Below are 114,894 nucleotides of genomic sequence, written 5' to 3' on the forward strand. Positions count from 1 at the left end.
TCCTTCTGGTGGCCGAAGACCTTGACGATCGAGTGGCCGGAGAAGGTCTCCTCGACGCGGGCGTTCAGCACGCCGGTCGTCTTCCACTGCTGGACGAACAGCTTCTGCGAGCGGCGCGCGACGAGCACCGTGATGAGGATCGTGAGCGGGATCGTGACGAGGGCGATCACCGCGAGCAGGGGCGAGATGATGAACATCATCGTCAGCACGCCGACCACCGTGAGCAGCGAGATGACCACCTGCGAGAGGGTCTGCTGCATCGTCTGACCGATGTTGTCGACGTCGTTCGTGACGCGGCTCAGCAGCTCGCCGCGCTGCACGCGGTCGAAGTACGAGAGCGGCAGGCGCTGCACCTTGTCTTCGACCTGCAGCCGCAGGCGATGCATCGACCGCTGCACCACGCCGTTGAGGATCCGGGCCTGCAGCCATCCGAAGATGCTCGAGAACACGTACACCGCCAGCACGAGCGCCAGGATCCGCGCGAGCTGCTCGAAGTCGACGCCGGCGCCGGGGACGAAGTCCATCGCGGCGATCATGTTCGCCTGGTCCTGGTTGCCTGAGGCGGCAAGCTGATCGACGACCTGCTGCTGGGTCATCCCTGCGGGGACCTGCAGCGAGATGAAGCCGGCGAACACCACATTCGTGCCTTCGCCGAGCAGCTTCGGGCCGATCACCGAGAGCGTCACCGAAAGGATGCTGAACACGAGCACGACGACGAGCTGCGGCATTTCGGAGCGCAGGGTGCCGAGCAGCCGCTTCGCGCTGGGGCCGAAGTTGTTCGCCTTCGCCGCCGGCGCGCCGGCACCGCCGAAGGGGCCGCCGCGGGGGCCGGCCGGAGCCGGGCGCGAGTTCTGGGTGCCGCTCATGCCGCCGCCTCCGCTGCGAGCTGGGATTCGACGATCTCGCGGTACGTCTGACACGTCTCCACGAGGTCGTCGTGCAGGCCGATCCCTACGACGCGTCCGTGATCGAGGACGACGATCTGATCGGCGTGCTGGATCGTCGACACGCGCTGCGCGACGACGAGCCTCGTCGCATCCGGCAGGTGGGTGTCGAGCGCACGCCGGAGCTCGGCATCCGTCCGCAGGTCCAGTGCCGAGAACGAGTCGTCGAAGATGTACGCCTCCGGCCGCTTCACGAGGGCGCGCGCGATCGCGAGCCGCTGCCGCTGGCCGCCCGAGACGTTCGTGCCGCCCTGGGCGATCTGCGCCTCGAGCCCATCGGGCATCGCGCGGACGAAGTCGGCGGCCTGCGCCAGTTCGAGCGCCTCCCACAGCTGTTCGTCGGTGGCGTCGTGATCGCCGTAGCGCAGGTTCGACGCGATCGTGCCCGAGAACAGGAACGCGCGCTGCGGGACCAGCCCGACGCGCGTCCACAGCTCGTCGGGGTCGTAGTCGCGCACGTCGACGCCGTCGACGCGGACGCTCCCCGCCGTCACGTCGAACAGGCGCGGCACGAGGCTGATGAGCGTCGTCTTGCCGGAGCCCGTGGACCCGATGACAGCGGTCGTCGTCCCAGGCTCGATCGTGAAGGTGAGGTCGTGCAGCACCGCGTCCTCGGCGCCGGGGTACGCGAAGTCGACGTGGTCGAACTCGATCCGTCCTTCGGGAGCGGGAGCGGATGCCGCGACCGCGGGCGCCGCCACCGAGGGGTCGGTCTCGAGCACCTCTCCGATGCGGTTCGCGCAGACCGCGGCGCGCGGGATCATGACGAACATGAACGTGGCCATCATGACGCCCATGAGGATCTGCATCAGGTAGGTGAGGAAGGCGAACAGCGTGCCGATCTGCACGCCGTTGTTCTGCACCTGGAAGGCACCGAACCAGATGACCGCGACGCTCGACAGGTTCATGACGAGCATGACGGCCGGGAACATCAGCGCCATGAGGTTGCCCGCGCGCAGCCCCGTCTCCTTCACGTCATCGCTGGCGCGTTCGAACCGCGCACGCTCCTCCCGCTCGCGCACGAACGCCCGCACCACGCGGATGCCGGTGAGCTGCTCGCGCATGATCTGGTTCACGCGATCGATGCGCTTCTGCATCTGCGTGAACGCCGGCACCATGCGCCACACGATCAGCCCCACGATGATGAGCAGCACCGGGATCGCGACCGCCATCAGCCACGACAGGCCGACGTCCTGACTGATCGCCATGATCACGCCGCCGATCGCCAGCATCGGGGCCGAGATCATCAGCGTCGCCGAGACCTGCACCAGCATCTGCACCTGCTGCACGTCGTTGGTGTTGCGGGTGATCAGCGACGGCGCCCCGAACTGCCCCACCTCTCGCTGCGAGAACGCGACCACGCGGTGGAAGAGGTCGCCGCGCAGATCGCGACCCATCCCCATGGCCAGCCGCGAGCCGAAATACACCGCGATGATCGCGCACACCACCTGTACGAGGCTGACGATCAGCATGAATCCGCCGGTCGACCAGATGTACGGGATGTCGCCGGTCACGACGCCGTTGTCGATGATGTCGGCGTTGAGCGTCGGCAGCCACAGCGATGCGATCGACTGCGCCAGCTGGAAGACGACGACGGCCACGATGAGGGGCCACGCCGGCTTGAGGTAGCGCACCAGGAGCTTTCCGAGCACGACGGTCCTTTCGGCGCGCGGAACACGTCCGCTCCCGCGGACCGCGCACGAGAAGTGACGCTACGCCTGCGTCCGCTGCGGCGACAAGCCGTGGCGTACGCCGTGGGCGAACTCGTTCCGGCCGCCCGCGCGGGTGCTGTCAGGCCGCAGTTTCGGGCGGCGGGAAGAGCCCGTCGATGGTGGCGAGATCATCCTCCGACGGGGTCCACGCCGACGCCGCCGCCGCGTTGGCACGGACCTGCTCGGGGGTCGTCGCGCCGGCGATGACGCTCGACAGCGCGGGGTGCGACAGCAGCCATCCGAAGGTCGCCTCGAGCATCGTGATGTCACGGTCGTCGCAGAACGCCTGGAAGGCCTCGAGCGCGTCCCACGGCGCGTCGTCGTAGATGTGACGGCGCTGTCGGATGATGCGCGTGTCGGCGGGTGCGGCATCCCGTGTGAACTTGCCGGACAGCAGCCCGTTGTGCAGCGGGAAGTACGGGAAGAAGCCGAGGTGGTAGCGCTCGACCGCCCGCAGCACGTTCCGCTCGGCGTCGCGGGAGAGGAGGCTGTACTGGTTCTGCGACGAGACGAACGGCACGCCGTGGCGCATGAGCGCCGTGAAGTGCGCCTCGGCGATCTGCCATCCCGAGAAGTTGGAGTGGCCGATGTAGCGCACCTTCCCCTCGCGAACCAGGTCGGCCAGCGCGTCGAGGGTCTCTTCGAGAGGGGTGTCGTTGTCGGGCACGTGCAGCTGGTAGAGGTCGATCCAGTCGGTCTGCAGCCGCGTGAGGGATGCCTCGACCGCACGCCGCACGTATGACCGCGAGCCCTTCGCACCCGAAGGCGGGTAGCCCATGTCGCGACCGGGGTGTCCGAACTTCGTGGCGAGCGTGACCTGATCGCGGCGACCGCGCAGCGCCTCCCCCATGAGCGTCTCGGACTGGCCGGGCTCGCCGCCGTACATGTCGGCCGTGTCGAGGAACGTCACGCCCGCATCGATGGCCGCGTCCAGCACCGCACGAGTGCCCTCGAGCGTCTCGGTGCGCGTGCCCTCACGACCGAAGTTGTTGCAGCCGAGTCCGACGGCGGAGACGAGGAGGCCGGAGGCGCCCACGCGGCGCAGGGGAACAGTCGAGGTCATGCCTCCACGTTATCCCCGCTCACGACGCGTCTCGCCACAGCCCCTGCGCGCGGCCATCTGCCGGGTGGCGACGAGGCCGATGCTCCGACCCTCTCAACGCGACAGCCCCTCGCCGGGTGGGCGAGGGGCTGTTGCGGAACGCTACGGCTTCGGAGCCTCCGGCGCAGGAGGCTCAGAGGTCGGCGGCTCGGCCGCGGGCGGTGCCTCAGGCGCGGCCGGCGGCGTCACGGGCGGCTGCGTCGCGGCCGGCGGCTCAGCCGGCGCGGCGGGCGGCGGCACGGGCGACGCCGGAGCAGCAGGCGGCGGGGTGTAGCCGGCGGGCGGCGCGGGGGGCGCGCTGTAGCCTGCGGGCGGCGCGGGCGGCGGCGTGTAGCCGGCCGGAGGCTGGTAGCCCGCCGGGGCGCCGTAACCCGGCGCAGTGGCGGGGTTGGCCGGGTAGCCGCCTGCCGGCACCTGAGGCGGGACGCCCGACCAGACCGTCTTGTCGGCGAGGAAGTTGCCCGCCCACGGCGCGGCCGGGATCGCGGTGTTCCAGCGCGAGCGGTCGAAAGCGTTGATGCCGAGCCAGACGATCGCGAGGAAGAAGTAGAGGATCAGCCAGACGGCCTCCTTCTGCAGCTTCAGACCCACCCGCCAGGCGGCCATCAGCGTGTACAGGAATGCGGCGATGCCGATGAGCGAGCCGAGCACGGGGACCCAGCCGAGCACGATGCCGCCGCCCCACAGCACCAGCAGCCACCACGGGTTGAGGTCGCCGAGCTTCACGAAGATCAGGGTGTTGTACACCGGCACCCATGCGCGCCAGCGGCCCTGCACACCGGCCTTGTCGAAGATCTTCATCAGGAACCACGACGCGATGATGTAGCCGGCGATGGCGAAGAGGAAGAGGAGTGGTGCGAGGACGAGCCAGGCGATCAGGGCCCCTGCCCCGCTGCCGTCGTTGTAGTCCATGGTGGAGCGACCTCCGAGAGAGTCGATTCGTGAACGCGTCGGGAGACGCCCGCGGAGCCCCTGCTCCGCTCGACACATGCTAGCGACGCTCACAGCTTCCTGTCAGCATTGACGTCATATCGGGGGATGGCCCCCTCGGGTCCCCGGTGGATAGCCTGGGCACCACCAGATCGAAGGGCACCATGACAGACCAGAATCCTTCCGTCCCCACTCCCCCGCCGCTGCCCCCGCAGTCGGCCGCAGAGGCGGCGCGCACCGCGGACCCCGACGACACCGGTGTCCCCACCGTCCGAGGCGACGCGGGCGACGTCGGCAAGGGATTCTTCACCGCCCTGTTCGACCTGTCGTTCCGCACGTTCATCACGCGGCGCCTGGCGAGCGTGTTCTACCTGGTGGGGCTCATCGCGATCGGCATCGGATTCATCGTCTACTTCGTGGGCGGGATCATGAGCGCCATCTCGGTCATGTGGTTCAACGTCGGCGCCGGCATCACCGGACTCATCGCGACGATCATCGTCGTGCCGGTGCTCACCTTCCTCGCGATCGTCCTGCTGAGGTTCATCATCGAGGCCGTCGTGGCCCTCATCGCGATCGCCGAGAACACCGAGCGCACGGCCCAGCACACGCGCCGCTGAGGACACTTCGACGAGCTCAGTGACCGGTCCCCGAGCCTGTCGAAGGGCACCACCGGTCCCTGAGCCTGTCGAAGGGCACCATCGGTCCCTGAGCCTGTCGAACGGCACCACCGCTCCCTGAGCCTGTCGAACGGCACCACCGGTCCCTGAGCCTGCCGAACGGCACCACCGGTCCCTGAGCCTGCCGAACGGCACCACCGGTCCCTGAGCCTGTCGAAGGGCACCACCGGGCCGGGAAGCGCGGGGAGAGTCAGGCGAACAGCTCGAGCTCGCCGCCTGGGGTCTCGCGCACACGCACGCCGGCAGCATCCGCCCACCGCACGAAAGCCGCCGCCGATGCGATGCGCGGACGGTCCTCGGCAAGGCGGCGCACGAGCGCGCCCTTGGCGTGCTTGTTGAAGTGGTTGAGCGCGCGGACGGCTCCGTCCGACCCTTCGCTGACGACGCGCACGTAGCGCGAGGCGGTGCCGGCGGGGACGGGTCCGAGCGCCGTGTACGCCTCCGAGCGCAGGTCGAGCACGAAGCGGGGGGCGAGATCGGCGAGTGCCGCAGTGACACCGGCCGCCCACAGCCGCCGCAGGGGCACAGTCCCGGGCAGAGAGGTGGCGGCCCCGAGCCGATAGGCCGGAATGGCGTCCAGCGCGCCTACCGGGCCGAACGGCGCCGAATGCACGAGCACGTGGGCGCCCAGCCACCGGCGACCGGCGGAGGGGACGGATGCCGCATCCAGCGCGTCGTACAGCACACCGGTGTACCGGTCGATCGCCGGCATCGTCGGGGCCGTGCGCAACTGCGCGTTCACCACGATCTCGCCGCGCTGGGTCGGCCCCAGCTTGAGCACGCGCGCCGCCTCGTCCGCGTCGGCGGCCAGGCCGACGAGCGCCTCGATCACGGCTTCGCGCTGAAGCAGCAGCTGAGGGAGCGCGAGGGATGCCGGCTGCAGCGGTGGTCCGGAACCGCCTGCCCTCTTGGTCTCGGACGGCGGCAGAAGGATGAGCATCTTATGATTCCCTGTCGATGAGCGGGCGCCTCTCGACGAGCTCAGGCACCGCCGGCGATACGAGACGCCCCGAGCCGTCGAACGGCTCGGGGCGTCTCGTCACGTGCGGGGCGTTCAGGCGATCAGCGCGGCGTTTCCTGCGACGATCGTGAGGTCGTCGCCCTCCATCGACAGGAAGCCGTCCTGAGCGTTGGCGATGATCTTGGTCCCCGAGGTCTCGGTGATGCGCACCTGACCCTCGGCGAGGATCGCGAGCACCGGCTCGTGACCGCTCATGAAGCCGATCTCGCCCTCGACGGTCTTGGCGACGACGAGCGACGCCTCACCCGACCAGACCTCCGCGTCTGCGGAGACCAGGCTCACCTTGAGCGGCATGTCAGCCGTTCTCCTTCTGGATGCGCGCCCACTGCTCTTCGACGTCGGAGATGCCGCCGACGTTGAAGAACGCCTGCTCGGCGACGTGGTCGAACTCGCCCTTGACGATGGCGTCGAACGACTCGATGGTCTCCTTGATCGGGACCGTCGAACCCTCGACACCGGTGAACTTCTTCGCCATGTACGTGTTCTGCGAGAGGAACTGCTGGATGCGGCGGGCTCGAGAGACGACGATCTTGTCCTCTTCGGACAGCTCGTCGACACCGAGGATCGCGATGATCTCCTGCAGCTCCTTGTTCTTCTGGAGGATCTGCTTGACGGCGGTGGCCACGCGGTAGTGGTCCTCGCCGATGTAGCGGGGGTCCAGGATGCGGCTGGTCGAGGTCAGCGGGTCGATGGCCGGGTACAGACCCTTCGACGCGATCTCGCGGGAGAGCTCGGTCGTGGCATCGAGGTGAGCGAACGTGGTCGCCGGCGCCGGGTCGGTGTAGTCGTCGGCGGGGACATAGATCGCCTGCAGCGAGGTGATCGAGTGACCGCGCGTCGAGGTGATGCGCTCCTGCAGCACACCCATCTCGTCGGCGAGGTTCGGCTGGTAGCCCACTGCGGAAGGCATGCGGCCGAGCAGCGTCGAGACCTCGGAACCGGCCTGCGTGAAGCGGAAGATGTTGTCGATGAAGAGCAGCACGTCCTGCTTCTGCACGTCGCGGAAGTACTCCGCCATCGTGAGCGCCGAGAGGGCCACGCGCAGACGCGTCCCCGGCGGCTCGTCCATCTGTCCGAAGACGAGGGCGGTCTTGTCGAAGACGCCCGCCTCCTCCATCTCGGCGATGAGGTCGTTGCCCTCACGGGTGCGCTCGCCGACACCGGCGAACACCGACACGCCGCCGTGGTCCTGCGCGACGCGCTGGATCATCTCCTGGATGAGGACGGTCTTGCCGACGCCGGCGCCGCCGAAGAGGCCGATCTTTCCACCCTGCACGTACGGGGTGAGCAGGTCGATGCTCTTGATGCCGGTCTCGAACATCTCGGTCTTCGACTCGAGCTGGTCGAACGCGGGAGCCTTGCGGTGGATGCCCCACCGCTCGGTGATCTCGATGGTCTCGCCCGGCTCGCCGTTCAGCACGTCGCCCGTGACGTTGAAGACCTTGCCCTTGGTGACGTCGCCGACCGGAACCGTGATCGGGCCCCCGGTGTCGCGCACCTCCTGGCCGCGGACCATGCCGTCGGTCGGCTTCAGCGAGATGGCACGGACGAGGTCGTCGCCGAGGTGCTGCGCGACCTCGAGAGTGATCTCGGTGCGCTCGTCGCCGATCGCGATCGTCGTCTTCAGCGCGTTGTAGATGTCGGGGATCGAGTCGTGCGGGAACTCGATGTCGACGACGGGGCCGGTGACGCGGGCGACGCGCCCGACGACCACCGTCTCGGTCTTGTCAGCGGTGAGGCTCATGGCTTCTTCTCTTTCGTGTGGTCTGATGTCGCAGCAGTGGCTACTTGCCCGAGGAAAGGGCGTCCGCGCCGCCGACGATCTCGGCGATCTGCTGCGTGATCTCTGCCTGGCGCGCATTGTTGCGCAGGCGCGTGTAGTCGGTGATGAGCTTGTCGGCGTTGTCGCTGGCCGACTTCATCGCCTTCTGCGTCGCGGCGTGCTTGGCCGCCGACGACTGCAGGAGGGCGTTGAAGACCCGGCTCTGGATGTAGACGGGCAGCAGCGCATCGAGCACGGTCTCGGCGTCCGGCTCGAACTCATAGAGCGGGTACACCTGCGCCGACGACTGCTCCTCGGCCTCGACGACCTCCAGCGGAAGCAGGCGCACCGTCTCGGGCGACTGCGTCATCATGCTGACGAAGCGGTTGTAGACGAGGTGGATCTCGTCGACGCCGTTCTCGTCGCCGCCGCGGTCGTACGCGTCCAGCAGGGTGGCGGCGATCTCCTCGGCCGTCGTGAAGTGCGGCGTGTCGGTGTCACCCGTCCACTCGGCCGCGGCCTCCATTCGACGGAACTGGAAGAACCCGACAGCCTTGCGGCCGACGAGGTAGAACACCGGTTCCTTGCCCTGGCGGCGGATCAGCTCGGCCAGTTCGAGGCCCTCGCGGAGGATCTGCGAGTTGAAGGCACCCGCCAGACCGCGGTCGGAGGAGAAGATCACGACCGCGGAGCGGCGGATCGTCTCACGTTCGACGGTCAAGGGGTGGTCGACGTTGGAGTGCGTCGCCACCGCGGAGACGGCGCGCGTCACAGCACGCGCGAAGGGCGACGACGCGCGCACGCGCGCCATCGCCTTCTGGATGCGCGAAGCCGCGATGAGTTCCATCGCCTTCGTGATCTTCTTGGTCGTCTGAGCAGTGCTGATCTTCTGCTTGTAGACCCGGAGTTGTGCGCCCATTGTCCTAGTCCGGTGCCGCCTTAGCGGCGGCCCTTGACGATCTTCTCCTGGTTGACATCCTCGGCCTCGGCAGCCGCGACCTCTTCGTGGCCCGGCTTGCCGATCGCCTGGCCCTTGCCGGCCTGGAACTCGAGGATGAAGTCGTCGGTCCGCTTCGTCAGCTCGGCGACGGTGTCGTCGTCGAGGACGTTCGTGTCGCGCAGGGTGTCGAGGATGCTCGTGTTGCGGCGGAGGTAGTCCAGCAGCTCGCGCTCGAACGACAGGACGTCCTCGACCTCGATCGAGTCCAGCTTGCCGTTGGTGCCGGCCCAGATCGAGACGACCTGCTCCTCCACGGGGTACGGCGAGTACTGCGGCTGCTTGAGCAGCTCGGTCAGACGCGCGCCGCGGGCGAGCTGGCGACGGGATGCCGCATCCAGATCGCTCGCGAACATCGCGAACGCCTCGAGCGAGCGGTACTGGGCCAGCTCGAGCTTGAGCGTTCCCGAGACCTTCTTGATGGACTTGACCTGGGCATCGCCGCCGACGCGCGACACCGAGATGCCCACGTCGACCGCGGGACGCTGGTTGGCGTTGAACAGGTCGGACTGCAGGAAGATCTGGCCGTCGGTGATCGAGATCACGTTGGTCGGGATGTACGCCGACACGTCGTTGGCCTTGGTCTCGATGATCGGCAGGCCGGTCATCGATCCCGCGCCCAGCTCGTCGGACAGCTTCGCGCAGCGCTCCAGCAGACGGGAGTGCAGGTAGAAGACGTCACCCGGGTAGGCCTCACGGCCCGGCGGGCGGCGCAGGAGCAGCGAGACCGCGCGGTACGCCTCGGCCTGCTTGGTCAGGTCATCGAAGATGATGAGGACGTGCTTGCCCTCGTACATCCAGTGCTGCCCGATCGCGGAGCCGGTGTACGGCGCGAGGTACTTGAAGCCGGCCGGGTCGGAAGCGGGGGCCGCGACGATGGTCGTGTACTCCATCGCACCGGCGTCCTCGAGCGCGCCCTTCACGGCCGCGATCGTCGAGCCCTTCTGGCCGATGGCGACATAGATGCAGCGCACCTGCTTGTCGACGTCGCCCGACTCCCAGTTCGCCTTCTGGTTGATGATCGTGTCGATCGCGATGGCGGTCTTGCCGGTCTGGCGGTCGCCGATGATGAGCTGGCGCTGGCCACGGCCGACCGGGATCATCGCGTCGATCGCCTTGATGCCGGTCTGCAGCGGCTCGTGCACGCTCTTGCGCTGCATGACGCCCGGCGCCTGCAGTTCGAGGGCGCGACGGCCGGTGGTGGCGACCTCGCCGAGGCCGTCGATCGGGTTGCCGAGCGGGTCGACGACGCGGCCCAGGTAGCCCTCGCCGACGGCGACCGAGAGCACCTCGCCGGTGCGCGTCACCTGCTGGCCGGCTTCGACACCGGAGAACTCGCCGAGGACGACGACACCGATCTCGTGCTCATCGAGGTTCAGTGCGAGGCCGCTCGTGCCGTCGCCGAACGTCACGAGCTCGTTCGCCATGACACCGGGCAGGCCCTCGACGTGGGCGATGCCGTCTGCGGCGTCGACGACGGTGCCGACCTCGGTGGCCGCAGCCCCGGTGGGCTCGTAGGCGGCGACGAAGTCCTTCAGCGCGTCACGGATGACGTCGGGGCTGATAGAGAGATCTGCCATTGTTTTCCTTCGTTCATGGGGCCTCGGCCCCGAAAGCTCCGCGCGGTTCCTGTCTCGGCTCCGCGTGGGAAGTCTGTGTCAGCCGGCGAGCCGCTGACGGAGGTCGGCCAGTCGCGCCGACACGCTCGCGTCGATGACGTCGTCCGCGATCTGCACGCGCAGGCCGCCGACGACCGTCGGGTCGACGATGGTGTTCAGTGACACCGGCGTCCCGTAGCGCTTGGACAGGGCGGCGGTGAGCCGCTCGCTCTGCACCGCGTTCAGGGGCGCTGCGGCCACGACCGTCGCGACGGCCCGGTTGCGCTGGTCGGCGACGATGTCGGTCGCGCGCGTCAGCAGCTGGCGGATGCGTCGCTCGCGCGGCTGCTGGACGAGGGATGCCGCGATCAGCGTCGCCCCCGCGCTCGCGCGCCCCTTGAGCAGCGTCTCGACAAGCGCGCCCTTCGCGGCGGAGTCGCCCAGCCGACGCCCGAGCGCGAGCTCGAGCTCGGGGTTCTCTGCCACCGTGCGCGTCAGGGCGAACAGCTCGGCCTCGACATCGGCGCCCGCGTCGGCGACCGCCGCTGCGCGCACCGCGAGCTCCTCGATGCCATCGACGAGATCGTCGGCCGATGACCAGCGCTGCTCGACGGCGGTCGTCAGCAGCGACGCCGTCGTGGGCTTCACGGCCCTGCCGAACACATCGGCGACGACCTGACGACGGGCCTCGGCCGGCGCAGCCGAGTCGGCGAGCGCGCCGCTCAGCTGCGACGAGTCGCCCACGGCGCGCGCGACGGCGAACAGCTCGCCGGCGACGTCGAGGTCGACGCCCGACGCGGCGCGCAGCGCCGCCGTCGTCGCCGCGAGGGCCTGAGTGGACGCGCTGCCCATTACGCCTTCGCCCCTTCGGACTCTTCGAGCTCCGCGAGGAAGCGGTCGACGACGGCCTGAGCCTTCTTGTCGTCGGACAGCGTCTCACCGATCACACCGCCCGCGAGGTCGAGGGCGAGCGAGCCCACCTCGCTGCGCAGCGACACGAGCGCGGTCTGGCGCTCGGCCTCGATCTGGGAGTGTGCGGTCGTCGTCAGACGAGTGGCCTCCGCGGCAGCGGTCTCCCGCGCCTCGGCGACGATCTTCTTGCCGTCCTCACGGGCGGCATCGCGGATCTCACCGGCCTCCTGGCGAGCCTCGGCGAGCTGCGCGGTGTACTCCTCGAGCGCCGCCTCGGCTTTGCGCTGGGCCTCGTCGGCCTTCGCGATGTTGCCTTCGATCGCTGCGGAGCGCTCGTCGAGCAGCTTCTTCATCCGGGGAAGGGCGACCTTCCAGAAGATGACGAGGATGACGATGAAGCACACCGACGACCAGATGATGTCGTACCAGGCGGGAAGCAGAGGGTTGTGCGCTTCGGCACCCTCTTCCGCGGCGTACGTGACAAGAGCGTTCAGCATCCTGTCTCCTTAAGACTGGTTATCGGGATCAGAAGCCGAAGATGAAGCCGGTCGCGATGCCGATGAAGGCGAGCGCCTCGGTGAAGGCGATACCGATCCACATGAGAACCTGCAGCCGGCCGGCGAGCTCGGGCTGACGAGCCACGCCCTCGATCGTCTTGCCGACGACGATGCCCACGCCGATGGCCGGGCCGATGGCGGCGAGGCCGTATCCGACGGTCGCGATCGAGCCGGAGACCTCTGCGAGAACCGTAGTTGCGTCCACGGGGGTGTTTCCTTTCGGTTGTGGGCGGCCTTCCGGCCGTCCCGTATCAGTGCTCTTCGGCGACCGCGAGCTGGATGTAGACCGCGGTGAGAAGGGCGAAGACGTACGCCTGGAGGACGGCCACCAGGATTTCGAACAGGGTGAAGACGAAGCCGAATGCGAGGCTGCCCGCGCCGAGCACCGTCCACCAGCCCCCCATGTCGATGATGAAGAACTGCGTCGCAGCGAAGAAGAGCACCAGGAGGAGGTGACCGACCATCATGTTCATCAGGAGTCGCAGCGTCAGCGTGATGGGCCGGATGATGAACGTCGAGATCAGCTCGATCGGCGTCACGATGATGTAGATCGGCCACGGCACGCCGGATGGGAAGAGCGAGTTCTTGAAGAAGTTCTTCGGGCTCTTCTTGATGCCGGCATAGATGAACGTGACGTAGCTCACGATCGCGAGCGTCAGCGGCACCGCGATGATGCTCGTTCCGGCGATGTTCAGGAACGGGATGATGCCCGTGATGTTCATGAACAGGATCATGAAGAACATCGTCGTGAGGATCGGAAGGAAGCGCTGGGCGTCCTTCTTGCCGAGCAGGTCTTCGCCGATGTTGACGCGGACGAAGTCCAGGCCCATCTCGACGAGACTCTGGAACCGGCCGGGGACCACGCGCATGCGGCGGGTGCCGAGCCAGAAGATCACCACGACGGCGATCGTTGCAAGGAACTGGATCAGGTGGATCCGAGTGATCGGAACGCCTGCCAGGTTGAAGAGGATCTCCGGGAAGAACTCATCAATCGAGGGGCCGTGGAACTCGGGCGGAGCGTCCGCGGCAATGGGGGCGATCAGGGTCGCAGCATGAGTAAACAGCGCTGGCTCCAGCTTCGGGGCACCGGTGTAAAACCGTTGCGACGATGGTCGATGAGCGTCACTCCGCAAGTCCTCGCAGAGCGAGTGGGCGGGCGCTCGTTCAGCCTATCAAACTTGTGAGGTCGCTGAATCCGCGCCGGCGCGGATCAGCGGGTCTCGGTGTGACCGTCGGTCCGATCCCCGGCATCGGGGTCGGTCGGCAGTTCCACATCGCTCACGTTCGGCACGCGCATCCGCAGCATCACCACGACGTCGATCGCGAGCGAGGCGAGCACGCTCGCGACGAGCGCGACGAAGAAGACGGCGGGCTCGATCCAGGGCTGCCCGCGCAGGATGAAGAGGATGGCGATGAACACCACGAACTTCAGGATCCAGCCGCCCATCACGATCCCGAAGAAGATCGGCACGTAGAGCTCATTGCCGTACCACCGGTTGGCGATCAGGATGCTCGCGCCGGTGATGCCGAGGAAGACCGCGGCGACGAGCACGCCCGCGAGCGCGCTCCAGAGCCCGGTCGTCCCGGCGACGAGGAAGCCCACGACGGCGCCGACGACCGCGAGCACCGCCGTCACCGTCCCGGACCACACCAGGACGGTGCGAAGGATCGGGGTGCTGGATACGGGACTGGAGCTCATCGGGCGTCCTCCGGTGCGGGCGCAGGATCAGGCTGCGGCCGGGGCGATGCCGGCGCGACGGTCGCGCGGGCGGCCGTCGCGCGGGCGGCGCGGCGGTACGAGGGCATGAAGGTGACGACGAGGCAGGCGGCGATGCCGACCACGCCGTAGAGCACGCCGAAGAGGTAGTCGCCCGGCCACTCCAGCGTGGTGCCGATGTACATCAGCAGCACGGAAAGGCTCACGAGCGCGGTCCATGCGTAGAAGATGAGGACGGCGTCGCGGTCGGTGTGCCCCATGTCGAGCATGCGGTGATGCAGATGCTTGCGATCGGGCGAGAACGGGGACTTGCCCCGGCTCATCCGCCGCACGACGGCCAGCCCGAAGTCCAGCAGCGGCAGCAGCACCACCACCACCGGCAGCAGGATGGGGATGAACGCACCGAGCAGCTGCGACCGGCCGAAGGCGTCGTTGTCGGCGATCATCGCGGGGTCGAAGTTGCCGGTGATCGAGATCGCCGAGCACGCCATCAGCAGCCCCAGCATGAGCGCGCCGGAGTCGCCCATGAACAGTCGCGCCGGGCTCCAGTTGAGCGGCAGGAAGCCGATGCACGCGCCGATGAGCACCGCCGCGATGAGGGACGACAGCGTGAAGTAGGTGCTCGAGCCGATGTCGCGGAAGACCATGTAGGAGTACGCGAAGAACACCACGTTGGCGATCAGGCACACGCCCGCGACGAGGCCGTCGAGCCCGTCGATGAAGTTCACCGCGTTCATCACGACGACGATCGAGAACACCGTGAGCGTGAAGCTCGCCCAGCTGGAGAAGATCGTCATGCCGCCGAGCGGCAGCGTGTAGATCTGCAGCTGGCCGAACCACGCGATGACCCCGGCGGCGAGGAACTGCGCGCCGAGCTTGATCATCCAGTCGAGGTCCCAGACGTCGTCGAGCACACCGACGACCACGATGAGCGCCGTCGCTCCCAGCAGGGCGTACATCTGCTGGGGATGCGCCCACACGATGGCGAAGTACGGATGCTGCGACGACATCGCGAACGCCGCCAGCACGCCCAGGAACATCGCGATGCCGCCGAGGCGGGGGGTCGGCGTCTTGTGGACATCCCGCTCGCGGATGCCGGGATACAGCTTGTACCGGAGGCTGACGCGCCACACCGCCCACGACAGGACGAAAGTGATCGCCGCCGTGAGGAGGATCGTGAAGACGTACTGCTTCACGAGCGGCCCGGCTCCGGCGCCTCGGGCGCGGGGGCCGGTTCGGGTGCGGCATCCGTCCCCCCGCCGTCACCGATCGCGTGCGAGGTCGCAGAGACGCCGGACTCGGCGGGCTCTGCCCCCGGCTCGGGAGCGGATGAGGACTCGGGATCGGGCGACGCCCCGGAGTCCGCGGAGGCGTCGGCTTCGGAGCCCGGGTCGGGCTCGAGCAGGTCTCCGAGCACGTCGCGCAGCTGCGCGCGGCTCACCGCACCCTCCCGGAGCACCCGCACCTTCGGCTCCGTGCCGCCGATGAGGCTCGTCGCGTCGATGATCGTCGACGGGACGCCTGTCTTGGAGGGCCCGTCGCCGAGGTACACGGCGACGCTGTCCTTCAGCATCCCCTGCGCATCCTCCGCGGTGATGCCGGCGGGCTGTCCGGTGAGGTTCGCGCTCGACACGGCGAGCGGGCCGGTCTCCTCCAGGAGCTCGAGCGCGATGCGGTGAGCGGGCATGCGCACCGCCACCGTGCCGCGCGTCTCACCGAGGTCCCACGAGAGCGACGGCTGAGCAGGCAGCACGATGGTGAGACCGCCCGGCCAGAACTCCTCGATGAGACGCTCGATCGGTTCGGGAACCTCGGCGACGAGCGCACGCAGCGTCGTGACCCCGGCGACCAGCACGGGTGGCGGCGACTGACGCCCGCGCCCCTTGGCCGCGAGCAGGCGTGCGACGGCCTGGTGGTCGAAGGCGTCGGCGGCCACGCCGTAGACGGTGTCGGTGGGCAGGACGACGAGCTCGCCCCGGGCGATGGCCTGGCGGGCCTGGCGCATGCCGGTGAGCAGCTGCGCCTCGTCACGGCAGTCGAAGATGGGGGACATGTCGCCCGACAGTCTAATTGCGCGTGCCGCGCGAACGTTGCGAGACGGGAAGGGGTCAGGGATGCAGCGCGGTCGTGGCGCGGTCGCGCATCGTGAGGTCGGGGTGCGTCGCCGCCGCGCGCCAGCCGTCGGCCGCGAGGATCCGGCGGATCGCCTCTCCCTGCCACTCACCGTGCTCGATCACGATGGTGCCGCCGGGATGCGCCAGGCGCAGGCCGACCCGGCTCAGCACGCGGACGACGTCGAGGCCGTCCTCTCCCCCGTAGAGCGCAGCCGGAGGGTCGAACAGCCGCACCTCCGGATCCCGCGGGATCGCGGCATCCGGAACATACGGCGGGTTGGATGCCACCACCGACACGGTCCCGTCGAGCTCGGGGAATGCGCGGGCGAGGTCGATGAACGCGAGGGTCGCGTTGTCGGCGCCCACATGCGCGAAGTTCTCCTTCGTCCAGACGTAGGCGTCGACCGAGTTCTCGGCGGCGAACACCCGCGCGTGCGGCACCTCGGTCGCCATCGCGAGGGCGATCGCGCCGCTGCCGGTGCCGAGATCCACGGCAATGGGAGAAGCGGATGCCGCGGCTCGGAGTGCGTCGATCGCCAGCTGCGCGACCATCTCCGTCTCCGGGCGCGGCACGAAGACGCCGGGCCCCACGCGCAGCTCGAGGTGGCGGAAGGGTGCGGTCCCGGTGATGTGCTGGAGCGGCTCGCGCGTGGCTCGACGCGCGACCAGCTCGTCGAGCCGGCGCTCATCCGCCTCGGCGATCAGGTCGCCGCGGAAGGCGGCGGCCTGCACTCCCCCGCGGCCGGCGTCGAGGACGAAGCCGGCCAGCAGCTCGGCGTCGACGGCGGGATCGGTGATGCCGGCGGCCGCCAGGCGCGCGGCCGCGCGACTGAGCGCGTCGGAGAGGGATGCGGGATCGTCGGGAGAAGCCATGACCGCATCCACTTTAGGCCCGGCTTCCGGTGCTCCCGGTCTGCCGGACGCTCTCGCCGCGGACGTGGGACGCGTGCCCGCCTGCCGGCCGGCGCGCAAGGGTACCCGGGCACGACCAGGCTTTCGTCACAGAAGGACTCACACGAAAACCCGCCCCCTAGGCTGTTGCTCGACCAGCCGTGAACCCGCGAAAGGCCCCGACATGACCGGCATCCATCCCGATATCACCTCCGCCTTCGGCAATACGCCGCTCGTGCGCCTGAACCGCGTCGCCGAGGGTGTCGGCGGGAACGTGCTGGCGAAGCTCGAGTTCTACAACCCCGCCTCCAGCGTGAAGGACCGTCTCGGCATCGCCATCGTCGACGCCGCCGAGGCATCCGGTCAGCTGCAGCCGGGCGGCACCATCGTCGAGGCCACCAGCGGCAACACCGGCATCGCGCTCGCGATGGTCGGCGCTGCCCGCGGCTACCGCGTCGTGCTGGCGATGCCCTCCTCGATGTCGATCGAGCGCCGCCTGCTCCTGAAGGGCTACGGAGCCGAGCTCGTGCTCACCGACCCCGCCGGCGGCATGAAGGGCGCGGTCGCCAAGGCCGAGGAGCTCGTCGCCGAGATCCCGGGCGCGGTGCTCGCGCGTCAGTTCGAGAACGAGGCGAACCCCGAGATCCACCGCAAGACCACCGCCGAGGAGATCCTCCGCGACACCGACGGCCAGGTCGACTACTTCGTCGCCGGCATCGGCACGGGCGGCACGATCACCGGTGTCGGGCAGGTGCTCAAGGAGCGCGTGCCGGGCGCCAAGGTCATCGCCGTCGAGCCGGCCGATTCCCCGCTTCTCACCAAGGGCACCCCCGGGCCGCACAAGATCCAGGGCATCGGGCCGAACTTCGTGCCCGAGATCCTCGACCAGAGCGTGATCGACGAGGTCATCGACGTCGAGTTCCCCGACGCCATCTCCACCGCGCGCGCGGTCGGCGAGAAGGACGGCATCCTCGTCGGCATCTCGTCGGGCGCCGCCATCTGGGCCGCCCTGCAGGTCGCCGCCCGTCCCGAGGCGGAGGGCAAGAACATCGTCGTCATCATCCCGTCGTTCGGCGAGCGCTACTTGTCGACCGCGCTGTTCGAGGATCTGCGCGAGGATTGAATCTGACGACGGCGCGCCGGTCCCCCGACCCGTTCGGGCGCCGGCGCGCCGTCGCCGTCTTCCCGCGCCGCCCGAACCGAGGAGCACCACGTGCCCGGCATCCATCCCGACATCACCACCGCATTCGGAGAGACCCCGCTGGTGCGCCTCAACGCGCTCACCGAGGGTCTCGGCGCGGAGGTGCTCGCCAAGCTGGAGTTCTACAACCCCGGATCGTCGGTCAAGGACCGCCTCGGCTACGCCCTCGTGGAGGCCGCCGAGGCGGCCGGCGAGCTGCAGCCCGGCGGCACGATCGTCGAGTCCACGAGCGGCAACACCGGCATCGCGCTCGCTCTCATCGGTGCGGCGCGCGGCTACAAGGTCATCCTCACGATGCCCGCCTCCATGTCGAAGGAGCGCCGGACTCTTCTGAAGGCCTTCGGCGCGGAGCTCGTCCTCACCGACCCGTACAAGGGCATGACCGAGGCCGTCGACGCCGCCAAGCGCATCGTCGACGAGACGCCGGGAGCGATCCTCGCCCGCCAGTTCGAGCATGAGGCGAACGCCGCAATCCACCGCCAGACCACGGCCGAGGAGATCTGGCGCGACACGGACGGCCGCGTCGACTGGTTCGTCGCGGGCTCGGGCACGGGAGGCACCATCACCGGCGTCGGTCAGGTGCTCAAGGAGCGCAATCCCGCCGCGAAGGTCGTCCTCGTCGAGCCGAAGGACTCCCCCGTGCTCACGGAGGGCCGCGCCGGCGGCCACCGCATCCAGGGCATCGGCCCGAACTTCGTGCCGGACGTGCTCGACCGCTCCGTCGTCGACGAGATCTTCGACGTCGAGTTCGACGACGCGATCCGCGTCGCCCGTGAGCTCGCCACCCGCGAAGGCATCCTCGCCGGGATGTCGGCGGGCGCCGCCGTCTGGGCGGCACTGCAGATCGCGGCGCGCCCGGAGGCGGCCGGTCAGCGCATCGTCGTGATCGTGCCCGACTCGGGAGAGCGCTACCTCTCGACCGCCCTGTATGCGCACCTGCGCGACCCCGAGGAGGAGTCGAAATGACCGACGAGCGCATCGGATTCTTCGCGCGCGTGCGCGAAGACGTCGCGGCGGCGAAGCTGCGCGACCCCGCGGCGCGCGGCGGCCTCGAGATCGCCGTGCTGTACCCGGGCCTGCACGCCATCTGGGCCCACCGCGTGTGGCACGCGCTCTGGACGCGCGACGTGCGGTTCATCGCGCGCGCCGGGTCGCAGGTCACGCGCTGGCTCACCGGCATCGAGATCCACCCCGGCGCCACCATCGGCCGCCGCTTCTTCATCGACCACGGCATGGGCGTCGTGATCGGCGAGACCGCCGAGGTCGGCGACGACGTCATGCTCTATCACGGCGTCACCCTCGGCGGGCGCCAGCGCGAGGGCGGCAAGCGGCACCCCACGATCGAGGACGGGGTCGCGGTCGGCGCCGGCGCGAAGATCCTCGGGCCGATCACGATCGGCGCGGGATCGGTGGTCGGCGCCAACGCCGTCGTCACGAAGGACGCACCCGCCGACTCCGTGCTTGTCGGTGTGCCCGCCAAGCCGCGCGCGCGCCGCAGCGGCGACGACACGCGCGCCCTGCTGACGACGCCCGAATACCACATCTGACCGATCCTGCGGAGAACGGATGCCGCGGCCCGCGGTCCTCACGCAGCAGTGTCGTCACGCAGCAGTGTCTTCACACAGCTGTGTCGTCACGCAGCTGTGTCGTCACGCAGCTGTGTCGTCACGCAGCTGTGTCGTCACGCAGCAGTGTCGCGACCCAGCCGTGCCTTCAGGCGGCTGTGCGCCGGTGGATCGCCGCGGCGGCGGTGCGTGAGGGTGCATCGAGCTTGCGGAGGATCGCCGTGACGTGCACCGAGACGGTCTTGGCGCTGATGTAGAGGCGCTCCGCGATCTGGCCGTTGCTCAGCCCCTCGGCGACGAGCTCGAGCACCTGCTCCTCGCGGGCGGTGAGCACTGAGCGCGACGCGTCACCCGTGAGTCCGGCATCCGTCATCACGTGCTGGGCGCGGGTGGCGAGGCCGTCGGCGCCGAGCTGATCCGCGTAGGCGGCGGCCGCCGCCAGGACGTCGCGCGCGGCCGTGCGGTCGCCGGCGGCAACGAGCTCCTCGCCGTGCCGCACCCGCGCGTACGCGCGGATGTAGGCGGGCCCGACGGCGTCGACCGCGGATTCCCAGGAGCGCTCGCCGAGCTCCGCCGCGAAGACCGCCGTCCACAGCGGCGCCACGGGCCAGTCCGCGAAGGACGCCAGCACCGCGCGGTACGGCTCGATGTCGGCATCGTCGCCGCGCGCACGGAGCATCGCGACCGCACGGGCCGCCACAGCCGTCAGCGGCAGGGCGAGCACGCCGCCGGCGGGCGTCTCCCACGCCGCTCGCGCATGCGACAGCGCCGCGTGCGCATCGCCGCGGGCGAGCGCCAGCTCCCCCAGGTCGTAGGCCATGCCGAACCGGGTCTGGAATTCGTAGGCGCCGAACATGTCGAGTTCGCGGCGCGCGGCATCCAGAGCCGCCTCTGCGCCGTCGATGTGCCCACGCCAGATCGCCAGGCACACCAGCCGCTCGCGCAGGAATGCCGAGTACAGGCCGGGCTCGATCATCGGGAGCAGGCCGCCCAGCTCTTCGGCCTCGCGCAGCCGGCCGGAGTAGATGTGCGCCTCGATCATGTTGGCCTCGATCATCACGAGCGGGCCGAGATCCGCGACGTGGGTGCGGCCGTACTCGTGCCCCTCGCGGGCGATCGCGATCGCTTCGTCATACCGGCCGACCAGCATCAGCCCGTTGGAGTAGTTGATGTAGTAGCGCATCATCGCGCGGACGAAGCCGCCCGCCTGGGCGCGCGCCTGGGCGAACAGCGCAAGGCCGCTCGCGTCGCCGGCCGTCGTGCGGCAGGTGGCCGCGATCAGCAGCGCCTGCACCATGATCTCCGCGGCGAAGCGGTCCCCGGCGGCCGCTCCGGATTCCGCCGTGGCGGCCGCCCGCGCCGCGACCTCGGCGCCGAAGCCGTGACGCCCGTTGAGCATGTGCACACGCGCCGAATCGAGGAGCAGTCCCGCCCGCTGCACGTCGTGGCGCTGATCGTCTCCCAGGATCGCCAGCGCCTGCTCGATGCTCTCGACGCCGTGCGATACGCCGGCCTGGAACTCGATGGCGGCGAGTTCGCCGAGCATCGCGGCACGTCCGACCACGTCCTCTTCCGGCCAGAGGGCGACCGCCTCCCGTGCGAAGGCGAGCGCACGGTCGTTCCGGTTCGCCGACAGGAGCGCGGCCGCCGTGAGCCGCAGCACCTCGACGCGCGACATCCCGCTGACCGCCTCCGGATCGGCCACGGCGCTCCACAGCTCCATGGCCCGCTCCCCCGCCTCTGCTGCCGTGGACCATGCAGATGCCGCGCTCGCGGCGCGCTGCGCCGCCACAGCCGCCGACAGCGCCCGATCGGGGACGTGCGCGGCCAGCCAGTGGTGTGCGATGTCGGCAAGGACCCGGGCGGTGGGCTCCGCTGCCTCCAGCGCCGTCGCGTACGCGGTATGCAGGCGCGTGCGCTCAGTGGGAAGGAGTTCGGCGTACACCGCCTCCTGCATGAGGGCGTGGCGGAACGCGTACGCGTCGCCCCGCACGACGACGACCTGCGCGTCGACGGCACAGCGGACCGCGGATTCCAGCTCCGACTCGTCGCCCCCGAAGACCGCCCGAAGCACGGGGTCGGGCACCTCCACCCCGCCGGTGGCGAGTACCCGCGTGAAACGCCGGGCCTCGGCATCCAATCGCTCGTAGCGCAGCAGCAGCACATCACGCAGCGATACCGGCAGTCGCTCGTTCGAGAAGCTCGCCAGCTCCTCGACATAGAACGGGATGCCCTCGCTGCGCGCCGCGATGTCGTGCAGCACGTCGGCGGCGAGCGTGTCGCCGTGCACCGCCGTGGCGAGCGCGCCGACCTCGGCGGGGCTGAGACGCGCGAGCGGGCGATGCGTGAGCAGCCGGGCGCGGTCGAGTTCAGCCAGCACGGGGCGCAGCGGATGCCGCCGGCCGACGTCGTCGGTGCGATACGTCAGCAGCACGAACAGCGGAAGTGCGGCAGCGCGCCGTACCAGCCGGGCAGCGATCTCGCACGTCGTGCTGTCGGACCAGTGCAGATCTTCGATGACGACGACCAGGCGGTGGGTGCGCGAGAGCTCCGAGAACAGCTCGACGACGACATCCGCGAGCCGCTCGGCATCGCCGGCGGTCTCGGCCAGCGAGGGAACGAGCACACCGAGTGCGTCGCCGGCCGGCCCGGCCGCCTCGCGCACGGCATCCGCTCCGAGCGCATCGACGAGATCACGCAGCAGATCGGTGACGGCAGTGAGGGGCGCCGGACCCGAACCCGAGTCGACGGACGCGCCGCGCACGACGATGACCCCGTCGTCGAGCGACTCCGTGAAGTCGCGCAGAAGACGCGTCTTGCCCATGCCGGCATCACCCGACACGACGACGGCTCGCCCGCGCTCATCCACGGCGGCCATCTCGGCGCGCAGCGCATCGAGATCCGCTTGGCGACCGACGAGGGGAACGCGGCCGATCTGCATACCGCCCATCATCCCATCAGCCTGGTGCCTCAGGAGGCCGCCGGGGATCGGGAGGAATCCCTATTTTGGTCGTCAGCTGCGGCGGTCCTGCACCTTGTTCTTGATGAACAGGGGAGGCAACAGCCACGTCGCGAGCGCCGTCACCAGCCAGACGATGAGCGTCCCGATGATCCACGCCACGGGGCCGTTGATGCCGATGCCGGCTGCCGGGATCAGCACCGCGATGAGAAGTGCGACGAAGGTAGAGAGCAGGCCGATGCCGCCGATGAGCGCGTTGGCATGGCGCCGCGTGATCTTGAACAACCAGGGCGCCAGGATGCTCTGCAGCACCGCGAAGATCACGACCGCGAGGACGATGCCCCACCAGTCGTCCCAGTGGAGGGTGAAGCCCGGCAGGATCAGGTCGGCGACGATGAGGCCGAGCGCCGCCGACACGAGGAAGATCAGGGCGCGGATGAGGAACGTGAGCACGCCCTCACCCTAGCGCCGCGGCATCCCTCCCCCGCAGCATCCCTCCCCCTCGGGTTCCGCCCGCTCAACCGTGTGTTCATCTCCGTCGAATGACGTTGCGACAGGGCGTAGCGTGCGCAATTGACGGAGATGAAGCAGGGCTTCTTGAGGTGAGGTGGAGAGGGCGGGCTCAGCGGTGCTGGGAGAGGGCGGCGCGGACGCGACGCACGGCCTCGCCCGGCGCCCGGTCGATGTGATGGCTGGTGAGCCGCACGATGCGCCATCCCAGCGCGGCGAGTGCTTCGTACTTGTCGATGTCGCGCTCGAGCTGCGCACGGGTCAGGTGTCCGTCGCCCTCGTACTCGATGCCCACTCGTCGGTCGGGGTAGGCGGCGTCGAGGCAGCCGACGAAGCCCAGCGGGCCGAAGACGTCGTGGTCGAGCACGGGCTCGGGAAGCCCGCCGTCGACGAGAACGAGGCGCAAGCGCGACTCCTGCCGGCTCGACGCTCCGGTGCGAGCCCGCTCGAGCGCTGCACGAAGCAGCGGCGCCCCGCGGCGCCGGCCGGCGGCGAGTGCGAACGCGAGGTCTTCTCGAGAGGCGAACGGCGCACGCTCGGGAGGCCGGAAGCCGCCCGGGTGGCGCGGCACGCGGATGAGCGCATCCGCCACCGCGACGAGGTCGTAGAGTCCGAGCGTGCCTCCGAGCGATGCCCAGGTCGTGCCCGGATCCGTCACGGGGATGCCGTGCCGCGTCACCACGCGAGCCATACGCGGAAGCACCTGCACACCACGGATGCCGGCGCGAAGCGGAGCCGTCCGGGGATGGTGGACCGCGACATGCAACCTGTCGTGGATGCCCATCGGAAGGGGCGCCTCCCAGAGATGGGCCGCGGTAGGGCCGGTGAAGAAGGCGCCCGCGGGAAGGAGCGGAAGGTACGCGGCGATCCTTCGCTCGAGGTCGTGGCGTTCGCGCACCCACGGAGGTTCGTCGTCCGCGACGCCGAACCGCTCGCGCCGGACCCTCCCGCCGTGGAAGATCCGCTCGAGGTCGGGCGCGTCCAGGCGCGCGCGGCGGACCCCCGCACGCCGCGCCTCCCCCACGCGGAACGAGAGTCCCATCTCCTGCGGAAGGGCGTGGCGCGGCATCCCCTCACTCTCGCGCACATCCGCGCGGCCCGATCGGCGTTCTCCACAGCCCCTCTCGTCGCTGTCTTGCCCCCTGCCCTGCGTTCACCCAGGACCGGCGCGTAGGTTCGCGCGGGGCGGGGCCTCCCGGCACACCGGGGTTCGTCTCCGTCGAATGCCGCGGTGGAGGCGCCGCTGGCAGCGTTCGACGGAGATGAACCGCCGCGCCGGCGAACGGAGGAGAACACAGAGGGCGGCGCGCGTCAGGCGTCGCCGCCGGGGCGGCGCGGGTCAGGCGCCGCCGGGGCGGCGCGGCGCGGGTCAGGCGTCGCCGCCGAGGGCGGCGAGGCGCGCCTCCTCGTCGGCGGCGATCGCCGACTCGATGATCGGCTCGAGGGCGCCGTCCATGACCTGGTCGAGGTTGTACGCCTTGTAGCCGGTGCGGTGGTCGGCGATGCGGTTCTCGGGGAAGTTGTACGTGCGGATGCGCTCGGACCGGTCCATGCCGCGGATCTGCGAGCGACGGGCATCGGACGCCGCCGCGTCGAGCTCCTCCTGCTGCTTGGCGAGCAGGCGTGCGCGCAGCACGCGCATGCCGGCCTCGCGGTTCTGCAGCTGCGACTTCTCGTTCTGCATCGACACGACGATCCCGCTCGGCACGTGGGTGATGCGCACCGCCGAGTCGGTCGTGTTGACCGACTGACCGCCCGGACCCGACGAGCGGAACACGTCGATCTTTAGGTCGTTCGGGTCGATGTGGATCTCTTCGGGCTCGTCGACCTCGGGGAACACCAGCACCCCGGTGGTCGACGTGTGGATCCGCCCCTGCGACTCGGTCGCCGGCACCCGCTGCACGCGATGCACACCGCCCTCGTACTTCAGGTGCGCCCAGACGCCCTGAGCGGGATCGGACGAGGAGCCCTTGATCGCGACCTGGACGTCCTTGTAGCCGCCGAGGTCGGACTCGTTGCGCTCGAGGAGCTCGGTCTTCCAGCCCTTCGACGCGGCGTACTGCAGGTACATGCGCAGCAGATCGGCGGCGAACAGCGCCGACTCGGCGCCGCCCTCACCCTGCTTGATCTCCATGATCACGTCGCGCGCGTCATCGGGGTCGCGCGGGATCAGCAGGCGGCGGAGCCGCTCCTGCGTCTCGCCGAGGCGCGCCTCCATGGCGGGCACCTCTTCGGCGAACGCCTCGTCGTCACGGGCGAGCTCGCGGGCGGCATCCAGATCATCGGATGCCGCCAGCCAGTCCTCGTGCGCCTTCACGATGCGCGACAGCTCGGCGTAGCGCCGGTTGACGCGCTTGGCGCGCGCGGCATCGGCGTGCACCGCGGGGTCGGAGAGCTCCTCCTGCACCGCGCGGTGCTCGTCGATCAGCGCCCGGACGGAATCGAACATCGCGGGTTCGACCATCGGGGATCAGCGGATGCTGTTGTCGTCCGCGTGGCTGCGTCCGCCGCTGTGACCGGTGGTGGGAGCCGGGATCGACTTCTGCATCTGCACGAGGAACTCGACGTTCGACGACGTCTCCTTCAGCTTGCCGAGCACGACCTCGAGCGCCTGCTGCGGGTCGAGACCCGCCAGCGCGCGACGCAGCTTCCAGGTGATCTTGACCTCGTCGGGCGAGAGCAGCATCTCCTCGCGGCGGGTGCTCGACGCGTTGACGTCGACCGCCGGGAAGATGCGCTTGTCGGCGAGCTGGCGCGACAGGCGCAGCTCGCTGTTGCCGGTGCCCTTGAACTCCTCGAAGATCACGTCGTCCATCTTGGAGCCGGTCTCGACAAGCGCGGTCGCGAGGATCGTGAGCGATCCGCCGTTCTCGATGTTGCGTGCGGCGCCGAAGAAGCGCTTGGGCGGATACAGTGCCGACGCGTCGACGCCACCGGTGAGCACACGGCCCGAGGTGGGCGCCGAGATGTTGTACGCACGGCCCAAACGCGTGATCGAGTCCAGCAGCACGACGACATCGCGACCCAGCTCCACCAGGCGCTTCGCGCGCTCGATGGCGAGCTCGGCGACGGTGGTGTGGTCCTCGGCCGGACGGTCGAAGGTCGACGCGATGACCTCGCCCTTGACCGTGCGCTGCATGTCGGTGACCTCTTCGGGCCGCTCGTCGACCAGCACGACCATGAGGTGGACCTCGGGGTTGTTGGTCGAGATCGCGTTGGCGATCTGCTGCAGCACGATCGTCTTGCCCGCCTTGGGCGGCGCGACGATGAGACCGCGCTGACCCTTGCCGATCGGCGCGACGAGGTCGATGATGCGCTGCGTCAGCTTCTCGGGGCCGGTCTCGAGGCGCAGACGCTCCTGCGGGTACAGCGGCGTCAGCTTGCCGAACTCCACCCGGGTCGCGGCGTCGTCGACCGACAGACCGTTGACCGCGTCGACCTTGACGAGCGCGTTGTACTTCTGGCGACTGGACTGCTCGCCCTCGCGCGGCTGCTTGATCGCACCCACGACGGCGTCGCCCTTGCGCAGGTTGTACTTCTTGACCTGGCCGAGGGAGACGTAGACGTCGCTCGGGCCGGGCAGGTAGCCGGAGGTGCGGACGAACGCGTAGTTGTCGAGCACGTCGAGGATGCCGGCGATCGGGATGAGGACGTCGTCCTCGCCGATCTCGGTGTCGAACTCGTCACCGGTCGCCTGCGTGCCGCGGCGCTTGTTGCGCTGGCGGCCACGCCCGTTGCCCTGCGACTGCTGGTCGTCCTCGAGGGCCTCGCCCTTGGACTCGGTCGCCGGCTGCGCGTTGTGGTTCTGACCACCCTGGGCGTTCTGCGACTGAGCGCCCTGACCGCCCTGGTTCTGGGCGTTCTGGTTCTGACCACCCTGGGCGTTCTGGTTCTGACCACCCTGGGTGTTGCGGTTGCGGCTGCGGCTCCGGCTGCGGCTGCGTCCACGACCTGACGCCTCGGCGCCGTCGTTCTCGCCCTCGCCGGACTGCTCGGCAGGCTGCTCGACGCCATCGGTCGACTCGGCGGCGGGTGCCTCCTCGGCGGTCGCGGCCTCTGTACCCTCCGCAGACCGCGCCTGCGCGCTGCCGCGACCCTGGCGACGCCGCGGGCCGGCAGCCGCAGGGGCTGCCTCGGTGTCGGTCGGCGCGACATCGGCTGCGGCGTCCGCCTGCGCGACCTCCGCCTGTGCGACGTCGGCCTGTGCCGCCTCGGCGGGTGCCGCCTCGACCGGAGCCTCCGCGGGAGCCTCGACAGGCTCGGCCGGGGGGACATCCGAGCTCTTGGCACGGCGCGGCGCGCGCTTGCGCGGCGCCTTCGCGGGGGCCTCGGCCACCGCTTCCGCCACGACCTCGGCGGCCACGGCGTCGGCGACAGCCGCTTCAGCGACAGCCTCTTCCGCGACCGCGTCGGCGACGATCGCCTCGGCGACGGCCTCTTCGGCCACGGCCTCGGCGGCCTCGGCGGCGCCCGGATCGCCGGCATCCTCGGCGACGATCGCCTCGGCGACAGCCTCTTCGGCGACCGCTTCGGCGGCGACCGCCTCGACGACCGCCTCGTCGGCGACGGCATCAGCCACGATGGCTTCGGCCACAGCCTCTTCGACGACGGCCTCGATCACGGCGTCGTCTGCCACGGCCTCGGCCGGGGCTTCGATGGTCTCGGCGTTCTCGACAGCCTCGGGCGCTTCCGCGCGCTCGTCGGCCGGAACGTCGGCATGGACCTCGGAGATGGACTCCACGAGTTCTCCCTTGTGAAAAACGAACGATTGTGCACGATCGCACAGCACTGCGGGTGGCGTCTGCCCGTCTCGATCAGTTGTCACGCCTGTCGAAACACCCGCCGACGGGGTGAGGGACCGCGAGGGTGCTCAGCGGACGTCGGCAGGTCAGAATGCCGTGCGGTGGTTTCGCAGATTTGCGACGGAGGCCAGATTCACGTATTACGTGGAACCCTCCGCGTACTCCCTCACTGTACCACCCTTGAAGTCGACGGCGAGCATGAGCGCCTCCCAGGGAGTGTCGGTCACGGCGGCCGCGAGAGCCGCCGCCTCGAGGCGCCGCCCCGGGCCGTCGGCGAGGACGAGCACGCTCGGCCCCGCCCCTGACACGACCGCCGCGAAGCCCTGCGCGCGCAGCGCCCGCACGAGACCGTCGGTCTCGGGCATGGCGCTCGCACGGTAGTTCTGGTGCAGCTTGTCCTCGGTGGCCGCCTGCAGCAGCTCGGGGCTCTGAGTGAGGGCCGCGATGAGCAGCGCCGAACGAGAGACGTTGAAGACGGCGTCCTCGCGCGGCACCTGTGTGGGCTGCAGGCTGCGCGCGAGCTTGGTCGACATCGTGAACTCGGGCACGAGCACGAGGGGCGACACTCCGCGGTGGACCAGCAGCTTCTTGTGCTGGGGTCCGCCGTCGTCGACCCAGGCGATCGTGAGACCGCCGAACAGCGCGGGCGCGACATTGTCGGGGTGGCCCTCGAGCTCGGTCGCCAGTCGCAGCAGAGCATCGGGACCGAGCTCCACATCGCCCTCGAGCAGGCCCCTGGCCGCCAGCAGGCCCGAGACCACCGCGGCACCCGAGGAGCCGAGTCCGCGCCCGTGCGGGATGACGTTGCGGGCGACGAGGCGGAGCCCCGGCATCCGTCGCCCGGCGGATTCGTACGCGTAGGCGATCGCCCGCACCACCAGGTGCGACGCGTCGCGCGGCACGTCAGCGGCGCCCGCCCCCTCGACCTCGATCTCGAGCTGCCCCTCGGGCAGCGCGGTCACGTCGAGCTCGTCGTAGAGGCTGAGCGCCAGGCCGAGCGTGTCGAAGCCCGGTCCGAGGTTCGCGCTCGTCGCCGGAACCCGCACCACGACCCGGCGCCCAGCGAGGGCACTCGAGCCGGACGCGGGCACGACGGCTGCGGTCACGCCCGCGGTCCCTGGGCTTCGGCAGGCTGGGCGGCGGGCGCCAGTTCGAGGACGGATGCCACTTCCGACGTCGTGGCGTCGACCACGGTGGGCTCGACCTCCGAGCCGTCCGCGTTGCGCAGCGCCCAGTGCGGGTCCTTGAGACCGTGGCCGGTGACCGTCAGCACGACGCGAGCGCCCTGCGGCACGACGCCGGCCTCGACGCGGTCGAGGAGCCCTGCGACGCTGATCGCCGACGCCGGCTCGACGAAGATGCCGACCTCGCCTGCGAGGAGCTTCTGCGCGGCGAGGATGCGGTCGTCGTCGATGGCGCCGAAGTAGCCGTCGGTCGCGGCGCGCGCCTCGAGGGCGAGGTCCCAGGATGCGGGATTGCCGATGCGGATGGCGCTGGCCACCGTCTCGGGGTTGCGCACGACCTCGCCGCGCACGAGCGGCGCCGAGCCCTCGGCCTGGAAGCCGAACATGCGGGGAATTCGTGTCGAGACGCCGGCGTCGGCCTCTTCGCGGTAGCCGCGCGTGTAGGCGGTGTAGTTGCCCGCGTTCCCGACGGGGATGAAGTGGAAGTCGGGCGCGTCGCCCAGCTGCTCGACGACCTCGTAGGCGGCGGTCTTCTGGCCGTCGATCCGGTCGGGATTGACCGAGTTGACCAGGTGCACCGGGTAGTTGTCGGCGAGCTCGCGTGCGATCTCGAGGCAGTCGTCGAAGTTGCCGCGGATCTGGATCAGACGGCCGTTGTGGGCGACGGCCTGGCTGAGCTTGCCCATGGCGATCTTGCCTTCAGGGACGAGCACTGCCGCCGTGATGCCGGCGTGCGCGGCGTAGGCCGCGGCCGAGGCCGACGTGTTGCCGGTCGACGCGCAGATGACGGCCCTGGCGCCGTGATCGATCGCGCGCGAGACGGCGACCGTCATGCCGCGGTCCTTGAACGAGCCCGTCGGGTTCATGCCCTCGAACTTCACCCACACGTCGGTGCCGGTGCGACGCGACAGCGCCGGGGCGGGCAGCAGCGGCGTGCCGCCCTCTCCCAGCGTGACCACGGTCGAGGTGTCCGTCACGCCGAGGCGATCTGCGTATTCGCGGAGGACTCCGCGCCAAACATGTGCCATGTCAGTCTCCTTCAGACCCGTCAGTTGCCTTCGACCCGCAGAACCGAGACGACGCGTTCCACCACGCCGCTGGCGGCCAGTCGGTCCACCGTCTCGCTGAGGTCCTGCTCCAACGCCTTGTGCGTGCCGATCACCAGTCGGGCCACGCCGCCCTCGCCCTCGCCCGACTCCACGACCGTCTGCTCGACGGTGGCGATCGAGACGCGCCCGTCGCTGAGGATGCCGGCGACCGTCGCGAGCACTCCCGGCTGGTCGTCGACCTCGAGCGTGATCTGGTAGCGCGTGGTGACACGGCCGACGGGCACGATGGGGAGATTCGCGAGCGTGGACTCGCCGACGCCCACCCCGCCCGCGATGTGACGGCGCGCCGCCGACACCACATCGCCGAGGACGGCCGATGCGGTCTGCACGCCGCCGGCGCCCGCGCCGTAGAACATCAGGTTGCCGGCGGCCTCGGCCTGCACGAACACCGCGTTGTTGGCGCCGTGCACGCTGGCGAGCGGGTGCGCGCGGTCGATGAGCGCGGGATAGACCCGCACCGAGATGGATTCTCCGGATGCCTCGGTGAGGCGCTCGCAGACGGCGAGCAGCTTGATGACATACCCGGCGTGGCGCGCGGCATCCATCATGGAGGAGTCGATGGCGGTGATGCCTTCGCGGTGCACCGCCTCGAGCGGGACCGTGGTGTGGAAGGCGAGGCTCGCGAGGATCGCAGCCTTCTGAGCGGCGTCGTAGCCTTCGACGTCGGCCGTCGGGTCGGACTCGGCGTACCCGAGGCGCTGCGCGTCGGCGAGCACGTCGGAGAACTCGGCGCCCTCCGTGTCCATGCGGTCGAGGATGTAGTTCGTCGTGCCGTTGACGATGCCCATGATGCGCTGGACGCGATCGCCCGCGAGCGAGTCGCGGAGCGGGCGGATGATCGGGATCGCGCCGGCGGCTGCCGCCTCGTAGTAGACCTCGGCGCCGACCTGGTCGGCCGCGTCGAAGATCTCGGGACCGTGCGTGGCCAGGAGCGCCTTGTTGGCGGTGACGACGTCGGCACCCGAGTTGATCGCGTGCAGCAGGTAGCTGCGCGCCGGCTCGATGCCGCCCATGAGCTCGATGACGATGTCGGAGCCGACGATCAGCGAGTCCGCGTCGGTCGTGAACAGCTCGGACGGCAGATCGACGTCGCGCTTGGCGTCGACGTCGCGCACCGCGATGCCGACCAGCTCGAGCCGCGCTCCTGCCCGGTCGGCGAGCTCGTCGGCGTGCTGGCGCAGCAGCGCGGCGACCTGCGAGCCGACGGCTCCGGCCCCCAGCAGCGCGACGCGGAGTCGGCGGTAGTCGGTCATGCGGTCCCTTCCATCGGTGCGTCCTGAAGAGGACGCCCAGCATCGAACACGGTCGCGGCGAGGCCGGCATCGCGGGCGAGCAGATCGTCGATCGTCTCGCCGCGCACGATGACGCGCGCCTCTCCCCCGCGCAGCGCCACGATGGGCGGGCGCGGGACGTAGTTGTAGTTGTTCGCGAGCGAGAAGCAGTAGGCGCCGGTCGCGGGCACGGCGAGCAGATCGCCGGGTGACACATCGCCGGGGAGGTACTCCGCGTCGACCACGATGTCGCCCGACTCGCAGTGCTTTCCGACGACGCGCACGAGGGCGGGATCGGCGTCGCTCGCGCGCGATGCGATGCGCGCCGAGAACTGGGCGCCGTACAGGGCCGGGCGGGCGTTGTCGCTCATGCCGCCGTCGACGCTGACGTACAGGCGCGTCAGGCCGTCGCCGCTGACGTCGCCGCCGAGGGCGACCGGCTTGGTCGTGCCCACCTCGTACAGGGTCACGCCCGCGCGGCCGACGATCGCCCTGCCCGGCTCGAACGCGAGGTTCGGAACCGGGATGCCGCGCACCTCGCACTGCTGCGCCACCGCCTCGGCGATGCCGAACGCGAGCTCCTCGATCGGCGTGGGGTCGTCGACCGACGTGTAGGCGATGCCGAAGCCGCCGCCGAGGTTGAGCACCGGCAGCTCGCCGCCCTGGCGCAGCTCGGCGTGCAGCTCGACGAGGCGCGCGGCGGACTCCTCGAAGCCGGCGGTGCCGAAGATCTGCGAGCCGATGTGACAGTGCAGGCCCACGAGCTGGAGACCGTCCAGCTCGCGGATGCGGGCGGCGGCGGCGGCGGCATCCGTCAGCGTGAAGCCGAATTTCTGGTCTTCGTGGGCCGTCGCGAGGAAGTCGTGCGTCTCGGCGTGCACGCCGCTGTTGACCCGCAGCAGCACCGCCTGCGACGCACCTCGGCGCTGGACGATGGCACCCAGCCGCTCGATCTCGATGAGGCTGTCGATGACGATGGACCCGACGCCCGCCTCGACGGCGCGCTCGAGCTCGGGCACCGACTTGTTGTTGCCGTGGAAGCCGAGTCGGGCAGGGTCGGCTCCCGCCGCCAGCGCGAGCGCCAGCTCACCGCCGGTGCAGACGTCGACGGCGAGCCCCTCGTCGGTCACCCATCGCACCACCTCGGCGGTCAGGAGCGCCTTGCCGGCGTAGTAGACGCGGGCCTGTGCGCCGTGCAGCGCGGCCGCGGCACGGAAGGCGTCCAGCGCGCGCCGCGCGGTCGCGCGCACCTCGTCTTCGTCGATGACGTAGAGCGGCGTGCCGAAGCGCTCGCGAAGCGCCGTCGCGGTGATCCCGCCGAGCTCGAGGACACCGGCCGCGTCACGGGTGGCCGCCGCCGGCCACACCGCGGGGGCGAGGGCGTTGGCGTCGTCGGGACGCTCCAGCCATGCGGGAACGACGGAGCGGGTATGCGGGTCGGCGGACACGGTGGACCAATCGGTGGGAGCTTCGACGCGTGGCCGTCCGGGGATGGTGGTACGGCTCTGCCTGCTGGAGGGGTCACGCTCTGGCGGTGACACGGGTCTCCGGCGGTGCTAGAAGTCTAGGGCACACGACTCCGGCCCCTCGTGTCGTGTGACGCCGTGCGGCCGCTCAGGCGCAGGTGCCGTTCTCCTGCAGCGCGGGATCGGTGGCGATCGAGCCGTCGACGTCGAAATCGGCCACCAGGAGGTCGCCGTCCACCTCGACGCCCGTGAGCACCACGCCGGCCGGGAGGTACTGCGCGATGCACACGTTCCAGTCGCGCAACACGGTGTCGGCGAGCCTGCCGAACTGGTCGCGCAGCGCGTCGGCGGTCACCTCCGAGCCGCCGAGCTGCAGCGACGCGGGCGAGAGCACGACCTGTCCGTCGGCCGCGGTCGGTGTGAGGGCGACTCCGATGGGGATCGCGACGCCGAACAGCTGGAGGTCCAGCGACATGGTGACGTTGGGAGCTGCCAGCCCGACGGTGTCGGCGGGGAAGCCCTCGACGGTCGACAGCAGCGTCTGCAGCTGCGACTCGTCGAGCGACACGGTCGCCGTGGCGCCGCTCATCTCGCCGTCGCCCCGCACCGCCACATCGTGAGCCGTCACCGTGACGTCGCCGGTGACGCCACCGAAGGTGACGTCGTCGGACGCGATCGTGAGGTCGTCGATGCTGCCGCCGATGAGTTGAGGGATCACCGCTCCGGCGACATCGACGTCGATCTGCTGATCGGCCGGCAGCGACAGCTGCGTGCGCACCTGGTCGCGCACCACGCCCGTCACGATCTGACGCGCGATCGCCTCCGCCGCGAACCAGGCGGCGACCGCCAGCACGGCGACGATCGCGAAGGCCACGATCCACGGCCACACGCGGCGCCGGGGAGCCGGCTCGGCGGCGGGCACCATTCCGTCGGGAAGGGGTTCCGTCGCCTGCGTGTCGCCGTGAGACATGTCTACATCCGTTCCGGTGCGGTGACACCGAGCAGGTCGAGCCCGTTGCGCAGAACCTGTCCCGTGGCGTCGTTGAGCCACAGACGCGTGCGATGGACGGGCTCCACGGGCTCGTCGCCCAGGGGGATCACGCGGCAGTTGTCGTACCAGCGGTGATACAGCCCGGCGAGCTCCTCGAGATAGCGGGCGACCCGGTGCGGCTCGCGCACCTCGGCCGCGAACCCCACGATGCGCGGGAACTCCTGCAGCGCGCCGAGGAGCGCCGACTCGGTCTCGTGCGTGAGCAGCTCGGGTGCGAACTGCGAGCGATCGACTCCGGACGCCGCGGCGTGGCGTCCGACGTTGTGGGTGCGCGCATGCGCGTACTGCACGTAGAAGACCGGGTTGTCGTTCGTGCGCTTGCGGAGGATCTCGGGATCCAGGGTCAGCGGCGAGTCGGCGGGGTAGCGCGCGAGCGAGTACCGCAGCGCATCGGTGCCGATCCAGTCGCGAAGGTCGTCGAGCTCGATGATGTTGCCCGCGCGCTTGGAGAGGCGCGCCCCGTTGACCGACACGAGCTGGCCGATGAGCACCTCGATGTCCTTCTCGGGATCATCGCCTGCCGCGCCGGCGAGCGCCTTCAGACGGTGGACGTAGCCGTGGTGATCGGCGCCGAGCAGGTAGATCTTGTGCGCGAAGCCGCGGTCGCCTTTGCTGAGGTAGTAGGCCGCGTCCGCGGCGAAGTAGGTGTACTCGCCGTTGGAGCGGCGGATGACCCGGTCCTTGTCGTCGCCGAAGTCGGTGGTGCGGACCCACACGGCGCCGTCCTCGTCGAAGACGTGGCCCTGCTCGCGCAGACGGTCCACCGCCTCGTCCACGAGGCTGGGCTCGCCACCCGGTCCCTTCGCATGCAGCGTGCGCTCGCTGAAGAAGACGTCGAAGTGGACGTTGAACTTCTCCAGCGACGCCTGCAGGTCGCCGAGCTGCAGCTCGTACGCGCGGTCGCGCGCCACCGCCGCCTGTTCGTCGGCCGGGAGAGACAGCAGGTCGGGCACCGCGGAGAGGACGCGCTGCGCCAGGTCGTCGATGTAGGAACCCGGGTAGCCGCCCTCGGGGGTCGGCTCACCCTTCGCGGCCGCCAGAACGGAGCGGCCGAACCGGTCCATCTGCGCACCGGCGTCGTTGACGTAGAACTCCCGGACGAGGGTGGCGCCGCTGGCCAGCAGCAGGCGCGCCAGGGAGTCGCCGAGCGCCGCCCACCGGGTGTGGCCGATGTGCATCGGCCCGGTCGGGTTGGCGCTGACGAACTCGAGGTTGATCGTGTTCCCGCGCTGCGACTCGTTGGTGCCGAACGCCGCGCCGGCATCGACGATGGTCTTCGCGAGCACACCGGCGGCCGCGGCATCCAGCCGGATGTTGATGAAGCCGGGACCCGCGACCTCTACACCGGCGACGCCGTCGACCGCGGCCAGGCCGGCAGCGATGTCGGCGGCGAACTCGCGCGGGTCGGCACCGACGGTCTTCGCCAGCTTGAGTGCCGCATTGGAGGACCAGTCGCCGTGGTCACGGTTCTTGGGCCGCTCGAGCGGCAGGTCGGCAGGGGTGAGCCCCTCGGCCGCACCGGGTCGTCGGGCCTCGGCGAGCGGGGCGACGACGGCGAGCAGGGCGACGGAGAGGGCTTCGGGATTCATAACCGCACCAGTCTATTCGCCGGGTCCCGAACGTTCTGTCGCGAGCGTCCGGCGCGCGTCAGCCGGCGACTCGCTCACGCCGTGCGGGGCGTCAGGAGATCTGCACCAGCGCGCCGAAGTCGTCGAGAGCCGGATCGGTCCAGACGCCCTCTCCGATCGCGGCCGGCGAGCCGGCCACGGCCGGCTGATCGGCCGGGAGGGCTGCCAGTCCATCGAGGGGCGCCGCATCGGGGACCGCCCATGCGTCGACATGCAGGCGCGTCAGCCCGACGTAGCCGCCGTGGTAGCTGAGGAAGGCGCAGTCCGCGGCATCCCGTCCCGTCGCGATGCGCACCAGCGACCGCCGGTTCGACAGCCGCGTGGCGTCGATCACATACCAGGCGCCGTCCAGGTATGCCTCGGCGACGGCGTGGAAGTCCATGGGGCGCAATCCGGGCGCGTAGCAGGCGGCGTAGCGCGCCGGCATGTCCATCGCTCGCAGCAGGGCGATCACGACGTGCGCGTAATCGCGGCACACGCCCTGCCCTGTCATGAGGGTGGTCACGGCACTGTCGGTGCCCTGGCTGAGGCCGGGGGTGTACGTCGTGCTCGTCGAGACGAACTCCGACACCGCCGCGATGAGGTCGTGGCCGGAGAGTCCCTTGAACTGCCGGCGGGCCTGCTGGAACACCTCGTCGGACTGCGCGTAGCGGCTCGGGCGGAGGTAGGTGATGGCCTCGAGGTCGCTCGTGCGGCTCGTCGACGCCTGGCCGTCGACGGTCGCTTCGTAGCGGATCTCGAGGCGACCGGGCTCGCCCGTGAGGCGGTGCAGCCTGCTCCCGGACTGGTCGACGATCTCGGTCGGCGTGTACACGCGATCGCCCTGGGTGAACGTCAGCTGCTCGTTCGAGATCGGCACTGCCTGGGCGGCCGCGATCTGGAAGATGAGGTCGACGGATGCCCCCAGTTCGAGGTCCATCTCAGCGGTCACGACGCGTTGCACCGAAGTATCCTCGCACGCCGGGAAGGCTGTCCGGCACGGAGTTCCACAGGCTCGGCGACGGGCGGCCGACCATGGTGCGGAACCTCAGGATCCGCCCCAGGGATTCCCCTGTTCACGGCGCGTGTTCGGTGTTCCCCGAACGATGACTTACCCTCTTCTCATGCACGCGCCCGGCCGCACTCGCGCACGGCGGCTGTGGCTCCCCCTGCTGGGCGCTGCGCTGGCCGTCGCTGCGGTGTGCGCGGTAGCGGTCCTGCGACCCTGGGGCGCGCCCGAGCCGGTGGCCCCGGTGGCTGTGGCGGAAGGGGATGCCGCGGTCGCGGCATCCGCTCCGCCCGCCCCTCTCGTGCTCGAAGACGACGCGCGCGTGCTCGTGTTCGGCGACTCGTGGGTCTACGGGTCGGCGGCGACAGTGCCGACCCTCGGCTTCGCATACCTGCTCGCCGACGAGCTCGGCGTCGAGACCGTCGTGAACGGCGTGCGCGGCAGCGGGTACCTGAAGCCCGGCCTCGACGGTCCGGCCTACGGCGAGCGCATCGCCGCCCTCGACCCGGCGCTCGACCCCGACCTCATCATCGTCGAAGGCTCGATCAACGACCGCAAGCTGTACCCGACCGGTTACCGGGATGCCGTGACCGCCGCGTGGGACGCGCTCGAGGCCCGCTACCCCGAGGCCACGATCGTCGTCCTGGGCCCCTCGCCGCAGGTGCTGCCGGTCGAGAGCGCGACGCGCGCCATCGATGCCGAGCTCAGCGAGCTCGCCGCCGGACGCGGCTGGTGGTACATCTCGCCCATCGCCGAGGACTGGATCACCACGGCCAACTACCTCGACGTCATCGACACCGGCCCGATCGGGCGGGACCACCCGTCGACGGACGGCCATGCGTACCTCGCCGGGCGCGTCGCGGACGCGATCGAGCGCATGGAGCAGCAGGCCGCGGTCGTGGCCGACGCCCCGCACGACGAGGAGACCGTCGCGCCGTGACCGGCGGGTCCGCGGCGTCGCCGCCGGATAAACGAAGAATCCCAGGCGAACCTGGGATTCTTTCTGTTGTGCCCCCGACAGGAATCGAACCTGCGACCTTTGGTACCGGAAACCTCTCCCGGGCCTTTCAGCCGCCGGGCGGCTCGTTGAAATCCGCGTAATTCCGGGCTTTTTCGCCCTTTCTCAATCAGGTCGATCGGGGCGATTCTGAGACGTTTGTTGTCAAAATGTTGTCACGGATGGGGCGCTCTCGACGGTGTTCGCCGAACCGCCACCGGAGCCGCACTCGTTAGCGCATCGCGTCTTGGATGCGGCGGTCGAGGTCATCGAGCTCCCCGAGGAGGTCGGACGCCATCCATACCCGATCCCTCTTCCTCCCGGTGATCTCACGGATCACCCCCGCTTCGACGAGGCGATCAATTGCGGCGTAGGTCTGCACAGTTTTCGTGCCCGAGTAGCGCTCGAGTTCATCCGCGTTCATCACGGGGTGGTCGAAGAACATAGGAAGAAGGTTGCCGATCGCCGACCCCTTGCGCGGCTTCAGCTCGGCCATCCATTCCTCTGGGAGCTGCTTGATGCGCTCGATCGATGTACGTGACTCGATGGCGGCGACGTGTGCGGATCGAGTGAACAGGCCGGCGAGTGGACTTGGGTCACCGGCGCGGTACGTGGCCAGCGCGGTGAAGTAGTCGTCGCGGCGCGCGAGAATGCCGGATGCCAGCGGGATGACGGCGTTCCTGGTGACGCGGCGCCGTCGCAGCGAAGCCGAAACGAGCGCACGTCCCACACGGCCGTTGCCGTCTGTGAACGGGTGGATCGACTCGAACTGGGCATGTGCGATCGACGCCTGGACGAGCACCGGTATGTCATCGCGGTTCAAGTAGTCCAGCAGATCGCGCATCAGCGGCTCGACGCGCTCCGGTGCCGGTGGAACATGCAGCGCACCGCGAGGGGAGTAATCCGAGCCTCCGACCCAGTTCTGCATGTCCCGCATCCGACCTGCATAGTCCGCTTCGTAAGGGTCGTCCCGCATGAGCGCGCGGTGCGAATCGAGCAGATCCTCGAGTGTGAAGGTGCCGCGCTCCCCCACGACTGTCACCATGTGGTGCAATGCCGTACTCGCGGCCACCATGCTCGCGGCGGACGAATTGGCCCGGTTTCCCGCGATCGCTCGGGCGTAGTCTTCGGCGCTGGCGGTGATTCGTTCGATCTTCGATGAAGCCACCGACTCCGTGCGGATCATGAATCGACTGAGTGCCACGGAGTTGCCCTCGGCGTCGGTGTCGGCACGGGCGATCACGATGAGTGCGCTCTCGGCCGCTGAGATGAGCGCCAGTGACGGGGTGTAGTCGAGGTTCGCGATGAACGGCGGGATGGAGACGTCGACGGATTGCATCGTGCGGTCCGCGCGTGTTCCGCCGCGCGCAGTCTGGCGCCAAGGAAGACTCGCTACTCCGTGCGCGGGCCACCCATTGCTCATACCGAAAGTATGGCGCCTGTTAGTTTGGTTTTACAATGCTAAACCGAACTAACGGACGCGTTACTTCGGGAACCGCCTCGGCATCTAGCGGGCGCTGGCTTAGCGCGACACGCCCACGTGACTTCCGCTGGTCGGGCCGTAGCCTTGCGGCCGCATCGACTCTTCTCGGGCGGTTCGTCGAACCTCTGCCTCGACCGCGCGAATCGAGTCGTCGATGGTCACCTCGGTCGTTCCGCGCAGCATGGAGGCGGCGAGCGTGCTCCTCGCCGCGGCATCCGTCGTCGCGACAACGATGGCGCGATTGTGGTGACGGCCACGGGTGAGCCCGACATAGAGCCCGGCGGCGTCAACATCCGGACCCACGATTGCAACCTCCGTTGTTTCGCCTTGGATCCCGTGCACTGTCGAGGCATAGGAGAGCTGGATGTGTTCGAGCGCGTATTCGCGACTGACCCGGTGCAGTTCGCCGCTGTCGACGGGCGAGACGAGGTAGATCGCGTCGGGTTCGATCCCGGCGACGATCCACTGGGCGCGATTCTCGACACCGGTTCGTCGATCGTTTCGGCGAGTTTGCACCATGTCGCCGACCAGAAGACGCTGCTCATCGATTCCCATCGCGATGGTGCGCGGGTCGAGTTCGCCCCGGTCGATGCGGCCATCCTGAATCTGGGTGTTGACCGCGTCCGCTTCATTGTTCGTCCCGCACACAAGCGCCACCCGCTGACCGCGGGACCGGGCCGCGAAATAGCCGTTCACCATTGCTGCCCGGGACTCGTCGTTGCCGTCGACGCGTTGCACATGTCCGCGGCGCACGAGTGTGTCGGCGATCTCGAGAGCGTGGACGCGATCACGGGGAGACCTGAGCTGAAGTGTGAGGGCGGCGTAGTCGCGGTCTTGGAACCGATGCACGGTATCCAGTTCTACGGATGCCGATGCGTGGCGGATCGCGGATGCCATCGCTCCGGCGTGCCCGACAGGCAATGCTTGCAGCGGGTCGCCGACCATCGCCATGCCGGCGCCCGTCTCGAGGACGAGTTCTGCGAGGGCGTTCGCTGTCTGCAGGTCCACCATGCCGGCTTCGTCTACGACGATGCGGTCTCCGCCGCACAGGGGGTACCTTTGCGGACCGTCGTAGGGTGCACCTGTGGTGTGGTCGACCTCATGGAGAGCGAGGCGGTGCCAGACCTGGGCGCCGGCTCCATCGGTGGACCACCGGTACCCGTAGTCGTACAGGAGCGCGTGCAGACTCGACGCCTCGGCACCGGTTTCACGCGAGGCGACGGAGGCCCCCTTGAGGGTGGGCGCAACGATCAGCATCCGACGGCGCCGCAAGGTCAACGCGCTGTGGGCGGCGCGAAGGATCGTCGTTTTCCCCGCGCCGGCCGGACCCGTCACGGTGACGAGTCCTGCGGTTCCGGCGATCGCGCACGCGGCGGCTGTCTGAGGCGGGTCGAGATCATCGAGATCCCCGGATGCCGTTCGACGGAGTTCGTCGGGCAACAGCGAGCGGCCTGGGCTCGCGATCGCGTCGTACTGGCCAGCGAGGCGGATCTTCAGTCGCATCGTCTCAGTCGCCATCAACGACTTCACATGCTCCGGCACACTGATCTCCGACGACAGGCTCATGACGAGGTGATGCGCTCTGTCGACGGTGTCGTGAATGACGTCGGAGAGACTGTCGCGATTCGCAATAACGCCTGCCCGCGACAGTGCTCTGATGGCTCCAGCTCGCAAATCGTACCTACTGAAACGGCCGCTCGATCCGGTGGATCGTGCGTCGGCGTCCACGACAGCGGAAGCTGCGAGCAGGTCGATATCGAGAGTCTCGGGCGCGACGCCCGTAACGCCCGTGGGAGTGCGGGGGTTGGCGATGTTGCCGCTGATGCTCGTTAGCTCGTCGCGCACGGCCGCTTCCCAGGACTGTTCGTCGAGGAGGGCAGGCTTGTTGGGGCGCGAGACTGCCCATGCTTGGCGGTCGATCTGCTGCAGGACACCGACACTGGGCTTCAGGCCGCTGTGCGCGGCCTCCCACTGTGCGGTCAGCTGAGCGCGATTCGCTTCGATCTGTGCGGACCGGCGGGACAGGGGCGCGACCGCGGACGCCAATTCGACGATCTCCCCGTCCGCGCCGATCGTGTAGCCGTGGCGGGCGAGCGCCGCAATCCACTGGGGGTCGGTCCGTGCGGCGAGTTCCCCTTCGGCGTTGACAACCGTGTGGAACTTCATGGCTACTCGGGAGTCGACGTTGGTCCACTTGCCGTCGTCACCGCACACCTTCACGTTCAGCCACAGATGCCGATGAGCGTGCGGGTCGAGCGCGCGCGAGCGGCGGTGCTGCAGTTCGACGACCTCGAGTCGGGCGATGGACTCGCGGATGAGTCCGCCGTGGCCGCGCCGTGCGTTGAGCTCTCGTTGCCAGAGAACGATCACGCGATCGCGGATGCGGTCCTGCAGGCCTTCGAATTCGGCCGCCAACTCTGGATGCAGAAGCGCGGCGATGCTGTACGACTTGGGGTGGTTGAGCGTGCCATCCAGAAGCAGGTCGGCGTCGGCACGCAAGAGGGACTTGCCCCGCTCCTCGCCCGTGACCGGATCATGCCCGGTCAGCCAGACCCGAAGACCACCCGCGGTGAGCTCGTCGGCGCAGACTGCGCCGTTCTCGACTACGAAGCGCTGCACCATCGAGTCGCTGTAGTGCTCGAGCGCCTCGATGCTGGACGTGTGCTGCAGATGTGCGTCGCAGGTTCCTTCGAGCGCGTAGGAGATCGCGTGTCGAACCCCGCGGGAGTCGACGCCCCTCTTCCAACGCTCCAGACCACCTCGCATGAGATCGAGGGTACGCCGACTATTGCTTATTCTCCAGGCTGTTTCACAATGGTGCCTGCGTGCATTGCAGTTCTCTTCGCTGAGATGGTTCCTGGATCAGCGTTGGTGCTGCTTCGTGTGAGGCATCTGAGCGTGCGGATGGTCCGGGCAGGCCAAACGGGCATCTGGCGTGCGAAGCCTCTGTCGGACTTCACGGCGGCATCATCGCCGCAGCAAGCGACTCACCTTCGTACACCGCACTCCCGGGCCTGAAGGGCCCCCGAATGTCTGGCGAATCAACCCCCGCACTGAGCGGCACAATACCGACGCTCGCCCCCTCTGAGCTGCAGCACGCTGCAGCGGCTCGCGTCGTCATCGGCGACCGAGTCGCACTAGGACCGCCTCATTCGTCGGGCAAGCACCCTCGCCGCGGAGCCCGGTAGGGCGATCCGAGACACTCGTAGTCGTCGCCGGGCCTATGCTTCCGCTCGCCCGATGGCGGCTCGGACGTCTCGGAATATGCGGTCACGGACCGAATCCGGTGCCTCGTCCCAGACGTACCACTTGAGGTCGACCGACTCGGCCGGGTCGCCGGCGCTGACGGGCATGGTTCCGCTGTAGAAGCTCGGGTCCTTGGGTGCAGCTGAATTGACGCTGACATTGAGCCCGTCGACCATTTTCGTTCCCGGCTCAGTCCAACGCCCACCTTGGACGAAAACCGCCGGGAACAGCGCGCCGCGCTGGGCGTACAGAAGACGACGGAGCCCGCTATCGTCGAGGCGCACCATGGTCCGCGCTTGGATCGTGAGGCTCACGGGGTGGCGCGGGAAGCGTTCATTGCGCCGGTGGACCCCGGGACCAAATGTAGCCTCAGCGGGCTGCCACAGAGACCCGTCTTCGTCCACCCACAACCCACCGACTCGCCAGGCTCCCAGCGCTTCCAAAACGGTTCAGACCGGTCGGCTTAACAGCCTCCCGACGACTGGGCGAAGGCACCGCGCCGCCGGCTTGGCCAAATGCACGCCGGCGATGCGGCTCCCGTTCGTCGTCTGACTGTGGATCCGGCGAGCCAGAGCGGTTCTCCTCGCAGGTCTGGCGCGGGAATAATCCGTCCTAGTGTGCGCGCCACGGTCTAGCGCAGCAACTTTCACGGGTGCATCATGCATTAACGAGCGCGTGCGGGCGGGGGAAGCATGGGCGATGCAATTCGATTCGACGGAGCCGACGGGGTCGGCATTCTCATAGAGGTGACATCCAGCGGTGGTGACGTGGTCCGTCGCGGGGGCATCGCCGATGGCGCCGTAGCGGACGCCGGGAAGAGCCTTAAGCAGGTCGTCGCGCAGTTGGGGCCGCTGACGGAGGCTTTCGCCGCTGAGGTGAAGCGAACCGGAAGTGGCCCTGATGAAGTGGAGGTCGAGTTCGCTGTGAAGGTGTCCGCAGACGCCAACCTCATCATCGCCAAGACCACCGGGGAAGCAAATTTTCGACTGAAGCTTCGCTGGTCCGGACCCGACAGATAGGCGCAATCGTGGGCGTGGATTCTTACGACGAGTTATCGCTGCGGATAGACCGCATCGGAGATGGTCGATACCGGATCCTCGCTCGCACCGATGACGGCCGATCTGCCTCGTCCGCCTACGTTCCTCCGCTCAGCTACGACGAACTCGACGCGTACGTGAATGCAGTCGGGTTGGCCAAACGTCGAAGCGCCGGGATGGATCAGGGGGCAATACTGAAGGAGCTCGGCGGCCGACTATTTGCATCGGTCGCGACCGACGAAGTGGGCAGGATCGTCACTTCCGCCCAGGCCGCGGCGTCGGGACAGGATCGTGGACTACGCATCTCGCTCCACCTGTCGGGCGCACCGGAACTCATGCGCTTTCCGTGGGAGTTGATGTACCAGCAGCCGAAGTTCTTCTCACAGTCGGAACGAACTCCTGTGGTTAGATCGCTCGACATCGGCACAGCCAGCAGGCCCGAACCCATCCAACTTCCGATGCGCATACTCGGCATCATCAGTAATCCGACCGGGTACCCCGAGCTGGACAGTGCGAAGGAACGCAGAAAGCTGGAGAAGGCACTGAAGCCGCTCACACAGGCTGGCGTGGTGGACATCTCATGGCTACGCACCCCCACCCTGGGCGGCTTGGGCAAGCGCATTTCGGAGCCAGACGACATCCATGTGATCCACTACATCGGCCACGGCGCGTACGACGAGTCCACGGAAGCGGGCACTCTCGTGTTGGAAACTGAGCAGGGCCGGGCCCGAGATGTGTCTGGCGAGCAACTTGGAGAGATGCTCCAAGACGAACGCAGCCTGCGGCTTGTCGTCCTCAACTCTTGCGAAGGCGCCCGGACCTCATATGTCGACCCATTCTCGGGAGTCGCGACCGCTCTCCTACACATTGACGTCCCGGCTGTCATCGCCATGCAGTTCGAAATATCCGACGTAGCAGCGGTGGCCTTCAGTGAGAGCCTGTACACCTCCCTGGCTAACGGGAGGTCAATCGCGGCAGCCGTCGCACCGGCCAGGCGCGCCATTATCGGGGCCGAACGTCGAACGGAGTTCGCAACTCCCGTGCTGTACCTCCGGAACGGTGAAGCGAGATTGTTCGACATCATTCCCAGCGCGGCAGTGCCTCGCGACTCAGCCGTCACCAGGGAAGAGTCCGCGGAGCGGTCCGCGTCCCCAGCGCAAGAAGTACCACGGACTAGCCGGCCGGGGGCGCAGGCGGATCTCATCAGCAGCCCTGTCGCAGAGCAGCCAGCTACGAATGCTCTGAAAGTGTGGAGCGGCTCAGTGGAGTACTTCAAGTACTCCAGCGCAAAGTCGCTGACGCGCGTAACGCTTCGACTGGATCAGGACCACCAGATCGAACTGCGCGCGGACTGGGGAGTGGACGATCTGGTGGTCGACGGGCGGCGCATCTCGGGCGTGAAAGGCATTACAGAATTCTCATTGGTTGACGGCGACACGCGCCGTACGTGCCGGATGCAACTGAAGTACATGCCCGGCTCAACCGGCGGTCTGAGGAGGATCACAACTCTCAGTGTCGACGACAGCGAGCTAACGCTTGATCAGCACCCGACAGTCGACCCACGAACAGTTGATGTCGCGACCTCGGACACCGACGGCGCCATTCAACACGCCGACGCGCACGCTAACGAACGAGCTCTACCCGAGCAATGGCGGGGCGACGTCGCCTATATCCAGACCTCCACAACAGCGGGCGTCGCCATCGTCAAGTTCGCCCTCCTCGACGAGCACCAACTTGTCTGCGAATCAGGCATTTTCACAAACAAGCTAACGATCGACGGCGCAACCATCCCGCCGAAGCTGATGAACACTGTCAGCTTCAGCCTTACCGACGACGGCGAGACTGTGCCGTGCACAGTCCGGATTAGGTTTGGCGGTGACTGGCCGTCAGGTGTTCCTCGGGTTGATCTGCTGTCCGCCGCCGGAAGACCCGTTCTCCTCGCCCACGGCGAAGTCTTCCACTCGTAGCCCTCAATTTTGGACGTTCTGCTAACCGGCAACTATCTAGATGCAAGACTCGCGGGGCTGTACCCGAAGCACCCCACCTGGACCCGATCGAGCGTCGAAACGCACACTTGGACAGCTGTGACACCGGGACGACAGCGAACGCGCTGCGTCGGACTGCACGGGGACCGTTGCCGGCGCTACCTGTCGGCACTGGTGCACTGCGCGCGACCGCCGTCGTGCTAAATCGCCTAGGCAGTCCAGTCTGGTCAGAGCGCGTGGCCGTGGCCACCGGCCGGACTCGGGATCGCTGCTCGCACGATGCGCCGCGGCCCAAACGCTCCCACTGCACGCATGCGGGTCCCTTTCGTGCTTGTGGTCAGTTAGGGACCGTCCTGCGGGCCGTGGTCGAGAGCCCTGCGAGCTAACCGAATGGCGCCGCCCGATTAACGTCGTACTGTCGGGATCGGATCCGCGGAGGCCAGCTCGAACGGAGCAGAGGCTCCCGCGAATCAGGAGCGACGCTCCCCGCGTGCTTGCTATGGCTGGTTAGTGTGAGCTGTCTCCGGGCTGCTCGATCCGCGCTGCGCGAGTGGCAACCTTCACCCAAATCGGCGGATGTGGTTTGCGGCGCTCGCGATAGAGCACGAACGCAAACGGGGCCCATATGATCACCGCAAGGCCGACTCCGACGAGCATCCCGCCGACGGTGTCGGATATCCAATGCGCTCCGAGGTAGGTGCGGCTCAGCATCATCAGGAGTGTGTAGGCGGCTCCCACGATCCATACCCACGTGCGCCAGAAGATGATTCCCAGCGTCGTGGCCATGAGCGCTGCGTTCGCACTGTGGCCGGACGGGAACGAGCCCACGTCGGCGGTGACGAGGATATCGGTCGGACGCGGACGACCAACGAGGTTCTTGACGACGAGCACCACCAGCGCGCTCGCGATGGTGGCACAGACGAAATAGAGCGCCGCCCACGGCCGTCGCCAGATGACCAGGCCGGCGATGACAACGAGCGGCACAATGACGACTCCGCTGATGCCCCCGCCGATCCAGTTCAAGACGAGAGCGGGGACCGTGAACACCGGCGCGCGAGCCTCGACCAGTTCGCCCATCCACTCCACCTCGAAACCGAACGGCTTGTCCGCCTGGCGATAGAAGATCACCGCGCCGAGCAGGACGACAAGCAGCAGCGCGGCAGCCGCGGAGACCACCCACCACAGGCGAGCGATCTTCACCGGCGCAGGAGCTGGGCCCCCGACAAGCTCCGAGACGTCTTCGTCATCCATCTGCTGATAGTACGTTCAACAGGCGCGGCGACGGCCGGCGGACACGGACGACCATCCACCACACGACGTCCCCGCTCCGCGGCGCGGTCAGGGGCATCGTCCGGCACGCAATGCGATCCCCGCTGGACTCCGATCAGGCGTCTGGGTCGTAGCCAGCGAGTCTGCAACTACACGAATCGATGCCCCTTCCAACTACAGCTCGCCCACGAGTTGACTGCGTTCACCTACCGACGTCAGGGCATCCTCCAGTGGCTCGTCCCGGAAGCGGCGCTCTCACGTCGAGCTTCTCGCGGCGAAGGGGAACGTCACGTGGACGCAAAGTCCGATCCCGGGTCGATTGTCTAGCTCGACCGACCCACCCGACAGTGTCGCGATGCCGGCTACCAGTGGCAGGCCGAGGCCGGCGCCGCCACGTGTTCGCGCGTCGCTCTGTCTCGAGAACCGGTCGAACGCGAGCGGCACATACGCCTCATCCATCCCGCCGCCGTCGTCGCGGACGGTGAGCAGGACCTGTTGGGCTTCTTGGGTGAGCGTGAGCTCGATGATGCCCGATTTGGCGATCGCCGCGAGCGCGTTGTTGACGAGGTTGTCGCACACTCGGCCGAAGTCCATCTCGCTGACAGCGACATCGTGGCCGCTGTCGTCGACCTGATCGGAGTATTCGATGCGGATGTCGCGACCGCCGACTCGATGCCGGCCGCGGTCAGCTGCGTCGGCCAGTTCGGCGGCGAGTTCCGCGATGGTGGCGCGACCCGGCTCCTCCTGTGCATCGATGCGCGAGAGCTCAAGCATGGAGGTCGCCAGTGAGGAGAGTCGCGCCAGCGTGCGCTGCGCGGCGGTGACGTCCGCTTTCATCTCGTCCAGGGTGCCGGCTTCGCGCTGCGCCAGTTCGAGCCGCGTCTGGATGATCGCGAGCGGGGTGCGGAACTCATGGCTGGCATCCGAGACGATCTGCCGCTCACGCTCCGCCGAGGCACGCAGACCGCCGATGAGCTCGTTGAGGGTGGTCGCGAGGTCTGCGATCTCATCCTGCGCGGGACCCACGGGGAGCAGTTCGGCGCTCGGCGCGGAGACCAGTTCCTCCGCGCTGCGTCGCAGGCGTGTCACGGGCCTGAGAGCTGCGGACCCGATCCACCAGGACGCGACCCCGAATCCGATGTTGATGACCGCGATGCTGACGATGAGGAGGATCGCCACGTCGTTGAGCACCTCGTCGTCACTCGTGCTCGCCGTGATGACGCGCCAGGTGCCGTCTGTCGCGGCGACGGACGTCGACTGAACGAGGAACTCCGAAGAGTTGGTCTCTACGTCGCGGACTCCGTCGGGTTGGGCTGCGAGCTCGGGCACTTGATCCGTGAGCCCGTCCGGAAGCGTGTCGAGCATGACCGCACCAGATGGATCTACGAGCGCGACGAACTGGCCGGGACCCGGAAGGTCGGGCTCCTCGGTGTCGCCGTCGTTGATTGCCGTGACGTATTGTCCCTCGATGCCTTCGAGCACCCGCACTTGCCCCTCGTTGACGATGCGCTGGACTTGGTTGTAGATCAGTACACCGGCGGCGATCGAAATCAGGATGGCGATCATCAGGCTTCCGCCGGTGATCCGTGCGCGGATGCCGAGCCGCGAAAAGTTCATTGCTCGGCCGTGATCAGTTCATAGCCGACACCACGAGTCGTGGCGATCCGCACCGGGGCGCCCACGGCATCCAGTTTGCGGCGCACATAGCTCACGTACTGGTCGACGATGTTCGGATCGATGTGGGCACCTGAACCCCAGATCGACTCCATGATCTCCGCTCGCGGCATGACCTGGCCCAGATTGAGGGCGAGCAGTCGCAGCAGGTCGAACTCGGTGCGGCTCAACCGGAGCTCGCGTCCTCCCGCCGAAATCTCGTGTCTCAGCATGTCGATCTGCAGGCCGCCGATGTCGAGTTTCGAAGAGCCGATCGCGTCGCGGCGGCGGAGAGCGCGAAGCCGCGCGGCGAGCTCCGCGAACTCGAAGGGCTTGGTCAGGTAGTCGTCGGCTCCGGCATCCAGTCCCCGCACACGATCGTCGACTGCATCGCGCGCGGTGAGCACGATGATCGCCAGTCCGGGGTGCTGCCGGCGCATCCACCGACACACCTCGAAACCCGACATTCCGGGGAGCATGACGTCGAGCACTGCAATGTCATGCTCGGCGGCGTTCGCGAGTGTCAGGGCATCGAGACCGTTCTCGGCGACGTCGACGACGTACCCCTCGCCACGAAGGCCGCGCGCGAGAAGGTCGGCCATCTCCGGCTCGTCCTCGACGATCAGGATTCGCAATGCCACACGGACGTCCCCTTTCGTGGTGCGATCCTACGGGGCGACCGGGGCCAGCCCGCCGGCGAACTCCCGGGCAGCCGCAGCCCGCTGCCGGCGCACTTTGATGCCCAGGTAAGTCGCGACCGTGACGATCACTACGAGGAACACGACACTCGTGATGGTGGTGCCGAGACCGAGTCCGCCGTCGGCGGGGCTCTGAGACAGCAGATCGCCGATGGATGCGCCGAGCGGCCGGGTCAGCACGTACGCCGCCCAGAAGCAGAACACGATGTTCGCCTTGAACGCGAAGCGGGCGATCGCGATCACACCGATCAACGATGCGAACAGGATCGTCCCGAACATGTAGCCGAGTCCCATCCCCTCGGAGATCAGGTCGCCGGCGGCAGTTCCGAGCGCGAACGTGAGCAGGACCGCCACCCAGTAGAACGCTTCCCGACGCCGGCTGAAGATCGTGTGGATCGACAGCGTGCGCTCGCGGAAGAACCAGACACTGAAGGTCGCCGCCAGCAGGAGGCTGAACACCAGAGTGCTTACCCACAGCTCGACGCCGAGCACGTCGGTCATGATGTCGGTGAGCAGCGTTCCGACGATGCTGATCAGTACCACGACCGTCCAGTAGACGCCCGACCTGTAGCGCTTGGTGGCGAACTGTGCGACGAGGGCGACGATGAGCAGCGCACTCATGATCCAGGTGGTGGTCGACAGGCCGAGTCCGAGATCGACATTCAAGTAGTCGGCGAAGGTCTCACCGGTCGTTGTCGAGAGGATCTTGATCACCCAGAAGGCGAACGTTACCTCCGGCACCCTGTTGAACAAGATGGTGCGGATGTGCTCGGGCATCGTGTTTGTCATGCGCCCAGATTCCTGAGCCCGGCTTGGCGTTCGCAGGCATTCGCAACCCTCGGCCTGAGTCTTCTCTCAGGAACCGGCTGTTCGTGCCGTTCCTGAGAGGCTTCTCAGACTCACCGGCCGCAAATAGATGACCCTCCGATCCTCGGTCGCGATGGTGACGACAACGCCGCGCCGCTCGTCGAAGGAGGAATCGGATGCTGCAGCTCGAGTCACCTGACGCAAACGCCGCACCGATCCCCCGGGTGGGGCGTATGCACCCCGCCCTGATCGTCGGCGTCATCGGGACCGTGATCGGGTTCGCGGGGTCATGGATCCCTTCCTATTGGGGTGACGAGGCCGCCAGCGTGCTCTCGGCCTCGCGGACCTGGCCGAGTCTCGGCGCGATGCTGCTCCAGATCGACGGCGTGCACGGGCTGTACTACGGGTTCCTCAAGGTGTGGACAGCGCTCTTCGGCACATCCGAAGCGGCGACGCGGGCCCCGAGCGCGATCGCCGTCGGATTCATGGTCGCCGGCACGGTCGTACTCGCAAGGAGGTTCGTCGGCACCCGGATCGCCGTGATCGCCGGGATCATCGCGGCGGTCCTCCCACGGGCCACCTACATGGCGGGCGAGACCCGCTCTTACGCGATCGGTGCCGCAGCGGCGGTGTGGATCACGGTGCTCCTCGTCCGCACGGTGCGGCCTGACGCATCAAGACGTCTGTGGCTGGTGTACGGACTCGCGTGCGCCGCGGCGATGTACCTCTTCCTGTATCTGGGGCTGGTGCTCGTGGTCCACGGCATCGTCGTGGCCCTGCTCTCGCGGGCGCGATGGCGGATGTGGGCACGAGCCGCAGGGTTCGCGCTTCTGCTCGCGGTGCCGATCCTGGTGGTCGGGGCGATCCAACGCGAGCAGATCGGCTTCCTCGCGCGGCGTCACTACGCGACCGCCGCCAACATCCTCACGAAGCAGTGGTTCGGGTATCCCCTCCTGGCAGTCGCCGCATGGCTGCTCATCCTGACGGCGGCCGCCTGGCTGATTCTCGCCCTTGTCGGGCGACGGCCGCTCGGTGCGCGGATGCGGCTGACGGTTCTCACGCTGACGTGGCTCGTCGCTCCGACCGTGCTTCTGCTCATCGGCAACGCCTTGCTGGCGCCGATGTACAACGTCCGCTACCTGTCGTTCTGCGCTCCGGCCGCGGCTGTGCTTGTCGCGCTCGGCATCGCGACGATCGGCGAAACAGTGGTGTCGCACTGGCGGCCCGCGCTCACCGCGGTCATCGCGACGGCCCTGGTGGCGGCATCCATCCCCGTCTACATCGGCCAGCGCGCGCCCTGGGCGAAGGATGGCGGCAGCGACTGGCGCGCCGTGGCCGAGTACGTCCAGCGGAACGCGTCCGGTGGGGTGGTGCTGTTCGACCAGACGACCAAGCCCTCGCGTGACCCGCGGCTCGCGCTCGACATCTACCCGAGGGCGTTCGCAGCCCTCGACGACATCGCCCTCGAAGCGCCGTTCGTCGCCCGGACCCGACTCTGGGATCGTGTCGCCGACAACGCCGACGTCACGTCGGAGATCACCGGTGCCTCACAGGCGTGGGCTGTCGAGGCACGACACGGCACCGCGACGCCGCCGGATGTTGCATTGCTGGAGGGACTTGACTACCACGTCGAGTCCGCTGTTCTGATCCACCGAATCACCGTTTACCACCTGTCGAAGGAGTGAACCCATGACCACGCTCGCGATCCTGCCGACGTACAACGAACTCGAGAGCCTCGAGGGCGTGGTGCGCCGATTCCGACGCAGCGTCCCGGACGTCGAGGTCCTGATCGTCGACGACGACTCGCCTGACGGCACCGGACGACTCGCGGACCGGCTCGCCGACGACCGCCCGAACGTGCACGTCATACATCGAGCCGTCAGGACCGGACTCGGCGGGGCCTATCTCGAGGGTTTCGCCTGGGCGCTGCGCGAAGGCTTCGACGTCATCGTCGAATGCGACGCCGACGGTTCGCATCGCCCGGAGGAGCTCCCACGGCTCCTGGCCGCGATCGAGACGAGCGATGTGGTGGTCGGTTCGCGGTGGACAGCGGGTGGAGCGGTCGAGAAGAACTGGCCGCTGTCGCGCCGACTGCTCTCGCGGGGCGGCAGCGCCTACGCGCGGCTGATGCTCCGCATCCGTCAGAAGGACGCCACAGGCGGCTACCGCGCGTATCGTGCGGCCGCCCTGCGGGCTCTCGAACTCGAGAGTGTGAGCAGCCAGGGCTACTGCTTCCAGATCGAACTGCTCTGGCGGGCCAACCGAAGCGGCCTTCGGATCACAGAGGTGCCGATCACGTTCAGCGACCGTACGCTCGGGGTCTCGAAGATGCGCGGTCGCATCGTCGCAGAGGCCATGTGGCGGGTCACGAGGTGGGGCCTTGCCACTGTGCTCGACCCGGGCTCGTCGCCGGTACTGGTCAACCATGCCTGACGAGCGTCTTCGCGCCCAGGTGCGCGATCTGGCGAGGTTCGCCGTCGTCGGCGGGTTCGGGGTCGTCGTCGACCTGACGGTCTTCAACCTGCTTCGAGTGTCGCTCCTGGCCGACGACCGGGTCGCAGGGGCGGCCCTGATCGCGAAGTCGATCGCGGTGATCGTCGCCATCCTCACCAACTGGGCCGGCAACCGCTGGTGGACCTTCCGCACCCAGCGGGGCACGAGGCTTGTCTCCGAAGCCGCGAAGTTCTTCGTGGTCAGTCTTGCCGGCAGTGGCATCACCCTGCTGTGCCTTGCCTTCAGCCACTACGTCCTCGACCTCACGTCCGGGCTGGCCGACAACATCTCGGCGAATGTCGTCGGGCTGGTGCTCGGCTCCGCCTTCCGCTTCGTCGTCGCGAGGACCTGGATCTTCCGCAGCGGCCCCGGAGCGCCGACCGTGAGCGTTCTCTCAGGCGCGGTCTCTCCGCGTCACCTCTGATGAGCGGACGGGCTCCTTGGCCTCGAAGTCACGAACCAGGACGGATGGTCCTCTTGCACACGCCTGCCGGCACCGCTCGCGTCGTCGCACTGTTCGGCGCGCTGACCGGCATCGGTCTCGTCGTGCTGCTCGGGACTGTCACTCGCACGCTCGGCAACGGACCGCTCACGATCGATCAGTGGTGGCACGATCTCATGCTCGACTGGCGCACGCCGGTCGGGCTCACCTTCGCCCACGTACTCGAGTTCGTCGGCGGCCCGTTGCCGATGATCATCGTGTCCGTCGTCGTCGTCGGCCTGTTCCTGCTCTTCAGACGCCCCTGGGACGCCCTCGTCGTCGCCGCCACGCTCGCGGTGTCGGAGGCGATCGCCGGGATTCTCAAGGTCGCCTTCAACCGCCCCCGCCCGGACGATTCGCTGACGAACACGGCGATGACCTCATACCCATCAGGGCACACGACTCTCGCTGCAGCCACCGCGATCTCGCTGGGGCTCGTCCTCGCGCGAGCCATCGTCTGGGTTCTCGCCGTCGCCTGGACGGTCCTGATGGCGTGGAGTCGGACATATCTCGGGGCACATTGGCTGACGGATGTCGTGGGCGGAGTGCTGCTCGGCGCATCGGTCGCTCTCGTGATGTGGGTGATCGTGGCCAAGATCCGAGATCGGGAGGAACTGCGCCACGGTGGCGCGGCGCTGGAACCGCTGCTCGCAGGCAGAGGTCGTGACCCGCTCTGAGCGAGCGGGTCACGTATGGAGGCTGCTACGGGGCTGCCGGCCCGTCGTCGGCGGTCTCGCCGTCGCTCGTGCCGTCCTCGATGCCTTCATCGTCGGCGGTCTCGCCGTCATTTGTGCCGTCTTCGACCTCCTGGTCGTCGGCGGTCTCGCCGTCATTCGTGCCGTCCTCGACACCCTGGTCGTCGGCGGTCTCGCCGTCGTTCGTGCCGTCCTCGACAGAGGTCCCTGAGGGGCTGGGCGAGGATGCCTGAGCGATGACCGGGATGCCGAGGGCCAGCCCGCCAGCGACGACGACTGCGGCGATTGCCGACCCCACGGCGATGCGGGTCTTCTTCCTCTTCTCGGCGTCCATGTTCTGCTTCCTTTCAGACGGGATGTGCCGTCATATCGACGGTACGGCGGGCATCGTGAGATGAACGTGAGAGCGGCAGGCTCATGCCGACCGTCGTGCCGGCACCGGGGTTCGACGAGATGGAGACCTTGCCACCGACGGACGCACAGATGTCGCGAACGATCGAGAGGCCCAGGCCGCTCCCCTCGGCGCTTCGGGATGGGTCGGCCTGCCAGAACCTGTCGAAGGCGTGCCGCGCCTCGTCTGCGCTCATGCCGACGCCTCGATCCACGACGTCTACGAGTCCCCAGTGGCCTCTGCTCGAGACACGCACTGAGACGAGACTCGCCGGATCGGAGTACCGGCAGGCGTTCACGAGCACGTTGACGAGCGCACGCTGAGCGGCGGCATCCGATATCGCGACCATCGGACGCGACACGACCTCGATCTCCACGCGAGTGGGGTCCGGGAGCAGGGCGACGGCGCGGCCGACCGCGCCGGCCAGTTCGACAGATTGATCGCCGCGCTTCGCATGGATGCCCTCGGACGAGGCGATGAGATCGGCGGCGATGGCGGCGAGGGCATGGGTCGCATCGAGCGCCGTCTCACAAGCCTGGCGGTACTCCTCGGCGCTGCGGGGCCGCAACAGCGCGAGCTCGAGCTGGGCTTGGATCGCCGTGAGCGGCGTCCTCAGCTCATGCGACGCATCGTCGACGAACCGGCGCTGGGCTTCGAGAGTGGCGGCGACGGGCCGCATCGCCACCCCGGCGAGGACCCAGCTCGACACGGGCGCAACAACGAGCAAACCGATGAAGGCGAGCAGGAGGGCCGACTGCAGGGTCGCGAATCCGGCCTCGGCGGTCTGCGGTGGTCCGCTGTCCTCGGTGCCGTCGAAGTCGAAAGTCGACGTGACGTACATGTATACCGCTATCGCGAACATGGCGTAGGTCAGCAGTTGGACGGCGGTGAACCCGAGCGTCAGCCGCCAGCGGGCGCGACGAACGATCACGCGGGCCCGCTCGAGACCGAATAGCCGGCCCCGCGATGTGTGCGGATCGGGTCGCTCTCGCCCGGCACGGCGAGCTTGCGACGGAGGTACCGGATGTAGGTCGGCACCACGTTGCTGTATCCCTCGTAGTTGCGATCCCAGGCGTGGTCGATCAGCTCGCTGCTCGCCACCACGGAGTCGGGATGCCGCATCAGATATTCGAGCACCGAGAACTCCTTCGGGCTGAGCGGGATCGTCCGTCCTCGGCGCTGGACCGACCGCTGGCTGGGGTCCAGGGTGAGCGAGCCGACAGTGAGGCGAGGCGGCACCGCGGTGGGCGTGCGCCGCAGCAGCGCCCGCACCCGAGCGAGCAGCTCCTCGACGTGGAAGGGTTTGACGAGATAGTCGTCGGCACCGGCATCCAGGCACTGCACGATCGTGGCGCGCGCACCGATCGCCGTCAGCATGAGGATCGGTGTGCCGGGAGAATGATCACGGATGCGGCGACACAGCTCGACCCCGCCACCGGGCATCCCGGGAAGCCGCACGTCGAGGATCAGGAGATCTTCGGGCTCTATCTCGAAGGCCGTCAGCCCGTCGCCGGCGTCGGCCTCGACATCCACCGCGTAGCCCGCCTCGCGCAGCAGCTGTGCGACCGTGGTGGCTACTCGTTGATCGTCCTCGACAACAAGGATGCGCATGAGACCTCCGCCACGATTCTCGGGGTGGATGCTGGGGGCGGGCGGTGCTCCGCGCCAGCGGGTCTGAGACTCTCTTCAGACTTCGGTGCCCTCGACCGTTTTAGCGCGGCGGGGCTGGCTTCACGCGCACACGTCCCATCCATCCGACGACGAGGACGGCGGTGATGGAGCCGGCGGCCATGATGGCAGCGAGGACGATGATCTGAAACCGTCCTGCCTCAAGCGGTGACAGGCCGCCGAAGATCGCGCCGATGAACGCTCCCGGCAGGACGACCAGGCCGGTGGTCTTGGTCTGATCGATCGCCGGGATCAAGGCGTCTCGAACCGAGCGTCGTGCGAGCTGGAGAGTGGAGGTCCGTGGAGAGGCGCCGAGTGCGAGCCATCCCTCCACCTCGTCCCAGTGATCGATGACCGTGGTGGTGAACATCCGCCCGCTGAGCGTCGCGATGCTCATCGTGTTGCCGATGACGATCGCGCCGATCGCGAGGGCATACCTGCTCGTGAACTGGAGTGCACCCGAGGCGAACACTGCCGCGCCGGCAACGGCCACCCCTGCGGCCATGGACGATGCCATGATCGCGACACCGTGCGGCGACCACCCGATCCGGCTGGTCGCGACGGAGACGGCGATGCCGAACATCACGGTAAGCGCAATCGCGATCCATCCCGGGCTGGCGATGATGCCGGTGAGGACGACACTGATCAGCGCGAGCTGCACGGTGCCGCGCGCTATGGCGACAGCCGGAGACCAACCGCGCGGCACGCCGAACGCGAGAAGGACGACCGTCGTGATGACCGCCAGGATCGCCACGGCGATGAGCGTGGGTGCGATGTCGGCGAGCGGAGCCACGGTCGCGAGCCTACCGGCGGCGGTGCGCCGACCTCTTCGGTTCCGAGCACTGGCCTGTTAGCTGAGCATCGTCGATGTGAGTTGCGACAAGTGGCTCGGCGAGGGCGTTGTCCTCACCGTTGAGTTCACCGCAGTTGATGAGTCCGCCACGAGTGAGCCGTGAGCTGCGAGCGCGGCACCGTCGCTGTTCTTCGATGATGCGCACTCGCTCACGAGTGAGAAGGCCATGTATCACCCGGACCCCTCGGACGACCGCTGCGGGACTGGCTCTCGGGCGGTCAAACCCCACAGCTCCAGTCAGGTGCTCTCCGATCTCACCTCAGTCTTCGCCGCTGCTGCGACATTCAGCGATCACGCGGGCGGAGATGGCGCAGTGCACGGAGTGAGCGGTGCTAAGCGGAGCTCGGAGCGCAGCGGAGAGCGGAGTCTGCAAATAGCGAGCGGCGGGAACGGAGCCGTCGATGACCGCTACACTCTCGCCGTCGGAGAAGGGGTGACATCAACCGAAGCGAGAGCGTGTCCCAAGTCAGTTTGGGATGCTGCGGTCTCGACCTTGCGGCTTGCGCGGAGTAGCACCCGTCATTGTCCGTGGGAGGCCTGCGGCGTTTCCACGCCGGAACCCGCGATCCGCTCTTCGACTTCGTCGAGTGCGTACACCACTTTGCGGCCGAGTTTGTAGTACCTCGGTCCTTTGTGCTCGTATCGCCACATCGCGAGCGTGCCCTTGGTTACGCCCGGGAGGAGTTCTGCGACCTGCTCTGGGCTCAAGTAGTGATGGCTCAGCTGCGCGGCTTCGGTTCCGGCGAGAGTCGTCATGATCCACCTCATTTGCGTATAACCAGACCTGATTGACACAAGTACACGCCTAAGTCATGATGTTCGTCAAGAGCAATCTGCGAATTGGCGCAGCGAACAGGCAAACTGGTCAGGTGAAGGTCAAAGTGACGACGCTCGAGGGCAAGAAGATGACCGCGCGCGGCACCACCGTGCCGATCGGGTCCGGGTTGCGGATCGCGCCGGGCTTCGTCGCGAGCGCTGTCGATGAAGAGTCCGGCATTGAGACCGCCCTCGAAGCGCATTACCGGCGGGATGAGGGCCGATACATCGTCACGACCGTCGTGAACCGAGCGGTGAGGGACGAGTTCGACTCGGAAGCGCTCCGACGTTTGTCGTCCTCGGCGATTCTGCAGGCTGCGATCCCCGAGTGCATCGCGATCGACGTCTTCGATAACGACAGGTGGACCACGGTGGCGAATATCAGCGCGGTCGAGGGTCGCCTCATCCCGGAGTGGATGGCCAAAGAGGTGATCAAGCGCGGGCAGACCGAGGCGCGCATGGATGTGATCGAGATCCTCTATGGCGCCTCCGCTCTTGCCGGGCTGCCGCCCGTCAAGGCTGTGCAGCGTGAATTGAATGTTCCGCATCGGACCGCCTCGGACTGGATCATGAAGGCGCGCAAAGCCGGTCGCCTCGAGGGTATGAACTACGCCGTCGGCCGGCAGGCCGAAGGTTAGGCAGATGCCATGGGCAGCGTTCACCCGTACACGACGGCCGGCGGGAAGAAGCTCTACCGGATTCATTACCGCCGCCCGGATCATCGCCAGACGAGCGAGCGAGGATTCAAGACCAAACGCGACGCCGAGCTTCGGCTCGCCGAAGTCGAGATCTCCAAAGCCCGCGGCGAGTACGTCGATCCCAGTACGGCGATCATCACCGTCGGCACACTCGGCGCGCAGTGGCTGGATCAGCGTCGGGGCGTCCTGAAGCCGTCGTCGTTTCGACCACTCGAGTCTGCGTGGCGGAAGCACGTCGAGCCGAAGTGGGGTGGTCGCAGGATCGGCAGCATCCGGCACTCCGAAGTGCAAGCATGGATCTCGGGTCTCGAAGGCGGGTCGACCACGGTCCGACGAGCTCATGGTGTTCTGGCCGGCATTCTCGACGGCGCCGTGCACGACCGACGGTTATCCCGCAATGTCGCCAGAGAGGTCGACCTCCCAGCGAAGAATCACGATGCGCGGAGGCACTATCTGACGCACGCGCAGGTGCAGACGCTCGCCGACCATGCGCGACATCCCACGCTGATCCTCTTCCTCGCGTACACGGGTCTCCGGTGGGGCGAGGCGACCGCGCTGCGGGTGCGGCACGTCGACATGCTCAGGCGGCGCGTGAGCGTCCAGGAGAACGCCGTACTCGTCTCCTCGTACGTTCATGTCGGGACGCCGAAGACGCATAGGTCACGCTCCGTCCCGTTTCCCGAGTTTCTCGCAGCCCCGCTGGCGAAGCTCGCCGAAGGGAAGGCGCGCGAACAGTTGCTGTTCGGTGACGGCGAAGAGCATGTGAAGCTGCCGGCGTCCCGCAACGGATGGTTCACGGCGGCCGTGCGCGATGCTCAGGCGGTCGACGAGCACTTCCCGAGAGTCACACCTCACGACCTGCGGCACACCGCAGCCTCCCTGGCCGTGCAGGCGGGGGCGCACGTGAAGGCCGTGCAGCGGATGCTCGGCCACGCCAGCGCCGCGATGACGCTCGACGTGTACGCGGACCTGTTCGACGACGATCTGGATGCCGTGGCGACCGCTCTCGATCAGGCGAAGCGCTCTTCAAGTGTTGTCACGGTGTTGTCACGAGCAAGGGATCGCGTGTCCTGAAGACCCGCGATCCCTTGTCCCGTATGGTGCCCCCGACAGGAATCGAACCTGCGACCTTTGGTACCGGAAACCAACGCTCTATCCCCTGAGCTACGGAGGCGTACCGATCGAGACTATCATCCCGTCCGCGCCGTCCATCCACGGTGGCCACCGCCCTGAACCGGCGTCGGACCGCTCGAGCGCCGCCGGCCGAGGCATCCGACGCGGGGCCGCATGGTGCATACGGTGGCGGCTGTCAAGGGCTGGCCGCCCAGCAGTGTCCCGCGCGAGGATCGGAGGTGTACCTGATCGGCGTCCGCCTCGCAGTCACAACTCCCCGCTTCGTTCGCCGACAGTCTCAGAACGGAGACGCACGATGGGCAAACTGACCTACGAGGGGACGGTGAAGGTCGATTTCGACGACCGCACACTCGCCCACCTGCAGTTGGTGATCGGCACCAAGCTGCGGCGCGGGGAGCCGTTCCACTTCACGTGGCGCGACGACCTCAGCATCGGTGACGGACGCACCACCATCTGGGTGCACCCCCGCTGCGCCCTCGTCTACAAGTTCTACGGCAGCCGGACGCCCCAGTTGAATCCGGCATGGATCGACGCCCTCGCGCACACCGCGAACTCGCCGTCCGGACTGTATCTCGTTCCCGAGCCCGCCCCGCCCGCGCCGGCGGCCGAGGCGCAGGAGGATCTCCTCGGCTGAAGGGGTTACGCCACCCCCGAGACCTTGTCAAGGCGTTGGCGGTCGAGCCACACACGGTGCGACGGTGTAACCCGCGGACGGGAGCGCTCATGAAGCGGATCGACATCTACTACGGCGGGGACCATTACAGCGTCGGAGGGCGCCGTCTCGAGGATCTCCGAGCGGAGATCGAGGCGGGACTCGACGCCGGCGTCTACTGGCTGGAGGTCAACGACGGCGAAGGAGAGATGCGCGCTGCCCATCTGCTGCTGACGCCGGGGGTTGCGCTGACGGTGGTGCCGGTGCCCGACGAGGAGCCCGGAACCGCGCCGGACCAGAACTGGTCGGAGGGCATCGCGCAGGTGAGCGACTGATTGAGCCGTACGCCGACGCCGGCGCCTCCGGAGGGCGCTTCAGGCCTCGCGATGCGACTCCCGGCGCGTGGCCGGCTCGGCTTCGTCAGGAAGGCTGGCCGTCACGATGACCACCACGTCCTGCACCTTCCAGTCGAGCCGCGCGACAGTGGAGCGGACGTCTTCGATGTCGTCCAGGCGCACGTCGTCGCGGGTCGGCACGACGAAGACCTCCACGTGGAACACCTGACCCATGTCGCGCATGCGCACGGCGCTCTCGCGCACCCATGAGAACTCCTCCACCCGGTTCGCGATGCGCGCGATGAGAGGGTGCGGTCGGGCGTCGTCCTCAGTGCGTGCGCGCTGATCGATGAGATCGCGCACCGCCGCGCGCGAGTTGCGCCAGCCGTCCCAGAGGATGCCGAGCGAGATGAACAGCGCCGCCGCGCCGTCCAGCCACCAGAGGCCGATGCCGACGCCCAGCACCCCCACGATCGAGGCCACCGTGGAGGTCCAGTCGGCCTTGGCCATGTCGGCATCCGCATACAGCACTTTGTTGTGCAGCTTCGGGGCGAGCTTGGCTTTCGCATTCCCGTAGAAGAATGGGCCGATCACGATCACGCTCATCACAGCGACCATGAACCAGCCGAGCCAGATGGTCTGACCGAAGATGTACACCGTGCCGATGGAGGGGTGCTCGCCGGCCACGAGGCCGCTGATCGCCTCGTACGCGAGGTCGCCGCCGACCGCGAGCAGGGCGACACCGGCCACCAGATGCCCGACGCCCATCACGCGGTGCAGGCCGAAGGGGAAGGCGCGCGTCGGGCGACGCCGGATGAAGAGGAGCGCCACGAGGAAGGAGATCTGCGGGATCAGCGAGAGCATGTCCTCGATCCACGCGGTCTTCATCGCCTGGGAGCCGCCGACCACGAGCGCGATCACGCCGATCGTCACGGCCGTGTAGGCGATGGTGAACCATTCCCACCGGATCGCGCTGCGGAGCGCGTTCTGCTGCTCCGGGGGCAGGTCGGTGCGTCCCATGGACTTCATGGCGCGGCCTCCTCATCGAGGTAGCCCTCTATGGCGGCCTGCCACGCGTTCTCCCCCAGCGGGAGCAGCAGCACGACCGGACCGCGTGCACCGGGAATGGTGTAGTAGGCCCGCGTCACCGCCACACGGGCGGACCACGGCGTCGCGTCGGTCATCCCGCCGATCGCGAGATCGATGTCCCCGGTCTCCAGATCGTCGACGAGGTCCTCCTCGCTGCCGACCGTCCACTCGACCTCGGCATCGAGCGACTCGGCGAGACCCTCGACGAGCTCGGCCAGGGACCCGCCGACCTCCGAGCCGTCGACGGTGACGAGTTCACCGGAGGCCGACGCGCCCGCGTGGAGCACTCCCCCGCGCACGTGGTCGAGCGTGCCCTGCGGGTCGCTCGGCACGGTGAGCCCGCAGCCCGCGAGGCAGAGCGCAATCGCCAGCAGGGGCACGAGACACGCGCGTCGCCACCGATCCATGCTTCGAGTCTTGCCGACCACTCCACCCGCGGGGAGCGCCTTGACCCTCTCTGACAGGCCTGGTACGACGCCCGAGGGCCGTACACGCACCGGCAGGAACGCGGAGAGCCGGCATCGCCGAAGCGATGCCGGCTCTCGGCTGCACGCCGCTAGGGCAGGACGATCTCGAAGTTCGGATCGGCCTCGTCGAGCACGCCGAGGATCTGCTGCAGGACGCCCGCCTCGCCGCGAATCTCGATGCCCGCGCTCTGGGTGTCACCGCCCGCCATCTGGATCAGGCGCGCCTTCGACAGGCTGAGCTGCAGCGGCGTGGCGGGATCGGGATCGCGCTCGACGTAGATCAGCACCCCGTTGCGCAGCGTCAGGTGGAAGCTGCGGCCGAGGTCGGTGAGCGTCAGGTCCACCGCGAGGTCGAGATCCCATGCCTTCGGGCCGTTGACGCGGATGGCGAGAGCGTCGAGGAGCTGCTCCGGCGTGAGCTGGGCGATGATGAGCGGCGCCGCTGTCACCGTCGGGGTGCCGAAGTTGCCCTCGCGCAGCTCCGTGGCGCCTGAGAGGTAGAAGTTGCGCCACGTGCCGTTCTCGGCGCCGTAGGCGAGCTGTTCGAGCGTGTCGGCGTACAGTCCGCGCGCCGCGGCGTGGTCGGCGTCGGCGAACACGGCGTGATCGAGCAGCGTCGCCGCCCACCGGAAGTCGCCGGCGTCGAACGCCGTCTGAGCGAGCTCCACCACTCGGTCGACTCCGCCGATCGCCTCGACGTAGCGCTCCGCCAGCGCCTCGGGCGGGTGCGGCCACAGCCGCGCAGGGTTGCCGTCGAACCAGCCCATGTAGCGCTGGTAGATCGCCTTGACGTTATGGCTCACCGAGCCGTAGTAGCCGTGGGTGCTCCAGGATGCCTCGAGCGCCGGCGGCAGCTGGATCAACTCGGCGATCTCGGCGCCGTTGTAGCCCTGGTTGAGCAGACGCAGCGTCTGGTCGTGGAGGTAGCCGTACAGGTCGCGCTGGATCGCGAGGAACCCGTTCACGGCGTCGTTGCCCCAGGTCGGCCAGTGGTGCGACGCGAACACCACCTCCGCCTCATCGCCGTAGCGCTCGATCGCCTCGGTGAGGTACTGCGACCAGATGTGCGGGTCCCGAACAACGGCACCGCGGAGCGTCAGCAGGTTGTGGAGGGTGTGGGTGGCATTCTCCGCCATGCACAGCGCCCGGTAGCGCGGCAGATAGAAATGCATCTCCGACGGCGCCTCGGTGCCGGGCGCCATCTGGAACTCGAACTCCACGCCGTCGATCGTGTGCGTCTCGCCCGTTGTCTTGACCTCCAGCGTCGGCGGCAGGATCGTCGGGTTGCCGGTCGAGGTCGTCTGCCCGAGTCCGGCGCCCACCTGGCCGCGAGGCCCCCGGTCGAGCGCTGCGCCGTACATGTACCCGGCGCGGCGCCCCATCGCCGTGCCCGCATACACGTTCTCGGCCACCGAGTGCTCGAGGAATCCCTCGGGCACCACGATCTGGACCTTGCCGGCGTCGACGTCGTCCTGGCTGACGATGCCGAGCACGCCACCGAAGTGGTCGATGTGGCTGTGCGAGTGGATCACGGCGTGGATGGGCCGGTCACCGCGATGCCGGCGGTACAGCGCCATCGCGGCCGCCGCGGTCTCGACCGAGATCAGCGGGTCCACGACGATGACGCCGGTGTCGCCCTCGATGACGGACATCACCGAGAGGTCGAGTCCACGCAGCTGATAGATGCCCGGAACGACCTCGAAGAGGCCGTGCTTGGCGACGAGCTTCGACTGCCGCCAGAGACTCGGGTGGACGGAGTCGGGAGCGTCGCCGTGCACGAAGTCGTAGGTGGAGGCATCCCACACCACGTCTCCCTTGTCGTTGCGGATCTTCGGGTCGTCGAGCGTGCCGAGGAACCCGCGCTCCACCGCGGCGAAGTCGTCCACGTCGTCGAACGGCAGGGACGCGAGGGCCTTCGCCTGGGCCTGCCTGATCGATGCCGCCGGTTCGCGCTGCTGCATGTGCTTCTCCCTTTCCTGCCGGCCGGATGGCCGGCTCCTCAGTCTTTCGAAACGCCACCGCGATCGGCAAGCGCCGCCACCGCGGCGCGGTTGGTGGCGAAGAACGCTTGACCCGACAAGAGTCCGAGCTCCTCCAGACGTGCTCTGGTGGGCGGCCGGACGCGGCTGAAGGAGAGCGTCACGTCGTGGTCGTGGAGCCACTGCTCGAGGGATTCGAACGCCTCGGCGCCCGTCACGTCGATGTCGCTGACGGCCTCCATGTCGATCACGACGTGGCGCACGGGCTGGTCGGCGCCGGTGACGGCGCGCTTGACCGCCTCGGTGAACACGGCGCCGTTGGCGAAGAACAGCGGGGCTGCCATCCGCACCACGACGAGGCCCGGTGCGGTCGTGGCGCCGGTGGGGGCGCCCTCCAGCAGCGACTGCTTGGCATCGTCGTCCGCCTCGAGCACATCGATGGCCGGGTTCGCGGCGCGTTTGGCGAGGTTGATCAGGGCGAGGACGAAGGCGACCAGGATGCCGGGGATGGCGCCCACGAACAGGGTCACCAGGAAGCACGTGGCGGCGACGGCGAACTCGAACCGGTCCTGGCGCCACAGCTGGCCGAACTCGCGGATGCCGAGAAGCGGCAGGATCGCGACGCCGACGACGGCGCCGATGGCGGGCGACGGGATGTCGGCGAGCAGGGCGGTGCCGAACAGCAGGAGGAGCAGCGTCCCCACGGCGAGGACGAGCGAGGGCAGCTGGGTGCGCGAGCCTGCCTGATCCATCGCGGCCGTGCGCGACGTCGACGAGCCCATCGCGAAGCTGCCCTGCGCACCGGCGGCGATGTTGCCGAGGCCGAAGGCGAACAGGTCTCGGTTCGCGTGGAACGGATAGCCGTTCTTCTCGGCGTAGGAGCGCGAGACGAGCAGCCCTTCGGCGGTCGTCACGAGGGTGAGCGTGATCGCGGACGGCACCAGCGCCAGCCACATCGTCCAGTCGAGGACCGGCCACGTGAAGGTCGGCGGACCCGCGGGCACCTCGCCGAGCACATCGACGCCCTCGTCGGCGAGATCGGCCCACACGACCACGATGGTCGAGACGATCAGCACCACGAGCGCCCACGGGATCTTCGGCAGGAACCGCCGTCCGAGCAGCAGCACCGCCACCGAGACGGCCGCCACCGCGAGCGACCACGCGTTGAAGGTGTTCAGTCCGAGCACGAGGCCCGACACCTTGTCGAGGAACTCGCCGCCGGAATCGATCTTGACCCCGAGCATCTTGGCGATCTGGCTCACCAGGATGTCGAGCGCCAGACCGCCCACGAACCCGACGAGGATCGGCTTCGAGAGGAAGCTGGCGAGGAAGCCGAGCTTGAACACCGCCATGAGCAGGAACAGGATGCCGCTGATGATCGCCTGCGCAAGCGCCAGGGTCGCATAGCCGGCGCTGCCTGCGGCCGCGAGCCCGCCGATCGACGAGGCCACCAGTGCTGCGGCTGCGGCATCGGGCGACACCACGAGCTGCCGGGACGACACGAGCAGGGCGTAGATGACGGTCGGGACGATGAGCGCGTACAGCCCTGCCGTCGGCGGAAGGCCGGCGATCTGCGCGTACCCGATGTTCAGCGGGATCGCGATAGCGAGCAGTGTGACCCCCGCGGTGAGCTCGGTGACGAGATTGCGCGGGGTCAGTCCCGCGAGAGGTCGTTGCATGCCGGCTCCTGGGAGGCGTGGGGCGGAAACGGTCGTGTCCACCTTGGCACGGCGTCCGCGCTTCCCACCCGATCGCCCGGCACGAGGCGCGGTCCCCCGGGTTCCCTCGTGACGGTCGCCGTCCACCCCCACTCCGCCAGGCTCGCCGTCAGCCCCGCCACCACCGCCGAGGGCACGCCGAGAGCGGCGCCGGTGTTCAGGAACGTGGTGGATTCGACCCTGTCGGGATACGAGCGGGGCCGCCGTCGCCGGGCCAGCCTCGCCGGGGCTCCGGCTTCGTGGACGAGCCCCGGCGACGCCCGGCAGACAGCGATGATCCCCTCGGTGCCGAAGCGCCGGGGGGATCGTCAGTGCGAAGTGTGGTTTCCGTGTCCGGTTCCCTTTCGGGTTCCTCGTCTCCGTATTCTCTTCGCACCACCGAATGTGCTCCCCCGTGCGCCCCGCGTCAAGAGTTCATCCGGAAGTCACCTCGACGTCAGGTTGAGAGTGAGACGGCGGGCGACGGATGCCGCGGCATCCCGTCCGGTTCTCATCACGGGGTGCGCGGCCTCAGTCGTGGCCGACCAGCTTGAGGCCGACGACGCAGCCCACGAGGCCGAGGATCAGCAGCATCCTGACGATCGAGAACGCCTCGTCGCCCGTGATCATGGCGTACGCGACTGTCAGCGATGCGCCGATCCCGACCCAGACCGCGTATGCGGTGCCGGTGGAGATGTCGCGCATGGCCCAGGCGAGACCACCCATGCTCAGCGCGAGAGAGACCGCGAAGACGACGGTCGGCCACAGCTTGGTGAAGCCCTCGCTCTTGCCGAGGGCGGTGGCCCAGACGGCCTCGAGTACTCCGGACACGATCAGGACGATCCACGACATGACGATGCTCCTGGCCAGTCTTGTCGCTCACCGGGTACTGATCCGTCGTCCGGGGATCCGGTCGAGGATCCGCGCACCACCTTACCGACCGCCGCTGGGCACGGCCTGGGCAGCGGCCACAGCCGGCGGTCACACGAGGAAGAGCCGATCCAGCAGTCCGGGGTTGTGCGCGTGGACGAGCACCAGGAACACCACGGCGTCGAAGAGCAGATGCACCGTCACGACGTAGGCGAGTGAACGCGTCCTCATGAAGATGAAGCCCTGCAGCAGGGCGAACGGGATCGTCAGGAGCGGCCCCCAGGCCTGATAGCCGAGCTCCCAGAGGAACGAGACGAACACCACCGACTGCAGCACGTTGGCCTGCCAGAACGGGAAGTGCCGGCGCAGCAGCGCCAGGCACGTGCAGATGAAGAACAGCTCGTCCCAGATCCCCACCGCGCCGACGCCGACGAAGAGGCGGGCGATCAGCTCGGGTGTGTCGACGACGGGCCAGTTGAGGTAGACGCCCGAGGTGATGAAGTAGAACGGCAGGATCAGCCACCCGAGCAGCAGCACCGCGACAAGCCACGTCCATTGGAACCGGGTCCAGCGCCCGCCGCCCCGCCACGGGAAGCGGATCGCGCCTCGCCCTCCCACCCCGTCGCGATACACCCAGCGCGAGATCGCATAGGGCACCGCCACCGCGCCGCCGAGCGCGAGGGCGAACCGCAGGATCGCGAGGTTGTCGAGCTCTGCCTTCAGCGGGATGGCGCTCACGATGAGCAGCCCCACGGCGATGAGAGACAGGTCGCGCAGGAGCGACGGGGAACGGATGCCGGCGGTCGTGGCCGTGCCGGATCCGGAGACGGCGCGGTCGGCGATTTCTCGACCCGGATCCGCGCGACCGGAGACCGAGGCACGGCCGTCCTCGCCGGCATCCGCGCGCGCGATCAGCACCGCGACCGCCAGCCCCGCTGCCAGCAGCGCCCAGCCGAGCCACGGCACCCGCACGACGAAGAAGGCCGGCGCGGCCAGGCACACCAGGAGCGCGGGGACCACGTCCCACGACCAGGCGGCGACGACCGGCGCGGGTGGGGCGTCAGGGTGTGCGGGCATGCGGGCGGCTCCGGAGACGGGGCGGACGGGGGGTCAGTGATCGAGCGGGTGCGCGATCTCATCCTTCGCCATCCCGGCCACCAGGTAGGCCAGCACGCCGAGCACGAGCGGGATCACACCTGCGGCGAGGAAGATCGCCTCGATGGGCACCACTTCGGCGAGCGGGCCCGCCAGAGCCATCGACAGCGGCATGAGCGCGAGCGACACGAAGAAGTCGAGGCTCGAGATGCGCCCGAGCATGCGCCGGGGCACGCGGCGCTGCAGCAGCGTCCCCCAGATCACCTGCCCGTAACTGAATGCGAAGCCGACGACGAACAGGCACAGCGCCATCAGCCAGTACTGATGGGTGATCCCGACGACGGCGAACGGCAGGGAGCCCACGCCCCAGACGCCGATCATCACCGTCAGATACCGGCGCGGCAGCTTCAGCGACGAGACGACGATCGAGCCCAGCACGCCGCCGACGCCGTAGATCGCGAGCAGGAAGCCGAACAGCCGCGGATCCTCTCCCACGCGCTCGCGGGTGACGAACGGCAGCAGCACCTCCTCCGGGCCGATGAACACCAGCGCCCACCCCGTTGCGAACAGCAGTGTCCACAGCAGCCACGGCGTGCGGACGGTGAACTGGACAGCCTCACGCAGATCGTGCAGCACACCGCGCACGCCCTCGGGCGCGTCCCGCTGCTCGGAGTCCGTCGTCGGCGGCTCGGGACGCACGAACATCAGCAGCAGCAGCGCCAGCGCGTGCGCCGCCACGACGCCCCATGCGGCGTGCGCCGGCGCGATCACGGCTGCGACGAGCACGCCCGCTGCGGCGGGGCCGGCGGCCTGCTGCAGGGCGGGTCGGATCGCACCCTCGAGGCCGTTGGCCGCGAGCAGCTGCGCGGGCGGCAGGATGCGGGGCAGGATCGCGCTGTACGCCGGGAAGAAGAATCCGGCGCCCGCCCCGAGCACGAAGGCGGCGATCGCGAGGTGCGGGATCGTCACCGCGCCGAGCGCCCCCGCGATGGCCACCGATGAGATCGCCAGCAGGTTGAGCAGTTCGACGACGCGCAGGATCAGCCGGCGCGGAATGCGGTCGGCCGCGATGCCGCCCGGGATGGCGCACGCGAGCAGTCCGACCGCGTTGGAGGCGGCGACCACCGAGAGATCGAGCGGCCCACCGCCGGCGCCGATGACCGTGTACACCATGACCACGGCCCACATGCCGGCGCCGAAGATCGACAGCACGACCGCGCCGAACAGCATGCGGAAGTCACGGTGCGCCAGCGGACGGAGGAAACGCCACCGGTCGCGGCGGGCGGGCCCTGCGCCGGTGCCGGCACCGAGCGAAACGTCGCCGCCGGGCGCGGCGGCGGGAACGGGATCGGGCGTGGGATCGGGCGCGGCGGCAGGCCGCGGACCTGAGCTCATGACCTCGCGACGCGCCGGTACGACAGATCGCGGATGTCGCGTCCCACGCGTGCGCCCTTGCGCTCGAACGCGGTGAGCACCCGGCCCTCGAAGCGGGGCGCCCACTCCCCCTCGAACGCCGGTGCGAACTCCGGCGCCGCGCCCAGGACGACGCGCATCTGCAGCGCGTAGTCCTCCCAGTCCGTCGCCAGGCGCAGCACGCCGCCGTCCTTCAGCACGCCGGCCGCGATCGCCGCGAACCCGTCCGCGACGAGACGCCGCTTGGTGTGCTTCTTCTTGTGCCACGGGTCGGGGAAGAACACCCACAGCTCGTCGACGGATGCCGGCGGCAGCAGGTGCTGCAGCACCTCCGGCGCGTTCGCCTCGACCAGACGCAGGTTGCGTGCTCCGGCGCGGTCGGCGTCCAGCATGGTGCGGGCGAGTCCAGCCCGGAAGACCTCGATGGCCAGGAAGTCGGTGTCGGGGTGGGAAGTGGCGGCATGCACGATCGCGTGGCCCTGCCCCGAGCCGATCTCGACGACGAGTGGTGCCTCCCGCCCCCACACCGCCACCGGGTCGATCGACGACCCCGGCAGGATGCTGGTGGCGGCGAGATCGCGCGGCGCCTCGATCACGTACTGCGGGGCGAGCTCGATCCAGGCGCGATCCTGGGCCTCCGACATCCGTCCGCTCCGGCGCACGAACGACACCGGCTTCTCACGGAAGGTGCGGGTCTCAGGGTTCGGCGGGGCGGCATCGGTCACTCGTCCAGGCTACCGAGCGCACCGGACGCTGCAGATTCCTACGAGCGCGGCGGTTGGCGACGCCGCGGCCGCCGGAGACTGCCGCGTTCGGAAACCGATGCGCGATGCCGCTACTGCGGCACCGTGACGAAGTCGATCAGCTCCTCGACCCGGCCCAGGAACGCCGGCTCCAGGTCGCGGTAGCTCTTCACCGACGACAGGATGCGCTGCCACGCCCGCGCGATGTCGGCCTGGTCGCGCGCCGGCCAGCCGAGCGCGCGGCATACGCCGACCTTGAACTCGGTGCCGCGCGGCACCTCCGGCCAGCGCTCGATGCCCATGGCGCGCGGCGTCACGCACTGCCAGACGTCGATCCAGGGGTGCCCCACGATGAGCACGTGAGCGCCGTGGCGTCCGCGCGCGATCGTGTCGGCGATGCGCGACTCCTTGGATCCGGGCACGAGGTGGTCGACGAGCACGCCGTAGCGACGCTCGGCGGTCGGCGGCTCCTCGTCGAGCGCGGCATCCAGCAGATCGATGCCCTGCAGGTACTCGACGACGACGCCCTCGGCGCGCAGGTCGTCGCCCCATACCCGCTCCACGAGTTCGGCATCGTGCCGGCCCTCGACGAGGATGCGGCTCGCCCGTGCGGTGCGCGCGCGGGCGTCGGCGGCGGCGAACGAGCCCGACGCCGTCCGCTGCGGGCCGGTGCGAGCCGGCGCTGCGACGGGCGGCCCGAGCACGACATCCCTGCCCTCGATGAGGAAGCCCGGCCCGAGCGGGAAGAGCCGGCGGCGACCGGTGCGGTCCTCGAGCTCGACCAGCCCGCCCGAGACGGCGACGACGGCCCCGCAGAACCCGTCGTCGGCCACCTCGACGACCAGATCGCGGGATGCCGCGACCCGCGGCACCTCGCGAACCCCGTGGCCCTTCCACCCCGTGGCCAGCACGTCGGCGCCGTAGCGATCGTCCATCGTTCTCCTCCGGATGGGCAGGCTACCCGTTCGCCACCCCGACGCCGCGCAGCGACCCGCACCGCACCGCCGGCCGGCGCACCCGCCCTTCCCTCTGCGGATGTGGCTCCGCCCCCCTCTGTTGACTTGCCTCAGATGTACGCGGCGCGCCGCGCTGGGCGTACATGTACGCCAAGTCAACCGGGGCAATGGTGGGTGGAGAGGGGCGCGGTAGGGGGCGCGGTGGCGGGAGCATGGATACGTTCTCGGCGAACACACATGCACGGCCGGGGCCGTGGGCTATCGTCGTATCCCCGCGGCTGAATAGACTCGCCGGAGGGGTATCCCGAATCCCAGAGGGGGGATCGATGCGACTGCGATGGGCTGCAGCGCTGGCGTCCGCTGCGGTGGTCGCGGTCACGGCGATCGGCGGCACGGCCGCACTGGCGACTCCCCCGGTGTCGCTCGGCTCGAACCACATCCTGGACGACTCCGGCGTGCTCTCGTCGAGCGAGGAAGCCGAAGCAGAGGCTCGTCTCGAGCAGCTCTCGTCCGAGACGGACGTCGACCTCTGGGTCGTCTATGTCGACGAGTTCAGCGACCCCTCGAACTCGGCCGACTGGGCCAACCAGACCGCCGAGGACAACGGGCTCGGCCCCACGCAGTACCTGCTCGCCGTCGCCACCGACGGGCGGCAGTTCTACCTCTCCGGCGACTCCGCCGGTCCCCTCACCCAGGACCAGCTCGCCACGATCGAGCAGCAGCAGATCCAGCCCGCGCTCGCGCAGGACGACTGGCTGGGCGCTGTCGACGCCGCGGCGGACGGCCTGACCGATGCCGTCGGCGGCGGATCCGGCGCCGTGGACTCGGGCTCATCCGGGGGGTCGTGGTTCACGTGGCTCCTGGTCATCGTCGCCGTGGGCGTCGGCATCGTGCTGCTCGTGATGTTCCTGCGTCGTCGGCGCACCCGCGCGGCGGTGCCGGGCGGACCGAGCGGTCCGCCGCAGCCGAGCATCGAAGACCTCGAACGACGCGCGTCGTCGCTCCTCGTCGAGACGGACGATGCGCTCAAGACCAGTTCGCAGGAGCTGGGCTTCGCCAAGGCGCAGTTCGGGGATGCCGCGACCACAGAGTTCGAGGCGGCGCTGACGACCGCACAGCAGAGCCTCGATGAGGCGTTCGGGCTCAAGCAGCGACTCGACGACGCCGAACCCGACTCGGAGGCCGACGTCCGCGCCTGGAACGAGCGCATCATCGCCCTCTGCGAGGCCGCGAACGCGCTGCTCGATGAGAAGGCGGCCGCGTTCGATGAGCTGCGCAAGCTCGAGCAGAACGCCCCGGAGGCGCTCGCCCGGCTGCAGGACGAGCGGGCGAAGGCCGCCGCGGCCCTCGACCAGGCGACCGCGCGACTGCAGGAGCTGCAGACTGCCTACGCCCCCGAGGCGCTCGCGACCGTCGCCGACAACCCGGCGCAGGCGCGCCAGCGTCTGGCGTTCGCCGATGAGCAGCTCGCCGCCGCGCAGACCGCCATCGGCGCGGGCCACGGCGGCGAGGCCGCGGTCGGCATCCGGGCCGCGGAAGAGTCTGTGGGCCAGGCGAAGCTGCTCGAGGACGCGATCGAGAAGCTCGCGACCGACCTCGCCGCCGGCGAACGCAACGCCGCCGCCCTGGTCACCGAGCTCGAGAGCGACATCGCTGCCGCATCCGCGCTGCCCGATGCGGACGGGCGGATCGCGAGCGTCATCGCGGCCACGCGACAGCAGCTCGACGCGGCGCGCACGCAGCTGACAGGCCCGGCTCGCCGCCCGCTGGCCGCACTGCAGAGCCTCGAGGCGGCCAATGCGCAGATCGACTCCCTCCTGCAGGGCGTGCGGGATGCCGCAGCCCAGGCCGAGCGCGCACGCCAGATGGTCGGCCAGGTCATGATGCAGGCGCAGGCGCAGGTGTCGGCCGCGGAGGACTACATCATGGCGCGCCGCGGGGCCGTCGGAGCGCAGGCCCGCACGCGCTTGGCGGAGGCGGGCGCGTCGCTGGCCCGTGCTCAGGCGCTGCAGGCGAGCGACCCGCAGCAGGCGATGCAGCAGGCGCAGCGCGCCGATCAGCTCGCGGGACAGGCGATCCAACTGGCACAGGACGACGTCGGCGCGTTCGACGGCGGTGGAATGGGCGGCATGTTCGGCGGCGGGTCGCAGGGAGGCCAGTCCGGCGGCGGGATGCTCGGCGCCGTCCTCGGCGGCATCGTGCTCAATTCGGTGCTGAGCGGCGGACGCTCCTCAGGTGGCGGGCTCGGCGGCCTCGGCGGCATGCTCGGCGGAGGCGGCGGTCGGTCGTCCGGCGGCATGCGACCCGGTAGCTTCGGAGGCGGCGGCACCCGCGCCCGCCGAGGAGGTGGCCGCTTCTGACCCCTCCACGCGGAGCCGCCCGTGGAGCTCGCGCGCAGCATCCATCCCCAGACCTGACTCACCGACCCAGAACTGAAGTCCGATAGGAAGGAAATCCGATGGCGAAGCAGTCCATCTTCGGTCGCATCTCGACCCTCATGAAGGCGAACATCAACGCACTCCTCGACTCCGCAGAGGACCCGCAGAAGATGCTCGACCAGCTCGTGCGCGATTACACGAACTCGATCGCCGACGCCGAATCGGCCATCGCCGAGACGATCGGCAACCTGCGCCTGCTCGAGCGCGACCACCAGGAGGACATCCAGGCGGCCACCGAGTGGGGCAACAAGGCTCTCGCCGCCAGCCGCAAGGCCGACGAGCTGCGCAAGGCCGGGAACACCACGGACGCCGACAAGTTCGACAACCTCGCCAAGATCGCGCTGCAGCGCCAGATCAGCGAGGAGAACGAGGCGCGGGCGATCGCGCCGACCATCGCGACGCAGAACGAGGTCGTCGAGAAGCTCAAAGAGGGCCTCAACGGCATGAAGCAGAAGCTGGAGCAGCTGCGGTCCAAGCGCTCCGAACTGCTCGCGCGCGCCAAGACCGCCGAGGCCCAGAACAAGGTGCACGACGCCGTCAAGTCGATCGACGTGCTCGACCCGACGAGCGAGCTCGGCCGGTTCGAAGACAAGGTGCGCCGCCAGGAGGCACTGGCCGCCGGCAAGCAGGAGCTCGCCGCGTCGAGCCTCGACGCCCAGTTCAATGCCCTCGAGGACGTCGGCGAGCTGACCGAGGTCGAGGCTCGCCTGGCCGCGCTGAAGACCGGCGGCGCGCCGGTGCAGGCCGCGATCGAGAACTGACCCCTTCGGGGTGAGGAGGGCGCCGGGTCCGTGAGGATCCGGCGCCCTTCGCCGTCCCGCGTCGCCGTCGGCATGCAGCGTGTTCGCCGTCGGCATGCGCCCTGCTTCCGGTCAACGGATGCCGCGGCCCGACGCGGTGCGCGAAGATGAGGGGATGACCCGATACCTCGTCGTTCCGCAGTGGCAGGGAAGCCCGTCCTCGCGCGCGATGCAGCTCATCGACGGCGCTCAGGCGATCGCGGGAGACCTGCCGCGCTCCTCGACGACGGTCCTGGACGTGCCCATGGAGGCCGGCGAGTCGCTGGGCACCGGCATCCATCGGCTCAGCGCCCTGCAGCGCGTGCGCGGACTGGTCGCGGATGCCCTCGCGGCGCACGACGCCGACGCCCCCGGCGAGCACGTCCTCACGATCGGCGGCGACTGCGGCATCGCCCTCGCGCCGATCGATCACGCCGCGCGCCGCTCCCCCGGCCTCGCCGTGGTGTGGATAGACGCGCATCCCGACCTCAACTCGCCCGACTCGTCGCCGTCCGGCGCGTTCGCCGGCATGGTGCTGCGAGCGGTGATCGGCGATGGCGTCCCGGGACTGTCGCTGGACGGCGCGATCACGGGCGACCGGGTCGTGGTCGGCGGCGCGCGCTCGTACGACGACCCAGAGCTCGCGGCCGTCGAGGAGTTCGGCATCACCGCGCTCACGGTGGAGGCGCTGCGGGACGCTGACGCCCTCGCCGACGCCGTGCTCGCCACCGGCGCCGAGGCCGTCTACGTCCACGTCGACATCGACGCGCTCGATCCGGCCGAGATCGCCGGCAACGCGCACCCGGAGCCGTTCGGCATCACCGTGGCCGAGCTGACCGCGGCGATCACGCGCCTGCGCGCGCGGGTGCCGTTGGTGGGGGCATCCCTCGCGGGCTACTCCCCCGCGTCCGCCGCCGCGGCGACGGACGATCTCGGCCCCATCCTCCGCGTGATCGGGGCGCTCGCATGAGCCCGATCCCCACGCCCCCGCCGGGCTGGCGCGCCGCCGCCGAGCGCGCGGTGGTCGCCGGCCGTCGCATCGACGAGCTCATCCCCTCGGCGCTGCTGGACTCGCCCATCAGCCGCGTCGGGTACTGGTACGGCTGCGCAGTGGGATGGGTCTGGGGAACGCTCTGGAGCACCGGCCCCATCGAGAAGCGCGAAGGGCTGTGGGTGTTCCGAGGGATGCCGCGCTGGACCTTCCCGCGGGGCGGCTCATGCGTGGGCGGCTGCTTCCTCACCGGCGACGGCCGCATCAGTGACGCCCTGCTGCGCCACGAGGCCGTGCACAAGCGTCAGTGGCAGCGCTACGGCCTGCTCATGCCGCTGCTGTATCTGCTGGCCGGCCGCAACCCGCTGCGCAACCGGTTCGAGATCGAAGCGGGGCTCGCCGACGGCAACTACGTGCCGCGGGGCACCGCCTGACCCGCCGCCTCAATCGATGACCGCGGCGGACGCCGCGCGGCCCACACGGTAGACCCGGCGGCCCAGGGCGATCACGACGGCGAGCGGGAAGACGATCCAGAAGAGGTTCGGCAGCACGGCCACCATGAGGAAGCCGACGAGATCGCCCCGCTCGAGCGACTGGCGCGTCATCTCGAGGCCGCTCGACGCCTCGACCAGGAAGTAGATCACCGTCTTCCAGAAGGTCGCCACGGTGACCAGTAATGCCACGACCAGGCCCGACCAGCGACGTGCGTGCAGCAGCGCCCAGACGATGAAGACGACCTCGATGAGGTTCGCCCAGCTCTGCGCACTCCCGAAGGCGTCGAACTGCCCGTAGCGATGGTCGAAAGTGCCGTAGAACACATGGCCGGGCCAGAACCCCGCGAGCGGGCCGCCGTCGTGGGAGAGCGGGCCCAGCAGCACATAGCAGGCGTCGTACGTCTGGATCACCGCCGAGATGATCAGCCAGACGACGACCCACCTCGGCATGCGGAGGTCGCGCGGGTCGACAGCGAGCGCGGGCGAGGCGGCGGCGGTCTGCGTCATGCGGACGACTGTACCGATTCCGCGCGCCTCTGCAGGGCTCACGCGTCGTTTCGTCCGTCGTCTACGCACGCGAGTCCTGGCCGCGAGCGTACAGAGACGACGGACGAACCACGGGCGCGCGATATCGGCGGCTGCCGGGGCGGCCGAACGAGCGGCGGGGTCAGCGCGAAGTCGTCAGACCGTACTGCTCGGGTGCGTGGATGGATTCCGCGCGGATGCCCAGCTCGACCAGGTGGTCGACGATGTCGGCGGTGCCCAGGTAGCCGCCCAGCAGGTGGATGCGGGTCTGATCGTCCTCGGTGCACAGCATCTCGTCGGCCCACGCGATGACGGCGCGTGCCAGCGCCTCGCCGGCGGCGCAGCCGCGGCTGGTGCCGGGTGCGCCGGAGCGCTGCGAGCGGTCGAGCCACGTCACGACCATGCGACTCGGGGCGGAGATGTCGGCCAGCCACGAGGCATCCGGAATCTCGATGAACACCCGGCCCGTCGAGCAGATCGGCAGCGTCGCCAGCGCGGCTTCGAGCTCCACCAGCGAGGACTCGTCGGCCGTGATCAGATGCTGCACGCGGGTGTGACGCGACGCACGGCACGCCGACGCGTTGTGCGCGACGGCCTGAGGCTGAGTGGTGTGGGACATGGCTCCTCCAGTATAACCACCTATGAAGGGTTGCCTTACCTCAGTGATACATGGTGAGACACGAAGACGGATGCCGCTCCTCACGCGTGCGTCAGCAGCACGCGGCGCAGCTCGACGATCTCGTCGTCGGCGAGGCCGTGGGCACGCAGGTACTCCTCGGCCGAGCCGTAGCGGTGGCCGACGTCCTCGAGGAGGGCGCGCATGACCGGCGCCGGCGACCGCGTCGCCAGGTCTTCGAGGTGGACCGCCTCGGGGTGCTGCGAGCGCAGCAGCTCGACGATCTTGCGATTGCGTCGCGGCGGGAGCAGACCCTCGGTGCGCGCGTAGTCGCCGACGACGGCCTCGGTGTCGACGCCGGCAGCGGCGAGCGTGAGCGCGATCGTCACGCCGGTGCGGTCCTTGCCGACTGTGCAGTGCACGAGCACCGGCTGGTCGGCCAGGATGCCGCGGACGACTGCCACGACGCCCTCGGACGAATCGTCGACCAGGCGCCGGTACATCTCATCGAGGGTGAGGTCGTCACGGAAGAACGACTCGACCGAGCCGAGGAAGAGCGGAACCCGCTGCGTGACGAGATCCAGGCCGTCGATGCGGCTCGGCTCGCGCGCCACCTCGTCATCGGCGCGCAGGTCGATGATCCGCCGAAGCCCCAGCTCGGCCAGCGCCCGCGTACCGCCGGCGTCGAGCCGGGCGAGATTGCCCGACCGGTACAGCACGCCGTGACGCGTCGACGTCGAGCCTGCGCGCAGGCCTCCGACGTCGCGGAGGTTCATCGCGCCCGGCACCGACGGGTCCGCCGGCAGCGCATCTCCTCCGCCCGGCGAGGGGACGGTCACCACGCGGCGCCGGCGGCGGCGTCCTTGTCTTCGCCGACCAGGTCGTCGCGCGGCGGCGTGCTGTAGCGACCGGCGATGGCAATGCGGTTGAACGCGTTGATCGCCACGAGGATCCAGCTGATGGCGACGTACTCCTTCTCGCTGAGCACGCCCCCGACGCTGTCGTAGACGTCGTCGGGAATGCCGTCCTCGTGGATGAAGACGTAGGCCTCCGCCAACTCCAGGGCGGCGCGCTCGCGATCGGAGAAGACGCCGGACTCCCGCCACACCGGGAGCTGCGCGATGTCGTCCGCCGTCACCCCGGCGGCGACCGCCCGTTCGACGTGCACGCGCACGCAATAGGCGCAGCCGTTCAGCTGCGAGGCGTGGATCTGGACGAGCTCCTTGAGCCGGTCGTCGATGCCGTTCTCCGCAGCGATGCCGCCCACTGTCTTCGAGAATGCGGAGAGCGCCTGGTAGGCGGGTCGAGCCGCCCGCGAGAGGTGCACGCGGTGTTCTGCCGTCATGACGCCAGACTACCGAGGGCTCGACCGGGACGGGCCGACCCCGCTGCCGGTGCGGCATGATGAGCGGGTGAGCGACCCCATCGACGAGTTCTCGTTCCTGTCCGAGCAGGCGGGAGAAGCCGGCATCGACGCCCCCGCGCCCCACGGCGAGCGTCTGACCCTGGACCTGCCCGACGGCCGCACGCTGAGTGCCCTGCGCTACTCCCCCGCCGACGCGCCCGACGCCGCACCCGTCGTGACCTTCCTCCACGGCGCCGGCCTCAACGCCCACACGTGGGACACGACGATCCTCGCGCTCGGGCTTCCCGCCCTCGCCGTCGATCTGCCCGGGCACGGCGACTCGTCGTGGCGCGACGACCTCGCCTATGTCGCCCGCGTGCTCGCCCCCGACGTGGCCGCCGGGATCGCGGCGTGGACCGACGCGCCGCAGCTGCTCGTGGGGCAGTCGCTCGGCGGGCTCACCGCCGCGGCGGTGGCGGCATCCCGTCCGGAGCTCGTGCGCGAGCTCGTCGTCATCGACATCACACCGGGCATCGACCCGAACGCCGGTCCGACCCAGATCCGCGACTTCTTCGCAGGCCCGGTGGACTGGGCGTCGCGGGACGAGCTCGTCGACCGCGCCCTGTCGTTCGGACTCGGCGGCGGCACGCGGCGAAAGGCCGAGCGAGGCGTGTACTTCAACTCGCGCGTCCGCTCCGACGGACGCGTCGAGTGGAAGCACCACTTCGCGCACCTCGCCAACGCGGCGTCGACACCGTCCGTGCTTCGACAGGCTCAGCAACCGGTCGGCGCGCAAGCGCAACCGGTCCCCGAGCAGCAGCCGGTCCCCGAGCAGCAGCCGGTCCCCGAGCAGCAGCCGGTCCCCGAGCAGCAGCCGGTCCCCGAGCAGCAGCCGGTCCCTGAGCCTGTCGAAGGGCAGGATGCCGTCACCTCGGTGCTCGGCGAGTCCGGCTGGCAGGATCTCGCCGGCGTCGCCGTCCCGACGACGCTCATCCGCGGCGAGCGCGGCTACGTCACGGAGGAGGACGCGGCAGAGTTCCTTCGACGCGTGCCCGAGGCATCCGTCGTCACGGTCTCGTCGGGCCACAACGTGCAGGAGGAGATCCCGATCGAGCTCGGCGGGCGTCTGCGCACGCTGGCCGGTGGGGACGGAACGGGTCGATTCCGCGATGACGGGAAGCCCTAACGCTTCTGTTGCGTTCCGAGTAGCTGGTTGCCGTTCACCAGTGCGATGTCTCTAGGCTGTTACCCGCACCGGCGCCGCCCCCATCGGCCCGTCGCCAGACCACACCGCACTCGCCCCACAGGGCAGCAGTCGCCGCACAGCACCGGGACCCTCCCCGAAAGGACCTCCATGCTCCGCCGCACCACCCTCGCCACCGCTGCGCTCCTGGCCGCCGGCCTTCTCGCGCTCACCGCCTGCACCGGCGGTGGCGGCGACGCCGCGCCCACCGCGACAGGCGAGCCCGACCCGGACGCGTCGGTCGCGATCCGGCTGGTGCTGGAGCCTGGGAACCTCGACATCCGCGAGACGGCGGGCTCGGCGCTCGACCAGATCCTCGTCGACAACATCTACCAGGGGCTCGTCTCGCGCACGCCCGAGCAGGACATCGTGCCGGCGCTCGCGAGCGACTGGACCGTGTCGCCGGACGGCCTCACCTACACCTTCACGCTGCGCGAAGGCGTCACCTTCCACGACGGGCAGCCGCTGACCCCCCAGGACGTCGTCTGGTCGCTCACGACCCGCCGCGACACCCCCGAGTGGCGCGACTCGTCGCGGCTCGCGAACGTCACGTCGATCGTGGCGGACGGGCAGGACATCAGCCTCACCCTGAGCGCGCCCGACTCGACGCTGCTGTGGAATCTCACCGGACGCGCGGGCATCGTGCTCAAGGAGGGTGACACCGTCGACTACCAGACCGCGGCGAACGGCACGGGTCCGTTCGTGCTGGACGACTGGCGCCAGGGCGACAGCATCACGCTCACGCGCAACGACGCGTACTGGGGCGAGCCGGCAGGCGCCGCGGAGGTGGTGTTCGACTACATCCCCGACAATCAGGCCGCGCTCAACGCGGCGCTGGCGGGTGAGGTCGACGTGCTCACCGGCTTCGACGCGAACCTCAAGGACCAGGTCGAGGCGAACGGCGACTTCTCGCTGGTGCTCGGCAAGTCCACCGACAAGGGCACGCTCGCGTTCAACCAGACCTCCGGCCCGCTGGCCGACAAGCGGGTGCGCCAGGCGATCCGTCAGGCGATCGACCACGACGCCATCATCGAGGCGCTCGGCTCGGGGCAGACGCAGTACGGCCCCATCCCCGAGCTCGACCCCGGCTACGAGGACCTTTCGGACGTCGCCCCCTACGACCCGGAGGCTGCGAAGGCCCTGCTCGAGGAGGCCGGCGCGGAGGACCTCGAGCTCACGCTCACGATCCCGAGCTTCTACTCGACGACGATCCCGCAGATCCTGGTGTCGGACCTCGACGAGGTCGGCATCACCCTCGACGTGAACTCGGTCGACTTCACCACCTGGCTCACCGACGTCTACACCAATCACGACTACGACCTGAGTTTCGTGCTGCACACCGAGGCACACGACTTCGAGAACTGGGCCGACCCGGAGTACTACTTCACCTACGACAACCCCGAGGTGCAGGACCTGTTCGCCCAGTCCCTCGCGGCCACCGACCCGGCGGAGGCGGCCGACCTTCTGCAGCAGGCGGCCCGCATCGTGTCGGAGGACGCGGGCGCCGACTGGCTGTACAACGGCGCCTCGGTCGTCGCGGTCGGCACTAACATCACCGGTATGCCCTCGATCAACGTGAACGAGCGCCTGAACATCGCCGAGATCGCCAAGAGCAACGGGTGATCCGGTACGCGCTGACCCGGTTGGCCCTGCTTCTGCTCGGGCTTCTCGTCGCCAGCGTGCTCATCTTCGTCACACTCCGGGTGCTGCCGGGTGACATCGCCCATCTGATCGCCGGTGTCGGCTCGAGCCCGGAGCAGCAGGAGGCGATCCGGGAGCGGCTCGGGCTGGACCGGCCGCTGCCGGCCCAGTATCTCGACTGGGTCGGCGGGCTCCTCCGCGGCGATCTGGGCACCTCCCTCCTGACCGGCTCGCGCGTCGTGGACGAACTGGCCCAGAAGGCCGAGGTGACGGTGCCCCTCGGCATCCTGTCGCTCCTCATCGCTGTCGTGATCAGCGTTCCGCTCGGCGTGCTCTCGGCGATGCGGCGCGGCCGCTCCGACGGCACGGCGCTGAACGTGGGTGCACAGGCTCTCGCGGCGGTACCGGTCGTATGGGCGGGCATGATGCTCGTGGTGGTCTTCGCCGTGTGGCTCGGATGGCTTCCCGCCCAGGGCTTCCCCCGCGCCGGCTGGAGCGACCCGGGGGCGGCGCTGCGAGCGCTCATCCTCCCGGCGCTCACGATCGGCATCGTCGAGGGGGCGATGCTGCTGCGCTTCGTGCGCAGCGCGACGCTCCAGGCGGTCGGGCAGGACTTCGTGCGCACCGCCGCCGCGAAGGGCCTCACGCGCGACCAGGCGCTCATCCGCCATGGCCTGCCCGTCGTGGGCCTGTCGGTGATCACGGTGCTCGGCCTGCAGGTGGCAGGCATCATCGTCGGTGCGGTCATCATCGAGCAGCTCTTCTCACTCCCCGGCATCGGGCGCATGCTGGTCGCCGACGTCGCGGCACGGGACCTCCCCAAGGTGCAGGGCGAGCTGCTCGCGCTCACCGGGTTCGTGATGATCGTCGGGTTCGTGGTCGACCTGCTGCACCGCGTGATCGACCCCCGGCAGCGGGAGGCGTCGTGAGCTCTTCGACCGGCCCGGGCACGGGTGACGTCGCAGACCCCGTGGGCTCTCCGACCGGCTCGGGCACCGCCACGCCGGCGCCGACAGGGACGACGGATGCCGCGGACCCCGCACGGACGGCGGCTCGGCGTCCGTCGAGGTGGGCGTGGCTCGGACGCCTCTGGGCACTGTCGACCGGCCGGTTCGGCCTGATCGTCGTCGCAGTGGTGGTGGTGACGGCGGTGGTCGCGAGCTTCTGGACGCCGTTCGACCCGCAGCAGGTCGAGATCTCGGACCGCTGGGCGCCGCCCGGCTGGCCGCACCTGCTCGGCACCGACGGATCGGGCCGCGACATCCTGAGCCTGCTGATGGCCGGCGCCCGCACCACCGTGTTCGTGGCCGTCGGCGCCGGGATCGTGGCCACGGTGATCGGCATCTCCTTCGCCGCGCTCGGCGCGCTGACCACGAGGTGGGTGCGTGAGTCGGTGGCGGTCCTCGTCGACATCCTCATCGCGTTCCCCGTGCTCATCATCGCGATGATGATCTCGGCGGTATGGGGAGGGTCGCTGTGGGTCGTGATCTGGGCGGTCGGCATCGGCTTCGGCGTGAACATCGCCCGCGTCACGCGGCCGGAGCTCCGACGCGTTCTGCAGAGCGACTTCGTGCTCGCGGGACGCGCGTCGGGACTCACCCCGGCGCAGAACCTCTGGCGGCACCTGCTGCCCAACGTCGCGCCGGTGTTCATCGTGCAGCTCTCGTGGGGCATGGCGGTGGCGGTGCTCGCCGAGGCCGGGCTGTCGTATCTGGGCTTCGGCGCGCCGGTGACCGAGCCGTCGTGGGGTCTCCTGCTCGCGCAGCTGCAGCAGTTCATCGCCGTGCATCCGCTGTCGGTGGTGTGGCCGGGGCTCGCCATCACGCTCACGGTCCTGGGTCTCAACCTGCTCGGCGACGGCTTGCGCGAGGCCACCGATCCCACACTCTCGCGCAGCCCCTTCGCGACGCGCCGTGCGCGCCTGCACATCCCCGAGGTGGTGTCATGAGCCTCGAGGTGCACGACCTCACCGTCGAGATCGGCGGGCGCCGCGTCGTCGACGGCGTCTCGTTCGACGTGCCCGACGGCGCGCGGCTGGGCCTCATCGGCGAGTCGGGGTCGGGCAAGTCGCTGACTGCGCTCGCCATCCTCGGGCTGCTGCCGGACGGCGCGACGGCCGGCGGCAGCGTGCGGTGGAACGGCCGCGAGATCCTGGGCCTTCCCGACCGCGAGTTGGCGCAGCTGCGCGGCGACGAGATCGGCATCGTCTTCCAGGAGCCGCGCACCGCGCTCAACCCGATCCGCACCGTCGGCCGGCAGATCGCCGAGTCGATCCGCATCCACGAGGGACTTTCGAAACGGGATGCCGCGGCCCGCGCGGTCGCGGAGGCAGCACGCGTCGCCCTCCCCGACCCCGACCGCATCGTGGCCCGCTATCCGCATCAGTTGTCGGGCGGCCAGCGACAGCGGGTCGCGATCGCCATGGCACTCGCGTGCCGGCCGCGGCTGCTCATCGCCGACGAGCCGACGACGGCGCTCGACGTCACGATCCAGGCCGAGATCCTCGACCTTCTCCTGTCCCTCGTACGCGACGACGGCATGTCGCTCGTCTTCATCACCCACGACCTCGCCGTGCTGTCCCAGATCGCCACGCACGGCGTGGTGCTCGAGCACGGCCGCGTGGTCGAGCAGGCGCCCGTGGCGCAGCTGCTGTCCGCTCCGGCATCCGTGGTGACGCAGGAGCTGCTCCGCGACGCGACTGCCACGCTGTGGCGCCCGCCGACGAACGGATCGGGCGCACCGGAGGCTCGTGGCGACGGGTCGGAGCGAACAGCGTGAGCGTGCTCATCCGTGGCCGCGGGCTGACGCGCCGCTACCCCGTGCCGAAGACGCAGCTGTTCGAGAGTCGCAGCTTCGCGACGGGACTGGAGGATGCCGACATCGACGTGCGCGAGGGCACGTCGGTCGGCCTCATCGGCGAGTCCGGATCGGGCAAGTCGACCCTCGTCCGTCTGCTGCTGGCGCTCGACACGCCTTCTTCCGGCACCGTCGAATTCGACGGACGCCCGGTCGACGCCACCGCCTCGGCGCGGTCGCTGCACTGGCTGCGGCGTGAGACCGGCATCGTCTTCCAGGACCCCTATGCCTCGCTCGACCCGCGCATGAGCGTGGGCCGCATCGTCGGCGAGCCGCTGTGGGCGCTCGGCATCGAGGGCGACCGCCGGGCGCGCGTGCGCGAGGTGCTCGCCGATGTGGGACTCGAAGCGGGCATGGCGGACCGCTTCCCCCACGAGTTCTCGGGCGGCCAGCGGCAGCGCATCGCCCTCGCCCGCGCCATCGTGCATCGGCCGCGTCTGCTCGTCGGCGACGAGCCGCTCTCGGCGCTCGACGTCACGGTGCGCGCCCAGATCCTCGAGCTGCTCGGCGAGCTGCGACAGCGCGACGGGCTCACCCTCCTGCTGGTCTCGCACGACATCGGCGTGGTGCAGAACCTGTGCGACGAGGTGGTCGTCATGAAGGACGGCCGCATCGTCGAGGAGGGCCCCACCGAGAAGGTGCTCCTGCAGCCCCAGGTCGCGTACACCCGGCGGCTGCTGGCCTCGATCCCCGTCATCGACGCCGACAGCGCGTGAGCTGAGCCCCCGCCTCCCCCGCGGTTCCCACCCACCCCCGCCCCACCCCCGGTACCCGCCCGCCCCCGCCTCGAGCCCGTTCTTGGCGACTCGCCAACAAGCGCGCCCCAGGCCGCGGTTCTTGGCGAGTCGGCCGCATGCACCTACGGCCGACCCTGGCGACTCGCCAAGAACGACGAAGATGCCCCACGCGTCTTGGCGACTCGCCAACAAGTGCGCGCCAGACCGCGGTTCCTGGCGACTCGCCAAGACGTGCACCGCAGGCAGCAGCTCTTGGCGACTCGGCCGCATGTGCCCACGACCCGAACCTGGCGACTCGCCAAGAACGACGAAGATGCCTCACGCGTCTTGGCGACTCGCCAAAACGTGCACCGCAGGCAGCACCTATTGGCGACTCGGCCGCATGCACCTACGGCCGACCCTGGCGACTCGCCAAGAACGACGAAGATGCGCCACGCGTCTTGGCGACTCGCCAACAAGCGCGCCCCAGGCCGCGGTTCTTGGCGACTCGCCAACAAGTGCGCGCCAGCCCGCAGCTCTTGGCGACTCGCCAAAACGTGCGCACGCCCGGTGAAGCGCGGCGGAGGGACGTGTCCGCGCCCCGTCGGCGGGGCGGGAGCCGGCGTCGGCGGCCGCCGATAGGTTCGGAGCATGGCCCCCGGAATCGTTCCGCCGTACCTGCTCGCCCGTATCGCCGCCGTGCAGGAGGAGGGCTGGGCGCGCGCGGCCGAGGCGGCCCGCTCGACGCTCGCCGCCCCGCGCCCGTACCACCCCGAACGCACGCGACTGCGCCTGTCGATCCCCGAGCCGGGCACGCTCGTGGCCGAGACGACCCCGGCTCCCGACCGCGAGATCTCCGACGCCCAGGGGCGCGAGGTGGTGCCCGGCGTGCGCGTCCGCGCCGAGGACGACCCCGCGACCGGCGACGCCGCCGTCGACGAGGCCTTCGACGGGCTCGGGGCCACCTACGACTTCTGGTGGGACGCATTCGCCCGCGACAGCATCGACGGCGCGGGAAGCTCGCTGCTCGCGACGGTGCACTACGGCCGCGACTACGACAACGCGTTCTGGAACGGCGAGCGCATGGTGTTCGGCGACGGCGACGACGAGGTGTTCCGCGGTTTCACGGGCTCTCTCAGCGTCATCGCGCACGAGCTCGCCCACGGCGTCGTGGAGGACGAAGGCGGGCTCCTCTACCGCGGCCAGTCCGGGGCGCTCAACGAGTCCATCGCCGACGTGTTCGGCGCGCTGGCCGAGCAGCATCGCGAGGGGCAGACGGCCGACGGGGCGAGCTGGCTCATCGGCGAGGGCATCTTCACGGATGCTGTGCAGGGGCGCGCGCTGCGCTCCCTTGCGGCGCCCGGCACGGCGTACGACGACGACGTGCTCGGCAAGGACCCGCAGCCGGCCCACATGCGCGACTACGTCGACACGCGCGACGACAACGGCGGGGTGCACATCAACTCCGGCATCCCGAACCACGCGTTCTACCTCGTCGCCACCGCGCTCGGCGGCCACGCGTGGGAGCGGGCCGGACTCATCTGGTATCGCGCGCTCACCTCCGGCACGGTGCCGTCGACGGCGGACTTCACCACGTTCGCCCGTGCCACCATCGCGGCCGCGACCACGGAGTACGGTGAGAACTCGGAGGAGGTCGACGCCGTCCGCGCCGGGTGGTCGGACGTCGGCGTGATCCCGGATGACCCAGAACCCGACGCCTGAACCACCCCGGGCCGACCCGCCCAGCGCCGACCCGACCCCCGAGGCCGGGTCCGACCCCGCGCCCGCCGTCGAGGTCGACGTCGCGCGCACCGGCGGCATCGCCGGCATGACCCGCCGGTGGACGGCCCAGCCGCCCGAGGGCGAGGCATCCGAATGGATCTCGCTCATCGATCGCTGCCCCTGGCACGACGTACACCCGCATCCGGTTGCCGGCGCAGCCGTCGACGTGGGCGCCCCGGACGGCGCGGCGGCCGAGCGGTCCGCGGCAACGTCCACCGCCGGCCGCGCGGGGGTCGGTGAGTCCCGCAACCCGATGCCCGACGGCTTCGTGTGGTTCATCCGAGCGAGCTGGTCGGGAGCGGATGCCCGTGAGGCAGAGCTGCACGACGACGAGCTCGTCGGTGCCTGGCGCGAACTCGTCGAGGCCGTTCGGCAGTGGAGCCGCCGGAGCGGGTCTGCCGGTTCCGAGCGCCCCGGCCGTTGAGTCAGCGGCGCTGAGGCAGCGGCATGCCGAGTCAGCGGCTGAAGATGCCTTTCTTCTTCGGCGGGTTGAGCGCTTTCTGCATGTAGATCGTTCCGAGCCAGCGCCCGAACTTGAATCCGACGCGTCCCATGCGGCCGACTTCGACGAAGCCGAGCTTCTCGTGCAGGGCGATGGAGCCCTCGGCGCCCTTGTCGCTGATCACGGCGACCATCTGGCGGATGCCGACGGCTTCACTGGCCTCGATGAGGGCCTCGAGCAGCGCCTTTCCGAGTCCCTTCCCGGTCGCCGCCTGCCCGAGGTAGATGGAGTTCTCGACGGAGTAGCGGTAGGCCGACTTGCTCGACATCGGCTGCACCAGCGCATAGCCGAGGATCTGGCCCGAGGGCGACTCCGCCACGAGGAACGGCAGCCCCTGCTTGGCGAGGCGGTCGCGCTTCTTGCGCCACTGGCCGACCGACCAGGTCTTCTCGTCGAAGGTGACCACGGAATTGGTCACGTAGTAGTTGTAGATCTCGCGGATGTCGGGCATATCGCGGTCTTCGACCGGCCGGATGCGGAACGAGAAGGGGCGCTCGGGCTCGGGCCGACGCTGGAGATGCCGCGGCAGACGCCGCCGGTCCTTCTCGTATTCCTCCTCGAGCATGCGCTCCTCCTGCTTTCTGCGGGACGCCCGGTCTATGCGGGCAGCTGCCAGTCGACGGGGGCCGCGCCCTGCTGCGCGAGCAGCTCGTTGGCACGCGAGAACGGCCGCGATCCGAAGAAGCCACGGCTCGCCGACAACGGCGACGGGTGCGCCGACTCGATGATCGGCGTCGTTCCGAGCAGCGGGCGCAGGTTCGCAGCATCCCTCCCCCACAGGATGGCCACGAGCGGCCGGTCGCGCGCGACGAGCGTGCGGATGGCGTGCTCGGTCACCTTCTCCCAGCCCCACCCGCGATGGGATGCCGGAGCCCCGGGCGCGACGGTGAGGACGCGGTTCAGCAGCATGACGCCCTGGTCGCTCCACGCCGACAGGTCACCGTGCGGGGCGCGCGGGATGCCGAGGTCGGCCTCGAGCTCCTGGTAGATGTTGGCAAGACTCCGCGGCAGCGGACGGACGTGCGCATCGACGGCGAACGACAGCCCGATCGGGTGCCCAGGCGTGGGGTACGGGTCCTGACCGACGATGAGCACCTTGACGTCGGGCAGCGGCCGCTGGAACGCGCGCAGCACCCGGTCCCCCGCCGGCAGGTAGTGACGGCCTTCGGCGACCTCGGCGCGCAGGCGGTCGCCGAGCGCGGCGATGTCGGGCGCCACGGGCGCGAGCGCGGCCGACCAGTCGGGGTCCATGAGGCCCGCGTCGGCGAGCTCCGGCAGCGTGAGGGCCATCACGAGCTCACGGTCCGCCTACGGCCGGCGGAACGTGCGACAGCGTCCGCCGTCGAGGCGGCGATCGTGCCCGCGGTCTGGATCACAGCTCCTCCGTGCCGCGAGGACGCAGCGGACCGCGGGCGAGGAGGTACTGCGCGGACTGCGCCACCGGCCGCATCGTGATGAGGTCGAGGTTCACGTGGCCGGGCGCGTTGAGGGCGTAGGCGATCACGTCGGCCACGTCTTCGGCGGTGAGCGGGTTGTCGACGCCGTCGTACACGCGCTCCGCGGCGGCGCTGTCGCCGCCGAGGCGATTCAGAGTGAACTCCGGCGTGTGCACCATGCCCGGGGCGACCTCCACGACGCGGATCGGCTCGCCGTTGAGCTCGAGGCGGAGCGCGTGCGCGAGCATCGCCTCGCCCGCCTTGGCCGCGTTGTAGCCGGAGCCGCCGGCGTACGCGGTCTGCGCGGCGGTGGAGGTGACGAAGAGGGTGTCGGCATGACCGTCGGATGCCGCGCCCCGCCGCAGCTGCGGCAGCAGCGCCGAGACGAGGCGCTGGGCCGAGAGGACGTTGGCCTCGAACATCCACTGCCAGTCCTCGACGCGACCGTCCTCGACGCGATCGGTGCCCCGCGCGCCGCCGGCGACGTGCACGAGCGCGTGGAGCGGCCCCGTCTCGGCGAGGAACGTGGCGAGTGCCTCCACATCGGCGTCGCTCGTCAGATCGGCGGCGAACGCTCCCGCACCGGTCTCGGCCTCCAGGGCCGCGAGCCGGTCGGCGCGTCGCGCCACGCCCACCACGTCCCAGCCCGTCGCGCGCAGCGCGCGCACCGCGGCTTCACCGATCCCCGAGCTCGCGCCGGTCACCACTGCACGTCTGTTCGCCATGCCCCCACGCTACCCACCTGCGGCCCGTCCTCCCCTCCGCCCCGTCGACCTCCCATCACGTTGACTTGGCGTATATGTACGCGACACTCCGGCGTGTCGCGTACATATACGCCAAGTCAACGCCCGGGGGGCAAGTCGGCGCGCGGGCGGGGCCCGGCAGGGGGAGGCGCGGGGAGCGGAACCGCGGGAGGTTACGTCACATTTCCCGGGGGTTGTTGACAACACCGGTGGATCCGTACTGTCGAACCCGGCTGGGGGCGCCTGCTCCCGGCATCCGATCCCGCAGGAGCCAAGCCATGTCCGCACCCGAGAACTGGCGTTTCGAGACCAAGCAGATCCACTCGGGGGCCCAGCCCGATCCGGTGACGAAGGCTCGCGCGACGCCGATCTACCAGACCACGTCGTACGTCTTCGACAACGCCGACCACGCGGCGAACCTCTTCGCCCTCGCGGAGTTCGGCAACATCTACACGCGCATCCAGAACCCGACGCAGGCGGTCGTCGAGGAGCGCCTCGCCGCGCTCGAGGGCGGCACCGGCGCGCTGCTCCTCGCGAGCGGCCAGGCGGCGGCCACCTCCGCCGTCCTCAACATCGCGGAGTCCGGCGACCACATCGTGTCGTCGAGCTCGATCTACGGCGGCACGTACAACCTCTTCAAGTACACGCTGGCCAAGCTCGGCATCGAGACGACGTTCGTCGAGAACCAGGACGACGCCGAGGAGTGGCGCCGCGCCGTCCGGCCGAACACGAAGCTCTTCTTCGCCGAGACGATCGGCAACCCGAAGATCAACGTGCTCGACATCCGCACCGTCGCGGACGTCGCGCACGAGAACGGCGTGCCGCTCATCGTGGACAACACGATCGCCACGCCGTACCTCATCAAGCCGTTCGAGCACGGCGCCGACATCATCGTCCACTCCGCGACGAAGTTCCTCGGCGGCCACGGCACCACCATCGGCGGTGTCATCGTCGACGGCGGCACGTTCGAGTGGTCGAAGAACGTCGAGAAGTTCCCGGGTCTCACGGTTCCCGACCCGTCGTACCACGGCGCGTCGTACACCGCGGCGGTCGGCGACGGCCTCGCGTACATCATCAAGGCGCGCGTGCAGCTGCTGCGCGACCTGGGTGCCGCGATCTCGCCGAACAGCGCGTGGCTGCTCATCCAGGGCATCGAGACGCTGTCGCTGCGCGTGGAGCGCCACGTGCAGAACGCGCAGGAGATCGCCGAGTGGCTCGAGAACCACTCCGATGTCGCGTCGGTCAACTACTCGGGTCTGCCGACCTCGCCCTGGTACGCCGCCGCGAACAACTACGCCCCGAAGGGCGTGGGCGCGGTGCTGTCGTTCGAACTCAAGGGCGGTGTCGAGGCGGGCCGTGAGTTCGTCAACTCGCTGACGCTGTTCAGCCACCTGGCGAACATCGGCGACGTGCGCTCGCTCGTGATCCACCCGGCGTCGACGACGCACTCGCAGCTCACCCCGGAGCAGCAGCTCACGACCGGCGTCACCCCCGGCCTCGTGCGTCTGTCGGTCGGGCTCGAGAACATCGACGACCTCAAGGCCGACCTCGAGCAGGCGCTCGCGGCGGCCCGGCGCGTGTCGGAGGCGGCTCGCGCCTGATAATCCCTCCTCGGGAACGGATGCCTCGACCCGGCGCACGGCGCCGGGTCGAGGCATCCGTCATTCGTGGTCTTCGGGAGCCAGGTCGGCGGCGAGCCGCTCTGGCGTGAGATGCGCACCCGGCACCGGACGGGGCAGCGGCGGCGCGGCGGCGTCGGTGTGCCACGGCTGCGCGTCTCCGGCGTCCTCGCCGGCGTCCGCAGGGTCGAAGAGCACGTCGGCGTCGTGATCGACGTCGTGCTCCTCGGGCGGAGCGGACGGCGAAGGCTCGTGGGCGGGCATGAAGGGCTCAGCGCTGGACATGCGCGCATCATCCCACGAGCGCGTGCACGGACCATGTCACATCCCGCCCGCGCGGGCACCCGTAACAGACCGCGTGCGACCGCGCCGGCACGCGAGAATGGACGAATGGACTGGCAGACCTCCGAAGACACGGTGCCGAGCGCACCCGTGACGGAGGCCGACGCCCGACTGCTGCTGGGGCGTCCACCGGCGACCGGCGCCTGGCGTGACGGCGACCCGGTCGGCGATCGCCACTTCGCCGCCTTCGGCTCGTTCCGCACCGAGGGCGGAAGAGAGCTCCCCGCCTACCGCCTGGCCTACGAGACGTGGGGCGAGCTGAACGCCGCTCGCGACAACGCCGTGCTCGTGCTGCACGCCCTCACCGGCGACAGCCACGTCCGCGGACCGGCGGGGGCAGGGCATCCGACCTCCGGCTGGTGGGACGACATCGTCGGCCCCGGCGCGCCCATCGACACCGACCGCTGGTTCGTCATCGCTCCCAACATGCTGGGCGGATGCCAGGGCTCGACGGGTCCGGCATCCATCGGCCCGGACGGCTACGAGTGGGCATCGCGCTTCCCGTACCTGACGATCCGCGACCAGGTCCTCGCCCAGGTGCGCCTCGCCGACGCGTTGGGCATCGACGTCTGGGCGGCGGTCGTGGGCGGATCGATGGGCGGCATGCACGCTCTCGAGTGGGCGGTGATGCAGCCCGATCGCGTCGCCCGCGTGGGCATCCTGTCATCGCCGCCGGTGAACACCGCCGACCAGATCGCGCTCAACTCGGTGCAGCAGGAGGCCATCCGCATCGACCCGCGCTTCCAGGGCGGCGAGTACTACGACGCGGGAGACGGCGACGGCCCGAACCGCGGTCTCGCGCTCGCGCGGCGCATGGCGCTCCTCAACTACCGCTCCCCCACAGAGCTCAATCAGCGGTTCCAGCGCAGCTGGCAGTCGGGTGTGAGCCCGCTCGGCCACGACGGACGCTTCGCCGTCGAGTCCTACCTCGACTTCCACGGCAACAAGTTCACGCGGCGCTTCGACGCGAACTCGTACATCACGCTCGTCGAGGCGATGAACTCGCACGATGTCGGCCGCGACCGCGGAGGCGTCGAGGACGCCCTCGCCCTCGTCACCGCCACGACGCTCGTGCTCGGCATCGACAGCGACCGCCTGTTCCCGATCGACGGGCAGCACCGGATCGCCCGCGGCATCCGTCACACTCTCGACGGCGACCGCGCCGTCGTGCTCTCGAGCGACTTCGGTCACGACGGCTTCCTCATCGAGACGCACGCCGTCGGCGCGCACCTCCGGCGCCTGCTCGAGTCCTGAATCCCGGCGCGACGGTATCAGCGTCCGCCATGCGGTCCTCCCACTGGGCAATGTCCCAAGGAGGGAATCATGAGCACTGATACCAGATCGGGTGCGGAGACGCCCGAAGACGCCTTCGCCGCGCAGCCCTTCCTGCGAGAGCAGCTCGGCCTGAACGGCACTCGCGAGAGGTCGCCGGGAGAGCGGCGGGCACCGCGGCTTCCGGTCGACATCCGCGGGTCGCTCGAGGCGGTACGACCGGAGCACGGGCGGTTCCACGGCGCGAAGTTCTCGCTCGGGTACTTCCCCGCACACGAGGTGTTCTCGTCGGCGGCCGACAAGTTCGGCTACCTGACGAAGGCCAAGGTGCGCGCTGCCAGCCGGCTTCCCGTCGACGACGCGACGCGCGCCCTGCTGACGCAGCTCGGCGACCTCATGGCGAACAGCGGTCGCGAGACCGCCGACGACTCGGCGACCCCGTCGGGCTACACCTACGTCGGGCAGTTCGTCGATCACGACATCACCCTCGATGTCTCGTCGGCGCTGGACGCGCCGGAGCTCGTCGACGCGGCGGTCATCAACAACATGCGCTCGCCGATGCTCGATCTCGACAGCGTCTATGGCCGGGGGCCCGCCGTCGACGCGTTCCTCTACGCGGCGCCCGCCCCGGGGGAGCCCGCGTCCGCGTTCCGGATGCTGCTCGGCACGAATCTGCAGAGCGGCCCGGGCGGCGCCGGCGGCGCGGCAGGTGGCAACGGCATCATCGCGCACACCGACTTCGACGTGCCGCGCACCTCGGCGCTCACGGCGATCATCGGCGACCCGCGCAACAACGAGAACCTCATCGTCTCGCAGCTGCATCACTCGATGCTGCGCTTCCACAACGCCGTCGTCGACGCGCTGATCGCCTCCGGGTTCACCGGCGACATCTTCGTCGCGGCGAAGCGGGAGGCGACGCTGCACTACCAGTGGGCGGTGCTGCACGACTTCCTGCCGCGCATCTGCGGTCAGGCAGCTATCGATGACGCGCTGGCGAACGTGAAGGCGAAGCCGAACAGCCCGTTCCAGATGCCCGTGGAATTCTCGGTCGCCGCGTACCGGTTCGGGCACAGCATGATCCGCGACCAGTACTGGCTGAACTTCGAACTGCGCAACAAGCCGATGTCCGACGTCTTCGCCTTCATCCACGAACCGCACCTGCCGGTCCGCTCCAACTGGGTGGTCGACTTCAACGCGTTCTTCGAGACGGGCTTCGCCGTTCCCGTGTTCAACAGCGCGCGGAAGATCGACAGCGTGCTCGCCAGCGCCCTCGAGGACCTCGACGGCAGTGGCTCCAACGCTCTCATGAGCATCCTCGCGACGCGCAACCTGCACCGCGGCCTCGTGCTGGGTCTGCCCAGCGGACAGGCCACCGCGGCAGCGCTCGGCGTGCCGGTCCTCACCACCGCTCAGCTCACCGACGGGCTGCCCGCCGACGAGGTCGCGGTGCTGCAGCAGCAGAACGGCCTTCTCCTCGAGAAGACGCCGCTGTGGTACTACGTGCTGCGCGAGGCGATGGTGACCAGCGCCGGGGAGCACCTCGGCCCGCTCGGGGCGAAGATCGTGGCCGACACCTTCGTGACGATGCTGCGCCGCGATGCACTGTCGATCCTCAACGTCGCGTTCAGCCCGACGCGGGGTGGCACGCCGGGGGCGTTCACGTTCGCGGACCTGGTGCGCATCGCCGGTGTGATCGGCGCCTGAGGCGGGCTCAGCCCGTGCGCTCGTAGCGCCACGGAAGAGCGCCGATCTCGAGGCGATGACGGGATCCGGATGCCGCGGCTGCGGCATCCGGATCCCATTCGTCGTCGCCCTGCCAGAGCAGCACCGGTCCTTCGCCGCCACGGCGGGCGACCGTCTCGAAATGCTGGACGCCTCCGAGACGCGCCGCCCCCAGCACCGAAGCGGTGTCGGCGTGGGCGGCCAGGCCGTGGAGGGTCACCCAGGTCGGCGGATACAGCGTGAGGTCGCCGCGGCCATGCCGCGCCAGAGCGTCGGCCGGGCGCATCCACTCGGCCGCGACCGCTTCCTCGGGGGACAGCGCGATCACGCCGGCAGCGGACGGCGCGACGAAGAACCAGGTGCGGATCCGCAGCGCCAGTCCGGGCGGCGGGTCCCAGCACGAGAGGGTCACCAGGGCGTCCGGATCGACAGCCAGCGCCGTCTCCTCGCGTGTCTCGCGCACGCCTGCGGTGCGGGCCACGGCTTCCTCGGGCTCGTCGGCGTCACGCCGGTCTGCGGCCTCGAGCTTGCCGCCCGGGAACACCCACGCGCCCGCGAACGAGCCGCGGTCGGGCCGCTCGATCATCAGCGCCTCGAGCCCGCCCGTCCCGTCGCGCAGGAGCACGACGGTCGCCGCCACCGGAACCGACGGGTCGGTCGCGTCCTCGGGGCGTCGCGACCGTGCACCGCCCATCGAGTCGCTCAGCGCCTGCAGTGTGCGGTCGGCTGGCGTGGGCTCCGGCATCCGCTCACTCTACCCAGCAAGGGAACCGCGCCCCCCGGCGCCGCGTTCACGCGTTCACGAGCACCCCGCGCCGCTCCGCGGCGAGGCTGGCGGTCGCCAGCACGAGTCCTCCGCCGGCGAGGGCCACCCCGACCCACGCGGGGGCGAGGAAGCCCCAGCCCGCCGCGATCACGACGCCGCCGAGGAATGCGCCGAGGCTGTTGCCGATGTTGAGGGCGGAGTGGTTGAGCGCGGCTGCGATCGACTGGTTGTCCTGCGCCACGTCCATGAGGCGCGTCTGAATCGTCGGGCTGAGCGCCGACGCCACGAAACCGGTCGCGAAGACGAAGAAACCCAGGGCCCAGATCCACTGCGCCGTCACCGCGAGGAGCGCCAGCACGAGTGCCAGCCCGATGAGCCCGCCCACCAGGGTGCGCTTCAGGTCGACGTCGGCGAGGTGGCCGCCGACCAGGTTTCCGACTGTCATGCCGAGTCCCATGACGACGAGCACGATCGGCACGACCCACTCCGGCGAGCCGGCGACCTCCGTCACCAGCGGAGCGATGTAGCTGTACACCGCGAAGAAGCCGCCGAAGCCGATCGCACCGACGCCGAGCGCGAGCCACACCTGCCCAATGCGGAACACCTTCAGCTCGGCACGCAGGGTGCGGCTCGGATCCCCCGGTCGCTCGGGCACGAAGAACGCGATGAGGATCGTGGCGGCGGCGAAGATCGCTGCGACCACCATGAAGGCGGCCCGCCAACCCACCTGCTGCCCGAGGTACGTGCCGAGCGGCACGCCCACCACGTTCGCGACAGTGAGGCCGGTCAGCACGAACGCGACCCCCTTCGCGCGCATGCCGGGACCGAGCACGTCGGCGGCGACGAGCGCGCCGATGCCGAAGTAGGCGCCGTGCGGCAGGCCCGCGAGGAATCGGGATGCCGCGACCCATTCGAACGTCGGAGCCAGGAAGGTCAGCGCGTTGAAGACGGTGAGCGCCAGCGCGAGTCCGATCATCACTCGCTGACGGGGATACTTGGCCACCGCGCCCGCGATCGTCGGAGCACCGACGACCACGCCGAGCGCGTACAGCGAGATGAGCCAGCCGGCCTGCGCGATGGCGTCTTCCGAGCGCGTGGCCCACAGCGACGGCAGCAGGTCCTCGCCGATATTGGGCAGGAGCCCCATCACGACGAACTCGGTCATGCCGATGCCGAAGCTGCCGACGGCAAGGGACAGGAGCGCCCACATCGCGGCCTTCTTCGACAGCGAGGGCGACGTTAGTTCGGAGGAGGACACCACGTCACGCTAGCGGCGGTCGCGCCTCACTGTCGAATCGATTCGGCACGCGGAGAAACGGGTGTCGCGACAAGCCGCCCGCGCGTCGCGTTCAACGGCGCGCACCCGGTGCTACGAGCTCTAGTCGAGGCTGCCTTCGACATCCTGTCGTTCGACCGCGGCTTCCAGGCGCTCGATCTTGCCGTCGAGCTCGCCCGAGTATCCGGGCCGGATGTCGGCCTTGAGCACGAGCGAGATGCGCGAGCCGTAGGGTGCGACCGCGTCGGTGGCGCGCTTGACGACATCGAAGACCTCGTCCCACTCCCCCTCGATCTCGGTGAACATCGAGGTCGTGCGGTGGGGAAGGCCGCTGCCGCGGACCACCCGCACCGCGGCGGCCACGGCGTCGTGCACCGAGCCGTCGGCGCGGCCGGTCCCACTGGGGGCGACGGAGAAGGCGACGAGCATTCGAACCTCCGGTTCTCGAGGGATGTCGCGGAGCCGCGACGCTGCCGCGGCCCCGACCTACTCTGGCACGGGGAGCGGCACCCGTCGGCGCACGCGCACGCGCGACAGGCGCACCACGACCCACGCGAACAGCGCCACCAGCAGCACATTGCGGACGACGAGGAGCGCCACCCCCGCGGGCATGAGCGCCAGGATCGCGTCGTACCAGAAGGGGAAGATCAGCTGGGTGAGCGCGAGGAGGACCAGCGTCAGCACGGCCGGCCGCCACCAGCGCCGCACCTGGAGGACCAGCCCTACGACGACGGGCGCCACGAGCCAGGTCATGTATTGCGGCGAGCCGACCTTGTTGAGCACGATGAACCCGAGGACGAGGGCGGCGGCGAGCGGGGGGAACAGCGCGACGAAGGAAGCGCCGCGCCACGCCTTGAACGCCCCCACCGCCGCGATCGCCAGCATCCCGATGACGAGCACCGGGGTCATCACGGCGATCACGGCGTCCATGCCGGGCCCGGTGACCTGGAAGGTGATCAGATCCGCGTCGTAGACCACCGCGGCGCCCGGCACCCCGGCCGCCGCGAGCAGCATGTAGACCGTGCTGACCGGAGCCTCGATCTGAAGCCCGCGCGAGGTCTGGTCGCCGACGAAGCCGAAGAGGCGCGCGCCTCCGCCGGCCAGCACGACGGCGATCACCACGAGGGCGGAGACGACCGCGGCCCCGCCGACGACGGCGAGCCGTCGACGGACGGCGATCACCGCTGCGGCGAGCAATGCGGCGGGCCAGACCTTGATCCAGGTGGCGACGGCGAGGAGGGTCGAGCCGAGCCACGGTCGCCCGACGAGCCAGAGCCCGCCGACCACCGCGAGCGGCACGGTGACCGCATCGAGCCGGAACATGCCGACGCCGCCGAGCGCCAGGATCGCGGCGAGCCAGAACCAGGCGGCGATCAGGCGCCCGCGCGATCGGCCGTTGCCGAGCAGCACCGCGAACGCGGCCGCATCGACCGCGGTGACGAGCAGCCCCCACCCGAGCGTGTAGTCCACGACGCCACGGAACGCGCCGACCGCCAGGATCGGCAGGTGAGCCAGCGGCGGGTAGACCCAGTCCTCGGTGATGCCGGGGAACGCCTCGCCGGTCAGCGTGCGCCACGCCCACCACCGGTACAGCTGGTCGACATCCCACGACGCCGCGTGATCCCCTGCGAAGCCGAGCCAGATCACTACGAGGTGCACGAGCACGAACGCCGCCCACACCACCGCCCGTCGCGCCACCCCACCATCCTAGGGAGGCGAGCACGCCCGTCCGCGGCCGTTCAGCCTCCCGCGAGGACCTGGGCCACCGCCTGCGGCAGCGCCTCGGCGAGGTCGAGTGCCGTGATCGGCCCGTCCTCGGTGCCCGGCTCGTCCTCCGAGGGCGCGGAGCTCGTCGCGGAGCGGGGCGCCGAACGCGGCGATCCCCCGGCGCCCGCCGTCGTCGCCGCGATGGCGCCCGCGCGGCCGTGCAGCCACGCACCTGAGGCGGCGAGCGCCGCGAGGGACGCGGCATCCGTGTGCTCCTCGCGCGCCACCGCACCGGCGACGAGCGCTCCGATCACCCCGGCGAGCACGTCGCCGGTCCCGGCGGTCGCGAGCCACGGCGTGCCGGACTCGATCGTGGTGGTCCAGCCGTCGGGGGCGGCCACCACCGTCACGGCGCCCTTGAGCAGCACGATGGCTCCGGTGGCCTCCGCCGTCTCGCGCGCCGCCGCGGCGCGGTCGTCCGGCGTGTGTCCCAGGCCGAGGGAGGAGCGCAGCCGCGCGTGCTCCCGGTCGTGCGGCGTGAGGATGCGCGGCGCGGTGGCCTCGGCGGCGAGATCGAGCGCACCCGCGTCGACGACGACCGGGTCGGTGTCGGACAGCAGGCCGCGCAGCGCCGCGGTGTCGGCAGCGGTGCGGGCTGCGGCATCCGTTCCCGATCCGATCACCCACGCCTGCACCCTCCCGTCGGCGGTCACGGTCTCGGGCCGGCGGGCGAGCACCAGATCGGTCGGACGGCCGGGCCCGAGGTAGCGCACCATGCCGAGTCCGGTGCGCCAGGCCGCTTCGACACCGAGGACCGCCGCACCCGGGTAGGCCTGGGAGCCGGTCCGCATGCCCAGCACGCCTCGGGAATACTTGTCGTCATCGGCCGTTGGCCTCCGCAGGGCGCGAGCCGTGTCGGCGCTCGTCCATCGCCTCACCATGTGGTCACAGTACCGCGCACCCGATCCGATCCGGAGACCCGATGAGCCGCCTGTTCACCCCTCTCACCCTGCGCGACGTGACGGTGCGCAATCGCCTGTGGGTCTCGCCGATGTGCCAGTACAGCGCGGTCGACGGGGTGCCCCAGGAGTGGCACCACACGCACCTCGCGCAGTTCGCGTCGGGCGGTGCGGGTCTCATCGTCGCCGAGGCGACCGCGGTCTCGCCCGAGGGGCGCATCTCACCCGAAGACACCGGACTGTGGAACGACGAGCAGCGCGATGCATGGGCTCCGATCGTCACGGCCGTCCGCCGTCGCGGCGCCGTCGCCGGAGTGCAGCTGGCGCATGCGGGGCGCAAGGCATCGACGTGGTCGCCGTTCTCGGGCCGCCGCGGCTCGGTGGCGGCCACGGATGGCGGCTGGAGCACGGTCGCGCCGTCGGCGATCGCGTTCGACGGCTTCGCCGAGCCGGACGCGCTCGACGTGGAGGGTATCGATCGCATCGTCGCCGCCTTCTCGTCCGCCGCGCGCCGTGCCGTCACCGCCGGCTTCCAGGTGCTCGAGCTGCACGCCGCCCACGGCTACCTGCTGCACCAGTTCCTGTCGCCGCTGTCGAACCGGCGCGACGACGAGTACGGCGGCTCGCTCGACAACCGCGCGCGGCTGCTGCTGCGCACGCTGGAGGCGGTGACGGATGCCGCTCCCGGCGTTCCCGTGATCGTCAGGTTCTCGGCGACGGACTGGGCAGAGGGCGGGTGGGAGGCCGACGAGACGGCGACCGTCGCGCGCTGGGCGGCGGATCGCGGCGCCGACTTCTTCGACATCTCGAGCGGCGGGCTCGTCGCCCACCAGCGGCTGACGACCGGCCCGGGCTATCAGGTGGACCTCGCTGCGCGGGTGCGCCGCGAGGCCGGTGTGCCGGTGAACGCCGTCGGCATGATCGACGACGCCGCCCATGCCGAGCGCGTGCTCGCCGAAGGGGCCGCCGACGCCGTCATGGCGGGCCGCGAGTGGCTGCGGGATCCGCACTACGGCCTGCGCGCCGCCGACGAGCTCGGCGCCGACATCGACTACTGGCCCAAGCAGTACCTCCGCGCCCGCCGCTGACGCGGGACGCGGGAACCCGCCGGGACGGGTGAGAAGACGAGCGGATGCCGCGGGCCCTGGGCCGCGGCATCCGCTCGTCGTCGTGGATCAGAAGGCGCGCCGACGGGTCGCGTCCTGCACCTCTCCGATGAGCTCCTCGATGATGTCCTCGAGGAACAGCACCGCGGTGATCCGCCCGGCGTCGTCGCGCACCTGGGCGAGGTGACGGCCGGCGCGCCGCATCAGGGCGAGCGCGTCCTCCAGGTCGGTCGTCTCGAGCACGGGCACCATGTGGTGGATGCGCTTGGTCGGGATCGGGAGGGCGACGTCGGTCGCGGCATCCGGCCCCTCCGCCGCCCGCAGGATGTCCTTCAGGTGCACGTAGCCCACCGGCACGCCCGCCTCGTCGACGATCACGTACCGCGAGAAGCCGTGCTTGGCGACGGCCCGCTCGATCTCGGCAGGAGTCGTGGTCTGCGGCAGCGTCACCAGCTGCGACAGCGGCAGCGCGACCTCGGCGGCCTTCTTGTCGGTGAACTCCACGGCGGCCGCGACGGTTCCCGCGGAGTCGTCGAGGACACCTTCGATGCGCGACTGATTGACGATCGTCGCGACCTCTTCGAGCGTGAAGGTCGAGGCTGCCTCGTCCTTCGGCTCGACGCGGAACAGGCGCACCACGTGGTTGGCGATCCAGTTGAGCGTGACGATGATCGGGTGGAAGAGCTTCGACAGCCACACCAGCGGCGTGGCGAGCATGAGCACCGCACGGTCGGGCACCGAGAACGCGAGGTTCTTGGGCACCATCTCGCCGAACACGACGTGCAGGTACGACACCACCACCAGCGCGACGGCGAACGCGACACCGTCCACGACCGCCTCCGACCAGCCGGTGAGACCCAGCGGCGCGGCGAGGAGGTGGTGGATCGCGGGCTCCGACACGTTCAGGATCAGCAGCGAGCAGATCGTGATGCCGAGCTGGCTCGTCGCGAGCATGAGCGTCGCGTGCTCCATCGCGTACAGCGCCGTCTTGGCCGAGCGCGATCCCTTCTCGGCGAGCGGCTCGATCTGCGATCGGCGGGCTGAGATGACGGCGAACTCGGCGCCGACGAAGAAGGCGTTGGCGATGAGCAGCACCACCAGCCAGGCGATTCCGGCCCAGTCGTTCATCGGCGATCACCCGCCTCGGTCGTCGCATCCTCGTGCGGCATCGGAGTGGGCGTGAACCGCACGCGGTCCACCCGGCGTCCTTCCATGCGCTGCACCTCCAGCGCACCGTCCTCGATCTCGACGGTGTCGCCGACGGCGGGGATGCGCTCGAGGACGCTCATGATGTACCCGCCGACCGTGTCGTAGACGTCCCCTTCGGGGATGCGGATGCCGGTGCGGTCGCGCACCTCGTCGGGCCGCAGTTCGCCGGGGAACATGACGGCGTCGTCCAGGCGGACGATGCCCGCGCGACGGCGGTCGTGCTCGTCGAGAACCTCGCCGACGATCTCCTCGACGAGGTCTTCGAGCGTGACGACGCCGGCGGTGCCGCCGTACTCGTCGACGACGACGGCCATCTGATAGCCGCGGGCGCGCAGCTCGGCTACGAGTACATCGAGATGGACCGCCTCGGGGAATCGCAGCGGCTCCGTCGCGAGGGCGGCCGCGGGCACGTCGGCCCGGCGTTCGCGCGGCACGCCGACCGCTGCCTTCAGGTGGACGATGCCGGTGATGTCGTCCATCGACTCGCCGTACACGGGGAAGCGACTGTGGCCGGTGCGCCGGGCCAGCTGGATGACGTCCTCGGCGGAGTCGTCCGCGGCGAGCGCGTGGATGCTGGGCCGCGGCGTCATCACGTCGGCAGCCGAAAGGCGGGCGAAGGTGAGACTGCGGTCGAGGAGCGACGCCGTGTCCTCCTCGAGCACGCCCGCGCTGGCGGAGCGGCGGACCAGGCTCGACAGCTCCTCGGCCGTGCGCGCACCCGACAGCTCTTCCTTGGGCTCGATGCCGACGGCGCGCAGCACGCCGTTCGCACTGCCGTTGAGCACCACGACGGCCGGACGGAACACCGTCGTGAACGCGACCTGGAACGGCATGACCAGCTTGGCGGTCTGCCGCGGGATGGCGAGGGCGAAGTTCTTGGGCACGAGCTCGCCGAGGATCATCGAGAAGACCGTGGCGATCGAGACGCCGATGATCGCGGCGAGCGGGCGTGAGACACCGGCCGGGATGCCCCACGCGTCGAAGACGGGTGCCAGCAGGTTCGAGATCGCCGGCTCCATGGTGTAGCCGGTGAGCAGCGTGGTCAGCGTGATGCCGAGCTGCGCACTCGAGAGGTGGGTCGAGGTGATGCGCAGCGCGCTGATCGTGAGCGCGAGACGGGTCTCGCCCGCCTGCTGGCGGGATTCGAGATCGGCGCGGTCGAGGTTGACGAGAGCGAACTCGCTCGCCACGAACAGTCCGGTGCCGATCGTGAGCAGAAGCCCCACGCCCAACATGACGTAATCCATCACGCATCACCCCCGTTGCGTCGGAGGAGGGGTCGGTGGGGCGATTGTCTGCAACTAGGAGGGTCGTCCATCGTGCCGACAAGTCTACGGCAGGGCGCGACGCCCGACCTGTCGGCTGTCAACCCCCTCCTCTCCGGGGAGCCGCGCTCGCACGATGGTCGACCCCGGCGCTTCGCGTCGAGTCGACAGGAATCGGAGAGGTCATGACCACGACGGACCACGAGCTCGACGACCGGCGCGCACCGGATCCCGAGCACCCCGACAAGCCCGACACCCCGCGTGAGATCGAGAAGCGCTCGTGGAAGTACGTGTTCGTCAAGACGGCGCGGGAGTTCACGTCGGACGAGTGCACCGACATCGCCGCAGCGCTCACGTACTACGCCGTGCTGGCGATCTTCCCGGGCCTCGTCGCCGTCTTCTCGATCTTCGGGCTGATCGGCCGCAGCAGCCAGGCCACCGACCAGATCATCGGCGTGGTCGACACGGTCGCCCCCGACGCGGCCGACGCGCTGCGCGGCCCGCTCGAGCAGGCGGCCGACTCCCCCGCCGCCGGCTGGGGGCTGATCCTCGGTCTGGTGCTGGCGATCTGGTCCGCATCCGGTTACGTCGGCGCCTTCAGCCGGGCCATGAACCGTATCTACGAGATCGAGGAGGGCCGGCCCTTCTGGAAGCTGAAGCCGGCGCAGATCCTCATCACGCTCATCGGGGTCGCCCTCATCGTCGTCGCGCTCGTCATCCTCGTCGTGTCGGGACCGGTGGCCGACGCGGTCGGGTCGGCACTCGGCCTCGGCGAGGCCGCCACGACGGTGTGGGACATCCTCAAGTGGCCGGTACTCGCGGTGATCGTCGTGCTGATGATCGCGATCCTCTACTACGCCACGCCCAACGCCAAGCAGCCGAAGTTCCGCTGGATCAGCCTCGGATCGCTGCTGGCCATCTTCGTCCTCGTCGTCGCGTCGGTGGCGTTCGGCCTCTACGTCGCGAACTTCTCGAACTACGACCGCACGTACGGCTCACTGGCCGGTGTGATCATCTTCCTGCTGTGGCTCTGGATCGCGAACATCGCGCTGCTGTTCGGTGCGGAGTTCGACGCGGAGCTGGAACGCGGCCGCCAGCTGCAGGCAGGCATCGCCGCCGAGGAGGACATCCAGCTGCCGCCCCGCGACACGCGCAAGAGCGACAAGGCCGCCGAGAAGGAGCGCCACGACGTCGAGGAGGGCCGCCGCATCCGGGAAGAGCACGACGACGACGCGGACGCCACGAGTGAGGACAAGACCTCGTCCCGCAGGCAGGGGTGATCGATGCCTACCCGGGTCATCCGGTCGACGCAGTGGCTCGCTGCGCCGGTGAGGTCACCAGCTGACGGGGAGCGCCTTGCCCTCTTCGTAGCCCGCGGCGGACTGCAGCCCCACGCGGGCACGGTCGTGGAACTCCGCCACGGTGGCCGCGCCGGCGTACGTGAACGACGACCGGACGCCCGAGGTGATCATGTCGAGCAGGTCCTCCAGCCCGGGGCGGAGCGGATCGAGGTAGATCCTCGACGACGAGATGCCCTCGGCGAAGAGCTCCTTGCGCGCGAGCTCATACGGGTCGAGCCGGCCGAAGCGCTCATGTACGGCCTTCGTCGACGCCATACCCCAGGACTCCTTGTACGAGCGGCCGGCCTCGTCGACCTGCAGCTCGCCGGGTGCCTCGATGGTGCCGGCGAACCACGAGCCGATCATGACGGATGCCGCACCCGCCGCCAGCGCCAGCGCCACGTCGCGCGGGTAGCGCACGCCGCCGTCGGCCCACACGTGCGCGCCCATCACCCTGGCGGCCTCCGCGGTCTCGAGCACCGCGGAGAACTGGGGGCGGCCGACCGCCGTCATCATGCGCGTCGTGCACATCGCACCCGGGCCGACACCCACCTTGAGGATCGTCGCGCCGGCGGTGACCAGGTCGTGCACGCCCTCGGCGGTCACGACGTTGCCGGCGGCGATCGGGATGCCGAGATCGAGGTCGGCCACGGTGCGCAGCGCCCGCAGCATCCCCTCCTGGTGGCCGTGCGCGGTGTCGACCACGAGCACATCGACCCCCGCGGCGGCGAGTGCCCTGGCCTTCGCGGCGACATCGCCGTTGATCCCGACGGCGGCGGCCACGATGAGCCGGCCGGAGGCATCGACGGCCGGCCGGTACAGCGTCGAGCGAAGGGCGCTGCGGCGCGAGAGGGTCCCGACCAGGTGACCGTGGTGCAGCACGCACACCGTCTCAGCCTCCGCGGCGACGATCACGTCGAACGCATGGCGCGCGCTCTCGATGTCGTCGGCGTCGACGGATGCCGCGCGGCCACGTGCCAGGTCGCCCAGGCGCGCGTCGGGCAGCGCGGTCCCCAGCCGGGTCGCCGGCACGATGCCCAGGATGTCGTCGGCGTCCACCCGGCCGGTTGCCGGCGCCACCACGATGCCATGCCCGTCGGTGGCGGGAAGCAGCCGCGCCGCGTCGGCGACCGTCGCGTCGGGCGGCAGCACCAGGGGCGTGTCCCACTCGACCGGCTGCGCCTTCACCCAGCGGATCGCCGCATCGAGCTCTTGCAACGGCATGTCCTGCGGCAGCACACCGAGCCCGCCGCGGCGGGCGAGGGTCGCCGCCAGCCGTGCCCCGGTGACGGAGTTCATATTGGCCGACACGAGGGGAAGCGTGGCCGTCGTCCCGTCGCCCGGGGAGAGGTCGACGTCGAGGCGGCTGGTGATCGCCGAACGACGCGGAACGAGGAAGACGTCAGAGTAGGTCAGGTCGACGTCGGGTGTTTCGCCGTAGAACTCCATGACCGCCAAGGGTAGTGACAGTTCCTGTGCGGATAATCATGCGGGTTCTTTCAGCTGACACAGGGCCAGGGGCCGGAACGGCCTCCGCAGACTGGGCTAGGCTTAACCGTCGCGTGTGCGGGCTTGCAGAGCCCCGCGCGCATCCAGAACTTCACCGATGAAAGCAGGCGATTCAGCGTGTCGAGCCAGGTGACGGGCGTCGGGGTTTCGAACGAGGGAGAGTTCGGAGCGAACGAGTGGCTCGTCGAGGAACTGTACGAACAGTTCAAAATCGACAGGAACTCCGTCGACAAGGCGTGGTGGCCCGTTCTCGAGGCCTACCACCCTGCCGACGGCGCAGCACCGGAGGCACCCCCCGCGCCGGCCGCGCAGCCGGCACCGGCGGACGCCGCGCCGGCAGCAGCAGCAGCCCCGGCAGCAGCAGCAGCCCCGGCGGCGGCAGCAGCGCCGGCAGCGGCATCCGAGCCCCATCCGGTGACGGCGCCGACCCCCGTGATCGGCGCACAGCCGGTGGCGCGCACCACCGCCCGGCCTGCCGCACCGCAGCCGATCCCGGCGCAGGCGCCGAAGGCCCAGCCCTCGTCGGCGGAGGCGCAGGCCGAAGCCGACGTCGTCACGACGCTGCGAGGTATGCCGAAGACCCTCGCGGCGAACATGGACGAGTCGCTGACCGTCCCGACCGCGACCAGCGTCCGCACGGTGCCCGCGAAGCTGATGATCGACAACCGCATCGTCATCAACAACCACATGGCACGCACGCGCGGCGGCAAGGTGAGCTTCACGCACCTGATCGGCTGGGCGATCATCCAGGCGCTCAAGGAGTTCCCGAGCCAGAACGTGTTCTACGCCGAGATCGACGGCAAGCCGTCGGTCGTCGCTCCCGCGCACATCAACCTCGGCATCGCGATCGACCTCCCGCGGCCCGACGGCACGCGGGCGCTGCTGGTGCCGAGCATCAAGCGCGCCGACCGGCTGACGTTCAGCGAGTACCTCACCACGTACGAGGACCTCATCGTCCGGGCGCGCGGCAACAAGCTCACCGCGGCCGACTTCCAGGGCACCACGATCTCGCTCACCAACCCGGGCGGCATCGGCACCGTGCACTCGGTGCCGCGCCTCATGAAGGGCCAGGGCTGCATCGTCGGCGCCGGCGCCCTCGAGTACCCCGCCGAGTTCCAGGGCGCGAGCGACAAGACGCTCAACGAGCTCGCCATCGGCAAGACGATCACGCTCACCAGCACCTACGACCACCGCGTCATCCAGGGCGCCGGCTCGGGCGAGTTCCTCAAGAAGGTGCACGAGCTGCTCATCGGCCAGCGCGGCTTCTACGACGACATCTTCGCCGCGCTGCGCATCCCCTACGCCCCCATCCACTGGGCCGCCGACATCAACGTCGACCTCGCCGAGCGCGTCGACAAGACCGCTCGGGTGCAGGAGCTCATCAACTCGTTCCGGGTGCGCGGCCACCTCATGGCCGACACCGACCCGCTCGAGTACGTGCAGCGCACGCACCCCGACCTCGAGATCGAGAACCACGGACTGACGTTCTGGGACCTCGACCGCGAGTTCGTCACGAACGGATTCGGCGGCAAGCGGCAGATGAAGCTGCGCGACATCCTCGGCGTCCTGCGCGACTCGTACTGCCGCACGATCGGCATCGAGTACATGCACATCCAGGACCCCGGGCAGCGCGCGTGGTTCCAGGAGAACGTCGAGATCAAGTACCAGAAGCCGGGTCACGACGAGCAGCTGCGCATCCTCGACAAGCTGAACCAGGCCGAGGCGTTCGAGACGTTCCTGCAGACGAAGTACGTCGGGCAGAAGCGCTTCAGCCTCGAGGGCGGCGAGTCGCTGATCCCCCTCCTCGACGAGATCCTCCAGGGTGCGGCCGGGGCAGGTCTGGACGGCGCCGCGATCGGCATGGCGCACCGCGGTCGCCTGAACGTGCTGACCAACATCGCCGGCAAGACCTACGGCCAGGTGTTCCGCGAGTTCGAGGGCTCCGTGGCGATCGGCTCGAAGAGCGGATCGGGTGACGTCAAGTACCACCTCGGCACCGAGGGCACCTTCGTCGCCGACGACGACTCCGAGCTGCCGGTGTATCTCGCCGCCAACCCGTCGCACCTCGAGACGGTGGACGGCGTGCTGGAGGGCATCGTCCGCGCCAAGCAGGACCGCAAGCCCATCGGCACCTTCACGTGGCTGCCGATCCTCGTGCACGGCGATGCGGCCTTCTCGGGCCAGGGCGTCGTCGTCGAGACGCTGCAGATGTCGCAGCTGCGCGGCTACCGTACCGGCGGCACCGTGCACGTCGTCGTCAACAACCAGGTGGGCTTCACCACCACCCCCACCGATGCCCGCACCTCGGTGTACGCCACCGACGTCGCGAAGACCATCCAGGCGCCGATCTTCCACGTGAACGGCGACGACCCGGAGGCCGTCACGCGGGTCGCCCAGCTGGCATTCGCGTACCGCGAGCGCTTCCACCGCGACGTCGTGGTCGACCTCGTCTGCTACCGCCGACGCGGGCACAACGAGGGCGACGACCCCTCGATGACGCAGCCGCTCATGACGAACCTCATCGAGGCGAAGCGCTCGGTCCGCCGGCTGTACACCGAGGCCCTCGTCGGTCGCGGCGACATCACCGAGGAGGAGTACGAGAAGGCGAAGCAGGACTTCCAGAACCGCCTCGAGATCGCCTTCGCCGAGACGCACGCGGCCGAGACCGGCTCGTCGCCGGTCGTCGTGCCGGACGTCGCCGAGCAGCCGGCAGCCGGGGAGCCCGAGACCACCGGGGTCTCCCGCGAGATGGTCGGGCTGATCGGCGACACCTTCGTCAACAAGCCCGAGAACTTCACGGTGCACAACAAGCTGCAGCAGCTGCTCGACAAGCGCCTCGACATGAGCCGCAACGGCTCTATCGACTGGGGCTTCGGCGAGCTGCTGGCCTTCGGCTCGCTGCTGCTGGAGAAGACCAACGTGCGTCTCGCCGGCCAGGACTCGCGCCGCGGCACCTTCGTGCAGCGCCACGCCGTGCTCCACGACCGTTCGAACGGCCAGGAGTGGATCCCGCTGACCAACCTCAGCGAGGATCAGGGTCGCTTCTACGTCTACGATTCGCTCCTCAGCGAGTACGCGGCGATGGCGTTCGAGTACGGCTACTCGGTCGAGCGAGCCGACTCGCTGGTGCTGTGGGAGGCGCAGTTCGGCGACTTCGGCAACGGCGCGCAGTCGGTCATCGACGAGTTCATCTCGTCGGCCGACCAGAAGTGGGGCCAGCAGTCGAGCGTCGTGCTGCTGCTCCCCCACGGCTATGAAGGCCAGGGTCCCGACCACTCCTCGGCGCGCATCGAGCGCTACCTGCAGATGTGCGCGCAGGACAACATGACGGTTGCGCGACCCTCGACGCCGGCGTCGTACTTCCACCTGCTGCGCCGCCAGGCCTACGCGCGTCCCCGCCGCCCGCTCATCGTGTTCACCCCGAAGGCGATGCTGCGTCTGCGCGGCGCGACGAGCCCGGTCGAGGACTTCCTCACCGGCAAGTTCGAACCGGTGCTCGACGACAACCGCGGCGTGGACAAGTCGGCCGTCAAGCGGGTGCTGCTGCACGCGGGCAAGATCCACTGGGATCTGCGGGCCGAGCTCGACAAGAACCCGAACCCGGCGGTCGCGCTGGTGCGGCTGGAGCAGTACTACCCGGCGCCCGTCGACGAGCTCAACGCCGTCGTCGACTCGTATCCGAACGCCGAACTGGTGTGGGTGCAGGACGAACCTGAGAACCAGGGCGCCTGGCCGTTCATCGCGCTCGAAGTCGTGAAGCACCTGCGCGGTCGCACCATCCGCCGCATCTCTCGCGCGTCCGCGGCATCCACCGCCACCGGCTCGCCGAAGGTGCACGCCGCAGAGCAGGCAGCCATCATGCAGGAGGCGCTCTCCGTCTAGCCCTCGCCTGTCGATCCGGCCCCGGACGCCCTCACACGTGAGGACGCGTCCGGGGCCGGATCGCGTCAGGCCGGGACTGCCGTCGTCTTCACCTCGACGACAGTCCCGGAATCGGCGACGGGCGTACCCTCCCGTCGCCCGCCACCCGGCTCGACGGCGGGTCGCGGCGAAGGGCGCAGCCGCTGCCAGACTGTCACGGCGATCGCCGCACACGCCAGGACGGCGGCCGGCAGCAGATTCGCCCCGGCGAGCACCAACAGCCCAACCGAGAGCACCGCGGCGATCACGGCCATGAACCAGCCCGCGCTGAGGCGCGGAAGGATGAGCGTGGCGGCGATCATGCCGGCGGTGTAGATCGACACCATGTTGCTCGTGTGGATCAGGATGAAGGTCTCCAGGTGCCCGCCGGTCGCGAGCGCGATCACGCAGTAGAAGACGGCGATCGCAAAGGTCACGAGCAGCGCCCGCCGCGGCACCTCCCCGGCACCGGCGCCGGGCGCGAGGAAGCGCGGCAGGTCACCCGAGGCGGCGAGCGACGCGCCCAGCTTGCCGAACGCGGCGAGATACGCGTTCATGACCCCGAGCACGACGATCGTGGCGATGGCGCCGATCGCTGTCGGGCCGAACCCGGGGGCGACGGCTTCGGCGAGCGCCAGGAGCGGCACGACGCCGGCCCCGGCCCTCTCCCCCAGCACGCCCACCGTGACCACCTGCAGCAGCAGGTAGGCGAGCCCGGTCACCACGAGCGCGATGGCGGTGGCGAGGGGGATGCTGCGGCGCGGGTCGCGGAACTCCCCCGAGATGTGCGTGCCGACCTCCCAGCCGGCGAAGGCCCAGACGAACAGGCTGATCGCGCTGCCCACGCCTCCCCACCCGTGCGGCAGGAACGGCGTGAAGTGCGCTGCCTCGACGGCCGGGAACGCCGTGGCCACGACGAAGACGACGATGCCCACCAGCAGCCCGGTGAGCACGAACTGGACCCATCCGGCCACCCGCACGCCCAGCATGTTGACGGCGAAGGGCGGCACCAGGAACGCGAACATCAGGATCGGCACGGCCGCCCGGTCGATGTGCAGGATCGCGGTCAGGTACTCGGCGCCCAGAGCCGCCAGCACCGGGAACCCCGCAGCCACGCCGAAGTAGAACCAGTAGCCGGTGGCACGGGCCGCCGTGCGCCCGAGCGCTCGGCGCACGTAGCTGGCCACGCCGCCCGGATCGGGGTAGCGAGCCGCGAGCGCGGCGAACGTTCCCGCGAGCGGCACCGAGAGCACGATGACGGCGAGCACCGACACGATCGACGCGGGGCCGGCGGCGTCGGCCGCGAGGCCGGGCAGCACCAGGAGTCCGGTGCCGAGCACAGCGGCGACGTACAGCGCCGTGCCCTGCACGACGCCGAGACCGCCGCGGGGACGCCCCTGGGGCCTGAGTCGGCCGTGGGTCGGGAGTCGGCGCGGTGTCACCGATCCAGTGTGGTCGCGACACCCGCTGCCGTGCGCCCGTCCCCCCGCCGTCCCGCGACGGATTCCTGCCAACCCGGGGCATCACCGGCGATCCTCATCTGAGGAGCTGAGCCGACGTGAGGCCCCCGCGACGGCGTGTCGGTCCTCGTCTCGGCTCGCGTCCTCGAATGAGGACGCACGACGACGGTGCTCGTCAGCCCTCGAGAGGCGTGACCCCGGCGCGGGCGAACGCGGCGGCCGCGGCATCCGTCGACGCCTCACGGTCCGCCTCGACCAGCCCCAGCCGCGTGCGACGGTCGAGGAGGTCGGCGATGCTCAGCGCACCCTCGACGGCGACTCCCCACTGGAGTTCCTGGGGTGTCACACCGCACGCGGCTGGGGGTCCGTCCGGGAGCGAGGCGGCGTACGGCGCCTCGGCGCCGAAGCGGCGCACGAAGCGCGAGGGCGCGGCGATCTCACTCCGTCGAAGCCGGGGCCACGCACCCACGAGCGGGATCGACCGGGTGGCTGAGGGCCGCGAGGGCAGCCCGGGGTCGCGGCGGATCACCGCGTCGACGGCATCCTCCGCCATGCGCCGGTAGGTGGTGAGCTTGCCTCCGACGATGCTCAGCACGCCCGACGACGACTCGATGATCGCGTGGCGGCGCGAGAGGTCGCTGGTGTCGTCGTCCTCCGCACCCGCCAGGAGCGGACGCAGCCCGGCGAAGGTCGCCAGCACGTCGGTGCGCTTGAGGGGATCCGCCAGCACGGTGTTGACGGTGGCCAGAAGCGTCTCGATCTCGGCCTCGGTGGCGTGCGCGACATCGGGGATCGGGCCGTCCGCCGGAACGTCGGTGAGTCCGATGTAGGTGCGCCCGTGCTGTGCCGGCAGCGTGAACACGAAGCGGTTCGCCGATCCGGGAATCGGCACCGTGAGCGAGACGTCCGAACCACCGAACCGCGCGGTCGAGACCACGAGGTGGGTGCCGCGGCTGGGCCGCAACCGCACCTCGGGATCGAGGTCGCCCGCCCACACGCCGGTCGCGCTCACCACCGCGCGGGCAGCGACCTCGACGGTCGCGCCGGTCACCAGGTCGCGCAGTCGCGCCGAACGGCCGGTGACCGAGACGGCTTCGACCCGGGTGAGGACGGATGCCCCGTGCCCGGCGGCCGTCCGCGCCACCGCGACGACCAGCCGGGCGTCGTCGATGAGCTGCCCGTCCCAGCCCCGCACCCCACCCCGCAGGTCGTCGGCGCGCACGGACGGGGCGAGACGGAGGGTCTCGGCGCGACTGATCGCCCCCGGGCCGGGCAGGACCGCACCGGGAGTGCCGACTGCGCGGCGCAGGCCGTCGCCCATCTGGTAGCCGAGTCCGATGTACGCACCGCGCGCGAGGTGGCCGGGTCCGTGCAGCGGCACGACCTGGGCCAGCGGTCGCGTGAGGTGCGGCGCGGTGCGGGTGAGGAGGATGTGGCGCTCGAGGGCGCTCTCCCGCGCGATCGCGATCTGCGCGGAGGCGAGATAACGCAGGCCGCCGTGCACGAGCTTCGAGCTGAACCGGCTGGTCCCGTGCGCGAGGTCGTGCCGCTCGACCAGCACCGTGCGCAGGCCGCGGCTCGCGGCATCCAGGGCGATTCCCACTCCGGTGATGCCGCCGCCGATGACGAGCACGTCGATCTCGCGGCCCTCGGCCAACGCGTCGAGCTCTCGAGCGCGGCGAGCGGCGGTGAGGGCGGTGGGCGAGGGCGTACGTCCCACGATTCGCTCCGTCACGAGCTATGCCCGCAGCACATAATGAATCGCCAACATAATGTAGGTGCGACACTGAGATTGCGGCGCGTCACCGTGGCCCAGCCTCTCCATCGCCGGGCGCGAGGTACCCGCGCAGCGCCAGCCCGAGCTCGGTGCGCCACGCCTGCTCCGGGAGCCACTCGGCCACGAGAGGTGCCGACTGCACCGCGGACTGGGCGATGAGCAGCACCATCGCGGCGAGCTGCGCAGGATCGCCGCTGCGGACGTATCCCGCCCGCTGTCCTGCCGTGATGCGCCGCGCGGTCTCCGCGTGGATCGCGCGCTGACTTCTGCCCAGCCGGTCGAGGATGTAGTGCGCGAAGAGCTCCGGATCGGTGTCGCGCAGGCGATCGACGAGCGGCAGCCGGCGCACGTGGTCGGCGGTCTCGACGAGGAGCCCCGCAAGCTCGTTCAGGTCGGCGCACTCGCGCTCGCCGGCGGGCAGGGCCGCGACGAGCTCGCGCGTCACGAGGGCCGCGAACACGGCCTGCGCGTCCGGCCAGTAGCGGTACAGCGTCTGACGTGCGATGCCGCAGCGGCGCGCGATATCGGATGCCGTCGTCCGGCGGATCCCGTGCGCGAGCACCTCCTCGAGCGCAGCGTCGAGGATCGCCGTCTCCGTGTCGGGCGCTCCCTCAGCCATGTGACAACCATACAGAATGTGTCATACTGTCGCCATGGTTGCGCCGGCGCACACAGACCCTCCGGGCGACGCCGCTCCCCCGCGTCCTCTCGCCGTGCCGACACCCCGCCCCCGCAGCTCCTGGGACTCCTGGGGTACCGAGCCCGCCCGCCTGCCTCCCGCGGCGAAGGCCATCGTGGCGACCCTGCTGCCCGGCAAGGCGCATCCCGTGCGGCGCCGCGCCGCGCCCCGACTCACCCCGTCGCTGCTCCCGGATGCCGACTTCGACGCGCTCGCCGGGATCCTCGGCGATGCGCACCTGACCCGCACCGACGAAGGCCGGGTGCTGCACCTCGGCGGCAAGAGCACGCCCGACCTTCTGCGCCGCCGGCTCGACGATCCGCAGGCGGCTCCCGACGCCGTCGCCTCGCCCGCCGACCACGACGAGGTCGGCGCCGTGCTGCGTCTCTGTGCCGCCCGCGGCATCGCCGTCGTGCCGTTCGGAGGCGGCACGTCGGTCGTCGGGGGCGTCGACCCCGACCGGGGCGCTCATCACGCAGTGATCGCGCTGGACCTGACCCGCACGGCCGCCCTCCTCGCGCTCGACGAGGTGTCGCTGCTCGCGACGTTCGGCGCCGGCACCACCGGGCCGCAGGCGGAGGAGATGCTCGGAGCACGCGGCCTCACGCTCGGCCACTTCCCCCAGAGCTTCGCCTACGCCTCGCTGGGCGGCTACGCCGCGACACGCTCGAGCGGCCAGGCGTCGCGGGGGTACGGCCGCTTCGACGACCTCGTCCACGCGCTCCGTGTCGCCACCCCGGCGGGCGACCTCGCCCTCGGCCGCTCCCCCGCGAGTGCCGCCGGGCCCGATCTGCGCCAGCTGTTCCTCGGCTCCGAAGGGGCCTTCGGCGTCCTCACCGAGGTGACGGTCCGGGTCCGCCCCGTCCCCGCCGCGACCGCCTATCGCGCGTGGTCGTTCCCCGACTTCATGTCGGGTGCCGCGGCGTTCCGCGAGGCCACGCAGCGCGGCATCCGTCCCACCGTCCTGCGGCTCAGCGACGAGACCGAGACGCGCGTGAACGCCGCGATGGGCGGCCATCTCACCCGCCTGCGCGGATGCCTCGCCGTCGCCACCTTCGAGAGCGCGACCGCTTCGGAAGCCGAAGCCGCACGTGACGACCTCGACCGCGTCTTCACCGCCCACGGCGCGACGTCGCGCGGGGAGGATCCGGCCCGATCGTGGGAGCGGGGACGCTTCGCGTCTCCGGCTCTGCGCGACGCGCTGATGGACACCGGCGTACTCGCCGAGACGCTCGAGACCGCCACCACGTGGGCCAACCTGCCCGCCCTCAAGCGCGCCGTCACCACCGCGCTGACCGAGAGCCTCGCCGCGACCGGCACGAAGCCGATCGTGCTCTGCCACATCTCGCACGTGTACCCGGCGGGCGCGTCGCTCTATTTCACCGTGGTCGCGGCGCTCACCGACGATCCGCAGACCCAGTGGAGACGGGCGAAGGATGCCGCGTCCCACGCCATCACGGACGCCCACGGCACCATCACCCACCATCACGCCGTCGGGCGCGACCACCGTCCGTACCTGGAGGCGGAGATCGGCACCCTGGGTGTCGAGGTCCTCCGTGCGGTGAAGGCCGTGCTCGATCCGACGGGCATCATGAACCCGGGCGCACTCGTGGTCCCGCCGGCCCCCACCGAACGCGCATGAGGGTCGCGCTCCTCGTCAATCCCGCGGCACGCGGCGGCGCCCACACCGGCGCGGCGACCCGGGCCGCCGAGCGCCTCCGGAGCCACGGCGTGCAGACCTCGGTCCTGAGCGGCGGCAGCGCGGCGGAGTCCTCCGAGCTGCTGCGCACCGCGATCGAGCTGGGAGTGGATGCCGTCGCCGGCGGCGACGGCACGGTGAACCTCGCGATCCAGGAGGTCGCGGGCACCGGGATCCCGCTGGGCATCGTGCCTTCCGGCACGGGCAACGACTTCGCGGCGACCCTGGGGCTGCGCGAGCTCGACGTCACCGCTGCCGCCGATGCGATCGCCGGCGGCCGGACCCGCCGCATCGATCTGGCGCGCGTGACCCGCGACGACGGCTCGACCCGTTACTTCGGGTCTGTGCTCGCCAGCGGCTTCGACTCGAAGGTCAACGACCGCGCCAACGCGATGCGGTGGCCGCGCGGCGGCTCCCGGTACAACATCGCCATCCTCGTGGAGTTCCTGACGCTCTCCGGCATCGCCTACGAGGTCGACGCCGAACTGGCGGACGGGACGCACGATGCCCTGAAGGGCGACCTCGTGATGGCGACGGTGGGCAACGGGCGCACGTATGGCGGCGGCATCCCGATCTGTCCCGATGCCGATCCGGCCGACGGACTCCTGGATCTCGTGCTGGTACGCCCTGCAGGACGCCTCCGGCTCGCACGCCTGCTGCCGCGGGTCTACCGCGGCACTCACGGCACGGTGCCCGAGGTGTCGATCCGGCGCGTGCGCTCGGTGCGGCTCTCGTCGCCGGGCGTCACCGCCTATGCGGACGGTGACCCGATCGGGGCGCTGCCCCTCACGATCGACGTCGCGCCCGGCACA

At 69.7% G+C, this 114,894-nt stretch carries 103 protein-coding genes, 1 tRNA gene, 1 pseudogene and 1 riboswitch (2 of these 106 running past the window's edge); of the genes and pseudogenes, 35 read left to right on the top strand and 70 right to left on the bottom strand.

Annotated features, from left to right (window positions below; all coding sequences use genetic code 11):
- The 4 genes from NCG93_RS10260 to NCG93_RS10275 all read right to left on the bottom strand — a co-directional run.
- On the bottom strand, positions 1-866 hold the start of the coding sequence (locus NCG93_RS10260) for an ABC transporter ATP-binding protein (RefSeq protein ID WP_194413972.1). 1,186 nt of this gene lie to the left of the window's left edge; the window shows 866 of its 2,052 coding nt (coding positions 1-866); its start codon is at positions 864-866; the stop codon falls past the left edge of the window.
- Entirely contained in the window at positions 863-2,596 is a 1,734-nt protein-coding gene (locus NCG93_RS10265; RefSeq protein ID WP_194413973.1) for an ABC transporter ATP-binding protein, read from the bottom strand. The genes NCG93_RS10260 and NCG93_RS10265 overlap by 4 nt, the downstream gene beginning before the upstream one ends.
- Before the next feature lie 139 nt (positions 2,597-2,735).
- Positions 2,736-3,719 (bottom strand): aldo/keto reductase, encoded by a 984-nt coding sequence (locus NCG93_RS10270; RefSeq protein ID WP_194413974.1) that lies wholly within the window; start codon positions 3,717-3,719, stop codon positions 2,736-2,738.
- Positions 3,720-3,860: 141 nt separating this feature from the next.
- Positions 3,861-4,670, bottom strand: coding sequence for a DUF5684 domain-containing protein (locus NCG93_RS10275; protein ID WP_194413975.1), 810 nt, complete (start codon positions 4,668-4,670; stop codon positions 3,861-3,863).
- Positions 4,671-4,852: 182 nt separating this feature from the next.
- Here NCG93_RS10275 and NCG93_RS10280 point away from each other — a divergent pair, with 182 nt between their 5' ends.
- Complete coding sequence (locus tag NCG93_RS10280; protein WP_194413976.1) at positions 4,853-5,305, top strand: DUF4282 domain-containing protein; 453 nt, start codon at positions 4,853-4,855, stop codon at positions 5,303-5,305.
- 250 nt (positions 5,306-5,555) lie between these two features.
- Here NCG93_RS10280 and NCG93_RS10285 read toward each other — a convergent pair whose 3' ends face one another.
- The 13 genes and pseudogenes from NCG93_RS10285 to prmC form a co-directional block, all read right to left on the bottom strand.
- Positions 5,556-6,305: a YaaA family protein gene (locus NCG93_RS10285; protein WP_194413977.1), complete on the bottom strand. Its 750-nt coding sequence runs from the start codon at positions 6,303-6,305 to the stop codon at positions 5,556-5,558.
- A gap of 114 nt (positions 6,306-6,419) precedes the next feature.
- Entirely contained in the window at positions 6,420-6,680 is a 261-nt protein-coding gene (locus NCG93_RS10290) for a F0F1 ATP synthase subunit epsilon (RefSeq protein WP_194413978.1), read from the bottom strand.
- 1 nt (position 6,681) lies between these two features.
- Complete coding sequence (atpD, locus tag NCG93_RS10295; RefSeq protein WP_194413979.1) at positions 6,682-8,130, bottom strand: F0F1 ATP synthase subunit beta; 1,449 nt, start codon at positions 8,128-8,130, stop codon at positions 6,682-6,684.
- A 40-nt stretch (positions 8,131-8,170) separates the two neighbouring features.
- Positions 8,171-9,067, bottom strand: a complete 897-nt coding sequence (locus tag NCG93_RS10300; RefSeq protein WP_194413980.1) for a F0F1 ATP synthase subunit gamma — start codon at positions 9,065-9,067, stop codon at positions 8,171-8,173.
- Positions 9,068-9,087: 20 nt separating this feature from the next.
- Positions 9,088-10,725: a F0F1 ATP synthase subunit alpha gene (gene atpA / locus NCG93_RS10305; RefSeq protein WP_194413981.1), complete on the bottom strand. Its 1,638-nt coding sequence runs from the start codon at positions 10,723-10,725 to the stop codon at positions 9,088-9,090.
- Between the two features lie 78 nt (positions 10,726-10,803).
- Entirely contained in the window at positions 10,804-11,595 is a 792-nt protein-coding gene (locus tag NCG93_RS10310) for a F0F1 ATP synthase subunit delta (protein ID WP_194413982.1), read from the bottom strand.
- Positions 11,595-12,152 carry a F0F1 ATP synthase subunit B gene (locus tag NCG93_RS10315; RefSeq protein WP_194413983.1) on the bottom strand — a complete coding sequence of 186 codons (558 nt, stop codon included), beginning with the start codon at positions 12,150-12,152 and terminating at the stop codon, positions 11,595-11,597. The genes NCG93_RS10310 and NCG93_RS10315 overlap by 1 nt, the downstream gene beginning before the upstream one ends.
- A gap of 28 nt (positions 12,153-12,180) precedes the next feature.
- Positions 12,181-12,417: an ATP synthase F0 subunit C gene (atpE, locus tag NCG93_RS10320; protein WP_159845304.1), complete on the bottom strand. Its 237-nt coding sequence runs from the start codon at positions 12,415-12,417 to the stop codon at positions 12,181-12,183.
- Positions 12,418-12,463: 46 nt separating this feature from the next.
- Positions 12,464-13,255 carry a F0F1 ATP synthase subunit A gene (gene atpB, locus NCG93_RS10325; RefSeq protein ID WP_194414908.1) on the bottom strand — a complete coding sequence of 264 codons (792 nt, stop codon included), beginning with the start codon at positions 13,253-13,255 and terminating at the stop codon, positions 12,464-12,466.
- 167 nt (positions 13,256-13,422) lie between these two features.
- The gene (locus tag NCG93_RS10330) at positions 13,423-13,911 is read right to left on the bottom strand and encodes a Cg1360 family ATP-synthase-associated protein (protein ID WP_194413984.1); all 489 of its coding nucleotides are present in this window, start codon (positions 13,909-13,911) and stop codon (positions 13,423-13,425) included.
- The gene (locus NCG93_RS10335; RefSeq protein ID WP_194413985.1) at positions 13,908-15,125 is read right to left on the bottom strand and encodes an MraY family glycosyltransferase; all 1,218 of its coding nucleotides are present in this window, start codon (positions 15,123-15,125) and stop codon (positions 13,908-13,910) included. Before NCG93_RS10335 ends, NCG93_RS10330 begins: the two co-directional genes overlap by 4 nt.
- Before the next feature lie 170 nt (positions 15,126-15,295).
- Positions 15,296-15,982: pseudogene (locus NCG93_RS10340) on the bottom strand (L-threonylcarbamoyladenylate synthase); the annotation flags it as partial.
- Positions 15,983-16,037: 55 nt separating this feature from the next.
- Positions 16,038-16,916 (bottom strand): peptide chain release factor N(5)-glutamine methyltransferase, encoded by an 879-nt coding sequence (gene prmC, locus NCG93_RS10345; RefSeq protein ID WP_194413986.1) that lies wholly within the window; start codon positions 16,914-16,916, stop codon positions 16,038-16,040.
- Positions 16,917-17,118: 202 nt separating this feature from the next.
- On the opposite strand from prmC, the gene cysK (NCG93_RS10350) reads away from it, so the two are divergent.
- From cysK (NCG93_RS10350) to epsC, 3 genes are all read left to right on the top strand, one after another.
- Complete coding sequence (gene cysK, locus NCG93_RS10350; protein ID WP_194413987.1) at positions 17,119-18,057, top strand: cysteine synthase A; 939 nt, start codon at positions 17,119-17,121, stop codon at positions 18,055-18,057.
- 90 nt (positions 18,058-18,147) lie between these two features.
- The gene (gene cysK, locus NCG93_RS10355) at positions 18,148-19,101 is read left to right on the top strand and encodes a cysteine synthase A (protein WP_194413988.1); all 954 of its coding nucleotides are present in this window, start codon (positions 18,148-18,150) and stop codon (positions 19,099-19,101) included.
- A complete protein-coding gene (gene epsC, locus NCG93_RS10360; protein WP_194413989.1) occupies positions 19,098-19,682 on the top strand; it encodes a serine O-acetyltransferase EpsC in 585 nt (194 codons plus the stop codon). Before cysK (NCG93_RS10355) ends, epsC begins: the two co-directional genes overlap by 4 nt.
- Before the next feature lie 166 nt (positions 19,683-19,848).
- On the opposite strand, the gene NCG93_RS10365 is transcribed toward epsC, so the two are convergent.
- From NCG93_RS10365 to NCG93_RS10420, 12 genes are all read right to left on the bottom strand, one after another.
- A complete protein-coding gene (locus tag NCG93_RS10365) occupies positions 19,849-22,641 on the bottom strand; it encodes a helix-turn-helix transcriptional regulator (protein ID WP_194413990.1) in 2,793 nt (930 codons plus the stop codon).
- A 72-nt stretch (positions 22,642-22,713) separates the two neighbouring features.
- Positions 22,714-23,112 carry a phage holin family protein gene (locus tag NCG93_RS10370; RefSeq protein ID WP_194413991.1) on the bottom strand — a complete coding sequence of 133 codons (399 nt, stop codon included), beginning with the start codon at positions 23,110-23,112 and terminating at the stop codon, positions 22,714-22,716.
- A gap of 169 nt (positions 23,113-23,281) precedes the next feature.
- Positions 23,282-24,238 carry a hypothetical protein gene (locus NCG93_RS10375; protein ID WP_194413992.1) on the bottom strand — a complete coding sequence of 319 codons (957 nt, stop codon included), beginning with the start codon at positions 24,236-24,238 and terminating at the stop codon, positions 23,282-23,284.
- 300 nt (positions 24,239-24,538) lie between these two features.
- The gene (gene prfA, locus NCG93_RS10380; protein WP_284445014.1) at positions 24,539-25,633 is read right to left on the bottom strand and encodes a peptide chain release factor 1; all 1,095 of its coding nucleotides are present in this window, start codon (positions 25,631-25,633) and stop codon (positions 24,539-24,541) included.
- Between the two features lie 6 nt (positions 25,634-25,639).
- The gene (gene rho / locus NCG93_RS10385; RefSeq protein WP_194413993.1) at positions 25,640-27,910 is read right to left on the bottom strand and encodes a transcription termination factor Rho; all 2,271 of its coding nucleotides are present in this window, start codon (positions 27,908-27,910) and stop codon (positions 25,640-25,642) included.
- Positions 27,911-28,111: 201 nt separating this feature from the next.
- On the bottom strand, positions 28,112-29,077 hold the full coding sequence (thrB, locus tag NCG93_RS10390; protein ID WP_252787507.1) for a homoserine kinase: 966 nt from the start codon (positions 29,075-29,077) through the stop codon (positions 28,112-28,114).
- A complete protein-coding gene (thrC, locus tag NCG93_RS10395) occupies positions 29,074-30,183 on the bottom strand; it encodes a threonine synthase (RefSeq protein ID WP_194413994.1) in 1,110 nt (369 codons plus the stop codon). Before thrC ends, thrB begins: the two co-directional genes overlap by 4 nt.
- Positions 30,184-30,203: 20 nt before the next feature.
- Positions 30,204-31,517: a homoserine dehydrogenase gene (locus NCG93_RS10400; protein WP_194413995.1), complete on the bottom strand. Its 1,314-nt coding sequence runs from the start codon at positions 31,515-31,517 to the stop codon at positions 30,204-30,206.
- Positions 31,514-32,983: a diaminopimelate decarboxylase gene (gene lysA / locus NCG93_RS10405; RefSeq protein WP_194413996.1), complete on the bottom strand. Its 1,470-nt coding sequence runs from the start codon at positions 32,981-32,983 to the stop codon at positions 31,514-31,516. Before lysA ends, NCG93_RS10400 begins: the two co-directional genes overlap by 4 nt.
- Before the next feature lie 166 nt (positions 32,984-33,149).
- Positions 33,150-33,971 carry an LmeA family phospholipid-binding protein gene (locus NCG93_RS10410; RefSeq protein ID WP_194413997.1) on the bottom strand — a complete coding sequence of 274 codons (822 nt, stop codon included), beginning with the start codon at positions 33,969-33,971 and terminating at the stop codon, positions 33,150-33,152.
- A 2-nt stretch (positions 33,972-33,973) separates the two neighbouring features.
- Entirely contained in the window at positions 33,974-35,641 is a 1,668-nt protein-coding gene (locus NCG93_RS10415; protein ID WP_194413998.1) for an arginine--tRNA ligase, read from the bottom strand.
- A gap of 91 nt (positions 35,642-35,732) precedes the next feature.
- Positions 35,733-36,623 (bottom strand): transglutaminase-like domain-containing protein, encoded by an 891-nt coding sequence (locus NCG93_RS10420; protein ID WP_194413999.1) that lies wholly within the window; start codon positions 36,621-36,623, stop codon positions 35,733-35,735.
- A 160-nt stretch (positions 36,624-36,783) separates the two neighbouring features.
- Here NCG93_RS10420 and NCG93_RS10425 point away from each other — a divergent pair, with 160 nt between their 5' ends.
- Positions 36,784-37,608 (top strand): SGNH/GDSL hydrolase family protein, encoded by an 825-nt coding sequence (locus tag NCG93_RS10425; RefSeq protein ID WP_241741838.1) that lies wholly within the window; start codon positions 36,784-36,786, stop codon positions 37,606-37,608.
- A 289-nt stretch (positions 37,609-37,897) separates the two neighbouring features.
- On the opposite strand, the gene NCG93_RS10430 is transcribed toward NCG93_RS10425, so the two are convergent.
- From NCG93_RS10430 to NCG93_RS10440, 3 genes are all read right to left on the bottom strand, one after another.
- Positions 37,898-38,908, bottom strand: coding sequence for a Fic family protein (locus tag NCG93_RS10430; protein WP_252787508.1), 1,011 nt, complete (start codon positions 38,906-38,908; stop codon positions 37,898-37,900).
- A 279-nt stretch (positions 38,909-39,187) separates the two neighbouring features.
- Entirely contained in the window at positions 39,188-41,914 is a 2,727-nt protein-coding gene (locus tag NCG93_RS10435; protein ID WP_194414002.1) for an AAA family ATPase, read from the bottom strand.
- 455 nt (positions 41,915-42,369) lie between these two features.
- Positions 42,370-42,708 carry a hypothetical protein gene (locus tag NCG93_RS10440; RefSeq protein ID WP_194414003.1) on the bottom strand — a complete coding sequence of 113 codons (339 nt, stop codon included), beginning with the start codon at positions 42,706-42,708 and terminating at the stop codon, positions 42,370-42,372.
- A gap of 378 nt (positions 42,709-43,086) precedes the next feature.
- Between NCG93_RS10440 and NCG93_RS10445 the strand changes: the two genes are divergently transcribed.
- Positions 43,087-43,413 (top strand): CU044_2847 family protein, encoded by a 327-nt coding sequence (locus NCG93_RS10445; protein WP_194414004.1) that lies wholly within the window; start codon positions 43,087-43,089, stop codon positions 43,411-43,413.
- A gap of 8 nt (positions 43,414-43,421) precedes the next feature.
- Positions 43,422-45,398, top strand: coding sequence for a CHAT domain-containing protein (locus NCG93_RS10450; protein WP_194414005.1), 1,977 nt, complete (start codon positions 43,422-43,424; stop codon positions 45,396-45,398).
- Between the two features lie 525 nt (positions 45,399-45,923).
- On the opposite strand, the gene NCG93_RS10455 is transcribed toward NCG93_RS10450, so the two are convergent.
- The 4 genes from NCG93_RS10455 to NCG93_RS10470 form a co-directional block, all read right to left on the bottom strand.
- Positions 45,924-46,667, bottom strand: coding sequence for a phosphatase PAP2 family protein (locus NCG93_RS10455; RefSeq protein ID WP_194414006.1), 744 nt, complete (start codon positions 46,665-46,667; stop codon positions 45,924-45,926).
- 273 nt (positions 46,668-46,940) lie between these two features.
- The gene (locus NCG93_RS10460; protein ID WP_194414007.1) at positions 46,941-48,302 is read right to left on the bottom strand and encodes a sensor histidine kinase; all 1,362 of its coding nucleotides are present in this window, start codon (positions 48,300-48,302) and stop codon (positions 46,941-46,943) included.
- Entirely contained in the window at positions 48,299-48,979 is a 681-nt protein-coding gene (locus NCG93_RS10465) for a response regulator transcription factor (protein WP_252787509.1), read from the bottom strand. The genes NCG93_RS10460 and NCG93_RS10465 overlap by 4 nt, the downstream gene beginning before the upstream one ends.
- 27 nt (positions 48,980-49,006) lie before the next feature.
- Positions 49,007-49,825 carry a COG4705 family protein gene (locus tag NCG93_RS10470; RefSeq protein ID WP_194414008.1) on the bottom strand — a complete coding sequence of 273 codons (819 nt, stop codon included), beginning with the start codon at positions 49,823-49,825 and terminating at the stop codon, positions 49,007-49,009.
- A gap of 194 nt (positions 49,826-50,019) precedes the next feature.
- Here NCG93_RS10470 and NCG93_RS10475 point away from each other — a divergent pair, with 194 nt between their 5' ends.
- From NCG93_RS10475 to NCG93_RS10490, 4 genes are read left to right on the top strand one after another with little or no spacing between them, the layout of a single operon-like run.
- The gene (locus tag NCG93_RS10475; RefSeq protein WP_194414009.1) at positions 50,020-51,528 is read left to right on the top strand and encodes a glycosyltransferase family 39 protein; all 1,509 of its coding nucleotides are present in this window, start codon (positions 50,020-50,022) and stop codon (positions 51,526-51,528) included.
- Between the two features lie 4 nt (positions 51,529-51,532).
- Positions 51,533-52,276: a polyprenol monophosphomannose synthase gene (locus tag NCG93_RS10480; RefSeq protein WP_194414010.1), complete on the top strand. Its 744-nt coding sequence runs from the start codon at positions 51,533-51,535 to the stop codon at positions 52,274-52,276.
- Entirely contained in the window at positions 52,269-52,760 is a 492-nt protein-coding gene (locus NCG93_RS10485) for a GtrA family protein (RefSeq protein ID WP_194414011.1), read from the top strand. Before NCG93_RS10480 ends, NCG93_RS10485 begins: the two co-directional genes overlap by 8 nt.
- A gap of 44 nt (positions 52,761-52,804) precedes the next feature.
- On the top strand, positions 52,805-53,494 hold the full coding sequence (locus tag NCG93_RS10490; RefSeq protein WP_194414012.1) for a phosphatase PAP2 family protein: 690 nt from the start codon (positions 52,805-52,807) through the stop codon (positions 53,492-53,494).
- 25 nt (positions 53,495-53,519) lie between these two features.
- Here NCG93_RS10490 and NCG93_RS10495 read toward each other — a convergent pair whose 3' ends face one another.
- From NCG93_RS10495 to NCG93_RS10515, 5 genes are all read right to left on the bottom strand, one after another.
- Positions 53,520-53,846: a hypothetical protein gene (locus NCG93_RS10495; RefSeq protein ID WP_194414013.1), complete on the bottom strand. Its 327-nt coding sequence runs from the start codon at positions 53,844-53,846 to the stop codon at positions 53,520-53,522.
- Positions 53,847-53,859: 13 nt separating this feature from the next.
- Positions 53,860-54,834 carry a sensor histidine kinase gene (locus NCG93_RS10500; protein ID WP_194414014.1) on the bottom strand — a complete coding sequence of 325 codons (975 nt, stop codon included), beginning with the start codon at positions 54,832-54,834 and terminating at the stop codon, positions 53,860-53,862.
- Entirely contained in the window at positions 54,831-55,514 is a 684-nt protein-coding gene (locus tag NCG93_RS10505) for a response regulator transcription factor (RefSeq protein WP_194414015.1), read from the bottom strand. The genes NCG93_RS10500 and NCG93_RS10505 overlap by 4 nt, the downstream gene beginning before the upstream one ends.
- 100 nt (positions 55,515-55,614) lie before the next feature.
- A complete protein-coding gene (locus tag NCG93_RS10510) occupies positions 55,615-56,364 on the bottom strand; it encodes an ABC transporter permease (RefSeq protein ID WP_194414016.1) in 750 nt (249 codons plus the stop codon).
- Between the two features lie 579 nt (positions 56,365-56,943).
- Positions 56,944-57,180: a helix-turn-helix transcriptional regulator gene (locus NCG93_RS10515; RefSeq protein ID WP_194414017.1), complete on the bottom strand. Its 237-nt coding sequence runs from the start codon at positions 57,178-57,180 to the stop codon at positions 56,944-56,946.
- 56 nt (positions 57,181-57,236) lie between these two features.
- On the opposite strand from NCG93_RS10515, the gene NCG93_RS10520 reads away from it, so the two are divergent.
- Together NCG93_RS10520 and NCG93_RS10525 are read left to right on the top strand one after the other, a co-directional pair.
- A complete protein-coding gene (locus NCG93_RS10520) occupies positions 57,237-57,878 on the top strand; it encodes a hypothetical protein (RefSeq protein WP_241741839.1) in 642 nt (213 codons plus the stop codon).
- Positions 57,879-57,887: 9 nt separating this feature from the next.
- Positions 57,888-59,012, top strand: coding sequence for a site-specific integrase (locus tag NCG93_RS10525; RefSeq protein WP_194414018.1), 1,125 nt, complete (start codon positions 57,888-57,890; stop codon positions 59,010-59,012).
- Between the two features lie 24 nt (positions 59,013-59,036).
- Here the strand turns inward: NCG93_RS10525 and NCG93_RS10530 are convergent.
- Positions 59,037-59,112, bottom strand: a tRNA-Arg gene (locus NCG93_RS10530).
- A gap of 255 nt (positions 59,113-59,367) precedes the next feature.
- On the opposite strand from NCG93_RS10530, the gene NCG93_RS10535 reads away from it, so the two are divergent.
- Positions 59,368-59,706, top strand: a complete 339-nt coding sequence (locus NCG93_RS10535; protein ID WP_194414019.1) for a DUF7882 family protein — start codon at positions 59,368-59,370, stop codon at positions 59,704-59,706.
- 89 nt (positions 59,707-59,795) lie between these two features.
- On the top strand, positions 59,796-60,059 hold the full coding sequence (locus tag NCG93_RS10540; protein WP_194414020.1) for a hypothetical protein: 264 nt from the start codon (positions 59,796-59,798) through the stop codon (positions 60,057-60,059).
- Between the two features lie 39 nt (positions 60,060-60,098).
- On the opposite strand, the gene NCG93_RS10545 is transcribed toward NCG93_RS10540, so the two are convergent.
- From NCG93_RS10545 to NCG93_RS10585, 9 genes are all read right to left on the bottom strand, one after another.
- A complete protein-coding gene (locus NCG93_RS10545) occupies positions 60,099-61,088 on the bottom strand; it encodes a cation diffusion facilitator family transporter (RefSeq protein ID WP_194414021.1) in 990 nt (329 codons plus the stop codon).
- Complete coding sequence (locus tag NCG93_RS10550; RefSeq protein ID WP_194414022.1) at positions 61,085-61,555, bottom strand: transporter substrate-binding domain-containing protein; 471 nt, start codon at positions 61,553-61,555, stop codon at positions 61,085-61,087. The genes NCG93_RS10545 and NCG93_RS10550 overlap by 4 nt, the downstream gene beginning before the upstream one ends.
- A gap of 149 nt (positions 61,556-61,704) precedes the next feature.
- Complete coding sequence (locus NCG93_RS10555; protein WP_194414023.1) at positions 61,705-63,576, bottom strand: alkyl/aryl-sulfatase; 1,872 nt, start codon at positions 63,574-63,576, stop codon at positions 61,705-61,707.
- A 38-nt stretch (positions 63,577-63,614) separates the two neighbouring features.
- Positions 63,615-65,273 carry a SulP family inorganic anion transporter gene (locus NCG93_RS10560; RefSeq protein WP_194414024.1) on the bottom strand — a complete coding sequence of 553 codons (1,659 nt, stop codon included), beginning with the start codon at positions 65,271-65,273 and terminating at the stop codon, positions 63,615-63,617.
- A gap of 549 nt (positions 65,274-65,822) precedes the next feature.
- Positions 65,823-66,143 (bottom strand): DMT family transporter, encoded by a 321-nt coding sequence (locus NCG93_RS10565; protein WP_194414025.1) that lies wholly within the window; start codon positions 66,141-66,143, stop codon positions 65,823-65,825.
- Positions 66,144-66,152: 9 nt separating this feature from the next.
- Positions 66,153-66,218, bottom strand: a riboswitch (guanidine-III (ykkC-III) riboswitch).
- 54 nt (positions 66,219-66,272) lie between these two features.
- Positions 66,273-67,238, bottom strand: coding sequence for a CPBP family intramembrane glutamic endopeptidase (locus NCG93_RS10570; protein ID WP_194414026.1), 966 nt, complete (start codon positions 67,236-67,238; stop codon positions 66,273-66,275).
- Positions 67,239-67,271: 33 nt separating this feature from the next.
- Complete coding sequence (locus NCG93_RS10575; RefSeq protein ID WP_194414027.1) at positions 67,272-68,651, bottom strand: MFS transporter; 1,380 nt, start codon at positions 68,649-68,651, stop codon at positions 67,272-67,274.
- The gene (gene trmB / locus NCG93_RS10580) at positions 68,648-69,313 is read right to left on the bottom strand and encodes a tRNA (guanosine(46)-N7)-methyltransferase TrmB (RefSeq protein WP_241741952.1); all 666 of its coding nucleotides are present in this window, start codon (positions 69,311-69,313) and stop codon (positions 68,648-68,650) included. Before trmB ends, NCG93_RS10575 begins: the two co-directional genes overlap by 4 nt.
- Before the next feature lie 191 nt (positions 69,314-69,504).
- The gene (locus tag NCG93_RS10585; RefSeq protein WP_194414029.1) at positions 69,505-70,347 is read right to left on the bottom strand and encodes a DUF3097 family protein; all 843 of its coding nucleotides are present in this window, start codon (positions 70,345-70,347) and stop codon (positions 69,505-69,507) included.
- 347 nt (positions 70,348-70,694) lie between these two features.
- Between NCG93_RS10585 and NCG93_RS10590 the strand changes: the two genes are divergently transcribed.
- The 4 genes from NCG93_RS10590 to NCG93_RS10605 all read left to right on the top strand — a co-directional run bounded on the left by NCG93_RS10590 (position 70,695) and on the right by NCG93_RS10605 (position 75,010).
- The gene (locus NCG93_RS10590; RefSeq protein ID WP_194414030.1) at positions 70,695-72,728 is read left to right on the top strand and encodes a TPM domain-containing protein; all 2,034 of its coding nucleotides are present in this window, start codon (positions 70,695-70,697) and stop codon (positions 72,726-72,728) included.
- Positions 72,729-72,826: 98 nt separating this feature from the next.
- The gene (locus NCG93_RS10595) at positions 72,827-73,567 is read left to right on the top strand and encodes a PspA/IM30 family protein (RefSeq protein WP_194414031.1); all 741 of its coding nucleotides are present in this window, start codon (positions 72,827-72,829) and stop codon (positions 73,565-73,567) included.
- Between the two features lie 154 nt (positions 73,568-73,721).
- Positions 73,722-74,555 (top strand): arginase family protein, encoded by an 834-nt coding sequence (locus tag NCG93_RS10600; RefSeq protein ID WP_194414032.1) that lies wholly within the window; start codon positions 73,722-73,724, stop codon positions 74,553-74,555.
- The gene (locus NCG93_RS10605; protein ID WP_194414033.1) at positions 74,552-75,010 is read left to right on the top strand and encodes a Fe-S oxidoreductase; all 459 of its coding nucleotides are present in this window, start codon (positions 74,552-74,554) and stop codon (positions 75,008-75,010) included. The genes NCG93_RS10600 and NCG93_RS10605 overlap by 4 nt, the downstream gene beginning before the upstream one ends.
- Before the next feature lie 9 nt (positions 75,011-75,019).
- On the opposite strand, the gene NCG93_RS10610 is transcribed toward NCG93_RS10605, so the two are convergent.
- The 4 genes from NCG93_RS10610 to NCG93_RS10625 form a co-directional block, all read right to left on the bottom strand.
- On the bottom strand, positions 75,020-75,577 hold the full coding sequence (locus tag NCG93_RS10610) for a hypothetical protein (RefSeq protein WP_194414034.1): 558 nt from the start codon (positions 75,575-75,577) through the stop codon (positions 75,020-75,022).
- A gap of 160 nt (positions 75,578-75,737) precedes the next feature.
- The gene (locus NCG93_RS10615; RefSeq protein ID WP_194414035.1) at positions 75,738-76,214 is read right to left on the bottom strand and encodes an SIP domain-containing protein; all 477 of its coding nucleotides are present in this window, start codon (positions 76,212-76,214) and stop codon (positions 75,738-75,740) included.
- Positions 76,215-76,294: 80 nt separating this feature from the next.
- On the bottom strand, positions 76,295-77,050 hold the full coding sequence (locus NCG93_RS10620; RefSeq protein WP_308212151.1) for a tyrosine-protein phosphatase: 756 nt from the start codon (positions 77,048-77,050) through the stop codon (positions 76,295-76,297).
- Positions 77,047-77,556, bottom strand: a complete 510-nt coding sequence (locus NCG93_RS10625; RefSeq protein ID WP_194414036.1) for a carboxymuconolactone decarboxylase family protein — start codon at positions 77,554-77,556, stop codon at positions 77,047-77,049. Before NCG93_RS10625 ends, NCG93_RS10620 begins: the two co-directional genes overlap by 4 nt.
- Positions 77,557-77,623: 67 nt before the next feature.
- Here NCG93_RS10625 and NCG93_RS10630 point away from each other — a divergent pair, with 67 nt between their 5' ends.
- The 8 genes from NCG93_RS10630 (at position 77,624) to NCG93_RS10665 (ending at position 86,218) form a co-directional block, all read left to right on the top strand.
- Complete coding sequence (locus NCG93_RS10630; protein WP_252787510.1) at positions 77,624-78,742, top strand: alpha/beta fold hydrolase; 1,119 nt, start codon at positions 77,624-77,626, stop codon at positions 78,740-78,742.
- 168 nt (positions 78,743-78,910) lie between these two features.
- Entirely contained in the window at positions 78,911-80,422 is a 1,512-nt protein-coding gene (locus tag NCG93_RS10635) for an ABC transporter substrate-binding protein (RefSeq protein ID WP_194414037.1), read from the top strand.
- Positions 80,419-81,369, top strand: coding sequence for an ABC transporter permease (locus NCG93_RS10640; protein WP_194414038.1), 951 nt, complete (start codon positions 80,419-80,421; stop codon positions 81,367-81,369). Before NCG93_RS10635 ends, NCG93_RS10640 begins: the two co-directional genes overlap by 4 nt.
- Positions 81,370-81,536: 167 nt before the next feature.
- Positions 81,537-82,388 (top strand): ABC transporter permease, encoded by an 852-nt coding sequence (locus tag NCG93_RS10645; protein WP_194414915.1) that lies wholly within the window; start codon positions 81,537-81,539, stop codon positions 82,386-82,388.
- Positions 82,385-83,218: an ATP-binding cassette domain-containing protein gene (locus NCG93_RS10650; protein ID WP_194414039.1), complete on the top strand. Its 834-nt coding sequence runs from the start codon at positions 82,385-82,387 to the stop codon at positions 83,216-83,218. Before NCG93_RS10645 ends, NCG93_RS10650 begins: the two co-directional genes overlap by 4 nt.
- A 41-nt stretch (positions 83,219-83,259) precedes the next feature.
- Positions 83,260-84,012 (top strand): ABC transporter ATP-binding protein, encoded by a 753-nt coding sequence (locus NCG93_RS10655; protein WP_194414916.1) that lies wholly within the window; start codon positions 83,260-83,262, stop codon positions 84,010-84,012.
- A gap of 651 nt (positions 84,013-84,663) precedes the next feature.
- Complete coding sequence (locus tag NCG93_RS10660) at positions 84,664-85,734, top strand: M4 family metallopeptidase (RefSeq protein WP_194414040.1); 1,071 nt, start codon at positions 84,664-84,666, stop codon at positions 85,732-85,734.
- Entirely contained in the window at positions 85,712-86,218 is a 507-nt protein-coding gene (locus tag NCG93_RS10665; RefSeq protein WP_241741841.1) for a hypothetical protein, read from the top strand. Before NCG93_RS10660 ends, NCG93_RS10665 begins: the two co-directional genes overlap by 23 nt.
- Before the next feature lie 31 nt (positions 86,219-86,249).
- Here NCG93_RS10665 and NCG93_RS10670 read toward each other — a convergent pair whose 3' ends face one another.
- The 3 genes from NCG93_RS10670 to NCG93_RS10680 all read right to left on the bottom strand — a co-directional run bounded on the left by NCG93_RS10670 (position 86,250) and on the right by NCG93_RS10680 (position 88,457).
- Positions 86,250-86,861, bottom strand: a complete 612-nt coding sequence (locus NCG93_RS10670) for a GNAT family N-acetyltransferase (protein WP_194414041.1) — start codon at positions 86,859-86,861, stop codon at positions 86,250-86,252.
- A 32-nt stretch (positions 86,862-86,893) separates the two neighbouring features.
- Entirely contained in the window at positions 86,894-87,586 is a 693-nt protein-coding gene (locus NCG93_RS10675; protein WP_194414918.1) for a uracil-DNA glycosylase, read from the bottom strand.
- 82 nt (positions 87,587-87,668) lie between these two features.
- Positions 87,669-88,457 (bottom strand): SDR family oxidoreductase, encoded by a 789-nt coding sequence (locus NCG93_RS10680; RefSeq protein WP_194414042.1) that lies wholly within the window; start codon positions 88,455-88,457, stop codon positions 87,669-87,671.
- Between the two features lie 296 nt (positions 88,458-88,753).
- On the opposite strand from NCG93_RS10680, the gene NCG93_RS10685 reads away from it, so the two are divergent.
- Positions 88,754-90,076 (top strand): bifunctional o-acetylhomoserine/o-acetylserine sulfhydrylase, encoded by a 1,323-nt coding sequence (locus tag NCG93_RS10685; protein WP_194414043.1) that lies wholly within the window; start codon positions 88,754-88,756, stop codon positions 90,074-90,076.
- Between the two features lie 60 nt (positions 90,077-90,136).
- Here NCG93_RS10685 and NCG93_RS10690 read toward each other — a convergent pair whose 3' ends face one another.
- Entirely contained in the window at positions 90,137-90,379 is a 243-nt protein-coding gene (locus tag NCG93_RS10690) for a hypothetical protein (RefSeq protein WP_194414044.1), read from the bottom strand.
- Positions 90,380-90,484: 105 nt separating this feature from the next.
- Here NCG93_RS10690 and metX point away from each other — a divergent pair, with 105 nt between their 5' ends.
- The gene (metX, locus tag NCG93_RS10695) at positions 90,485-91,690 is read left to right on the top strand and encodes a homoserine O-acetyltransferase MetX (RefSeq protein ID WP_194414045.1); all 1,206 of its coding nucleotides are present in this window, start codon (positions 90,485-90,487) and stop codon (positions 91,688-91,690) included.
- 69 nt (positions 91,691-91,759) lie between these two features.
- Positions 91,760-93,412 (top strand): peroxidase family protein, encoded by a 1,653-nt coding sequence (locus NCG93_RS10700; RefSeq protein ID WP_194414046.1) that lies wholly within the window; start codon positions 91,760-91,762, stop codon positions 93,410-93,412.
- 7 nt (positions 93,413-93,419) lie between these two features.
- Here the strand turns inward: NCG93_RS10700 and NCG93_RS10705 are convergent, their stop codons facing one another.
- The 5 genes from NCG93_RS10705 to NCG93_RS10725 form a co-directional block, all read right to left on the bottom strand.
- Positions 93,420-94,175 carry an NUDIX hydrolase gene (locus NCG93_RS10705; protein ID WP_194414047.1) on the bottom strand — a complete coding sequence of 252 codons (756 nt, stop codon included), beginning with the start codon at positions 94,173-94,175 and terminating at the stop codon, positions 93,420-93,422.
- 46 nt (positions 94,176-94,221) lie between these two features.
- A complete protein-coding gene (locus tag NCG93_RS10710; RefSeq protein ID WP_194414919.1) occupies positions 94,222-95,406 on the bottom strand; it encodes an MFS transporter in 1,185 nt (394 codons plus the stop codon).
- Between the two features lie 168 nt (positions 95,407-95,574).
- Positions 95,575-95,901 carry a thiamine-binding protein gene (locus NCG93_RS10715; protein WP_194414048.1) on the bottom strand — a complete coding sequence of 109 codons (327 nt, stop codon included), beginning with the start codon at positions 95,899-95,901 and terminating at the stop codon, positions 95,575-95,577.
- Between the two features lie 57 nt (positions 95,902-95,958).
- The gene (locus tag NCG93_RS10720; RefSeq protein WP_241741843.1) at positions 95,959-97,170 is read right to left on the bottom strand and encodes a hypothetical protein; all 1,212 of its coding nucleotides are present in this window, start codon (positions 97,168-97,170) and stop codon (positions 95,959-95,961) included.
- Between the two features lie 41 nt (positions 97,171-97,211).
- Positions 97,212-98,120 carry an ADP-dependent NAD(P)H-hydrate dehydratase gene (locus NCG93_RS10725; RefSeq protein WP_194414049.1) on the bottom strand — a complete coding sequence of 303 codons (909 nt, stop codon included), beginning with the start codon at positions 98,118-98,120 and terminating at the stop codon, positions 97,212-97,214.
- Between the two features lie 41 nt (positions 98,121-98,161).
- On the opposite strand from NCG93_RS10725, the gene NCG93_RS10730 reads away from it, so the two are divergent.
- Positions 98,162-99,226 carry an NADH:flavin oxidoreductase/NADH oxidase gene (locus tag NCG93_RS10730; RefSeq protein WP_194414050.1) on the top strand — a complete coding sequence of 355 codons (1,065 nt, stop codon included), beginning with the start codon at positions 98,162-98,164 and terminating at the stop codon, positions 99,224-99,226.
- An 87-nt stretch (positions 99,227-99,313) separates the two neighbouring features.
- Here NCG93_RS10730 and NCG93_RS10735 read toward each other — a convergent pair whose 3' ends face one another.
- Both NCG93_RS10735 and NCG93_RS10740 read right to left on the bottom strand, forming a co-directional pair.
- Positions 99,314-100,372, bottom strand: a complete 1,059-nt coding sequence (locus NCG93_RS10735) for a hemolysin family protein (protein ID WP_194414051.1) — start codon at positions 100,370-100,372, stop codon at positions 99,314-99,316.
- The gene (locus tag NCG93_RS10740) at positions 100,369-101,700 is read right to left on the bottom strand and encodes a hemolysin family protein (RefSeq protein WP_194414052.1); all 1,332 of its coding nucleotides are present in this window, start codon (positions 101,698-101,700) and stop codon (positions 100,369-100,371) included. Before NCG93_RS10740 ends, NCG93_RS10735 begins: the two co-directional genes overlap by 4 nt.
- Before the next feature lie 203 nt (positions 101,701-101,903).
- Here NCG93_RS10740 and NCG93_RS10745 point away from each other — a divergent pair, with 203 nt between their 5' ends.
- Positions 101,904-102,998 (top strand): YihY/virulence factor BrkB family protein, encoded by a 1,095-nt coding sequence (locus NCG93_RS10745; RefSeq protein WP_194414053.1) that lies wholly within the window; start codon positions 101,904-101,906, stop codon positions 102,996-102,998.
- Between the two features lie 54 nt (positions 102,999-103,052).
- Here the strand turns inward: NCG93_RS10745 and guaB1 are convergent, their stop codons facing one another.
- On the bottom strand, positions 103,053-104,507 hold the full coding sequence (guaB1, locus tag NCG93_RS10750; protein ID WP_194414054.1) for a GMP reductase: 1,455 nt from the start codon (positions 104,505-104,507) through the stop codon (positions 103,053-103,055).
- 177 nt (positions 104,508-104,684) lie between these two features.
- On the opposite strand from guaB1, the gene NCG93_RS10755 reads away from it, so the two are divergent.
- On the top strand, positions 104,685-108,449 hold the full coding sequence (locus NCG93_RS10755; protein ID WP_194414055.1) for a multifunctional oxoglutarate decarboxylase/oxoglutarate dehydrogenase thiamine pyrophosphate-binding subunit/dihydrolipoyllysine-residue succinyltransferase subunit: 3,765 nt from the start codon (positions 104,685-104,687) through the stop codon (positions 108,447-108,449).
- A gap of 65 nt (positions 108,450-108,514) precedes the next feature.
- On the opposite strand, the gene NCG93_RS10760 is transcribed toward NCG93_RS10755, so the two are convergent.
- From NCG93_RS10760 to NCG93_RS10770, 3 genes are all read right to left on the bottom strand, one after another.
- Positions 108,515-109,909, bottom strand: coding sequence for an APC family permease (locus tag NCG93_RS10760; RefSeq protein WP_194414056.1), 1,395 nt, complete (start codon positions 109,907-109,909; stop codon positions 108,515-108,517).
- A 193-nt stretch (positions 109,910-110,102) separates the two neighbouring features.
- Positions 110,103-111,647 carry a glycerol-3-phosphate dehydrogenase/oxidase gene (locus tag NCG93_RS10765; protein ID WP_252787511.1) on the bottom strand — a complete coding sequence of 515 codons (1,545 nt, stop codon included), beginning with the start codon at positions 111,645-111,647 and terminating at the stop codon, positions 110,103-110,105.
- 82 nt (positions 111,648-111,729) lie between these two features.
- The gene (locus NCG93_RS10770) at positions 111,730-112,323 is read right to left on the bottom strand and encodes a TetR/AcrR family transcriptional regulator (protein WP_194414058.1); all 594 of its coding nucleotides are present in this window, start codon (positions 112,321-112,323) and stop codon (positions 111,730-111,732) included.
- Between the two features lie 94 nt (positions 112,324-112,417).
- On the opposite strand from NCG93_RS10770, the gene NCG93_RS10775 reads away from it, so the two are divergent.
- Together NCG93_RS10775 and NCG93_RS10780 are read left to right on the top strand one after the other, a co-directional pair.
- Positions 112,418-114,025, top strand: coding sequence for an FAD-binding oxidoreductase (locus NCG93_RS10775; RefSeq protein WP_252787512.1), 1,608 nt, complete (start codon positions 112,418-112,420; stop codon positions 114,023-114,025).
- Positions 114,022-114,894, top strand: the 5' portion of a protein-coding gene (locus tag NCG93_RS10780; RefSeq protein ID WP_194414059.1) for a diacylglycerol kinase. The gene runs 27 nt beyond the window's last position; 873 of the gene's 900 nt are visible here — the first part of the coding sequence; its start codon is at positions 114,022-114,024; its stop codon lies beyond the right edge, outside the window. The genes NCG93_RS10775 and NCG93_RS10780 overlap by 4 nt, the downstream gene beginning before the upstream one ends.

This window comes from Microbacterium yannicii (genome assembly GCF_024055635.1).
In the GTDB taxonomy this organism is placed as follows: Bacteria; Actinomycetota; Actinomycetes; order Actinomycetales; family Microbacteriaceae; genus Microbacterium; species Microbacterium yannicii.

Bases quoted from the DNA above. Each gene is read 5' to 3' on its own strand.
- NCG93_RS10270 (WP_194413974.1), bottom strand. From the start codon at position 3,719: ATGACCTCGACTGTTCCCCTGCGCCGCGTGGGCGCCTCCGGCCTCCTC.
- NCG93_RS10275 (WP_194413975.1), bottom strand. From the start codon at position 4,670: ATGGACTACAACGACGGCAGCGGGGCAGGGGCCCTGATCGCCTGGCTC.
- NCG93_RS10280 (WP_194413976.1), top strand. From the start codon at position 4,853: ATGACAGACCAGAATCCTTCCGTCCCCACTCCCCCGCCGCTGCCCCCG.
- NCG93_RS10285 (WP_194413977.1), bottom strand. From the start codon at position 6,305: ATGCTCATCCTTCTGCCGCCGTCCGAGACCAAGAGGGCAGGCGGTTCC.
- NCG93_RS10290 (WP_194413978.1), bottom strand. From the start codon at position 6,680: ATGCCGCTCAAGGTGAGCCTGGTCTCCGCAGACGCGGAGGTCTGGTCG.
- atpD (WP_194413979.1), bottom strand. From the start codon at position 8,130: ATGAGCCTCACCGCTGACAAGACCGAGACGGTGGTCGTCGGGCGCGTC.
- NCG93_RS10300 (WP_194413980.1), bottom strand. From the start codon at position 9,067: ATGGGCGCACAACTCCGGGTCTACAAGCAGAAGATCAGCACTGCTCAG.
- atpA (WP_194413981.1), bottom strand. From the start codon at position 10,725: ATGGCAGATCTCTCTATCAGCCCCGACGTCATCCGTGACGCGCTGAAG.
- NCG93_RS10310 (WP_194413982.1), bottom strand. From the start codon at position 11,595: ATGGGCAGCGCGTCCACTCAGGCCCTCGCGGCGACGACGGCGGCGCTG.
- NCG93_RS10315 (WP_194413983.1), bottom strand. From the start codon at position 12,152: ATGCTGAACGCTCTTGTCACGTACGCCGCGGAAGAGGGTGCCGAAGCG.
- NCG93_RS10330 (WP_194413984.1), bottom strand. From the start codon at position 13,911: ATGAGCTCCAGTCCCGTATCCAGCACCCCGATCCTTCGCACCGTCCTG.
- prmC (WP_194413986.1), bottom strand. From the start codon at position 16,916: ATGGCTTCTCCCGACGATCCCGCATCCCTCTCCGACGCGCTCAGTCGC.
- cysK (WP_194413987.1), top strand. From the start codon at position 17,119: ATGACCGGCATCCATCCCGATATCACCTCCGCCTTCGGCAATACGCCG.
- epsC (WP_194413989.1), top strand. From the start codon at position 19,098: ATGACCGACGAGCGCATCGGATTCTTCGCGCGCGTGCGCGAAGACGTC.
- NCG93_RS10365 (WP_194413990.1), bottom strand. From the start codon at position 22,641: ATGCAGATCGGCCGCGTTCCCCTCGTCGGTCGCCAAGCGGATCTCGAT.
- NCG93_RS10375 (WP_194413992.1), bottom strand. From the start codon at position 24,238: ATGCCGCGCCACGCCCTTCCGCAGGAGATGGGACTCTCGTTCCGCGTG.
- prfA (WP_284445014.1), bottom strand. From the start codon at position 25,633: ATGGTCGAACCCGCGATGTTCGATTCCGTCCGGGCGCTGATCGACGAG.
- thrC (WP_194413994.1), bottom strand. From the start codon at position 30,183: ATGGCACATGTTTGGCGCGGAGTCCTCCGCGAATACGCAGATCGCCTC.
- NCG93_RS10400 (WP_194413995.1), bottom strand. From the start codon at position 31,517: ATGACCGACTACCGCCGACTCCGCGTCGCGCTGCTGGGGGCCGGAGCC.
- NCG93_RS10410 (WP_194413997.1), bottom strand. From the start codon at position 33,971: ATGTCTCACGGCGACACGCAGGCGACGGAACCCCTTCCCGACGGAATG.
- NCG93_RS10415 (WP_194413998.1), bottom strand. From the start codon at position 35,641: ATGAATCCCGAAGCCCTCTCCGTCGCCCTGCTCGCCGTCGTCGCCCCG.
- NCG93_RS10425 (WP_241741838.1), top strand. From the start codon at position 36,784: ATGCACGCGCCCGGCCGCACTCGCGCACGGCGGCTGTGGCTCCCCCTG.
- NCG93_RS10435 (WP_194414002.1), bottom strand. From the start codon at position 41,914: ATGCGAGGTGGTCTGGAGCGTTGGAAGAGGGGCGTCGACTCCCGCGGG.
- NCG93_RS10445 (WP_194414004.1), top strand. From the start codon at position 43,087: ATGGGCGATGCAATTCGATTCGACGGAGCCGACGGGGTCGGCATTCTC.
- NCG93_RS10455 (WP_194414006.1), bottom strand. From the start codon at position 46,667: ATGGATGACGAAGACGTCTCGGAGCTTGTCGGGGGCCCAGCTCCTGCG.
- NCG93_RS10460 (WP_194414007.1), bottom strand. From the start codon at position 48,302: ATGAACTTTTCGCGGCTCGGCATCCGCGCACGGATCACCGGCGGAAGC.
- NCG93_RS10470 (WP_194414008.1), bottom strand. From the start codon at position 49,825: ATGACAAACACGATGCCCGAGCACATCCGCACCATCTTGTTCAACAGG.
- NCG93_RS10475 (WP_194414009.1), top strand. From the start codon at position 50,020: ATGCTGCAGCTCGAGTCACCTGACGCAAACGCCGCACCGATCCCCCGG.
- NCG93_RS10480 (WP_194414010.1), top strand. From the start codon at position 51,533: ATGACCACGCTCGCGATCCTGCCGACGTACAACGAACTCGAGAGCCTC.
- NCG93_RS10485 (WP_194414011.1), top strand. From the start codon at position 52,269: ATGCCTGACGAGCGTCTTCGCGCCCAGGTGCGCGATCTGGCGAGGTTC.
- NCG93_RS10490 (WP_194414012.1), top strand. From the start codon at position 52,805: ATGGTCCTCTTGCACACGCCTGCCGGCACCGCTCGCGTCGTCGCACTG.
- NCG93_RS10495 (WP_194414013.1), bottom strand. From the start codon at position 53,846: ATGGACGCCGAGAAGAGGAAGAAGACCCGCATCGCCGTGGGGTCGGCA.
- NCG93_RS10505 (WP_194414015.1), bottom strand. From the start codon at position 55,514: ATGCGCATCCTTGTTGTCGAGGACGATCAACGAGTAGCCACCACGGTC.
- NCG93_RS10515 (WP_194414017.1), bottom strand. From the start codon at position 57,180: ATGACGACTCTCGCCGGAACCGAAGCCGCGCAGCTGAGCCATCACTAC.
- NCG93_RS10520 (WP_241741839.1), top strand. From the start codon at position 57,237: ATGATGTTCGTCAAGAGCAATCTGCGAATTGGCGCAGCGAACAGGCAA.
- NCG93_RS10525 (WP_194414018.1), top strand. From the start codon at position 57,888: ATGGGCAGCGTTCACCCGTACACGACGGCCGGCGGGAAGAAGCTCTAC.
- NCG93_RS10535 (WP_194414019.1), top strand. From the start codon at position 59,368: ATGGGCAAACTGACCTACGAGGGGACGGTGAAGGTCGATTTCGACGAC.
- NCG93_RS10540 (WP_194414020.1), top strand. From the start codon at position 59,796: ATGAAGCGGATCGACATCTACTACGGCGGGGACCATTACAGCGTCGGA.
- NCG93_RS10545 (WP_194414021.1), bottom strand. From the start codon at position 61,088: ATGAAGTCCATGGGACGCACCGACCTGCCCCCGGAGCAGCAGAACGCG.
- NCG93_RS10550 (WP_194414022.1), bottom strand. From the start codon at position 61,555: ATGGATCGGTGGCGACGCGCGTGTCTCGTGCCCCTGCTGGCGATTGCG.
- NCG93_RS10555 (WP_194414023.1), bottom strand. From the start codon at position 63,576: ATGCAGCAGCGCGAACCGGCGGCATCGATCAGGCAGGCCCAGGCGAAG.
- NCG93_RS10560 (WP_194414024.1), bottom strand. From the start codon at position 65,273: ATGCAACGACCTCTCGCGGGACTGACCCCGCGCAATCTCGTCACCGAG.
- NCG93_RS10565 (WP_194414025.1), bottom strand. From the start codon at position 66,143: ATGTCGTGGATCGTCCTGATCGTGTCCGGAGTACTCGAGGCCGTCTGG.
- NCG93_RS10570 (WP_194414026.1), bottom strand. From the start codon at position 67,238: ATGCCCGCACACCCTGACGCCCCACCCGCGCCGGTCGTCGCCGCCTGG.
- NCG93_RS10575 (WP_194414027.1), bottom strand. From the start codon at position 68,651: ATGAGCTCAGGTCCGCGGCCTGCCGCCGCGCCCGATCCCACGCCCGAT.
- trmB (WP_241741952.1), bottom strand. From the start codon at position 69,313: ATGTCGGAGGCCCAGGATCGCGCCTGGATCGAGCTCGCCCCGCAGTAC.
- NCG93_RS10585 (WP_194414029.1), bottom strand. From the start codon at position 70,347: ATGGACGATCGCTACGGCGCCGACGTGCTGGCCACGGGGTGGAAGGGC.
- NCG93_RS10590 (WP_194414030.1), top strand. From the start codon at position 70,695: ATGCGACTGCGATGGGCTGCAGCGCTGGCGTCCGCTGCGGTGGTCGCG.
- NCG93_RS10595 (WP_194414031.1), top strand. From the start codon at position 72,827: ATGGCGAAGCAGTCCATCTTCGGTCGCATCTCGACCCTCATGAAGGCG.
- NCG93_RS10600 (WP_194414032.1), top strand. From the start codon at position 73,722: ATGACCCGATACCTCGTCGTTCCGCAGTGGCAGGGAAGCCCGTCCTCG.
- NCG93_RS10605 (WP_194414033.1), top strand. From the start codon at position 74,552: ATGAGCCCGATCCCCACGCCCCCGCCGGGCTGGCGCGCCGCCGCCGAG.
- NCG93_RS10610 (WP_194414034.1), bottom strand. From the start codon at position 75,577: ATGACGCAGACCGCCGCCGCCTCGCCCGCGCTCGCTGTCGACCCGCGC.
- NCG93_RS10615 (WP_194414035.1), bottom strand. From the start codon at position 76,214: ATGTCCCACACCACTCAGCCTCAGGCCGTCGCGCACAACGCGTCGGCG.
- NCG93_RS10625 (WP_194414036.1), bottom strand. From the start codon at position 77,556: ATGACGGCAGAACACCGCGTGCACCTCTCGCGGGCGGCTCGACCCGCC.
- NCG93_RS10635 (WP_194414037.1), top strand. From the start codon at position 78,911: ATGCTCCGCCGCACCACCCTCGCCACCGCTGCGCTCCTGGCCGCCGGC.
- NCG93_RS10650 (WP_194414039.1), top strand. From the start codon at position 82,385: ATGAGCCTCGAGGTGCACGACCTCACCGTCGAGATCGGCGGGCGCCGC.
- NCG93_RS10660 (WP_194414040.1), top strand. From the start codon at position 84,664: ATGGCCCCCGGAATCGTTCCGCCGTACCTGCTCGCCCGTATCGCCGCC.
- NCG93_RS10665 (WP_241741841.1), top strand. From the start codon at position 85,712: ATGACCCAGAACCCGACGCCTGAACCACCCCGGGCCGACCCGCCCAGC.
- NCG93_RS10670 (WP_194414041.1), bottom strand. From the start codon at position 86,861: ATGCTCGAGGAGGAATACGAGAAGGACCGGCGGCGTCTGCCGCGGCAT.
- NCG93_RS10675 (WP_194414918.1), bottom strand. From the start codon at position 87,586: ATGGCCCTCACGCTGCCGGAGCTCGCCGACGCGGGCCTCATGGACCCC.
- NCG93_RS10680 (WP_194414042.1), bottom strand. From the start codon at position 88,457: ATGGCGAACAGACGTGCAGTGGTGACCGGCGCGAGCTCGGGGATCGGT.
- NCG93_RS10685 (WP_194414043.1), top strand. From the start codon at position 88,754: ATGTCCGCACCCGAGAACTGGCGTTTCGAGACCAAGCAGATCCACTCG.
- NCG93_RS10690 (WP_194414044.1), bottom strand. From the start codon at position 90,379: ATGTCCAGCGCTGAGCCCTTCATGCCCGCCCACGAGCCTTCGCCGTCC.
- metX (WP_194414045.1), top strand. From the start codon at position 90,485: ATGGACTGGCAGACCTCCGAAGACACGGTGCCGAGCGCACCCGTGACG.
- NCG93_RS10700 (WP_194414046.1), top strand. From the start codon at position 91,760: ATGAGCACTGATACCAGATCGGGTGCGGAGACGCCCGAAGACGCCTTC.
- NCG93_RS10705 (WP_194414047.1), bottom strand. From the start codon at position 94,175: ATGCCGGAGCCCACGCCAGCCGACCGCACACTGCAGGCGCTGAGCGAC.
- NCG93_RS10710 (WP_194414919.1), bottom strand. From the start codon at position 95,406: ATGTGGGCGCTCCTGTCCCTTGCCGTCGGCAGCTTCGGCATCGGCATG.
- NCG93_RS10715 (WP_194414048.1), bottom strand. From the start codon at position 95,901: ATGCTCGTCGCCTTCTCCGTCGCCCCCAGTGGGACCGGCCGCGCCGAC.
- NCG93_RS10725 (WP_194414049.1), bottom strand. From the start codon at position 98,120: ATGGTGAGGCGATGGACGAGCGCCGACACGGCTCGCGCCCTGCGGAGG.
- NCG93_RS10730 (WP_194414050.1), top strand. From the start codon at position 98,162: ATGAGCCGCCTGTTCACCCCTCTCACCCTGCGCGACGTGACGGTGCGC.
- NCG93_RS10735 (WP_194414051.1), bottom strand. From the start codon at position 100,372: ATGAACGACTGGGCCGGAATCGCCTGGCTGGTGGTGCTGCTCATCGCC.
- NCG93_RS10740 (WP_194414052.1), bottom strand. From the start codon at position 101,700: ATGGATTACGTCATGTTGGGCGTGGGGCTTCTGCTCACGATCGGCACC.
- NCG93_RS10745 (WP_194414053.1), top strand. From the start codon at position 101,904: ATGACCACGACGGACCACGAGCTCGACGACCGGCGCGCACCGGATCCC.
- guaB1 (WP_194414054.1), bottom strand. From the start codon at position 104,507: ATGGAGTTCTACGGCGAAACACCCGACGTCGACCTGACCTACTCTGAC.
- NCG93_RS10770 (WP_194414058.1), bottom strand. From the start codon at position 112,323: ATGGCTGAGGGAGCGCCCGACACGGAGACGGCGATCCTCGACGCTGCG.